At 40.7% G+C, this 113,884-nt stretch carries 126 protein-coding genes and 1 tRNA gene (2 of these 127 running past the window's edge); 118 read left to right on the plus strand and 9 right to left on the minus strand.

Going from position 1 to position 113,884, the window contains the following annotated elements; genetic code table 11:
- From HMPREF9186_RS00305 to HMPREF9186_RS00615, 63 genes are all read left to right on the plus strand, one after another.
- Positions 1-93: the end of a diol dehydratase small subunit gene (locus HMPREF9186_RS00305; protein ID WP_009730846.1), read on the plus strand. 417 nt of this gene lie to the left of the window's left edge; the window shows 93 of its 510 coding nt (coding positions 418-510); its start codon lies off the left edge, out of view; its stop codon occupies positions 91-93.
- A gap of 26 nt (positions 94-119) precedes the next feature.
- Positions 120-1,979 (plus strand): diol dehydratase reactivase subunit alpha, encoded by a 1,860-nt coding sequence (locus tag HMPREF9186_RS00310; protein WP_009730847.1) that lies wholly within the window; start codon positions 120-122, stop codon positions 1,977-1,979.
- Entirely contained in the window at positions 1,960-2,340 is a 381-nt protein-coding gene (locus HMPREF9186_RS00315; RefSeq protein WP_009730848.1) for a glycerol dehydratase reactivase beta/small subunit family protein, read from the plus strand. Before HMPREF9186_RS00310 ends, HMPREF9186_RS00315 begins: the two co-directional genes overlap by 20 nt.
- 32 nt (positions 2,341-2,372) lie before the next feature.
- On the plus strand, positions 2,373-2,858 hold the full coding sequence (locus HMPREF9186_RS00320) for a GlcG/HbpS family heme-binding protein (protein ID WP_009730849.1): 486 nt from the start codon (positions 2,373-2,375) through the stop codon (positions 2,856-2,858).
- A 17-nt stretch (positions 2,859-2,875) separates the two neighbouring features.
- On the plus strand, positions 2,876-3,589 hold the full coding sequence (locus tag HMPREF9186_RS00325; protein WP_006596178.1) for an MIP/aquaporin family protein: 714 nt from the start codon (positions 2,876-2,878) through the stop codon (positions 3,587-3,589).
- A 142-nt stretch (positions 3,590-3,731) separates the two neighbouring features.
- Entirely contained in the window at positions 3,732-4,925 is a 1,194-nt protein-coding gene (locus tag HMPREF9186_RS00330; RefSeq protein WP_009730850.1) for an acetate/propionate family kinase, read from the plus strand.
- Between the two features lie 128 nt (positions 4,926-5,053).
- Positions 5,054-5,398: a BMC domain-containing protein gene (locus HMPREF9186_RS00335; RefSeq protein ID WP_006596180.1), complete on the plus strand. Its 345-nt coding sequence runs from the start codon at positions 5,054-5,056 to the stop codon at positions 5,396-5,398.
- A gap of 22 nt (positions 5,399-5,420) precedes the next feature.
- Positions 5,421-5,999 (plus strand): ANTAR domain-containing response regulator, encoded by a 579-nt coding sequence (locus tag HMPREF9186_RS00340; protein WP_009730851.1) that lies wholly within the window; start codon positions 5,421-5,423, stop codon positions 5,997-5,999.
- Entirely contained in the window at positions 5,986-7,422 is a 1,437-nt protein-coding gene (locus HMPREF9186_RS00345) for a sensor histidine kinase (protein WP_009730852.1), read from the plus strand. Before HMPREF9186_RS00340 ends, HMPREF9186_RS00345 begins: the two co-directional genes overlap by 14 nt.
- 105 nt (positions 7,423-7,527) lie before the next feature.
- Positions 7,528-8,958, plus strand: coding sequence for an ethanolamine ammonia-lyase reactivating factor EutA (eutA, locus tag HMPREF9186_RS00350; protein ID WP_009730853.1), 1,431 nt, complete (start codon positions 7,528-7,530; stop codon positions 8,956-8,958).
- Between the two features lie 26 nt (positions 8,959-8,984).
- Positions 8,985-10,355: an ethanolamine ammonia-lyase subunit EutB gene (locus HMPREF9186_RS00355; protein WP_009730854.1), complete on the plus strand. Its 1,371-nt coding sequence runs from the start codon at positions 8,985-8,987 to the stop codon at positions 10,353-10,355.
- Positions 10,356-10,371: 16 nt separating this feature from the next.
- Positions 10,372-11,295, plus strand: coding sequence for an ethanolamine ammonia-lyase subunit EutC (gene eutC, locus HMPREF9186_RS00360; RefSeq protein ID WP_009730855.1), 924 nt, complete (start codon positions 10,372-10,374; stop codon positions 11,293-11,295).
- A 16-nt stretch (positions 11,296-11,311) separates the two neighbouring features.
- On the plus strand, positions 11,312-11,965 hold the full coding sequence (eutL, locus tag HMPREF9186_RS00365; protein WP_009730856.1) for an ethanolamine utilization microcompartment protein EutL: 654 nt from the start codon (positions 11,312-11,314) through the stop codon (positions 11,963-11,965).
- A 14-nt stretch (positions 11,966-11,979) separates the two neighbouring features.
- Positions 11,980-12,612 carry a BMC domain-containing protein gene (locus HMPREF9186_RS00370; protein WP_009730857.1) on the plus strand — a complete coding sequence of 211 codons (633 nt, stop codon included), beginning with the start codon at positions 11,980-11,982 and terminating at the stop codon, positions 12,610-12,612.
- Positions 12,613-12,623: 11 nt separating this feature from the next.
- Entirely contained in the window at positions 12,624-14,099 is a 1,476-nt protein-coding gene (locus HMPREF9186_RS00375) for an acetaldehyde dehydrogenase (acetylating) (RefSeq protein WP_009730858.1), read from the plus strand.
- A gap of 31 nt (positions 14,100-14,130) precedes the next feature.
- Positions 14,131-14,418: a BMC domain-containing protein gene (locus tag HMPREF9186_RS00380; RefSeq protein WP_009730859.1), complete on the plus strand. Its 288-nt coding sequence runs from the start codon at positions 14,131-14,133 to the stop codon at positions 14,416-14,418.
- Positions 14,419-14,451: 33 nt separating this feature from the next.
- Positions 14,452-14,733: a BMC domain-containing protein gene (locus HMPREF9186_RS00385; protein WP_006596190.1), complete on the plus strand. Its 282-nt coding sequence runs from the start codon at positions 14,452-14,454 to the stop codon at positions 14,731-14,733.
- 167 nt (positions 14,734-14,900) lie between these two features.
- On the plus strand, positions 14,901-15,542 hold the full coding sequence (locus tag HMPREF9186_RS00390; protein ID WP_009730860.1) for a hypothetical protein: 642 nt from the start codon (positions 14,901-14,903) through the stop codon (positions 15,540-15,542).
- 16 nt (positions 15,543-15,558) lie between these two features.
- Positions 15,559-16,185 (plus strand): ethanolamine utilization phosphate acetyltransferase EutD, encoded by a 627-nt coding sequence (gene eutD / locus HMPREF9186_RS00395; RefSeq protein WP_006597204.1) that lies wholly within the window; start codon positions 15,559-15,561, stop codon positions 16,183-16,185.
- 26 nt (positions 16,186-16,211) lie between these two features.
- The gene (locus HMPREF9186_RS00400) at positions 16,212-16,853 is read left to right on the plus strand and encodes an ethanolamine utilization protein (protein ID WP_009730861.1); all 642 of its coding nucleotides are present in this window, start codon (positions 16,212-16,214) and stop codon (positions 16,851-16,853) included.
- Between the two features lie 11 nt (positions 16,854-16,864).
- Positions 16,865-17,143, plus strand: coding sequence for a EutN/CcmL family microcompartment protein (locus HMPREF9186_RS00405; protein WP_009730862.1), 279 nt, complete (start codon positions 16,865-16,867; stop codon positions 17,141-17,143).
- Between the two features lie 16 nt (positions 17,144-17,159).
- The gene (locus HMPREF9186_RS00410; RefSeq protein WP_009730863.1) at positions 17,160-18,254 is read left to right on the plus strand and encodes an ethanolamine utilization protein EutH; all 1,095 of its coding nucleotides are present in this window, start codon (positions 17,160-17,162) and stop codon (positions 18,252-18,254) included.
- Between the two features lie 16 nt (positions 18,255-18,270).
- Positions 18,271-18,717: a cupin domain-containing protein gene (locus HMPREF9186_RS00415; protein WP_003006908.1), complete on the plus strand. Its 447-nt coding sequence runs from the start codon at positions 18,271-18,273 to the stop codon at positions 18,715-18,717.
- A 234-nt stretch (positions 18,718-18,951) separates the two neighbouring features.
- The gene (locus tag HMPREF9186_RS00420; RefSeq protein ID WP_037613821.1) at positions 18,952-20,313 is read left to right on the plus strand and encodes a cobyrinate a,c-diamide synthase; all 1,362 of its coding nucleotides are present in this window, start codon (positions 18,952-18,954) and stop codon (positions 20,311-20,313) included.
- Entirely contained in the window at positions 20,310-21,257 is a 948-nt protein-coding gene (gene cbiB, locus HMPREF9186_RS00425; protein WP_009730865.1) for an adenosylcobinamide-phosphate synthase CbiB, read from the plus strand. The genes HMPREF9186_RS00420 and cbiB overlap by 4 nt, the downstream gene beginning before the upstream one ends.
- Positions 21,258-21,270: 13 nt before the next feature.
- Positions 21,271-21,963, plus strand: a complete 693-nt coding sequence (locus HMPREF9186_RS00430) for a cobalt-precorrin-8 methylmutase (protein ID WP_009730866.1) — start codon at positions 21,271-21,273, stop codon at positions 21,961-21,963.
- Positions 21,964-21,970: 7 nt separating this feature from the next.
- Positions 21,971-22,648, plus strand: a complete 678-nt coding sequence (locus HMPREF9186_RS00435) for a cobalt-precorrin-8 methylmutase (RefSeq protein ID WP_009730867.1) — start codon at positions 21,971-21,973, stop codon at positions 22,646-22,648.
- 22 nt (positions 22,649-22,670) lie between these two features.
- The gene (gene cbiD, locus HMPREF9186_RS00440) at positions 22,671-23,795 is read left to right on the plus strand and encodes a cobalt-precorrin-5B (C(1))-methyltransferase CbiD (RefSeq protein ID WP_009730868.1); all 1,125 of its coding nucleotides are present in this window, start codon (positions 22,671-22,673) and stop codon (positions 23,793-23,795) included.
- Positions 23,786-24,412, plus strand: coding sequence for a cobalt-precorrin-7 (C(5))-methyltransferase (locus tag HMPREF9186_RS00445; protein WP_037613823.1), 627 nt, complete (start codon positions 23,786-23,788; stop codon positions 24,410-24,412). The genes cbiD and HMPREF9186_RS00445 overlap by 10 nt, the downstream gene beginning before the upstream one ends.
- The gene (locus tag HMPREF9186_RS00450) at positions 24,390-24,953 is read left to right on the plus strand and encodes a decarboxylating cobalt-precorrin-6B (C(15))-methyltransferase (RefSeq protein WP_009730870.1); all 564 of its coding nucleotides are present in this window, start codon (positions 24,390-24,392) and stop codon (positions 24,951-24,953) included. Before HMPREF9186_RS00445 ends, HMPREF9186_RS00450 begins: the two co-directional genes overlap by 23 nt.
- A 4-nt stretch (positions 24,954-24,957) precedes the next feature.
- On the plus strand, positions 24,958-25,731 hold the full coding sequence (locus HMPREF9186_RS00455) for a cobalt-precorrin-4 methyltransferase (protein WP_009730871.1): 774 nt from the start codon (positions 24,958-24,960) through the stop codon (positions 25,729-25,731).
- Complete coding sequence (locus tag HMPREF9186_RS00460) at positions 25,721-26,779, plus strand: cobalt-precorrin 5A hydrolase (protein WP_009730872.1); 1,059 nt, start codon at positions 25,721-25,723, stop codon at positions 26,777-26,779. The genes HMPREF9186_RS00455 and HMPREF9186_RS00460 overlap by 11 nt, the downstream gene beginning before the upstream one ends.
- A gap of 25 nt (positions 26,780-26,804) precedes the next feature.
- Positions 26,805-27,530 (plus strand): precorrin-3B C(17)-methyltransferase, encoded by a 726-nt coding sequence (gene cobJ, locus HMPREF9186_RS00465; RefSeq protein WP_009730873.1) that lies wholly within the window; start codon positions 26,805-26,807, stop codon positions 27,528-27,530.
- Positions 27,527-28,288, plus strand: a complete 762-nt coding sequence (cobK, locus tag HMPREF9186_RS00470) for a precorrin-6A reductase (RefSeq protein ID WP_003006931.1) — start codon at positions 27,527-27,529, stop codon at positions 28,286-28,288. Before cobJ ends, cobK begins: the two co-directional genes overlap by 4 nt.
- Positions 28,285-29,745, plus strand: a complete 1,461-nt coding sequence (gene cobA, locus HMPREF9186_RS00475; RefSeq protein ID WP_009730874.1) for a uroporphyrinogen-III C-methyltransferase — start codon at positions 28,285-28,287, stop codon at positions 29,743-29,745. The genes cobK and cobA overlap by 4 nt, the downstream gene beginning before the upstream one ends.
- Complete coding sequence (locus HMPREF9186_RS00480) at positions 29,738-30,505, plus strand: sirohydrochlorin cobaltochelatase (protein WP_009730875.1); 768 nt, start codon at positions 29,738-29,740, stop codon at positions 30,503-30,505. Before cobA ends, HMPREF9186_RS00480 begins: the two co-directional genes overlap by 8 nt.
- Positions 30,506-30,515: 10 nt before the next feature.
- The gene (locus tag HMPREF9186_RS00485) at positions 30,516-31,220 is read left to right on the plus strand and encodes a cobalt-factor II C(20)-methyltransferase (protein ID WP_009730876.1); all 705 of its coding nucleotides are present in this window, start codon (positions 30,516-30,518) and stop codon (positions 31,218-31,220) included.
- 18 nt (positions 31,221-31,238) lie between these two features.
- The gene (locus HMPREF9186_RS00490; RefSeq protein WP_009730877.1) at positions 31,239-31,967 is read left to right on the plus strand and encodes an energy-coupling factor ABC transporter permease; all 729 of its coding nucleotides are present in this window, start codon (positions 31,239-31,241) and stop codon (positions 31,965-31,967) included.
- Positions 31,964-32,248, plus strand: coding sequence for an energy-coupling factor ABC transporter substrate-binding protein (locus HMPREF9186_RS00495; protein ID WP_009730878.1), 285 nt, complete (start codon positions 31,964-31,966; stop codon positions 32,246-32,248). The genes HMPREF9186_RS00490 and HMPREF9186_RS00495 overlap by 4 nt, the downstream gene beginning before the upstream one ends.
- Before the next feature lie 33 nt (positions 32,249-32,281).
- Positions 32,282-32,971 carry a CbiQ family ECF transporter T component gene (locus tag HMPREF9186_RS00500; RefSeq protein WP_009730879.1) on the plus strand — a complete coding sequence of 230 codons (690 nt, stop codon included), beginning with the start codon at positions 32,282-32,284 and terminating at the stop codon, positions 32,969-32,971.
- 4 nt (positions 32,972-32,975) lie between these two features.
- Positions 32,976-33,791, plus strand: coding sequence for an energy-coupling factor ABC transporter ATP-binding protein (locus tag HMPREF9186_RS00505; RefSeq protein ID WP_009730880.1), 816 nt, complete (start codon positions 32,976-32,978; stop codon positions 33,789-33,791).
- Complete coding sequence (locus HMPREF9186_RS00510) at positions 33,776-35,275, plus strand: cobyric acid synthase (RefSeq protein ID WP_009730881.1); 1,500 nt, start codon at positions 33,776-33,778, stop codon at positions 35,273-35,275. Before HMPREF9186_RS00505 ends, HMPREF9186_RS00510 begins: the two co-directional genes overlap by 16 nt.
- Entirely contained in the window at positions 35,275-35,859 is a 585-nt protein-coding gene (locus HMPREF9186_RS00515; protein WP_006596220.1) for a cob(I)yrinic acid a,c-diamide adenosyltransferase, read from the plus strand. The genes HMPREF9186_RS00510 and HMPREF9186_RS00515 overlap by 1 nt, the downstream gene beginning before the upstream one ends.
- A 2-nt stretch (positions 35,860-35,861) precedes the next feature.
- Entirely contained in the window at positions 35,862-36,293 is a 432-nt protein-coding gene (locus HMPREF9186_RS00520) for a precorrin-2 dehydrogenase/sirohydrochlorin ferrochelatase family protein (protein ID WP_009730882.1), read from the plus strand.
- A gap of 16 nt (positions 36,294-36,309) precedes the next feature.
- Positions 36,310-37,566, plus strand: coding sequence for a glutamyl-tRNA reductase (hemA, locus tag HMPREF9186_RS00525; RefSeq protein ID WP_009730883.1), 1,257 nt, complete (start codon positions 36,310-36,312; stop codon positions 37,564-37,566).
- Positions 37,553-38,476 (plus strand): hydroxymethylbilane synthase, encoded by a 924-nt coding sequence (gene hemC, locus HMPREF9186_RS00530; RefSeq protein WP_009730884.1) that lies wholly within the window; start codon positions 37,553-37,555, stop codon positions 38,474-38,476. The genes hemA and hemC overlap by 14 nt, the downstream gene beginning before the upstream one ends.
- A complete protein-coding gene (locus HMPREF9186_RS00535; protein WP_009730885.1) occupies positions 38,461-39,186 on the plus strand; it encodes a uroporphyrinogen-III synthase in 726 nt (241 codons plus the stop codon). The genes hemC and HMPREF9186_RS00535 overlap by 16 nt, the downstream gene beginning before the upstream one ends.
- Entirely contained in the window at positions 39,176-40,144 is a 969-nt protein-coding gene (gene hemB / locus HMPREF9186_RS00540; protein WP_009730886.1) for a porphobilinogen synthase, read from the plus strand. The genes HMPREF9186_RS00535 and hemB overlap by 11 nt, the downstream gene beginning before the upstream one ends.
- A gap of 8 nt (positions 40,145-40,152) precedes the next feature.
- A complete protein-coding gene (hemL, locus tag HMPREF9186_RS00545) occupies positions 40,153-41,436 on the plus strand; it encodes a glutamate-1-semialdehyde 2,1-aminomutase (protein WP_009730887.1) in 1,284 nt (427 codons plus the stop codon).
- A gap of 10 nt (positions 41,437-41,446) precedes the next feature.
- On the plus strand, positions 41,447-42,031 hold the full coding sequence (gene cobU, locus HMPREF9186_RS00550; RefSeq protein WP_009730888.1) for a bifunctional adenosylcobinamide kinase/adenosylcobinamide-phosphate guanylyltransferase: 585 nt from the start codon (positions 41,447-41,449) through the stop codon (positions 42,029-42,031).
- A complete protein-coding gene (gene cobS, locus HMPREF9186_RS00555; protein ID WP_009730889.1) occupies positions 42,028-42,750 on the plus strand; it encodes an adenosylcobinamide-GDP ribazoletransferase in 723 nt (240 codons plus the stop codon). The genes cobU and cobS overlap by 4 nt, the downstream gene beginning before the upstream one ends.
- The gene (locus HMPREF9186_RS00560; protein ID WP_009730890.1) at positions 42,747-43,358 is read left to right on the plus strand and encodes a histidine phosphatase family protein; all 612 of its coding nucleotides are present in this window, start codon (positions 42,747-42,749) and stop codon (positions 43,356-43,358) included. Before cobS ends, HMPREF9186_RS00560 begins: the two co-directional genes overlap by 4 nt.
- 107 nt (positions 43,359-43,465) lie before the next feature.
- Positions 43,466-45,001: an ABC transporter substrate-binding protein gene (locus tag HMPREF9186_RS00565; protein ID WP_009730891.1), complete on the plus strand. Its 1,536-nt coding sequence runs from the start codon at positions 43,466-43,468 to the stop codon at positions 44,999-45,001.
- 4 nt (positions 45,002-45,005) lie between these two features.
- A complete protein-coding gene (locus tag HMPREF9186_RS00570; RefSeq protein ID WP_009730892.1) occupies positions 45,006-45,767 on the plus strand; it encodes an oligopeptide/dipeptide ABC transporter ATP-binding protein in 762 nt (253 codons plus the stop codon).
- A gap of 13 nt (positions 45,768-45,780) precedes the next feature.
- Positions 45,781-46,551, plus strand: a complete 771-nt coding sequence (locus HMPREF9186_RS00575) for an ABC transporter ATP-binding protein (protein ID WP_009730893.1) — start codon at positions 45,781-45,783, stop codon at positions 46,549-46,551.
- On the plus strand, positions 46,548-47,540 hold the full coding sequence (locus tag HMPREF9186_RS00580; protein WP_009730894.1) for an ABC transporter permease: 993 nt from the start codon (positions 46,548-46,550) through the stop codon (positions 47,538-47,540). Before HMPREF9186_RS00575 ends, HMPREF9186_RS00580 begins: the two co-directional genes overlap by 4 nt.
- On the plus strand, positions 47,540-48,355 hold the full coding sequence (locus tag HMPREF9186_RS00585; protein ID WP_009730895.1) for an ABC transporter permease: 816 nt from the start codon (positions 47,540-47,542) through the stop codon (positions 48,353-48,355). The genes HMPREF9186_RS00580 and HMPREF9186_RS00585 overlap by 1 nt, the downstream gene beginning before the upstream one ends.
- 10 nt (positions 48,356-48,365) lie before the next feature.
- On the plus strand, positions 48,366-49,979 hold the full coding sequence (nikA, locus tag HMPREF9186_RS00590; protein WP_009730896.1) for a nickel ABC transporter substrate-binding protein: 1,614 nt from the start codon (positions 48,366-48,368) through the stop codon (positions 49,977-49,979).
- Positions 49,980-50,123: 144 nt separating this feature from the next.
- Complete coding sequence (locus tag HMPREF9186_RS00595; protein WP_009730897.1) at positions 50,124-51,062, plus strand: ABC transporter permease; 939 nt, start codon at positions 50,124-50,126, stop codon at positions 51,060-51,062.
- Entirely contained in the window at positions 51,059-51,868 is an 810-nt protein-coding gene (locus HMPREF9186_RS00600) for an ABC transporter permease (RefSeq protein WP_009730898.1), read from the plus strand. The genes HMPREF9186_RS00595 and HMPREF9186_RS00600 overlap by 4 nt, the downstream gene beginning before the upstream one ends.
- Complete coding sequence (locus tag HMPREF9186_RS00605; RefSeq protein WP_009730899.1) at positions 51,849-52,640, plus strand: ATP-binding cassette domain-containing protein; 792 nt, start codon at positions 51,849-51,851, stop codon at positions 52,638-52,640. Before HMPREF9186_RS00600 ends, HMPREF9186_RS00605 begins: the two co-directional genes overlap by 20 nt.
- Positions 52,627-53,283 (plus strand): ABC transporter ATP-binding protein, encoded by a 657-nt coding sequence (locus HMPREF9186_RS00610; RefSeq protein WP_009730900.1) that lies wholly within the window; start codon positions 52,627-52,629, stop codon positions 53,281-53,283. The genes HMPREF9186_RS00605 and HMPREF9186_RS00610 overlap by 14 nt, the downstream gene beginning before the upstream one ends.
- A gap of 39 nt (positions 53,284-53,322) precedes the next feature.
- Positions 53,323-53,895, plus strand: coding sequence for a flavin reductase family protein (locus HMPREF9186_RS00615; protein WP_009730901.1), 573 nt, complete (start codon positions 53,323-53,325; stop codon positions 53,893-53,895).
- A 31-nt stretch (positions 53,896-53,926) separates the two neighbouring features.
- Here the strand turns inward: HMPREF9186_RS00615 and HMPREF9186_RS00620 are convergent, their stop codons facing one another.
- The 4 genes from HMPREF9186_RS00620 to HMPREF9186_RS00635 all read right to left on the minus strand — a co-directional run bounded on the left by HMPREF9186_RS00620 (position 53,927) and on the right by HMPREF9186_RS00635 (position 56,956).
- Positions 53,927-54,853 carry a hypothetical protein gene (locus HMPREF9186_RS00620; protein WP_009730902.1) on the minus strand — a complete coding sequence of 309 codons (927 nt, stop codon included), beginning with the start codon at positions 54,851-54,853 and terminating at the stop codon, positions 53,927-53,929.
- Positions 54,854-54,927: 74 nt separating this feature from the next.
- Positions 54,928-55,170 carry a type B 50S ribosomal protein L31 gene (locus HMPREF9186_RS00625; RefSeq protein ID WP_003016441.1) on the minus strand — a complete coding sequence of 81 codons (243 nt, stop codon included), beginning with the start codon at positions 55,168-55,170 and terminating at the stop codon, positions 54,928-54,930.
- 160 nt (positions 55,171-55,330) lie between these two features.
- On the minus strand, positions 55,331-55,915 hold the full coding sequence (locus HMPREF9186_RS00630) for a hypothetical protein (RefSeq protein WP_009730903.1): 585 nt from the start codon (positions 55,913-55,915) through the stop codon (positions 55,331-55,333).
- A gap of 96 nt (positions 55,916-56,011) precedes the next feature.
- Positions 56,012-56,956 (minus strand): DHH family phosphoesterase, encoded by a 945-nt coding sequence (locus tag HMPREF9186_RS00635; protein WP_009730904.1) that lies wholly within the window; start codon positions 56,954-56,956, stop codon positions 56,012-56,014.
- A 148-nt stretch (positions 56,957-57,104) separates the two neighbouring features.
- On the opposite strand from HMPREF9186_RS00635, the gene HMPREF9186_RS00640 reads away from it, so the two are divergent.
- From HMPREF9186_RS00640 to HMPREF9186_RS11590, 13 genes are all read left to right on the plus strand, one after another.
- Complete coding sequence (locus HMPREF9186_RS00640) at positions 57,105-57,374, plus strand: TIGR04197 family type VII secretion effector (protein ID WP_009730905.1); 270 nt, start codon at positions 57,105-57,107, stop codon at positions 57,372-57,374.
- Positions 57,375-57,391: 17 nt separating this feature from the next.
- A complete protein-coding gene (locus HMPREF9186_RS00645) occupies positions 57,392-57,766 on the plus strand; it encodes a DUF3958 family protein (protein ID WP_009730906.1) in 375 nt (124 codons plus the stop codon).
- On the plus strand, positions 57,741-59,663 hold the full coding sequence (locus HMPREF9186_RS00650) for a DUF3114 domain-containing protein (protein ID WP_009730907.1): 1,923 nt from the start codon (positions 57,741-57,743) through the stop codon (positions 59,661-59,663). Before HMPREF9186_RS00645 ends, HMPREF9186_RS00650 begins: the two co-directional genes overlap by 26 nt.
- Positions 59,584-60,231, plus strand: a complete 648-nt coding sequence (locus HMPREF9186_RS00655; protein ID WP_229042363.1) for a hypothetical protein — start codon at positions 59,584-59,586, stop codon at positions 60,229-60,231. The genes HMPREF9186_RS00650 and HMPREF9186_RS00655 overlap by 80 nt, the downstream gene beginning before the upstream one ends.
- Positions 60,232-60,331: 100 nt before the next feature.
- On the plus strand, positions 60,332-61,027 hold the full coding sequence (locus tag HMPREF9186_RS11000) for a hypothetical protein (protein ID WP_009730909.1): 696 nt from the start codon (positions 60,332-60,334) through the stop codon (positions 61,025-61,027).
- A 114-nt stretch (positions 61,028-61,141) separates the two neighbouring features.
- Positions 61,142-61,702, plus strand: coding sequence for a hypothetical protein (locus HMPREF9186_RS10975; protein WP_156801295.1), 561 nt, complete (start codon positions 61,142-61,144; stop codon positions 61,700-61,702).
- 13 nt (positions 61,703-61,715) lie between these two features.
- Complete coding sequence (locus HMPREF9186_RS00670; protein ID WP_009730911.1) at positions 61,716-62,435, plus strand: hypothetical protein; 720 nt, start codon at positions 61,716-61,718, stop codon at positions 62,433-62,435.
- A gap of 153 nt (positions 62,436-62,588) precedes the next feature.
- Positions 62,589-63,032, plus strand: coding sequence for a flavodoxin (locus HMPREF9186_RS00675; RefSeq protein ID WP_009730912.1), 444 nt, complete (start codon positions 62,589-62,591; stop codon positions 63,030-63,032).
- A 63-nt stretch (positions 63,033-63,095) separates the two neighbouring features.
- Positions 63,096-63,368, plus strand: a complete 273-nt coding sequence (locus HMPREF9186_RS00680; RefSeq protein WP_009730913.1) for a chorismate mutase — start codon at positions 63,096-63,098, stop codon at positions 63,366-63,368.
- The gene (locus HMPREF9186_RS00685) at positions 63,361-64,578 is read left to right on the plus strand and encodes a chloride channel protein (RefSeq protein ID WP_009730914.1); all 1,218 of its coding nucleotides are present in this window, start codon (positions 63,361-63,363) and stop codon (positions 64,576-64,578) included. Before HMPREF9186_RS00680 ends, HMPREF9186_RS00685 begins: the two co-directional genes overlap by 8 nt.
- A 123-nt stretch (positions 64,579-64,701) precedes the next feature.
- On the plus strand, positions 64,702-65,049 hold the full coding sequence (gene rplS / locus HMPREF9186_RS00690; protein WP_003003254.1) for a 50S ribosomal protein L19: 348 nt from the start codon (positions 64,702-64,704) through the stop codon (positions 65,047-65,049).
- A gap of 43 nt (positions 65,050-65,092) precedes the next feature.
- A tRNA-Arg gene (locus HMPREF9186_RS00695) sits at positions 65,093-65,164 on the plus strand.
- 657 nt (positions 65,165-65,821) lie between these two features.
- Positions 65,822-66,130, plus strand: coding sequence for a hypothetical protein (locus tag HMPREF9186_RS11590; RefSeq protein WP_009730915.1), 309 nt, complete (start codon positions 65,822-65,824; stop codon positions 66,128-66,130).
- Positions 66,131-66,315: 185 nt separating this feature from the next.
- On the opposite strand, the gene HMPREF9186_RS00705 is transcribed toward HMPREF9186_RS11590, so the two are convergent.
- Complete coding sequence (locus tag HMPREF9186_RS00705) at positions 66,316-67,572, minus strand: MFS transporter (RefSeq protein WP_232198419.1); 1,257 nt, start codon at positions 67,570-67,572, stop codon at positions 66,316-66,318.
- Positions 67,573-68,265: 693 nt separating this feature from the next.
- Between HMPREF9186_RS00705 and HMPREF9186_RS00715 the strand changes: the two genes are divergently transcribed.
- From HMPREF9186_RS00715 to HMPREF9186_RS00740, 4 genes are all read left to right on the plus strand, one after another.
- On the plus strand, positions 68,266-68,886 hold the full coding sequence (locus HMPREF9186_RS00715) for a tetratricopeptide repeat protein (protein WP_009730918.1): 621 nt from the start codon (positions 68,266-68,268) through the stop codon (positions 68,884-68,886).
- A gap of 1,463 nt (positions 68,887-70,349) precedes the next feature.
- Positions 70,350-70,637: a hypothetical protein gene (locus HMPREF9186_RS00730; RefSeq protein WP_009730921.1), complete on the plus strand. Its 288-nt coding sequence runs from the start codon at positions 70,350-70,352 to the stop codon at positions 70,635-70,637.
- A 287-nt stretch (positions 70,638-70,924) separates the two neighbouring features.
- Positions 70,925-71,893 (plus strand): DUF6287 domain-containing protein, encoded by a 969-nt coding sequence (locus tag HMPREF9186_RS00735; protein ID WP_009730922.1) that lies wholly within the window; start codon positions 70,925-70,927, stop codon positions 71,891-71,893.
- A 107-nt stretch (positions 71,894-72,000) separates the two neighbouring features.
- Complete coding sequence (locus HMPREF9186_RS00740; protein WP_009730923.1) at positions 72,001-72,813, plus strand: PrsW family glutamic-type intramembrane protease; 813 nt, start codon at positions 72,001-72,003, stop codon at positions 72,811-72,813.
- 38 nt (positions 72,814-72,851) lie between these two features.
- Here HMPREF9186_RS00740 and mnmE read toward each other — a convergent pair whose 3' ends face one another.
- Together mnmE and HMPREF9186_RS00755 are read right to left on the minus strand one after the other, a co-directional pair.
- Positions 72,852-74,225 (minus strand): tRNA uridine-5-carboxymethylaminomethyl(34) synthesis GTPase MnmE, encoded by a 1,374-nt coding sequence (gene mnmE / locus HMPREF9186_RS00745; protein WP_009730924.1) that lies wholly within the window; start codon positions 74,223-74,225, stop codon positions 72,852-72,854.
- 534 nt (positions 74,226-74,759) lie between these two features.
- On the minus strand, positions 74,760-75,071 hold the full coding sequence (locus tag HMPREF9186_RS00755) for a hypothetical protein (protein ID WP_009730926.1): 312 nt from the start codon (positions 75,069-75,071) through the stop codon (positions 74,760-74,762).
- A gap of 206 nt (positions 75,072-75,277) precedes the next feature.
- Here HMPREF9186_RS00755 and rpiA point away from each other — a divergent pair, with 206 nt between their 5' ends.
- The 8 genes from rpiA (at position 75,278) to HMPREF9186_RS00795 (ending at position 82,610) form a co-directional block, all read left to right on the plus strand.
- On the plus strand, positions 75,278-75,949 hold the full coding sequence (gene rpiA, locus HMPREF9186_RS00760; protein WP_009730927.1) for a ribose-5-phosphate isomerase RpiA: 672 nt from the start codon (positions 75,278-75,280) through the stop codon (positions 75,947-75,949).
- 248 nt (positions 75,950-76,197) lie between these two features.
- Positions 76,198-77,409 carry a phosphopentomutase gene (locus tag HMPREF9186_RS00765; protein ID WP_009730928.1) on the plus strand — a complete coding sequence of 404 codons (1,212 nt, stop codon included), beginning with the start codon at positions 76,198-76,200 and terminating at the stop codon, positions 77,407-77,409.
- Position 77,410: 1 nt separating this feature from the next.
- On the plus strand, positions 77,411-77,953 hold the full coding sequence (locus tag HMPREF9186_RS00770) for a DUF1697 domain-containing protein (protein WP_009730929.1): 543 nt from the start codon (positions 77,411-77,413) through the stop codon (positions 77,951-77,953).
- 13 nt (positions 77,954-77,966) lie between these two features.
- A complete protein-coding gene (locus tag HMPREF9186_RS00775; protein WP_009730930.1) occupies positions 77,967-78,776 on the plus strand; it encodes a purine-nucleoside phosphorylase in 810 nt (269 codons plus the stop codon).
- 5 nt (positions 78,777-78,781) lie between these two features.
- Positions 78,782-80,047, plus strand: a complete 1,266-nt coding sequence (locus HMPREF9186_RS00780) for a chloride channel protein (protein WP_009730931.1) — start codon at positions 78,782-78,784, stop codon at positions 80,045-80,047.
- Positions 80,048-80,400: 353 nt separating this feature from the next.
- Positions 80,401-81,111, plus strand: coding sequence for a purine-nucleoside phosphorylase (gene deoD, locus HMPREF9186_RS00785; protein ID WP_037613998.1), 711 nt, complete (start codon positions 80,401-80,403; stop codon positions 81,109-81,111).
- Positions 81,111-81,878: a hypothetical protein gene (locus HMPREF9186_RS00790; protein ID WP_009730933.1), complete on the plus strand. Its 768-nt coding sequence runs from the start codon at positions 81,111-81,113 to the stop codon at positions 81,876-81,878. The genes deoD and HMPREF9186_RS00790 overlap by 1 nt, the downstream gene beginning before the upstream one ends.
- Complete coding sequence (locus HMPREF9186_RS00795; protein WP_009730934.1) at positions 81,879-82,610, plus strand: NAD-dependent protein deacylase; 732 nt, start codon at positions 81,879-81,881, stop codon at positions 82,608-82,610.
- A 37-nt stretch (positions 82,611-82,647) separates the two neighbouring features.
- On the opposite strand, the gene HMPREF9186_RS00800 is transcribed toward HMPREF9186_RS00795, so the two are convergent.
- Positions 82,648-83,556: a LysR family transcriptional regulator gene (locus tag HMPREF9186_RS00800; RefSeq protein WP_003003594.1), complete on the minus strand. Its 909-nt coding sequence runs from the start codon at positions 83,554-83,556 to the stop codon at positions 82,648-82,650.
- Between the two features lie 243 nt (positions 83,557-83,799).
- Here HMPREF9186_RS00800 and HMPREF9186_RS00805 point away from each other — a divergent pair, with 243 nt between their 5' ends.
- The 26 genes from HMPREF9186_RS00805 (at position 83,800) to HMPREF9186_RS00935 (ending at position 107,990) form a co-directional block, all read left to right on the plus strand.
- Entirely contained in the window at positions 83,800-85,236 is a 1,437-nt protein-coding gene (locus HMPREF9186_RS00805; protein ID WP_009730935.1) for a DUF6688 domain-containing protein, read from the plus strand.
- A 184-nt stretch (positions 85,237-85,420) separates the two neighbouring features.
- Positions 85,421-86,227, plus strand: coding sequence for a dihydroorotate dehydrogenase electron transfer subunit (locus HMPREF9186_RS00810; RefSeq protein WP_009730936.1), 807 nt, complete (start codon positions 85,421-85,423; stop codon positions 86,225-86,227).
- A 9-nt stretch (positions 86,228-86,236) separates the two neighbouring features.
- Entirely contained in the window at positions 86,237-87,175 is a 939-nt protein-coding gene (locus tag HMPREF9186_RS00815) for a dihydroorotate dehydrogenase (protein WP_003014776.1), read from the plus strand.
- Between the two features lie 179 nt (positions 87,176-87,354).
- Entirely contained in the window at positions 87,355-88,047 is a 693-nt protein-coding gene (gene pyrF, locus HMPREF9186_RS00820; protein WP_003003278.1) for an orotidine-5'-phosphate decarboxylase, read from the plus strand.
- A 387-nt stretch (positions 88,048-88,434) separates the two neighbouring features.
- Positions 88,435-89,067 (plus strand): orotate phosphoribosyltransferase, encoded by a 633-nt coding sequence (gene pyrE, locus HMPREF9186_RS00825; protein ID WP_003007111.1) that lies wholly within the window; start codon positions 88,435-88,437, stop codon positions 89,065-89,067.
- Positions 89,068-89,209: 142 nt separating this feature from the next.
- A complete protein-coding gene (locus HMPREF9186_RS00830; protein ID WP_009730937.1) occupies positions 89,210-89,809 on the plus strand; it encodes a hypothetical protein in 600 nt (199 codons plus the stop codon).
- A 46-nt stretch (positions 89,810-89,855) separates the two neighbouring features.
- Entirely contained in the window at positions 89,856-90,395 is a 540-nt protein-coding gene (locus HMPREF9186_RS11280; RefSeq protein ID WP_009730938.1) for a hypothetical protein, read from the plus strand.
- A 24-nt stretch (positions 90,396-90,419) separates the two neighbouring features.
- The gene (locus HMPREF9186_RS00840) at positions 90,420-90,917 is read left to right on the plus strand and encodes a hypothetical protein (protein WP_009730939.1); all 498 of its coding nucleotides are present in this window, start codon (positions 90,420-90,422) and stop codon (positions 90,915-90,917) included.
- A gap of 274 nt (positions 90,918-91,191) precedes the next feature.
- Positions 91,192-92,715: a glycosyltransferase family 39 protein gene (locus HMPREF9186_RS00850; RefSeq protein WP_009730941.1), complete on the plus strand. Its 1,524-nt coding sequence runs from the start codon at positions 91,192-91,194 to the stop codon at positions 92,713-92,715.
- Positions 92,716-92,827: 112 nt separating this feature from the next.
- Positions 92,828-93,481, plus strand: a complete 654-nt coding sequence (locus tag HMPREF9186_RS00855; protein ID WP_009730942.1) for a uracil-DNA glycosylase — start codon at positions 92,828-92,830, stop codon at positions 93,479-93,481.
- A 9-nt stretch (positions 93,482-93,490) separates the two neighbouring features.
- On the plus strand, positions 93,491-93,955 hold the full coding sequence (locus HMPREF9186_RS00860; protein ID WP_009730943.1) for an NUDIX hydrolase: 465 nt from the start codon (positions 93,491-93,493) through the stop codon (positions 93,953-93,955).
- A gap of 11 nt (positions 93,956-93,966) precedes the next feature.
- Positions 93,967-95,235 (plus strand): dihydroorotase, encoded by a 1,269-nt coding sequence (locus HMPREF9186_RS00865; RefSeq protein WP_009730944.1) that lies wholly within the window; start codon positions 93,967-93,969, stop codon positions 95,233-95,235.
- Between the two features lie 14 nt (positions 95,236-95,249).
- Positions 95,250-96,092, plus strand: coding sequence for an SGNH/GDSL hydrolase family protein (locus HMPREF9186_RS00870; protein ID WP_009730945.1), 843 nt, complete (start codon positions 95,250-95,252; stop codon positions 96,090-96,092).
- On the plus strand, positions 96,061-96,693 hold the full coding sequence (locus HMPREF9186_RS00875; RefSeq protein ID WP_009730946.1) for a YpmS family protein: 633 nt from the start codon (positions 96,061-96,063) through the stop codon (positions 96,691-96,693). The genes HMPREF9186_RS00870 and HMPREF9186_RS00875 overlap by 32 nt, the downstream gene beginning before the upstream one ends.
- A 284-nt stretch (positions 96,694-96,977) precedes the next feature.
- A complete protein-coding gene (locus HMPREF9186_RS00880; protein ID WP_009730947.1) occupies positions 96,978-98,540 on the plus strand; it encodes a 2-isopropylmalate synthase in 1,563 nt (520 codons plus the stop codon).
- 12 nt (positions 98,541-98,552) lie between these two features.
- Positions 98,553-99,590 (plus strand): 3-isopropylmalate dehydrogenase, encoded by a 1,038-nt coding sequence (leuB, locus tag HMPREF9186_RS00885; protein ID WP_009730948.1) that lies wholly within the window; start codon positions 98,553-98,555, stop codon positions 99,588-99,590.
- Between the two features lies 1 nt (position 99,591).
- Positions 99,592-99,870: a DUF1294 domain-containing protein gene (locus tag HMPREF9186_RS00890; protein WP_009730949.1), complete on the plus strand. Its 279-nt coding sequence runs from the start codon at positions 99,592-99,594 to the stop codon at positions 99,868-99,870.
- 24 nt (positions 99,871-99,894) lie between these two features.
- Entirely contained in the window at positions 99,895-101,277 is a 1,383-nt protein-coding gene (leuC, locus tag HMPREF9186_RS00895; RefSeq protein ID WP_009730950.1) for a 3-isopropylmalate dehydratase large subunit, read from the plus strand.
- Between the two features lie 11 nt (positions 101,278-101,288).
- Positions 101,289-101,882, plus strand: a complete 594-nt coding sequence (leuD, locus tag HMPREF9186_RS00900; RefSeq protein ID WP_009730951.1) for a 3-isopropylmalate dehydratase small subunit — start codon at positions 101,289-101,291, stop codon at positions 101,880-101,882.
- A gap of 95 nt (positions 101,883-101,977) precedes the next feature.
- On the plus strand, positions 101,978-102,763 hold the full coding sequence (locus HMPREF9186_RS00905; protein WP_009730952.1) for an L-threonylcarbamoyladenylate synthase: 786 nt from the start codon (positions 101,978-101,980) through the stop codon (positions 102,761-102,763).
- Between the two features lie 100 nt (positions 102,764-102,863).
- On the plus strand, positions 102,864-103,229 hold the full coding sequence (locus HMPREF9186_RS00910) for a hypothetical protein (RefSeq protein ID WP_009730953.1): 366 nt from the start codon (positions 102,864-102,866) through the stop codon (positions 103,227-103,229).
- A 56-nt stretch (positions 103,230-103,285) separates the two neighbouring features.
- A complete protein-coding gene (locus HMPREF9186_RS00915; protein WP_009730954.1) occupies positions 103,286-103,696 on the plus strand; it encodes a hypothetical protein in 411 nt (136 codons plus the stop codon).
- Positions 103,697-104,182: 486 nt separating this feature from the next.
- Entirely contained in the window at positions 104,183-104,959 is a 777-nt protein-coding gene (locus HMPREF9186_RS00920) for an SDR family NAD(P)-dependent oxidoreductase (RefSeq protein WP_037613842.1), read from the plus strand.
- Complete coding sequence (locus HMPREF9186_RS00925) at positions 104,956-106,098, plus strand: glycosyltransferase (protein WP_009730956.1); 1,143 nt, start codon at positions 104,956-104,958, stop codon at positions 106,096-106,098. Before HMPREF9186_RS00920 ends, HMPREF9186_RS00925 begins: the two co-directional genes overlap by 4 nt.
- Entirely contained in the window at positions 106,091-106,747 is a 657-nt protein-coding gene (locus HMPREF9186_RS00930; RefSeq protein WP_009730957.1) for a hypothetical protein, read from the plus strand. The genes HMPREF9186_RS00925 and HMPREF9186_RS00930 overlap by 8 nt, the downstream gene beginning before the upstream one ends.
- Positions 106,707-107,990 carry a glycosyltransferase gene (locus HMPREF9186_RS00935; protein ID WP_009730958.1) on the plus strand — a complete coding sequence of 428 codons (1,284 nt, stop codon included), beginning with the start codon at positions 106,707-106,709 and terminating at the stop codon, positions 107,988-107,990. The genes HMPREF9186_RS00930 and HMPREF9186_RS00935 overlap by 41 nt, the downstream gene beginning before the upstream one ends.
- Positions 107,991-108,070: 80 nt before the next feature.
- Here HMPREF9186_RS00935 and plsY read toward each other — a convergent pair whose 3' ends face one another.
- Positions 108,071-108,712 (minus strand): glycerol-3-phosphate 1-O-acyltransferase PlsY, encoded by a 642-nt coding sequence (gene plsY, locus HMPREF9186_RS00940; protein ID WP_156801309.1) that lies wholly within the window; start codon positions 108,710-108,712, stop codon positions 108,071-108,073.
- A 188-nt stretch (positions 108,713-108,900) separates the two neighbouring features.
- On the opposite strand from plsY, the gene parE reads away from it, so the two are divergent.
- From parE to parC, 4 genes are all read left to right on the plus strand, one after another.
- Entirely contained in the window at positions 108,901-110,856 is a 1,956-nt protein-coding gene (gene parE, locus HMPREF9186_RS00945) for a DNA topoisomerase IV subunit B (protein WP_009730960.1), read from the plus strand.
- A 53-nt stretch (positions 110,857-110,909) separates the two neighbouring features.
- Positions 110,910-112,157, plus strand: coding sequence for an SEC-C domain-containing protein (locus HMPREF9186_RS00950; RefSeq protein ID WP_009730961.1), 1,248 nt, complete (start codon positions 110,910-110,912; stop codon positions 112,155-112,157).
- Positions 112,158-112,196: 39 nt separating this feature from the next.
- Positions 112,197-113,045 carry an aminoglycoside 6-adenylyltransferase gene (locus HMPREF9186_RS00955; RefSeq protein WP_009730962.1) on the plus strand — a complete coding sequence of 283 codons (849 nt, stop codon included), beginning with the start codon at positions 112,197-112,199 and terminating at the stop codon, positions 113,043-113,045.
- A 216-nt stretch (positions 113,046-113,261) separates the two neighbouring features.
- Positions 113,262-113,884: the start of a DNA topoisomerase IV subunit A gene (parC, locus tag HMPREF9186_RS00960; RefSeq protein ID WP_037613846.1), read on the plus strand. 1,831 nt of this gene lie beyond the right edge of the window; only the first 623 of its 2,454 coding nucleotides appear in the window; the start codon lies at positions 113,262-113,264; its stop codon lies off the right edge, out of view.

The raw sequence follows: 113,884 nt of genomic DNA on the forward strand, positions 1-113,884 counted from the left end.
GAAACACAATATCAAGCAAAGATTTGTGCAGGATTTATTAGAGAAGCCGCTGAACATTATGAACGTCGTAAGAAATTGAAAGGCGATAACTAGCAGCGAGATAGAATTGGAGGAAAATAGTGAAATATATCATTGGTGTTGATATTGGGAATTCCTCAACAGAAACTGCGTTAGCAGCATTCGATACTGCACAAAATAAACTTCACTTCCTTTCATCTGCTATTTCTGATACGACTGGTATTAAGGGAACGAAAGAAAATGTTCATGGAATCTATGATTCTCTTCGCAAATTAATGGCTAAGACGTCACTTGATTTAAAAGATATTAGTTTGATTCGCATTAACGAAGCAACGCCAGTTATCGGGGACGTAGCTATGGAAACCATTACGGAAACTGTGATTACAGAATCCACAATGATTGGTCATAATCCTCGGACCCCAGGCGGACTTGGTTTAGGTGTCGGGAAAACGGTTTATATTCTTGACTTAATTAATCAAGTGAAAACGGAGCCTTATATTGTAGTTGTTCCAAAGAATATTGATTTTGATTTAGTAGCGAAGTTGATCAATGCTTATTTTGAAAACGGTTACAATATTCAAGGAGCTGTGCTCCAAGCAGATGATGGTGTCTTGGTCAATAATCGTTTAAGATCTAAAATCCCGATCGTAGATGAGATTCTATACATTGATAAGGTGCCCTTGGGCATGTTAGCGGCGGTAGAAGTTGTAGAGCAGGGTAAAGTCATTACACAGTTATCTAATCCTTATGGGATTGCGACTGTTTTTGAACTGAATCCGGATGAAACAAAGAGCATTGTGCCAATCGCGCGTGCCCTGATTGGAAATCGTTCAGCGGTTGTGATTAAAACGCCAAAAGGTGATGTCAAAGCCCGTAAAATTCCAGCTGGGACAATTCAAATTATTGGTGAAAATCAAATCTTACGTGTGGATGTTTCTAAGGGATCTGAAGCGATCATGGAGCAGGTGGTCCTTGCTAATAATATCCAAAATGTAATTGGAGAAGCTGGAACAAACGTCGGTGGCATGCTTGAAAAAGTACGGCAAACCATGGCCAAACTGACAGATAAAAGTCAAGATCAGATAGCTATTCAAGATTTATTGGCAGTGAATACCTTTGTTCCGATCTCTGTTCAAGGGGGCTTGGCTGGTGAATTTTCTATGGAACAAGCAGTTGGAATTGCTTCTATGGTTAATTCTGATAAACTTCAAATGTCTATCATAGCGAAAGAAATTGAGCATGAGTTGGGCATCCCAGTTGAAATAGGAGGCTCTGAAGCAGAATCCGCTATTTTAGGGGCTTTGACGACTCCAGGATCAGACACCCCACTTGCTATTTTGGATTTGGGTGCTGGATCCACAGATGCTTCCATCATTAATAAGCAAGGTGAGATTCATGCCATTCACTTGGCAGGAGCAGGGGATATGGTGACCATGCTGATTAACTCAGAGCTTGGCCTTGAGAACCGTCATTTGGCGGAAGATATCAAAAAATATCCCTTAGCTAAAGTTGAGAGTCTTTTCCATATCCGTCATGAAGACGGAACTGTTCAATTCTTTGATCAACCCTTATCAAGTGATTTATTTGCACGTGTGGTTATAGTAAAAGGTGAACAAGAGTTTGTTCCGTTGAACAACCAGGACTTTTCCATTGAGAAGATTCGCTTGGTTCGGCAATCTGCTAAAGAGCGTGTATTTGTTACCAATGCGATTCGTGCTCTGAAACGGGTGAGTCCTACGGAAAATATTCGTGATATTCCTTTCGTCGTCATCGTTGGTGGTTCTGCATTAGACTTTGAAATTCCGCAGCTAGTGACAGAAGCTTTGTCACAACATGCCATCGTAGCTGGTCGCGGAAATGTACGAGGAAATGAAGGGCCAAGGAATGCTGTAGCCACTGGGTTAATCTTGACGTATGCTAGAGAGGCAGAGGGTGGCCGTTATGACTATTCAATTATCTAATAAACCAAAGATCATTTTCTATATCCCAAAGGATAGTGAAACAACTGTTTTTGATCAAGTTGGTTTTGGTATTGAAGAAGAAGGGATACCGTTTGAATATATTCAGGCAGAATCAGTTGAAGATGTTGTTTTAACAGCCCATCGTGCTTCTCATGAATCGTCCTTACTAGTTGGCATAGCGGCCAATAAACATGATATCGTCCTTCATTATAGGAATTTACCCAAAGAAAAATATGTTTATAGAATTAAACAATATGACGGTGTTGGAAATCGGGAGTTACGTTTATTGGGCACAAATGCCGCTCGGTTAGTTAAAGGGGTACCCTTTAACACAAGTTCGATTTTTGATGTTACATTTTAGTTCAAGATTAGCAGGAGGTGGTTAAAGTGACGATGAATGAGGATAAAATTGAAAAAATGACTTTAAAGATCCTTAAAGAAATTTTGAATCGTTATCCTGTTGAATCAAATCATTCGAATTATTCCAATCCACTCTATCAAAAGGCGTGGGATATTGTACAAAGAGCAGTGAAAAAAGCAAAAGACTTACAAGTTGATGTGGTCATTACAGTTCTTGATTCAAGTGCTCGCGTCATCATGACTTATAGAATGGAACATGCGTTATTAGTTAGCGATGAGATGGCTTATAAAAAAGCATATACTGCTGTAGGAATGAAAATGGAATCAAAAGATTTAAAACCATTAACTCAACCGGGACAATGGTTATATCAATTGGAAATGATGTTGGACAATAAAATTGTCAGTCTTTCTGGTGGGGTTCCAATTTTTGAGGGAGAACATCTACTGGGGTCCATTGGAGTCAGTGGTGGAAATTCTATACAAGACCAAGAAATTGCGTTATATGCCATCGATAGATAATAAGTAGAGGTATCATAATGGAAAAATATTTAGGTGAATTCTTAGGGACAATGGTCCTGATAGTCTTTGGTAATGGTCTTGGAGCATCTCTCAATTTGAACAAGGCAATCGCTAAAAATTTTGCTCCTAGCTGGTTCACAGCAGTCTTTGCTTGGGGCTTAGCAGTTACTCTAGGCGTTTATACGGCAGGATTTTATAATTCAGGTGGTCATTTAAATCCATCAGTTACCATTGCATTTGCGATTGGCGGATCATTCCCTTGGGATCAAGTGTTTGGTTACATCATTGCGCAAGTAGCAGGAGCTTTCGTTGGTGCTGCGATTATAACAGTGATGTACCATACACACTTTAAGGAAACAAGTCAAGAAGAAGGAAATTCAGTGGGCATTTTTGCAACGGGTCCAGCGATTCCAAATCCTTTCTATAATTTACTCAGTGAAATTATTGCGACTTTCTTCTTTATCTTTGCTTTGCTGATGATTACTCACGGTGAAATAACACCTGGATTAACACCTGTTCTAGTTGGTTTATTAATCATGGCAGTGGGTCTATCTTTGGGTTCAACTACAGGATTTGCCCTCAATCCAGCCCGTGATTTCGGTCCTCGCTTAGCGTATGCTATTTTACCGATTCCAAATAAAGGGGATGCAAATTGGTCTTATGCCTGGATTCCAATCGTAGGTCCTACTATTGGAGCGATTTTAGCAGTCCTACTTGTCAATATCATGTAATCGTGGAATACGCAAAAAAGCAGAAAAATATACAACTTGATGAGAACAAGCATGATTGTTTAAAAAGTTGTACATAATAGATTGTAGGACAGAAGCTATTGAAATGAGGTCTGTCCTACTTCTTTATTTAGAAGGTGAAAAAATGTCGGATAAAATATTAGCAATCAATGCAGGAAGCTCATCTTTGAAATTTCAGTTACTAGAAATGCCAAGTGAAGCAGTTATAGCTAAAGGGATCTTTGATCGTATCGGTTTTAAAGATGGTAAAGTAAAGTATCAAACCAAAAGAAACCAAGTTCAAAAAAGTGTTTGTATACCTAGCCATGAATTTGCAGTTCAAGTTTTGCTAGGGACTCTTGTAGAGAGTGGAGAAATTCATTCAATAGAAGAGATTGTTGGAGTTGGTCATCGGGTTGCCCATGGTGGAGAGAGTTTTAAAGGATCTGTATTGATAGATGAAAAAAATGAGGAGATCATTTCAGATTTAGGAGATTTGGCACCGAGTCATAATCCGGTCAGTCTTTCTGTTATCAAGTCATTTAAAACTCATTTTCCTAGCATCAAAAATGTCGCTGTTTTTGACACTTCTTTCCATCAGACCATGGACCCGGTTCACTACCTTTATCCCTTGCCTTATAGTTTGTACGAAAAGTTTCATGTTCGAAAATATGGTTTTCATGGTATCAGCCACGCCTATATTGCAGAAACGGTAGAAAAGATCTTTCAGCAAGAAGAGCATGCTAAGGAAAATGTTAAAATCATTAGTTGTCATTTAGGAAATGGTGCCAGTATTTGTGCGATCAAAGAGCAGCAGTCAGTAAATACGAGTATGGGCTTCACCCCTATTGATGGATTAATGATGGGGTCGCGATGTGGAAGTATTGACCCAATGATCATCCCTTACTTGGTTGAAAGACAGCAGATGCCAATCCATGAAGTCAAGAAACTACTGAATGAAGCTTCAGGTCTCCTTGGAATTTCTGAAATGAGCAATGATATGCGTGATTTGATTCAAGCTGCGACGGAAGGGAATCAAAAAGCAGCATTAGCTATTGAGATGTTTGTGAATCGTGTGGCCCATACGATCGCATCCTATATAGTAGATCTTGATGGACTTGATGCCTTAGTATTTACTGGAGGAATTGGAGAGAATGCAGCCCTAATCCGTTCCTTGATCGTTGATAAATTACAGGTGTTCGGAATGTCTGTGAACAAAGAGCTAAATGAAAATGGCAGTTTGTATATCCAAGATTCCAATTCCAATTGTAAGATCCTTGTCGTTCAAACGAATGAAGAATTGATGATTGCTAGAGAAACTTATCGTTTAAGCGTATAGCTAAAAGACAGATAGACGTTTGAAACAAAGATTGTGAAAATTTAGAGTTGAAAGCGGATACCAATTATAGTATAATCATATTATTTGGAACTATATTTATTGTAAAACCAATCCAGAGGTGGTAATATATGTCAGAAAAACAAAGAATGATTCAGGAATATGTTCCTGGGAAACAAGTCACATTAGCTCATTTGATTGCGAGTCCTGATCCAGTAATTTTTGAAAAATTGGGGTTACAGACTGATTTTCAAGATGCTATTGGAATATTAACCATCACTCCAAGTGAGGCAGCTATTATTGCTGTGGATATTGCTACGAAAGCAGCGGGAGTACAGATTGGTTTTGTCGATCGCTTTAGTGGATCGGTTGTCATGACTGGAGATGTTGCATCAGTAGATGCTTCACTCCATGCAGTTCTAAATGGCTTAGAGGAAATACTAGGCTTTTCAAGTACCATTGTAACAAGAACATAATTTCAAACGAGGGAAGGATTTCATGAAGGGCAGAATACTAATTTGTGATGATGATCCAATTATTCGCTTAGATATCAAACAAATTTTAGAACAGTCAGATTATGAAGTGGCTGCAGAAGCAAGTGATGGTTTTGAAGCTATCGAACTTTGCCAAAAACACTTTTTCGATCTAGTCATTATGGATATTAAATTACCATTACTGGACGGATTATCCGCGGGGAAAAAAATACTAGATGATGGATTGGCGTACGGGGTGATTATTCTCTCTGCATTTAGCGATGACCATTATGTTCAAAAAGCGAGTTTAACGGGTGCTAGTGCCTATTTAGTAAAACCGTTGGATGCAAAATCGTTAATTCCTACAATAGCAGTTTGTATAGAGAAAGGGCGGCAACAGCAATTACTTTCAAAGGAATTAATCAAAATTAGTAAAAAGCTCGACGATCGAATTCTCTTAGAAAAGGCAAAAGGGCTCTTGATGACAAGAGATAATCTTTCAGAACCTGAAGCTTTTAAACAGATTCGGACCATTAGTATGCAAAAACGCGTTCCAATGATTGAAATTGCAAAATTGCTGTTATTAAATAATGAAGCACAATAATCAAATAAAGAAATTTTGTGAAGATAAAACGGATTTAAATGAGGCGGATATTGATTACTTGATTCGGCAATCAGAGGCGGTTTTATCTAGCAAAGAGTTTATGGATAAGGACGTCTTCATTGATGTCAAAAATATTTATTCTGACCATGCAATTGTCGTTTTCCATAGAAAGCCTCATACAAAGGAAAGCTTATATGAAAAGACAGTGGTAGGGCAATCAGCATTTTTGGAAAACGAACCAGGGGTGCTACGAACTCTCCAGACAGGGGTTCCTTCTGTTGGACTCCGTGGACAATCGCAAGAAGGAGTTGCAATTGAACAGACTGTTTTTCCGATTACTAGAGGAGAAAAAGTCATTGCTACTTTAATTGTTGAAAGTGATTTTTCAAATAGCTTTTCGTCTAGCTTCTCTCTCAAGCCTTCTAAAGGTGACAATTCTTACATTTTTCAAGCTCCTTCAGAATCAAGTCGAGAAGACGAAGTTTCCTTACTGGATTATGTAGAAGATGCAGTATTAGTGTTTGATCAGGGAGGATTTCTACTCCATTGCAATCAGTCTGCTGTTCTTTTATATCGAACGAAGTTGGGCTACTTGGATAGTGTTCAAGGAATGCATTATGATAATCTTTCCTTGGATGGAACCATCTTTTCTGAATTAGTAGAAGATCATTTTTCAGATAGTAATAAAACCGTTAAGTATGGGAAGCACTATTTTCAAGTCAAGTGTTACCCCAATGCTCGCAATCAACAAACTGTTCTTACCATAAGGGATATCAGTGACCTTAAAGAAAAAGACAAAGAGATTCAAGAGAGTGTGATAGCGTCTCGAGAAATTAATCACCGTGTTAAAAATCATCTGCAAACCATTATTTCTTTATTGCGATTGCAAGGAGCACAGGTTAAAGAATCGGGTACAAAGGTTGCTTTCGAAGATTGTATTAACCGGATTTTCTCGATTGCTGCTACCTATGAGCTTCTTTCTAGTCAAGAACATGAGCAAATCGATCTGAAGTCCCTAATTGAAATTGTTTCATCGAATCTTCAACGCTGTTTTGCAGAAAGACCTGATATTCAATTAAAATTGGAATTATGTGATCAAATCTATCTAGATCATAATAGAGCATCATCATTAGCGCTGGTTATTAATGAATTATTACAAAATGCTTATGAGCATGCTTTTTCCAATAAAAAATATCAAAAAAATAAAAAAAATCAATGTATTCGTTTGCAAATGACGAAAAATGATGATATAATACGTATACAAGTAATTGATAATGGTAGCGGTTACAATGTCGAAACCGTGGGCCAAGAGCATCTTGGTTTAATCCTTGTTCAACGATTTGTAGATAGCAAATTATCCGGAAGACTTGTGACAACTTCAAATCATGAGGGAACACAAGTTAAGATAATTTTTAAAGTGTAAATAATAAAAGACTAACAATGAAGTCAGTCGAAAAGCAATGACGCTTAAAGAATGCAGAAACGATGTTTCAGTGCATTCTTTAGGCGTCTTTTTTGGAGGTTTCCTATGTCGGATAAAATTTTGAGTGTTGGGTTAGACCTAGGAACTGCAACGACTCAACTAGTCCTATCTGAACTTACCATTGAAAATATTGCTTCAGTATTTACAATACCGCGAGTTTATATAACGGATAAAAAAGTCCTTTATAAGAGTGAAATTATTTTTACACCCATCTCACATCAATCTTTGATAGAAGTTGATAAGATAAAAGACTTTGTTATTCAAGAATATAAAAAAGCAGGAATTGAAAAGCAAAATATTCAAATGGGCGCTGTGATCATTACCGGTGAAACGGCTAGAAAGGAAAATGCTAGTCAGGTTTTACAAGCCTTGAGTGGTTACGCAGGTGATTTCGTAGTTGCTACTGCTGGACCAGATCTTGAGAGTATTATCGCGGGCAAGGGTGCCTGTGCTCATCAATATTCTCAGGAACACCATACGTCAGTAGTAAATATTGATATTGGAGGTGGAACTTCAAACTTCGCAGCATTTCGCGAAGGGGACGTCATAGATACTGGGTGTCTAGATATTGGTGGACGCTTGATCAAAATTGATCCAACGACCTATAAAATCCAATACATTGCACCAAAATTACAAGAAATTATTAAACAAGAAAATTTAAGATTGTTCTTAAATGATATTGTCAATAAAGATGAGTTAAATAAACTCATTCAAATCATGGTCCGTGTATTAGAAAAGGCTGTTGGCCTAGATGTTGATGCTCCATATTATGAATTCTTACAAACCAATCATGGTTTGAGGCTAGATTATGAAATTAATTGTGTTTCATTTTCTGGTGGAGTAGCAGATGCTATTACTGAAGAAGCTGTAGCGAATGATTTCGCATATGGGGACATTGGTATCATACTTGGACGCGCCATTCGTCAATCAAAAATTTTCGAACAAAAGAAAGTCATTGAATCGGCTGAAACGATTCGGGCAACAGTTGTGGGGGCTGGTAGCCATACAACAGAAGTTAGTGGAAGTACCATTACTTATATTTCCAAAACATTACCGATTCGAAACATTCCTGTTTTGAAATTAGCCAAGGACGATGAACTAGAAAGTTGCGAAAAATTAACCAAAATCATTCGTGATAAATTAGAGTGGTTCACTTTGGAAAATGAGGTCCAACAGGTTGCTTTAGCACTTAATGGAGAAAAAAGTCCAAGTTTTGTAAGAGTACAAGAATATGCTACAGCCATCGTCCAAGGAATGGGTGAAACGATTCGAAAAAATATTCCCTTACTGGTGGTCGTGAGAGAAGATATGGCTAAAGTTTTGGGACAATGTTTATTTGCTATCTTGCCGAAGGATTATCCTTTCGTATGTATAGATTCCGTTGATGTTCAAAATGGAGACTATATAGACATTGGTAATCCAGTGATAGAGGGATCGGTTTTACCGGTCGTCGTTAAAACGTTAGTTTTTAATTAGGAAATTATTAAAGGAGGAGACTTTAAATGATTTTAAAGACAAAATTATTTGGAAGAGTCTATGAATTCAAATCAGTAAAAGAAGTTCTAGCTAAAGCCAATGAATACAAGTCGGGTGACCAACTTGCGGGCGTAGCTGCTGAATCTTCTGAAGAACGTGTGGCAGCTAAGGTGGTTTTATCACAATTAAAACTTTCCGATTTGTTTAACAACCCAGTTGTACCATACGAAGAAGACGAAGTAACACGCATTATTATCGATGATGTAAACCTTCGAACTTATGAAAAAATTAAGAACTGGACAGTTTCTGAACTCCGTGAGTGGATTTTGGATAACAAACACCAAAATGTAGACATTCAATGGCTATCTCGTGGCTTGACTTCAGAAATGGTCGCAGCGGTTGCTAAGTTGATGACCAACCTTGACTTGATTGTCGCAGCGAATAAGATCATCATCACTAAACGCGCTAATACAACTATTGGTATGCCTGGAACCTTCTCATCTCGTTTGCAACCAAACCACACTACAGATGATCCGGATGGCATCATGGCTTCTACAATGGAAGGTTTTGCTTATGGATGTGGGGATGCTCTTCTAGGGTTGAACCCAGTTGATGACTCTGTAGAAAGTACAAAACGCATTCTTCATAAATTTAACGACTTTATCGAAGAGTACAAGATCCCTACACAACACTGTGTACTAGCTCACGTTACAACTCAAATTGAAGCAATGAACCAAGGCGCTCCAACAGGATTGGTCTTCCAATCTATCGCAGGTTCTGAAAAAGGAAATGAAGCCTTTGGTTTTGATGCGAAAGTGATTCAAGAAGCTAAAGATACGGCTCAAAAAGTTGGTACTTCAGCTGGTCCAAACGTGATGTACTTTGAAACTGGTCAAGGTTCTGAATTGTCTTCAGATGCTCACCATGGTGCTGACCAGGTAACAATGGAAGCACGTTGTTATGGTTTTGCAAAACGCTTTGATCCATTCTTGGTAAATACTGTAGTTGGATTCATCGGACCTGAATATTTGTACGATTCAAAACAAGTTATTCGTGCAGGTTTGGAAGACCACTTCATGGGTAAACTGACTGGTATTTCTATGGGTTGTGATATCTGTTACACGAACCACATGAAAGCCGATCAAAATGATGCTGAAAATCTATTGGTTCTACTTGGTGCAGCAAACGTTAACTACATCATGGCAATTCCTCATGGAGATGATATCATGTTGAACTACCAAACTACTGGTTACCACGAAACTGCAACAATGCGTGATCTCTTGAACAAACGTCCAATCAAAGAATTTGAAGAATGGATGGAAAACATGGGATTGATGAAAGATGGACATCTTACTGAAATTGGTGGAGATGGATCTATCTTTATGAGACAAAATTAGTGAGGAGGTACTGACAGTGAATGAACAAGATTTAAAAGAAATGATTCGTTCTTTGTTAAGTGAATTAGATACGAAGGCTATAACAGAACCTGAAAAAGAGGTGCAAACAGTTAACTCTGATTTGAAGGCTCCTGTGAGTAATCGTGTTCAACCTGATAAAGAAGAAAGCCACATTGAGGATGGAATTATTCCAGATATCACAGAAGTGGATATTCAGGAACAATTTTTAATTCCGAATGCCATTAACGAAGAAGCTTATCGTAAGATTAAAAAATTCACACCAGCTCGTTTGGGATTGTGGAGAGCTGGTAACCGTTACAAGACTGAAACAGTTCTTCGTTTCCGTGCTGACCATGCGGCAGCACAAGATGCAGTATTCTCTTATGTATCAGATGATTTTGTTAAAGAAATGGGATTCATTCCTGTTCAAACCAAAGCGGCAACTAAAGATGAATACTTAACTCGTCCAGACTATGGTCGTGTATTCCCGGAAGATCAACAAAAAATTATTAAAGAATCTTGCAAATCAAATCCAAAAGTACAGATCGTTGTTGGGGATGGATTGAGTTCATCGGCCATTGAAGCAAACGTAAAAGATTTCTTGCCAGCTTTGAAACAAGGTTTGAAAATGTTTGGTCTTGAGTTTAATGAAGTTCTTTTCATCAAACATGCTCGTGTTGCAGCAATGGACCAAATTGCTGAACTTACAGGTGCTGAAGTTATCTGTATGCTTGTAGGTGAACGTCCTGGTTTGGTAACAGCTGAATCTATGAGTGCTTACATGGCTTATAAACCTACAGTTGGTATGCCAGAATCTCGTCGTACAGTAGTATCAAATATCCATAAAGGTGGAACTCCAGCGGTTGAAGCTGGTGCCTACGTGGCTGAAATTATTAAGAAGATTCTTGATAATAAGAAGTCAGGTGTAGAATTAAAATAGAAATGGGGTTTAGATTTTGAGAAATGATAGACTTGGCGCTAACGTATTAAGTGCATTATTGATTTCTAATGTAGATGCAGGGTTAGCAGCATCATTGGAATTGAAACCACATCACAGAAGTTTGGGTATTGTTACCTCTGACTGCGATGATGTAACCTATGTTGCTTTGGATGAAGCAACAAAGGCAGCCGATGTTGAAGTTGTTTACGCTCGCAGTATGTATGCTGGAGCTGGAAATGCCTCAACTAAACTAGCTGGTGAAGTTATCGGTATCCTTGCAGGACCAAACCCAGAAGAAGTTCGTAGTGGCTTGGATGTTGTGGTTTATGAAATTGAAAACGGAGCTAGCTTCTATAGCGCAAATGATGATGATAGTATCCCATATTTTGCTCATTGTATTTCAAGAGCGGGTACTTATTTGTCAGAAGGTGCTAACGCACAAGAAGGAACAGCGATTGCTTACTTGATTGCCCCTCCTGCTGAAGCTATGGTCGGTTTGGATGCTGCTTTGAAAGCTGCTGATGTGACGGTTGGAGCATTCTATGGTCCACCAAGTGAAACAAACTTTGCCGGTGGTTTATTGACTGGATCTCAATCTGCTTGTCGTGCTGCGTGTGATGCATTTGCACGAACTGTTATTAGTATTGCAGACAATCCACAGAATTATTAAGATGAGGTATGCTCATGGTAGAAAAGGCACTTGGATTAATTGAAGTGCGAGGTTTTCTTGGAGCAATTGTTGTAGCAGATGCTGCTTTGAAAGCTGCAAATGTCTCACTATTAAATGTAGAAACTGTTAAGTCAGGTTTGAACACAGTTCAGTTAGTAGGCGACGTTAGTGCAGTAAGATCAGCTGTAGAAGCTGCAGTTGAGATTGCACAGGATCAACCTTACTATCTTCATAGTCATGTGATTGCACGACTAGACTCACAAACAGATTCAATCCTCATTCCAATTCGTAAGGAAGAGAGTAAAGAAGTGTCAAAAGTTGAAACTACCTCATCTGTTGAAGAGAGTGAATCAAATGATCTTGATTCATTAGAAATAACTGAGGTAATTCCAGAACCTTTAGTGTCAGAAGTTGAAGAAACTAGCGTTGAAGAAATTGTTTCCGATATTGTTTCTGATATTGTGGTTGAAGAGGAAATTCCAACAGAAGGACAGCCGAAATATTCTGAGGAAGAATTAAAAAAATTCAAAGTTGTTGAATTAAGAAGTATTGCTTATCGGGAAGATAAAGTCGATCTGTCTAAGAAAGATATTAAATTTGCGAACAAACAACTACTTATTCAAGCTTTACTGAAATTGAAATCATAGGAGAAAGTTGAATGTATATTGAAGATAAAGATCTTTTATCTATTCAGGAAGTTCGCCATTTGATTCAACGAGCTAAAGTTGCTCAACAAAAACTAGCATTGATGAGTCAAGAACAAATCGATACCATTGTAAAAGTTGTAGCTAAAGCTTGTTATGATCAAAGAGAACGTTTAGCCAAAATGGCCGCAGAAGAAACTGGATTTGGTAAGTGGCAAGATAAAGTTCTTAAGAATGCCCTTGCTTCAAAAGGCATCCTTGAAGAAATCAAGGATATGCGCACAGTTGGTATTTTGCGTGAAGATAAAGAAAATAAAGTTATTGAAGTAGGTGTTCCAGTTGGTGTCGTTGCTGGGTTAATTCCTTCAACCAATCCAACTTCAACAGTTATGTACAAAGCGCTTATCGCATTAAAAGGTGGAAACAGTATTGTCTTCTCTCCACACCCACATGCTGCAAAATCTATTAATGAAACGGTTGAAATTATTAAAAAGGCAGCAGTTTCAGCTGGGTGCCCAGAAGGTGCTGTCAGTGTGATTCAACGTGTTTCTATTGAAGCAACTAATGAGTTGATGAAACACAAGGATACAAATCTGATTTTAGCAACTGGTGGGAATGCGATGGTAAAAGCTGCCTATTCTTCAGGAACTCCTGCAATTGGTGTTGGACCTGGTAATGGACCAGCATTTATTGAAAAAACTGCAGATGTTCCTAAAGCTGTTCGTCAAATTCTTGATTCAAAAACATTCGATAATGGTGTGATCTGTGCTTCAGAACAATCAATCATTGTCGAAGAAGAAATGAAAGAAAAGGTTGTCGAAGAGTTCAAACGTCAAGGTGCTTACTTCGTACCAAAAGAAGATGCTAAGAAATTAGGAAACTTCATCATTTTACCAAGTGGAGCAATGAATCCAAAAATGGTAGGTAAGACTCCTCAAGTCATTGCAAAACTAGCTGGAATCTCTGTTCCTGATGATGCGCGTGTCTTGATTGCTGATGGAGAAGGTGTTGGTAAACAATATCCTTACTCAATGGAAAAACTCGCTCCAGTTCTAGGTTTCTACACTGTTAAAACATGGGAAGAAGCCTGTGAATTGAGTATTCGTATTCTTCACCATGAAGGAGCAGGTCATACTTTAGCAATCCATACACAAAATGAAAACATCGTTCGTGAATTTGCTTTAAGAAAACCTGTTTCAAGACTTTTGGTCAACACTCCTGCAGCACTTGGAGGAGTTGGTGCTACAACAGGCTTGTTCCCAGCCTTTACCTTAGGTTGTGGAGCTGTCGGTGGAAGTGCTACTTCTGATAATGTCAGCCCATTGAATCTGATTAATATTCGCCGTGTTGCATATGGTACAGCAGAATTAGAAGATTTGAGAAAGACTGAAAATCAAGAGTGTCTTGACTGTGAAGTTGAAAAACAAGTTGATGAGGAACAATTGGTCGATCTACTTGTTCAACGTGTGTTATCAAAATTAACTAAATAATTTACTTATTTCATAATTGGAGGAAATTAAAATGGCAAACGCAAATGCATTAGGTATGGTTGAAACAAAAGGTTTAGTAGGTGCTATCGAAGCAGCAGATGCTATGGTAAAAGCAGCGAACGTTACATTGATTGGTAAACAACAAGTCGGAGCTGGTTTGGTAACTGTAATGGTTCGTGGTGACGTAGGTGCTGTTAAAGCTGCAACAGATGCAGGTGCAGCAGCAGCTGAAAACGTAGGTGAATTGGTTTCAGTTCATGTCATCCCACGTCCACATTCAGAAGTAGAAGTAATTTTACCACATCCATCAGCTGAATAATTAAGTTTAAGTCAATAATAGGAGGAAAAGAATATGTCAAACGCAAATGCATTAGGAATGGTTGAAACAAAAGGTTTAGTAGGTGCTATCGAAGCAGCAGATGCTATGGTAAAAGCAGCAAACGTTACATTGATTGGTAAACAACAAGTCGGAGCTGGTTTGGTAACTGTAATGGTTCGTGGTGACGTAGGTGCTGTTAAAGCTGCAACAGATGCAGGTGCAGCAGCAGCTGAAAATGTAGGTGAATTGATTTCTGTACATGTCATCCCACGTCCACATTCAGAAGTAGAAGTAATCCTACCTCATAAAGAGTAGATTTTCAAAATTTCTCATGCAGGTAATCAGCAATTAATGTTTTGATAGGAATAAGCATTTTGATGTAAAGAATATTCATTCATGTTAATAGCTGAGCGAGGTTGGGAAGTTACATCTCAACCTCGTTGTATCCCTGTGTTTAATTTGTGGTAGAAGGATGTGAATGCATGACAGTTTATACTGAATCACGAATTAGGAAGCTCATCAAAAATGGTCAGGTCAGTGAGCAAAATGTTCTAAAACTTTCTAGTGAGGACAAATTGACTCCAGCTGCAAGAGGTTTCTTGCATGATCGCCATATTCAAGTAGCTTATTCTGATTCGCCGAATAAAACTCAAACAGAGATTAGTAAACCATTTCATATGACTGTTTCGTCTCTAGAAGAGTCTGCTGTGTATCCACTACTTTTCAAGCTAACGAAACTATATACATATTTTCTAAGATGCCAAAAAGAACTCCATCTTGCTTATTTAGATGAAAAAGTTGATCAATTGGGAAATCTACTACAAATAGTAGAAAAGATGGTCGGCTGTTATATTGAAGAGGATATCTCATTTTATAACCCAAATTTTGGGACAAATGAAGATTTACAGTCAATTCGAGTCATTAAACAGTTGGATCAAGGAAGTGTAAGAGTTGATTACAAATGTGAGGATTGGAAACTTTCTTGCTATGAGTTATATCTTGAAATTGTCAATATCCGAAAGGAATTGACCTTAGTATCGTCTAACAATCAAGATGTTTATGCGGATAAACTAATCACATTATTGAAATCAATTGAAGTTTTAGTGTGGCTTATTTTAGAATAGAATGTGGAGAATAACAATGTCATTTGAAAATTTAATTGATAAAGTTATTGATAGGATTCAAAATGAACTAGACAGCTCCTTTGAAGTAGAAGCTAGTGGTCGACATGTGCATTTAAGTCGCAAAGAATTAGATGCTTTGTTCGGAACTGGTTATGAATTGACCAAGGCGAAAGATTTATCTCAACCTGGTCAGTATGCTTCAAAAGAACGTTTGACTGTAGTGGGTCCAAAAGGAGCTTTTCATAATGTCGTTATTTTGGGACCTGTTAGAAAAGAGTCTCAAGTAGAGGTATCACTTACAGACTGCTTACAATTAGGGGTAAAAGCTCCTATTCGTGAGAGCGGTGATATTGAAGGTACTCCAGGTATTGTATTGGTAAATGGAGATAAATCAGTTTCTTTGGATAAAGGGTTGATTGTAGCAAAACGCCATGTTCATATGACACCTGAAGATGCAGAAAAAATTGGTGTGAAAAATCATGATATTGTAAAAGTTAAAGTTGAAGGGGCAAGACCTTTAATTTTTGATGATGTTGTGATTCGTGTTAGCCCAAAATTTGCAACTTATATGCATATTGATTACGATGAAGCCAATGCTTGTGGTTTTAGCAAAGGAATCCGTGGTCGTATTATTAAAGACTAGTAGTGCTTGTTGGAGGTAGGTCAAAAATGGAAAATCTAGATAAAATCGTAGATTTGATCACAGACCGTTTAATGGATAAATTACAGGTTGAATCATACAAGTCTTCAGTATTTGTTATTGGAGGATTTGATACTCCGGATATCTTGGATAGAGAAGGCTATCAAGTTGTAAAAAATTCAAGTAGTGCTGACATCATTCTAGTAGAATCAATTGGTTTTGATGCAATGCTTCGGATCGCTTCATTGTGTCCACTTACAGCAGATGAGGCAGTAGTGATTAAGAGTCTCTTAAAAGGAAAGAAAGTTTTGGTTTTAAATGAATCATTTGATTTCCATCAATATAAACAGACCTCTAAAGCACTATTGTTCCAAGATCTTCAAGAACAGTACGAAAAACTGATCAGATATGGTGTTCAATTCTATAAAAAAGAAGAATTGGTATCTATCCTTGAAGAAAGTACTGGTGGAGAAAACAATAAGCCTGTCCAAGATGTGACAACAAACAGCTCAACACCTAAAACTGTTGAGAAGGTTGGCTTGCTAACTGAAAAAAAATTAATTGAAATGAATCTATCTGATAATGATAGCATTCGTCTTAAAAAAGGAATGATTGTGACAGCGCTTGCAAAAGATTATTTAAAACGTCACAATATTAATATTGAAGAATAAGGAGCATCGAGATGTTTGTTGGGAAAGTGAAGGGGAGTCTGTGGGCTACAAGAAAAGATGAAAAACTTAATGGATTAAAGTTTTTAGTGGTCGAGCGACAACTGAATGACCATCAAACAGATCCTGCTTTAGTGATTGCTGCGGACTGTATTGGTGCTGGTGAAGGTGATCAAGTAATGGTTACTACAGGAAGTTCAGCTCGGGTGAGTTTGAATAGACAGGATGTTCCAGTAGATATGGTCATTGTTGGGATCATAGATAAAGTTGAATATCAACTGGATGATTATTGAAAGTAGGGAAGAATTTATGAGTATAAATGAAATTATCATTTACATTATGGTTCTCTTTATGCTTGTTGGTGCAATTGATAAATGTATCGGCGGGAAATTGGGCCTTAGTGAGCAGTTTGAAGAAGGAATTATGGCTATGGGAGCGCTAGCGCTTTCTATGGCTGGGATTATGGTTGTAGCTCCATTGTTAGCTGATTTATTAAAACCTATCATTGTTCCTCTTTATGGTTTGGTTGGTGCGGATCCTTCGATTTTTGCAACAACATTTATCGCGAATGATATGGGAGGAGCACCTTTAGCCTTGAGCTTAGCACAAGATAAAGCTGTTGGTGATTTTGCTGCCTACGTTTTAGGTTCTATGATGGGACCAACGATCGTGTTCACGATCCCTGTTGCCTTAGGTATTATCGAAAAATCAGATCGTCCTTTCTTGGCTCGTGGTATTTTGTACGGTTTGGTAACTGTTCCTGTCGGATGTTTTGTTGGCGGATTGCTTGTTCCAGGTTTGTCATTTGGTACTTTGTTAATCAACTTGATCCCTATTGTCATTGTATCTGCCCTTATTTTCCTAGGATTGCTTCTTATTCCAAATGGCATGATCAAAGGTTTTGAAATCTTTGGTCAAATCATTGTTGTGATCGCAACTTTAGGTTTGGCATTCGGTGCAGCTCAACTCTTGACTGGTAATAAATGGTTGCTTGAACTTTATCCAAAAGGTGCAGAAACTCTTCAAGAAGCGTTTGTTGTTGTTGGTTCAATCGCGGTAACCTTGGCTGGTGCTTTTGGTTTAGTGGCTGTCTTTACCAAAGTAGCCAACAAACCGCTTTCAGCAATTGGTAAATCATTGGGAATGAACGAAGTAGGAGCTGCTGGTTTGGTTGCTTCTTTGGCAAACAACATTGCTATGTTCCAAATGTTAAAAGATATGGACAAACGTGGTAAGATCTTGAATATTGCCTTTGCTGTATCTGCTTCATTCGTTATCGGGGACCACTTAGGATTTACAGCTGGACAAGCTCCTAAGATGATTGTTCCAATGATGATTGGTAAGTTTGTTGGTGGGGTTACTGCCGTATTACTTGCCTACTTCTTGACTAAGAAAGAAGCCTAATCGGAGGTATTGGTAAATGGATTATAATCGTACAGATATTGAATCTTTAGTTCGCAAAATTCTTCTAGAAGAATTGGCAGGTAAAGGTTCTGCTAAACGTGTTAGTAAAGCTGGTGTAGCCTCTATTTCACTACCTAGCTTAGATGTTCGTCCTGAAGATCGTTTGGACACAGGAAATCCTGAACATCAAGTCTATACACGTGATCTTTTGACTCTTGAAGAAAGTCCTCGACTTGGCTTAGGTTTGATGACAATGGATAAGACAACATTCCCTTGGCATTTAGACTATGATGAAGTTGATTACGTGATCGAAGGTCGTTTGGATGTTATCTCTGGTGATGAAGTGATGAGTGCCGGTCCAGGTGAAATCATCTTTATTCCAAAGGGAAGCGATATTCAATTCTCTGTTAAGGATAAGGCACGCTTCATTTATGTAACTTATCCAGCAGATTGGCAAGGATAAAGAACTTTCATATCGAATAATTTATAAGGAGCACGATACGTGCTCTTTTTGATTGCGTTTTCATTTTTTTTTCATTGACAAAAACTATAATTTATATTAAAATAAAGACATCTTTAGTGTTTAAGAATGAAGTAGAGCACAACGAGGTGCTAAGTAATTTAATAAAGCAACGGAGCTACAAAAAATAGTGTATTTTTTGTAGCTCTATTTTTTCAAGAAATAGGGGTTTTTAGGATGAAGCAGTTTATGTTAGCTGGTGTATCTAGTGGTGTTGGAAAAACTACCGTAACACTAGCTGTATTAAGAGCTTTAACAGATATGGGTTACAATGTTCAGCCGTATAAAATTGGTCCTGATTATATTGATACTTCTTACCATAGTCGTATTACGAAGAACTCATCTCGTAATCTAGATAATTTTTTAATTCCCGATACAGATTATTTGAAGTGGTCTTATTATCGTTGGCATCAAAATTCCGATGTCGCAGTGGTAGAAGGCGTGATGGGACTCTATGATGGATTAGGAACAGATAAAGATTGTGCCTCTTCTTCATCTGTTGCTAAACAGCTGAATCTACCTGTTGTTTTAATTATTGATGGGAAATCAACCTCGACTTCAGCGGCAGCAATTGTCCATGGCTTTTCTTCATTTGATCCAGCGGTAAATATTGTTGGTGTCATTGTCAATCGTGTGGCTTCGGAAACCCATTATCAGCTGATTAAGGGGGCGATTGAGCGCTACACTGATATAGAAGTCCTGGGTTATTTTCCAAAGAATGTTCAAGTTGAACTGCCTTCTAGGCATTTGGGATTGATTCCGGATGTGGAGATGGATGATCTAGAAGAAAAGTTTTCTATTCTTGGAGAGCAGGCTAAAAAAACCATTCAGTTTGAGCGTCTATTGGAGAAGGTTGATAGAGAGTCAATTGAACTTTCTTCTCCATTCAAACTTGAGAATTCTACCCCGTTAACCATTGCTTATGCACTGGATGACGCCTTTCATTTTTATTACGAAGACAATCTGGATTTGTTAAGAAGTGCTAATGTTGAGCTCATTCCATTTAGTCCCTTAAAAGATGAACGGTTACCGGAAGCTGATGCCTATTATTTTGGTGGGGGATATCCGGAGTTGTTTGCAAAAGAATTGTCTGACAATCGCTCCTTTAGAGAGTCCGTTCTAGACGCTCATCAAAAAGGAATTCCCATCTATGCTGAATGTGGAGGCTTGATGTATCTTGGGAAAACTCTTGAGATGGAAGATCAATCCTATGAAATGGTTGGAATATTTGATGGCACGAGTGTGATGACCAATGGCCTAAAACGGTTTGGTTACTGTTTTGCAACTACCAATGAAGAATCTTTATTTGGTCCGTCTGGTACGGAAGTTCGAGGTCATGAGTTCCATCATTCCATCTTCAATACTTCTGAAAAAACAGTTTTAGAACTCAGAAAAGAAAGAGATGGAGAAGTAGTTTCCAATTGGACAGGGGGCTACCAGAAAGGGAAAACTTTTGCAAGTTACCTCCATGTTCATTTTTATCAAAAGGAACAACTCCTTATGAGTTGGATTGATTATATCTTGGAGTCTAAGAAATGATAGTTATTGCAATTTTTATCGCTCTTCTTCTGGATTGGTTAATCGGAGATCCTTATTCTTGGCCCCACCCGGTCAAGCTGATTGGAAATTTTATTTATGCTTGTTTGAAACTAGAGAACCTAAAAACAAAATTTCCTTTTCTGTTTGGAATCTTTCTGTGGTTCTCCACTGTCGCCTTAACTGTTTCCCTTACTTATGGCATTTTGTGGGGCGCAAGTCAGTTGCACCCTATTCTCTATTGGGGGATTTGGATTTATCTAGCTTACACTTGTTTGGCGACTCGTTCTCTTGCTTTTGAAGCTCTTAAGGTCTACAAAGCTATTCAGTTTGGCTCCATTGAAAAGGCTAGATATCAGGTTGGCATGATTGTTGGGAGAGAAACAGATCAACTTTCCATTCCTGAAATTTGTAATGCGACCATTGAAACGGTAGCAGAAAATGCTAGTGATGGCGTAATCGGTCCCTTATTCTGCCTATTTCTTGGTGGTCCAGTTCTAGCAATGGGCTACAAGGCTATTAATACGCTAGATTCAATGGTAGGCTATAAAACAGCTAAATATCGTAAGATTGGATTTGTTTCAGCTAAAATGGATGATTTAGTCAATCTCATCCCTGCTCGTTTCACCTGGTTCTTTATGTTGGCAAGTGCTCGGATTTTGCAATTGGATTTCAGAAATGCCATTAAGATCGGCTGGAGAGATCGCTACCAACATGCGAGTCCGAATAGTGCTTTCCCTGAATCGGTTGTTGCAGGAGCCTTAGGAATTCAATTAGGGGGGGCTCATGTTTATCATGGCGAGTTGATTTCAAAACCAACCATTGGAGACTCAATGAGAAATGTAGAAGCAGAGGATATTTTAACCTCTATTTCTATGCTTTATATGACAACGACGGTTTCAACTTTCGTTTTGTCAATAATTTATTTTGTTTTTGTAATTTATTAAAAGAGGAGTATGTATGTCCTATATTAAAAACCCGTCCTCCATTGAGGAAAAAAGTTTTCAGATCATTCAATCGGTGATCGACCAGGATCATCCTGGCTATGAATTCCATGAAGACATGGAAGAGGCGATTATTAAACGCGCCATTCATACCACGGGTGATTTTGACTATCTCTATACCATGAAATTTATCAATCATGTTAATGAACGAATCGTTGATGTGATTCAAAATAAAGGGACCATCATTGTGGATTCTAGCATTTCCTTAAATGGGATCAATAAACGGGTGTTGGACCAAATGGGTGTTTCCTACCGTTGCTTGATTAATGATGAAGATGTCATCCAACTTGCTAAGGAAAAAAACATTACTCGAGCAATGGCTGCTATTGAAAAAGCAACAGAGATCGAAGGACCTAAAGTATTTGCTTTTGGTGGTGCTCCGACTGCTTTGTTCCATCTCCTTGATTTGATCAAAGAGAAAAAAGTTGAGGTAGACGCGATTATCGGTGTGCCCGTTGGATTTATCAATGTCTTAGAGTCTAAGGAAGCTTTATTAGCGACTGACTTGCCTGTCATGGTCAATGAAGGACGTAAAGGGGGAAGCACCCTTGTCGTGGCTATTATTAATGCGATTATCTATCAAATGCAAACGATCGTAACAGAAGACTATGTTCGTTATTCAACAGCTTTAAATGATAAAAAAGGATAAGGTATTCATGAGTTATATAAAAGTATCAAATCAGATTGAAGAAGCTAGCTTTAAAAAGATTCAAGAAATCATTGATCAGGAACATCCAGATATTGTTTTTGATAATCCATTTCATGAAGCAGTTTGGAAACGAGTTGTTTTTGCGAGTGCAGATTTCGATTACCTCTACAATATCAAATTTTCAAATGATGCTATCGACCATATTCTAGATGTTATCAAAAATAAGGGAACCATTTTTACAGATACGACCATGGTTCTAGGTGGATTTAATAAAAGAATCTTGGATGAACTAGGGGTGGCCTACAGATGTTTGGTCAATGAACCAGCAATCTTTGAAGAAGCTAAGGCAAAAGGGATCACTCGTTCTATGGCAGCGGTAGAACATGCGGCCAATGAATTGGGTCCTAAATTGTTTGTCTTCGGAAACGCTCCAACTTCTATCTTTAAAGTCTTGGATATGGTAGAAGAAGGAACACTAGTCCCTGATGCTGTTATTGGTGTTCCGGTTGGCTTTGTCGGTGCAGCTGAATCAAAACAGAAGCTTCATGATAGTCCAATTCCTTCTATTGTTGCATTGGGAAGTAAGGGTGGAAGTACGATTGCAGCAGCAGTGGTCAATGCCATTCTGTACCAGTACAAACAAGAAATGGATGATTACCAACGCTTCGTAGTCCCAAATAATTAAGTCGTGAAGGAAATGGAACTATATGGATGATTACGCATATGTCAATGGAAAAAAACTAAGAAAAGGGTTCACTACTGGAACTTGTGCGACAGCTGCTACAGCCGCAGCGATTAGCATGATTCTCAATCAAGATATCGAAGAAAAAGTTACAGTTTCTACGGCGAATGGAGTCGAAGTAACAATGGATATCAAAAATCCTTCTTTTGGTGAACTGACTGCTAGTGCCGCTGTCGAAAAAGATGGTGGTGATGATGCAGATGCGACGCACGGACTCCTGATTTATTCGACAGTGACTCTCTTACCAGATTCAAATGACATTGAGATCGATGGAGGAGAAGGTGTTGGTCGCGTCACACAAAAAGGGCTGAAATGCGATGTTGGAATGGCCGCAATCAACCCAACTCCTCGGGCTATGATTGAAAAAACAGCCCGACAATTACTGGGTCCAAACTGCGGAGCGAAAATTATTATTTCGGTACCGGGTGGGGAAGAAACAGCCAAGTTGACCTATAATTCACGCTTAGGAATTGTAGGAGGGATCTCCATTTTGGGGACGACAGGAATTGTCAATCCTATGTCGGAAGAGAGTTGGAAAGCCTCTATTACGATTGAATTAACCATGTTATACAATCAAGGCTATCGGTCTGTTGTGTTAGCTCCCGGAAATTATGGTGAGGACTTTGCGACCAATGTGCTGGGGATTCCACCTCATCGAATTGTGAACATGAGTAACTTTGTTGGGCATGTCCTTAAAGAAGTCCAGCGGATTGGCTTTACTCGCGTCCTGATGGTTGGTCACATGGGTAAATTTGTCAAGGTCGCTGGTGGGATTTTCTCAACTCACAGTAAAGACTCAGATGCGCGAATGGAAATCATTATGGCTAATCTAGCCTTGCTAGGGGCTCCAGTTGAACTTCTTGAGAAAGTCGATCAGTGTATTACAACAGATGCGGCTGGAACTTTAATTGAGGAGTATCACTACGAAGAAGTTTATCAAGTGCTGGTGGACAAGATGAAATTCCGTTCGGAGCGGTTGCTGCGGAATCGGAAGCCGGAAGTCAGCATTGATGTAGTAACCTTTGGGACAGAAGCTGGGTACCTAGCCTCAACCCAAACATTAGAAGAAATAGCGGAGGAATGGACGTGATCTATGTAATTGGAATAGGGCCAGGAGCCCCTTCCTATGGACTTTTGGGAAGTGAAGAGATCTATCAGAAGGCAGACTATATTCTTGGAAGTGAGCGACATTTAGAAATCCTTCCAGCTGCCTATCAAGAAAAAGGGGTTGTACCTCCAAAGAAACTTGCGGAGTTGGCTCAATTAATCGAGTCTTATCCAGAAGATGCAACCATTCTTTATCTAGCATCGGGCGATCCCCTGATCTATGGTTTGGGAAAATGGTTGTCTGAGAAATTTAAAGGGCGCGTGGTGGTTCAGCCTGGGATTTCTTCCTTCCAGTATCTCGCGAGCAAAGTCTTTCTCCCTATGAATGATGCCTACTTAACAAGTAGCCATGCAAAAATTCCTGATTTTGATTTCTTGCTTTCTCTACCCAAGGTATTTATGGTGACGGATAAGAAAATTGGTCCCTATGAAATAGCGCAAGAAGTGATGAAACGGGGATTGAAAAAAGTCTTAATCATTGGTGAAAATCTTAGCTATGAAGATGAAAAAATTGAAATTTTAGCAGAGGACCAAGTGATTGATCGTCAATATGAAATGAATGTGGTGGTGATACTAAATGAAGGATTCGGCATTTATTAGAGCAAAGGTCCCAATGACAAAAGAAGAAGTCAGGGCTATCAGTATTGATAAATTGGACTTACACAAGGCAAAGAGAATGTTGGATGTTGGCTCTGGTACGGGCAGTGTAACGATTCAAGCAGCTGTTTCCTTTCCAAATTTGGAAGTCGTTGCAATTGAACAAAATGAAGATGCTGTTGCCTTGACACAGGAGAATATTGACTACTTTGGCTGTCAGAATATTACTCTGATAAAAGGCAAAGCTCCTGTTGAGCTAGAAGGTCAATTCGATGCGATATTTGTCGGTGGAACCGGTGGCAACATGGCAGAAATCTTTGAGTGGTGTGAACATCTGTTAGTTCCGGGAGGGCGCTTTGTGTTAAACTTTATCCTCTTGGAAAATGCTATGGAAGCGATTCAACTTGCTGAAGAGATGGAATGGCAAGACTTAGATGTTGTATCCATTCAAGCGAGCAGATGGTCTGCCCTAGGAAAAGGGCATTATTTCAAACAGCAAAACCCTACCATTATTGTTTCAGCTGTGAAACCAGAAAGGAAATAAAGGTATGTCAATTGTACATTTTGTAGGCGCAGGACCTGGTGATGTGGAGCTCATTACCCTAAAAGGTTATCGAAAATTATCCAAAGCGGATGTGGTCATTTATGCGGGCTCTCTCGTGAATCCTGATCTTCTTCAATATTGTAAAAAAGGTGCGGAGATTCATGATAGCGCGTCTATGCATTTGATGGAAATTATCGATGTCATGGAAGAAGCAGTGAAAGCTGGAAAAGACGTCGTTCGCTTACAAACAGGTGATTTCTCTATCTATGGTTCTATTCGTGAGCAAACAGAAGAGATGAAGAAGAGAGGAATTGAGTTTGACTGTATTCCTGGGGTGAGCTCTTTCCTAGGAGCTGCCTCAAGTATTGGAACAGAATATACGGTCCCTGAAGTCTCTCAAAGTGTGATTATCACTCGCATGGCCGGACGGACCCCTGTTCCTGAACGAGAATCCCTTCGAAGCTATGCTCAGCACAGAACTTCTATGGCCATTTTCTTATCTGTACAGGGGATTGAAAAAGTGGTGGCTGAATTGGTTGAGGGTGGCTATCCAATAGAAACACCTGTCGCAGTAATCTATAAGGCAACTTGGCCAGATGAACGCAAGGTCTTTGGGACATTGGAGACCATTACTGAGAAGGTCAAAGAAGCTAAAATTAGAAAAACTGCCTTGATTTTAGTTGGAGATTTCTTGGGTGAAGAATTTTACTACTCTAAGCTCTATCACAAAGATTTCCACCATGAATTCCGTAAAGGATTGAGTTCGCATGCTAAATGATTCCCCTCGTTACGCCATTGTGGCGGTTACTAACAACGCAAAAAATCTCGGATTAGAGCTCAAGGAAAAACTTGGGATTGATTGTCCGGTCTATACCACTGTGAAAATCGCTGACTCTCGAACGGTACCGATTGAAGGACGTGTCATTGAAGGACTTCGGACGGTATTCCAAGAAGTGGATGTCTTGATTTGTATCATGGCGATTGGTGCGGTTGTCAGAGGCATTGCTCCCGTTATTAAAGACAAAACAACAGATCCTGCTGTAATCGTGATGGATGAAAAAGCCAATCATGTGATTAGTTTATTGAGTGGTCACTTGGGTGGGGCCAATCAGGTTACACTTAAAATTGCTGAATTATTAGATTCAAATCCAGTGATCACGACTGCAACAGATACACAAAATGTTGTAGCCTTGGATAATATTGCGAAAGAAGTAAATGGGTGGCGGGAAGAATTGCGCCACTTAGTGAAAGTATTTAATTCTTATCTAGCAAATAAGGACTGTGTCTATTTTTATCAAGAAAAGCCTTGGGTGTCTGACCTGAGAGGTCTAACAGTGATTGAAGAAAATCAGATTCAGGAAGTCCTTGCTTCTAAGAGCCCATTTATTTGGTTGACCTCTCAAGCAGTTGAGGTTGACGAAGAAGTGGTAGCCCTGATTCATCCAAAACCCTATGTTTTAGGAGTTGGAGCAAAGAAGGATCTTCCACCTTCCACATTTATGGAATCTTTTCGTGCCTTTTGTGAACTAGAGGGAATCTCCGGTTCGGAAATCGCAAAAATTGCTAGTATTGATGTCAAAAAAAATGAACAGGCGATACTAGAATTAGCCCAACACCTTGACTGTCCTTTCCAAACCTACTCTAAGGAGGAACTGCTAGTGGTGGCGGATAAATATCCGCAATCGGAATTTGTTAAGAAGACTGTTGGGGTTGGAAGTGTGGCGCTTGCTAGCGCGGACCTTGCAAGTAAAGGAAATGTGCTGACCAAACGGTTTGCACAAAATGGTGCGACATTTGCACTTGGTAAATTAGGTAACAATTATTAAATATTAAATTTAAGGAGCAATAAATATGTTATACGTTATTGGACTTGGCCCAGGTAAAGAAGAATTGATGTCTCAAGAGGCATTGGAAGCAATCAAGGATTGTGAAATTATTGTAGGGTATTCTACCTACATGCGTCTGATCAAAGATCTTGTAAAAGATAAAGAAATGGTTGCAACTGGTATGCGTCATGAAATTGAACGCTGTCAAAAAGCCATTGATCTAGCTCACGAAACTGGAAAAAATGTTGGGGTCGTTTCGAGTGGGGATGCCGGTGTCTATGGAATGGCTGGATTGATCCTTGAATTGTTGGAAGAGAACGATACTCTTGAAGTAAAAGTTGTACCTGGAATTACAGCAAGCCTTGGAGCAGCTGCAGTGATGGGAGCACCTCTCATGAACGACTTCTGTCATATTTCACTTAGTGACTTGATGACTCCATGGGAAATGATTGAAAAACGTCTTCATGCAGCAGCACAAGGTGACTTTGTTGTTTGTTTATACAATCCAAGAAGTAAAGGTCGTCCAGAGCACTTAGCAAGAGCGCTTGAAATTATGTCTGAATACAAAGCCAAAGATACAATTGTCGGTATCGGTAAGGATATCGGACGTAAGGAAGAACAAATTGTGCTTACTACGATTGAAGACTTAGATGAAACTCTTGTAGACATGACTACAATTGTCATTGTTGGAAACAAAGAGACTTATGTGAAAAATGGTCGCATGATCACACCTCGAGGATATACACTATGATAAAACTACTTTTCGGTGGAACAGCTGAAAGTACAGAGATTCTTGAATTCCTCTCGCAAAAGAATATCCCAGTGACTACCTCTGTTGTGTCGGATTATGGCCGCCATTTAGCTTCTAAATTTGGGCAGGACGTGGTCCAAGGAAGAATGACAGCTGACCAAATGGTTGCTTTCATCAAAGAGAATGACGTTGATGAAATTATTGATGCTTCGCATCCCTTTGCGGATATTGTCTCTCAAGAAGCGATGAAAGCAGCGAATCAGGCTGGAATTCCATATGTGCGCTTTGAACGACAAGCTACCATCGACTTATCGGGTGCTACCGTTGTCCATTCGACAGAAGAAGCTATTGAATACATCAAAGAGAAAGAGTATAAAACAGTCTATTTAGGAACTGGAAGCAAAACCTTGCCACTTTTTGTTCATGGTTTACCAGAGTCGCGTATTGTGGTTCGTGTTCTTCCAACTTCGGAAGTTCTAAAAGGTTGTGAAGAGTTGGGACTTGTTCCGGATCAAATTGATGCTATCAAGGCTCCTTTCTCTAAAGAGTGCAACAAGCAATTGCTGGCTCGCTCCAAAGCGGAAGTGTTTGTTTCCAAAGAAAGTGGAAGTATTGGTGGGATTCGAGAAAAAATCGAAGGCTGTCAAGAACTTGGAATGGATTGTGTGATTATTTCACGACCTATTGTCAACTATCCTAAAGTAGTGTCAACTATTGAGGAATTGGAAACTCATTTAAAGAAAGAGGTGAATGGATGAGCGGCTTTGTTAGTTTAGTAGGTGCGGGTCCAGGAGATGAAGAATTAATCTCTCTTAAAGGAGCACGGAGACTTGAAGAAGCGGATGTTCTCATCTATGACCGCTTAGTAAATCCTATGCTTCTGTCCTACACAAAAGCGAACTGTGAAAAGATCTATGTTGGTAAGATTCCTAATCAACCTTGTGTTTCTCAAGAAAAAATTGAAGAAGTCTTGGTTGCAAAAGCCAAAGAAGGGAAAAAAGTTGTTCGCCTAAAAAGTGGCGATCCCTATATCTTTGGCCGAGGAGGAGAGGAAGCTCAAACTCTTATTCAAGAAGGGATTCCCTTTGAAGTTGTACCAGGAATTACCTCAGCTATAGCAGGCCTTGCCTATGCAGGTATTCCCATGACCTTTAGAAATATCGCGACTAGCTTCCATGTCTTTACTGGCCATCTACAAGATGCCAGTGAAGCATTGAACTGGGATGCGATTTCCCACTTAAAAGGAACTTTAGTCTTCCTTATGGGAATGAAAAACTTGCAGACCATTTGTGAAGAATTGATGGTTCGTGGTTACGATAAGGAAACTCCGGTTGCGATTATCGAATGGGCTACTCATCCTCAACAACGTTCCATCGATGGAAAATTAGAGACCATTGTTGAACTGGCTGAAAAACACCAGATGAAAGCGCCAAGTTTAATTGTGATTGGTGACGTCGTTGCTTTCCGTAAGGAATTAAACTACCATGAAAAACTTCCTTTATTTGGTCGAACTATTTTGGTTCAAGAAACGCCAAATGCTAAACTTCCAAAACTGTTGAAGGATGCTGGGGCGACAGTTTACGCTTTTCAGTCTCCAAGTAAATTGCTTGCAAAAGAATTGTCACTACCTGAACTCTCTAGCATTGATGGGCTATTGATCACTGATCCTAGCTCTTGGAAATTCTTTGTTGCCTATTTGCAACAAGAAGATCTGGATATTCGGAGTCTCAGCCATCTGAAGATTGTAGCAAGTGGACATCATACCATCAAGACCATTAAAGAAGCAGGTATTCGCCTCTATGATCAAATCAATGATGTTGCAGAAGAGAATTTTGTAAAACGGATGAGTGAGCAAGAAGGAAACTGGATCATTCTCACTTCTGATATTAAGGAAAAAGCAGTAGCAGAAGTTTTGAACTTCCCGATCTACACCACTCATACTGTGGCCTTTGAAAATGAATCATTCTCTTATCATGCAGAGGATATTCAGCTTGTTTGTTTACCAAATTCTGCTGCGGCCTACCACTTTGTTTTGATGGCAGAGAAAACCCAAGAGAATTGGAAAGAGAAGCCCATTATCATTATGGGAGACAATACCAGATCTGTCTTGGAAAAAGCAGGCTATCATCACTTGATTGAATCGGAAGAAAAGACCTTAAAATCTGTTTGTAAAGCTTGCCAAACTTTTTTTAGAAGGGAAAGTGAAAATGAGTAAAGCGATTATAGTTGTTAGTTTCGGGACGACCTATCCTGAAACACGTAAGAAAACCATTCAAGCCTGTGAAGAAGCCATCCAAAAACGATTCCCTGATTTTCAAGTGTATCGTGCCTTCACTTCGAATGTTGTCATTAAGAGAATTAAGGAAAACGAAGGAATCACAGTTCCAACAGTTAATCAACTATTGGAACAATTGAAAAAGGATGGTGTCAGGAAAGTATACATTCAACCGCTTCATGTTATTCTAGGAAGTGAGTATGAAAAAGTCCTTCATCAAGCCAACCAATTGAAACATGAATTTGACATTCTAAAAATTGGAAAACCGTTACTCTTTAGTGAAGAGGATTATGAACGGGTGGGAGATATTCTTGTTGAAGAATACGGTCAATATGATGCGCAAGAAGCGACTATCTTGATGGGACATGGTAGTCAGCACTATGCCTTTACAGCTTATGCTGCATTAGACCACATGCTGATGGACACACCGGTTTATATCGGGTGTGTGGAATCTTATCCACCAGTAGAGGACCTTGAAAAACGGCTGGAAGCTAAGGGCATTAAAAAAGTACATCTTGCTCCATTTATGTTGGTTGCAGGAGATCATGCAACAAATGATTTGTGTTCGGATGAAGAAGGCTCATGGAAACACTTTTTCACAGAAAAAGGCTATCAAGTGGAAACACACTTGATTGGACTTGGGGAATACCCAAGTGTTCAAGAACTTTATGTTCAACACTTAGAACAAATCATTCAATAGGAGGACCATCATGGCAACATTTTACGGAATTGGGATTGGTCCAGGTGATAGTGAGCTCGTTACCGTTAAAGCAAAGAATATCCTGAATAAATTAGATATCTTGTATACGCCAGAAGCTAAACGTGGTGCTAAAAGTGTGGCTTTGACGATTGCGAGTCCCTATGTCAGTGATCACTTAGAAATTAAACAACGTCATTTTCCAATGGTTCGTTCGCTAGAAAAGAAAGAACCTCAGTGGGAACAAATTGCTGCTGAAGTGGTGGAAGATGTGAAGGCTGGGAAAAATGTTGGTTTTATCACGCTTGGAGATCCAATGGTCTACAGTACCTATAGTTACCTGTTGAGATTAATTGGAGATAGCATCGATACCCAAACAATTCCTGGAATTACCTCATTTGGTAGTATGGCTTCTGTCTTAGGCCAACCTTTAACCATGGATGAGGAGTCCTTTGCAGTGGTACCTGCTACAGCAGAGGCTGATAAGATTGACCAAGCTTTGGCAATTCATGATACTGTCGTCATTATGAAGGTGGCCAGACATTTGGATGTCGTTCTTCCTTTGTTGGAAAAACACGACCTGATTGAAAAAACATTTTTAGTCAGTCACGCTTCCACAGAAAAGCAAAAGATTCTGTACGGAGTATCAGAATTAACTGTTGATGACAAATTAGATTATTTTACAACCCTATTGGTTAAAAAACATCCATTGGGGTAATGAAAAAGGAGTGATATTATGAAACGAAATAAAAAAATGCTAGCAATTGCTTTATTAGTATTGCTATTCATCTTTAGACCTCAACCTGTTTCAGCTATGCACATTATGGAAGGCTATCTCCCATTGGTATGGTGTATCGTTTGGTTCTTACTATTTTTACCATTCTTCATCTTCGGTTTGATCAAGATTAAGAAGATTGTTTCAAAAGATCCAAATTCAAAAACTATGTTGGCCTTGTCAGGTGCCTTCATCTTTATCTTATCTTCATTGAAAATCCCTTCCGTAACTGGATCTAGCTCTCACCCAACTGGTGTAGGTTTGGGAACTGCTATGTTTGGGCCATCAGTTATTAGTGTGTTAGGAACCATTTGTTTGTTGTTCCAAGCTCTTCTTTTAGCCCACGGTGGTTTGACAACACTTGGTGCTAATGCCTTTTCAATGGCTGTAGTTGGTCCATTTGTTGGATTTGCAGTTTACAAATTCAGCCGTTCTTTGAAACTATCTAAACCAATTTCACTCTTCTTGTGTGCGATGATTGCTGACTTGGCAACTTATGCAACAACTTCCCTTCAACTTGGATTGGTTTTCCCAGATCCAACTACAGGAGTATTTGGATCTACCATTAAGTTCTTGGGAGTCTTTCTCATTACACAAATTCCAATTGCGATTGTAGAAGGACTACTTACAGTAATCTTCTATAACTTGATTTCAGAAAATGCTAGTGAAAGAGAGGGTCTATTCCTATGAAAAAACATAAGAATCTTTTGTTATTAGCAGCTGTTGTTGTAATTATTGTCGGTGCTTTCTTATTTGCCCCTAAAGGAGTAGAATATAGTGGTACAGATGATGCGGCTGAAAATGCAATTTCAACCATTCAGAAAGACTACAAACCATGGTTTTCACCATTGTTTGAACCACCAGGATCAGAAGTAGAAAGCTTACTCTTTACCCTACAAGGTAGCATCGGTGCAGGAATCATCTTCTATGTCATCGGCTACCAAAGAGGGAAGAAGCATCAAGATAAATAAATATTTCATTTAGCATTTGTATGGGAGGAAACTATGTTTGTAATTGATCGCTACGCTTATAATAATCGATGGACTGATGTTCCAGAATTAAATAAATTCATTCTATTTATTATATTAATGGTAATTTCATTTTCTGGGTTTCTTCCCTTACAAATACTGTTAATTGTTATAATGATTCCCTTAACTTGTTATATTGCTAAACTTCCAGTTTTAAAATACTTGAGTTGGTTTCGTTATCCTTCTATTTTCATTTTATTAAGTATGGCTACTTTTGTTATTAGTTACGGTGAAAATAGTCATCAATTTTTAATGGCGATACCAGTTGGAAGTCATGGCTATTTAGGAGTTTTTCATTCTTCTGCCAAACAAGTTGGACCAATTGTTATGAGAATTTATTGTTCTTTAATTTCAACCTATTTTATGGCTTTAACCATTCCTTTTAACCAAATGATGAAACTCTGTAAAAGACTTCATTTGCCGGATATCCTAATGGAATTAATCGTACTGATGTATCGTTTTATCTTTTTAGTATTAATCGAATTTTTAACAATTCGAGATACCTTAGATTTGAAATTTTCATTTGTTAATAAGAAAAAATCTTATCTTGGCTGGGGAAGATTAGCCAATACCTTATTTGTCAAATTATTGGCGGATAATCAGCGCTTAAATGATGTCCTAACCCTAAAATTTGCTCAAGCTAAAGAAATTGATGAAGAGGAATAAAAATATGTTAAAATTAGAGAATATTACAGTTTTATTTGATGATTTGAAAGCTGTGGACCATGTGAATATGGAATTCATGGAAGGAAAGATTACTGGAATTATTGGAACCAACGGTTCCGGGAAATCTACCCTGATGAAGGTCATGACCAAATTGCTCAAGCCCCAAGAAGGCAGTGTGAGTTTGGATAATCAGGTCATTCAAGATAAGAAGAAAGCTTTGTTTGCTTACCGGCAAGAAGTCAATATGGTCTTTCAAAATCCGGAGCAGCAATTGTTTTATACCATTGCCAAAGATGATATTGGCATGGCGTTAGAGAATTTAGGGTACTCCAAAGAGGAGTGTGAGAAACGGGTTCAAGAAGCCATTGAACTGATGGACATCGAAGAGTTGCAGGATCGACCGGTGCAATATTTGAGTTACGGCCAAAAGAAAAAAGTAGCCATTGCGGGGATGTTAGCTCTCAAACCACGTTTTCTATTGTTAGACGAGCCGACTGCTGGATTGGATCCTAAAGGGCGGGACCAAATGGCCATGATTATGAAAAAACTAGTTTCCAATGGAACCAGTATTATTGTTACCAGCCACGACATGGATCTCATGTATGACTGTTGTGACTATGCCTACCTCATCAAAAAAGGCCAGATTATGACCCAAGGAACAAAATATGAAGTATTCCAGGAAGAAAAATTGTTGTTAGATGCTGGACTTTCTGTGCCATGGATTGTCAAACTTCATCAGGCAATCCAGACACCCCTTGTTGAAAATGAAGAGATTCTATTTGAGCAGTTGAAAGAAGGATATCTATGGCAAAATCGTTAATGATTCAGGGAACAGCCTCCGATGCGGGTAAAAGCTTAATTGCTGCGGGCTTGTGCCGTATTTTAAAGCAAGATGGCTACACGGTCGTTCCCTTTAAATCTCAAAATATGGCCTTGAACTCCTTTATCACCAAAAAAGGATTTGAGATGGGGCGAGCACAGGTGGTACAAGCAGAAGCAGCGGGCATCGATCCAGATGTCCGTATGAATCCGGTCTTACTCAAGCCCACTTCAGACCGCAAATCTCAAGTGGTTTTTATGGGGAAAGTCCTAAAAGATATGGATGCAGTAGATTACCATGAATTTAAGCAAGAGTTACTGCCTAAAATCAAAGAAGTCTACCAAGAATTGGACCAGGAGTATGATGCTATTATCTTGGAAGGTGCGGGTAGTCCAGCTGAAATCAACTTAAATGAACGCGATATCGTCAATATGGGGATGGCTCGTCTGGTTGATGCTCCGGTCATCTTAGTTGCGGATATTGACAAGGGAGGCGTATTTGCCTCCATTTATGGTACAATCGAATTAATGCCAGAAGAAGACCGCAAACGCATCAAAGGGGTTCTGATCAATAAATTTAGGGGAGATGTTGCCCTCCTTCAATCTGGAATCGATATGATCGAAGAGCTTACCCACGTGCCTGTCCTAGGTGTGGTTCCTTATGCAGATATTGATATTGATAGTGAGGATAGTGTGGCCTTAGGCAGTAAAGGACGCAGCTTTAATCATGAAAAAGACCTGGATGTGGCCATTATCACCCTAAAACGCATCTCCAACTTCACAGATTTTCATAGTTTGGAAATTCAACCGGACGTTTCAGTTCGTTATGTCATGCCAGGGGATGCCATTGGAAATCCGGATCTCTTGATTCTACCTGGAAGTAAAAATACTATCGAAGATATGCAAGTTCTCCAAGATTCAGGGATTGTTGATGAAATCCGGAAATGCGCTGATCAGGGTGTCCGCATTTTTGGAATTTGTGGAGGCTTCCAACTCTTAGGCAAGAAAATTTCAGATCCAAACCATGTCGAATCAGAATTGGATGAAATTGAAGGATTGGGACTTCTTGATGTTGAAACCCAAATGCAAGGAACCAAACGCACCACACAGGTTCAAGCAGAACATGAGGGGCAACTCTTGGAAGGTTACGAAATCCATATGGGAGAAACTGAAATTTCTGATCAGGTGTCGCCTTTCTCTCGCATTGTTCTTCAGAATGGGGAAGAGACGAGCAGATATGATGGTGCCGTTTCCCCGGATAAACGAATCCAAGGAACCTATCTTCACGGAGTATTTGATAATTCTCAATGGACACGTGATTACTTGAACCAAATTCGCATAGAGAAGGGCTTGGAACCTATCACAGATCAGGCGATTGATCTCAAAGAATTCAAGGATTTGCAATATGATAAACTGGCAGCAGTTATTCGTGAAGCAGTCGATATGAAAAAGATTTACCAGATTATGAACGGAGAAGAGCTTTAATGAGAATTTACACTAAGTATGGGGATAAAGGGTTTACCCGACTATATGGTGGGGATCGTGTGTCCAAAACACATATTCGTGTGGAAGCATACGGGACCATGGACGAATTGTGCTCTCAAGTTGGCTACCTGGTATCTGAAATGAAGGAATACAAAGAATTAGATGATATCAGAGAAGAATGTGAAGAAATTCAGCAACATTTATTTGATTGTGGAAGCGATCTTGCTACTCCTAGAGAATTAAGACCTTATAAACAAAAGGAGTCAGATATTACCTTCCTAGAAGAAAAAATGGATGCTTATATGCACATTCCAGAAAAGATTGATCGCTTCATTATTCCTGGCGGCCATCGGATCGCCAGTCTCTGTCATGTTGCTCGTACTATGACCCGTCGATTGGAGCGAAAAATGGTCGCTGTCATTGAAGCAGATGAAATGGTCAATGAAGTCGGCTTGATCTATATCAATCGCTTGTCAGATTACTTCTTTGTCATAGCGCGCTTGGTCAACCATCGCCTAGAAGTCAAAGATACAGTCTATAAACGAAGTGCTAAGATTTTTAGAGAAAGAAAAGAGGGAGAATAGTCATGTATCCTGTCATGATGAATATCCAAAATAAACCAGTCGTTATTATTGGTGGGGGAAAAGTAGCAGCCCGCAAGATTAAGACTTTGTTGTCAGAAGGGGCCAAGGTTACAGTCATTAGTCCTGAAATCAATGAAGTGATTCCTAAATCGCAGGTTGAATGGATTCAAAGAAGCTACCAAACTGGGGATTTGGAAGGGGCAAAATTGGTATTTGCCTGCACAGATAACCAGGAAGTCAATAAAAAAGTGATGGAAGAGGCGCACCCTAGTCAGTTCGTCAATAATACTGGGGATAAGAAAAATTCCGATTTTTATAATGTGGCTATTGCTTCAAATAAGGAACTTTCCGTCATGATCTCTACAAACGGCTTATCGCCATCGCGCTCAAAAGAAGTCAGAAAAAAGATCGAACAACTTTTAGATCAATTGTAAGAACGGGGCGGACAGAATGTATTTATTATATGTTGGTGTCACTCATCGTGTAGCACCATTATCCATTTTAGAGCGGGTTCATTTTTCTGATGAAGAAAAAAAAGAAGCTCTACTCAAATTAAAAGAGGAAAAGAGTATTCTGGAAGATGTCATCCTTTCAACCTGTAACCGGACAGAGTTGTATCTGGTTGTTGACCAACTGCATACCGGTCGCTATTATTCCAAGCATTTTTTGGCAGATTGGTTTCAGATTGACATCGAGGAACTTGAGCCTTATCTTACCTTTAAAGAAGGCAATGAGGCTTTAGAACATTTATTTAGAGTATCCATTGGCTTAGATTCCAAGATTGTAGGTGAAACACAAGTTCTCGGTCAATTAAAGCAGGCCTTTTTGAGCGCCCAAGAAACTGGTACGACAGGAATCGTCCTCAATCAAGCTTTTAGGCAAGCCGTGACCTTTGCTAAAAGAATGCACGATGTCTACCGGATCAATGCCCGGCCTATGTCCATCGGTTTGACCTCTTTACAAATGTTGGATAAGGAAGACCTTGATTATGAGAATACCAAAATCGTGGTCATCGGATTAGGGGAAATCGGGCAATTGGTAACCAAGTACGTTCTACAACGTCCCTTTCAGTCTATCCGCTTGGTGAATCGTACCCTTTCCAAGGCCAATCCTTATTTAACAGAAGATCGTATTCAGGCTTATTCTTGGGATGATTTAGAAGAAGCCGTGAAAGATGCGGATATCATTTTCACTGCTATCAAGTCTGAAGGCTATATTCTCTATCCGCATATGGTGAAAGCAGGTGCGATTGTTTTCGACTTATGCTTGCCACGGACCTGTCATCCAAATTCGTCCATTACCATTCACAATATCGAAAATATCACCAGCGAATTGCAAGCATTTTTTGAGGAAAGAAATGAGATTGCTAAGAGTATCGAAGCAGAGATTTCCAGTGAACTGGTGAGTTTTGAAGAGTGGAAGCAGCAGTTAGGCATTATTCCCCTGATTCAAGAGATTCGAGAAAAAGCCATCCAGGCTCAGCAGTCAGCTATGGAAAGCTTATTACGCAAACTTCCAGATCTTACTGATCGAGAAAAGAAACAAATTTCGAAGCATATGAAGAGCATCATCAATCAGATCTTAAAGGAGCCTTTGTTGCAATTGAAAGAAATGTCTGTGGGTGAAAATTCGGAATATGATATTGCCCTAATTGCTAAAATTTTCGATCTTCATAGTGGAAAGGGAGTGAACCATGAGAAGCATTAAAGTCGGAACCAGGAAAAGTCAGTTGGCCATGACCCAGACCAAAATGGTGGTAGAGCGCTTAAAAGAATGCCATCCTGATGTGGAGTTTGAATTGGTCCCCTATAAAACCCAAGGAGATCGGTTGGTTCATGTTTCTCTGCAAACCATTGGTGGAAAAGGGGTCTTTGTCAAGGAAATTGAGCAGGCGCTCTTAAATCAAGACATCGATATCGCCATCCATAGCTTAAAAGATGTTCCTTCTATCCTTGTGGACGGATGTACCATTGGGGCCATTCCGGAGCGAGAAGATGTCAGAGACTGTCTGATCTATAGAGAAGAAGGCATGACTCTTGAAACTCTTCCGCAAGGGGCAGTTGTAGGGACCAGTAGTATTCGACGCCAGGTCCAACTTCAGAGTCTAAGAAGTGATCTCCAATTCAAACCTTTACGTGGAAATATTGATTCGCGCATCCGCAAGTTACAAGAAGGCGAATGCGATGCTATCGTGCTAGCTGCTGCTGGCCTAAAACGGATTGGGTATATAGATCAGTCGCCCTCTCTCAACTTAGAATTTTTAGACCCTCATACATTTATTCCTGCTGTTTCACAAGGGGCCTTAGCCGTCGAATGCCGGGAAGACGATGAGGAAGTCCTGCATCTATTGGCAGCGATTCATGATCAGGAAGTAGAAAACTGCATCCAATTGGAAAGAAGCTTCCTAAGCTTGATGAATGCGGATTGTACCTTCCCGGTCGGAGCCCATGCTCAATATATCGAGGGGCAATACCAGTTGAAGACCATGTTGGCAGATGGTAAGGATCGTTGCTTGTATGTGTCTCTCACTTCTGAGAATGGGAGCGATCTTCCCAAACTGGCTTTGGAGCAACTAATGGAAAAAGGAGCCTTAACGGACAAATGGTGGGAAGCTTAATTATTTTTACAAGAGAACAAGAGCCCTCTGTCGAATTACAGACTTTACTAGACCGGAACCAAGTCAAATGGTTGCATGCGCCCCTCATTTGCACCCAAGGCAATCCCCTTCCACTCATTTTTGAAGAAAAACTGCCCAAAGCTGATTGGGTCTTCTTTACGAGTGCCAATACAGTTCAGTTATTTCTTCCCTATTTGAGACCTGATTTAAAGATTGCCTCGATCGGAAGTCAGACCAGTAAGTTATTGAGAGAGCATCAACTAGATGTCACCTTTGAGTCCAGTAGTCAGTATGGAGTGGATTTTATCAAGGAGTGGGCTAGTCAATATGGGGATCCGCAAAATATTCTCTTCCCTCATAGTGATTTGGCCAATCCGACCTATCCAAAGATGTTACAGGAATTGGGACATGACGTTTACGCTTGGCCTCTTTATCAAACGGTCGCCAATCAAGAGGGAATCGCTAAAATAAGAGACATCTTGTCCTTAGAGGAAACATGCGTTTGGACTTTTGCCAGTCCGTCAGCCTGGGATGTTTTTTATCAAGAGGGGCTTTCTTTACCAGAGCATCACCAAATTGGGGTGATTGGAGAGACCACAGCAAAAGCTGTTTTAGATTGTGGTGTTTCGGTAAACTATATGCCTTCTAGTCCATCCATGCTACAATTGGTAGAGGTGATTATAAAGGAGATACAAGATTATGAATTTTAAAAGACATCGTAGACTTAGGAAAAATTCTCTCATGAGAGATTTGGTCAGAGAAACGACTGTAAGCGTCAATGACTTTATTCAACCGCTTTTTATAAAAGAAAATCTAGAGCAAAAAGAAGAAGTGACGTCCATGCCAGGTGTCTTTCAATTTGCTTTGACGGATCTTTTAGAAGAGGTGGAATCTTGTGTGCAACTTGGGATTAAATCCTTTATTCTGTTTGGAATCCCTGCAGAAAAAGACGAAGTTGGTTCACAGGCTTCTAGCCCAGACGGGATCGTTCAAAAAGCCCTTCGCTTGATCAAACAACACTTTCCAGATCTCATACTAATTGCTGATACCTGTCTCTGTGAATTTACGAATCATGGACATTGTGGCATCCTAGATGGTGAAACGGTTGTCAATGATCTTTCTTTGGACCGCTTAGTCCAAGTAGCCATAAGCCAAGCAGAAGCCGGAGCAGACATTATTGCTCCTTCGAATGCCATGGATGGATACGTCGCAGCGATTCGTGAAGGCTTAGACAAGTCTGGCTTTGACATGGTACCCATTATGTCTTATTCGGTTAAGTTTGCCTCTAGTTTTTATGGACCATTTCGGGATGCCGGTGAAAGTGCCCCTGCCTTTGGAGACAGAAAGACTTACCAGATGGATCCAGCAAACCGTTTAGAAGCCCTTCGAGAAGCTCAAAGTGATGAAGAAGAAGGAGCAGATTTCCTCATGGTGAAACCAGCTCTTGCCTTCTTGGATGTCTTGAGAGATCTAAGAAATCAAAGTGATCTTCCTCTAGTCGCTTATAATGTCAGTGGGGAATACAGTATGGTCAAGGCTGCTGCTGCCCAAGGTTGGATTGATGAGCGTGCCGTTGTTATGGAAAGTCTTATCGGAATGAAGCGAGCAGGAGCGGATTTAATCATATCTTATTTTGCCAAGGATGTAGCAGGATATTTGAAAGGCTAGGATGAAAGATGAAACGAACACAATCAAATGATTACTTCAAGGAAGCAGAATCTATTTTCCCAGGAGGTGTCAATAGCCCTGTACGAGCTTTTAAGGCAGTAGGTGGCAATCCTCTTTTCATTGACCATTCTCAAGGAGCTTACCTCTATGATGTGGATGGTAATCAATTTGTGGATTATGTGCTCTCTTGGGGACCTATGATTTTAGGACATGCTCGAAAAGAAGTGCTTGAGGAAGTGCAAGAGGCTCTATGGGAAGGAACCAGTTACGGTGCTCCAAGTCCACGTGAGATCAAATTAGGCAAACTGATTAAAGAACGCTTGCCTTTCGTTGAGAGAATCCGTATGGTCAATTCAGGAACAGAGGCAACTATGAGTGCCATTCGTTTAGCGCGTGGGATTACCAAACGACCAAAAGTAGTGAAATTTATTGGTTGCTACCATGGACATAGTGATTCTTTCTTGGTACAAGCTGGCTCTGGTGTAGCAAGCTTTGGGATTGCAGATTCAGCAGGTGTAATTCCTGAGGTAGCGCGTGAGACCATTGCTCTTCCTTATAACGATCTAGAAGCTTTACGGACCTGCTTTGAAGAACACGGGGCAGAAATTGCCTGTGTCATCGTAGAAGCTGTTGCCGGCAACATGGGCTTGATTCCAGGCCACAAAGAATTTATTGAGGAGATTCGCCGCCTCACGACAGAAGCAGGTTCACTCTTCATCATGGATGAAGTCATGACTGGTTTTCGGGCTCATTACCAAGGGGCAGTGGGCTTGTATCAAGTCGATCCAGATTTGATCTGTCTAGGAAAAGTCATCGGTGGTGGTTTCCCAGTTGCTGCTTTTGGTGGGAAAGCTCAATACATGAATCAAATTGCTCCTTTAGGAGATATTTATCAAGCAGGAACTCTATCAGGGAATCCAATTGCCATGGCAGCGGGCTATGAAAACTTGCGCCTATTAACCAAGGAAGTCTTTGATCAAACAGTTGAAAAGACAGACTATCTCTGTCAGGGGCTTCGCCAGTTGGCAGAAAAGCATGGCGTAGCCCTTCAAGTAGTCTCTGTTGGAACCATGTTTGGATTTTTCTTCTCAGAAAAACCAGTTTTGAATTTTGAAGATTCCAAAGAAGCAGATCATCAGCTTTTTGCCAAGGTCCATGGCTTGCTTTTAGAAGAAGGTGTTTATATTGCACCATCTCAGTATGAAAGCAACTTCTTATCAAGTGCTCATTCCTTTGAAGATCTGGACCGTACTTTAGCTGCTTTTGACAAAGTCTTTAGCCACTTGTCATGAAAGGAAGATTATGGGGAAGATTGTTTTAGTCACGGGTGGTGCTCGTAGTGGCAAATCCTCCTTCGCTGAATCCAAACTTTTGCAGAAGGAAGGGGTTTGTTACATAGCAACTGGTCTCGTGATGAAAGAGGATCCAGAATGGCAGGAGCGGGTCAAGCTGCATCAAGAAAGACGACCACAAAGCTGGGATACGCTCGAGCAATACCGGGACTTAGCGACTTGGATTGAACAAGATGATCATGGTGATTACTTAGTAGATTGTGCGACCATGTTAACCACCAATCGACTTTTTGATTTGGTCAATGAGTGGTATCCCGAGAAAGGCTACTTATCAGACGAGCAGTTTTTAAGTAAAGCCGAACAAGCCCGAATTTTGGAAGCCATGGAAGCCGAGTGGTCTCAGATACTTTCTGCCATGAAAGAGCGCCAAGCTACTTTTTGGATTGTCACCAATGAAGTGGGTCTGGGTATTGTTCCAGACACGCGTCTAGGACGTTACTTTAGAGATCTTCAAGGTCGGGTCAATCAAATGATTGCAAAGGAGGCAAGTGAAGTCTACTTAGTTATTTGTGGACTGGCACAGCAGTTAAAATGATTTCAGCACTGATTATCTATACACAATTTTTTAGTCGGATTGTGATTCCAAAAGCGGTTGATCTCTCCTATGTTCGAAAAGGAGTTCCCATTTTAACGCTCTTTGGTCTCTTATTAGGGCTCATTTCCTCCTTATTTTTTGTTTTGACATCTTTGGTACTTCCTGACACCATTGCCTGGATTTTGACCTTGTTCTTTGATGTTCTTTTAACGGGAGGCTTCCATTTAGACGGCCTTGCTGATACAGCTGATGGCTTATTCTCTTCTCGTTCCAAGGAACGGATGTTGGAAATCATGAAAGACAGCCGTATCGGTAGTAACGGTGTCTTGGCCTTAATTTTCTATTACGGCCTCATGATCGCCATGGGACCTTATCTTCCCCAGCCCAAGTGGCTGATTGTCGCTTCTTTATCAATGATTGGAAAGGTTGGTTTGACCATTCAGCTCTACAAGATGCGCTATGCTAGAGAATCTGGTGGCTCTGGAAACTTCTTTTCCGGAACCAAGACCAGTTCCATCCTCTTAGCTCAGATTGTCCCACTGGCTGTTCTTATGGCTGGCTTTTGGCTCAAAGGGCTCCTTGCTTATAGTTTGGTCATTCTTGGAACTCTAGCCTTTCGCTGGTTCGTTTATCAAAAGATTGACGGGGAGACAGGGGATACCTTAGGAGCATCAGTAGAAGTAGCCCAGATATTATTTTTGATAGGAATGATCATATGACAGTAAAAAAGTGGTACCTGATTCGCCATGGAGAAACAGACTTTAATAAAAAACGGTTTTTCTATGGAAAAGCGGATGTCTCAATTAATGAGACGGGAAAAGAACAAGCTGCCCTCCTTCATCAATTGATGAAAGGAAGAAGCATTTCTCGAGTTTATACTAGTCAGCTCAAAAGAACGCAAGAAACAGCTACCATCATTTTCCCAGATCAGAATCCCACAGCTTATAAAGCCTTGAACGAAAGAGATTTCGGCTTATGGGAGGGAAGGACAGCCAACGAAATTCAAGCGGCCTTTCCCTTGGTTTGGGAAGAATGGCTGGAAAGCCCCTTTGAGGTGACGCCGTCTAAGGCTGAACCCTTTGAAAAATTTAAAGAACGGGTCTGGTCGATTGTCAAGGAGATTCGCGAAACAGAAGATCCCGAAATCGTGATTGTAGGACATTTAGGAGTCTTACGCCTGATTTACCAGTTTTTAGTTAATATGGAAGCTGATTTCTGGTCGATCGATATCCCACAAGGAACGGTCTTGCTATTAGAGGACAATGATCCTTGGGAAGAAAGGCTCATCAACCAAGAAGATGACTTGAAGCATTCACAGGACAAGTGATCAAAACACAAAATGATATAGAAAGTAAGACGGTGGTTATTGGGATAGGTCATCTCTTCGTTTTATTTTCTTGCCAATTAAACTATATTAACAGGATGAAGATACAAATGAAAAAATGGAAATTATTTTTAGGAACAGCTTTAGTGAGCGTCGCTCTTCTTGGTTGTGCAAAAACGAATCAACCTTCCTCACCTGAGGAAGCAAAAAAAGCTCAAACAGTCACCATTGGGTACACCCAGTTTCCTACCAATATTGATCCGGCAGATGAGTACAATGGCTGGTTTACTGTTCGTTACGGAGTTGGTGAAACTTTATTTAAAATGGATGATCAGTTAGAACCACAACCTTGGCTAGCTGAAAAAATCGAACAACCCTCTCAATTGGAGTGGAAAATTACCCTTCGCAATGATGTCACTTTCCAAAATGGGGAAAAAATGACAGGTGCGAAGGTAGAGGCCTCTCTAAAACGACTCATTGAAAAGAGTAAACGTGCAGCGGATGACCTTGGAATTGAGAGCATTCATTCAGATGGTCAAACCGTCACCATTAAAACAAAAATAGAACAGCCGATCATGAAGAATCTATTAGCAGAGCCTTATTCTGTTATTGTAGACGTAGATGGGAAGGCTGCCTCTGACAAATCTCCAGTAGGGACAGGTCCGTTTCTTATCAAGACCTATACTCCAGAAACAGGAGCTACTTTAGAGGCCTATGAAAACTATTGGGGTGGTAAAGCGAAGGTGGCACAGGTTCAGATTAAATATTTCTCTGATCCGACAGCTATTTCTGCTGCCCTTCAATCCAAAGAAGTCGATGCTGTTTATGGGCTCCCATATGCTAATTTAGCAAGCTATAAGAAGGACAGCCAGTATAAAATTTCTGAAAAAGAAGGTGGCCGTTACTTAAGCTATGTCTACAACTTTGAAAATCCCTATGTAGCTGATGATCAGTTCCGTCAAGCTTTGGATACCTTGGTCGACAAGAAAACTTTCACAGAATCCCTCTTTAAAGGTGCGGCTGTTCCAGCTACTGGACCGCTCCCTTCTAGCTCCGATTTTGCCTTAGATAAAAGTGTTCATGAGTTTAATGTAGAAAAAGCTAAGAAATTGTTGGATGAGGCCGGCTATAAGGATACCGATGGAGATGGCTACCGTGAAAAAGATGGAAAGAAAGTCACGATTGAATTGCTCTCCTTTACTCGTTTACCAGAAATGCCGTTAGCCATTGAAGCTTCTCAACAACAATTAAAAGAGGTTGGAATTGAAGCGAAGATTCGTAAGGTGGAAGTGAGTGCTGTCGCAAAGGAGAAAGATTACGCCTTCACGCCTTATGCCGTCGTAGCTGCTCCGATTGGCGATCCATATGCTTACTTTAACTCAGCTGTCAAAACTGGGGGAGTAGGAAATGTCGGTCATTATAGCAATGCGGAAGCAGATAAGAAAATTGAAGCCCTTGCGACCGAAACAGATCAGAAAAAACGGATCCAATTGAGTAAGGACATTCAATCCATTGTGGATAAGGATCATGGATATACGATCATTGGATTTTATAAAGTTGCTATCGTCATGGACAAATCCATCTCTCATTTGGAATCCCATCCAACAGATTATTATCATGTAACCAACAAACTCTCGAAGGAGTAAAGCTATGTTGCAACTGACGAATGTCACGGTTTCTTCCCCGTCAAAGGTTATTTTAGATCAACTTTCTCTAACCGTTTCGGCAGGTGAAGCAGTCGGAATCGTCGGAGAAAGCGGAAGTGGCAAAACAACAATTTTAAAACTGCTTTTGGGTCTTCCCTTGAATGACTTAGTCTTTACCCAAGGCAGGATTTCTTATAGGGATCAGGCCATCAGCCCACAAAAGAAGCGGGTTTCTTATCCATTTGTGGGGACAGAACTGGCCTGGATTACCCAACAGTCCAGTCTCGGTTTTAACAACAACCGTAAAATCAAGCACCATTACGAGGATCTCGTCAAGAGTCATGGCTCTCAAGTAGAAAAGATGAGATCGTTAGAGGAATGCCTCCAGATAGTTGGCTTAGATCCAGCACAGGTTCCATCAAAGTACCCTTTTGAACTCAGTGGAGGTATGATGCAACGAGTGGCCATTGCTTTGGCCTTAGCCAGTCATCCTAAATTGCTCTTGGCAGATGAGCCGACCAGTGCCCTTGATGTTCTCTCCAAGGAATCGTTTATTCAAACCTTGATTGAATTGCTAAGGACCGAAGAATCTAGCCTCTTATTTGTTACTCATGATATGAGTGTCGCCAAAAGGTTGGCAGATAGGATCTTGGTTATGAAGGAGGGGAAGATTGTGGAAGAAGGAAGTCGCGACCAAATTTTCCAAAATCCGCAACATCCCTACACCCAGAAGTTACTAAGGGCTATTCCAAAATTAAAATTGTAGCAGGAGTTACCAAATGACCTATTTACTCGAATGTAAAGATCTCACTCATCATTATAATGATCCGCTTCATCATCAGGCTGGTGTTTTTGATGTCTCCTTTACGCTAGAAAAAGGGCATCGGCTTGGTTTGGTTGGAGAATCCGGTTCGGGTAAAAGCACCATTGCCAAAATTCTGAGTCGACTCCTGAATATGCAAAAGGGTAGTATTCAGTTCTTGGGGCAATCGCTGACGACTTATACAGACTTTGAGTTTTACAAAAAGGTGCAATATATTTCTCAACAGCCCCAAGAAGCCTTTCATCCCAAAAGGACCTTACAAGCAAGTTTAGAAGAAGTTTGTCAGAATTTTAAGATTTGTAAGACTAAGAAGGAGATGGAAGAGCAGATTCACCAACTCTTGGAAAGGGTTGGCTTGCATCCGGATCTGGCGCAGCAGTTTCCCCACCAATTAAGTGGCGGAGAATGTCAACGGATGGCTATAGCCAGAGCTCTCTTGGTCCAGCCTGACTTATTGATTTGTGATGAGATCACCAGTGCCTTAGACGTGACTGTCCAAGAGGGAGTGATGGACCTTCTACAAGAGATTCAGAATAGCTCCCAAACATCTTTTCTCTTTATTTCACACGATATTGCTCTAGTCAGCCAATTTTGTGATGAAATCATGGTACTAAAAGATGGAAAAATTCAAGAGAAAGGGGTGATGTCAGACGTTTTGCGAAATCCTCAATCGGACTACACCAAAATGTTGATGAAACCATATCAGGAAGAAGGAAGGGAGCCATGATAAGATATTTCATCAAATTACTGTTTCAAATGGTTTTGATTCTGCTCTGTGTCAGCTTTCTTTCATTTTTACTCGTTTATTTGGCAAAAGGGGATCCTGCAGAAAGTATCCTAAATGCGCAAGGAATTCCTTATACCAAAGAACTACTAGAGATAAAAAGGGCTGAGATGGGCTTAAATGATAGTTTTATTTTGCAATATCTGAGATGGTTAGGAAACATCCTCCAAGGGAATTTCGGGATCAGCTATCGTACAGGAGCCCCAGTTTGGGATCAATTGGTCTTTTACTTTCCAAATACGATCTATCTAGGGATCTATATCTTGTTAGCAACGCTTGCCATTTCCCTTCCTCTCGCGATATATGCAGCCTATCATATCGGTAGTCGACTGGATCGATGTATAATGACGGTTTGCGCATTTTTAAATGCCATTCCTAGTTTTGTCATTGGAATTCTCTTAATGCTTGTCTTTTCGGTCAAGCTTGGCTGGTTTCCTATTCAGTCAACCGCAAATGAATGGGGCTTAATTTTACCGATTTCTACCATGGCCCTGACCATGTCTACGCGCTATATTCCTCAATTAAGAACGGCTATCATAGATGAGCTGCAGTCACCAGCAGTAGAAGGTGCCAGAGGACGTGGCATACCGGAAGGTCGCATTCTATATAAGGATGTCTTGTATAATACCCTTCCCTTTTTGTTGACATTGGTGAGTTTGTCACTGGGTTCTCTGTTAGGAGGTGTTGCTATCATAGAGTATTTATTCTCTTGGCCAGGAATTGGAAAAATGCTGATTGCAGTTGTGGTCAATCGGGATTATCCTCTGGTCCAAGGTGCTGTTCTGGTGATTACACTTGGGGTATTGCTTGTCAATTTTACCACCCAAGCCTTGATCACATGGCTAAATCCGAAGGCCCGTCTATCGCAACCAACCCCCTTCTTTCTTTTTAAAAAAGAGGTCATTCCTAAAGGAAATGGAGGGGCTAAGTGATGAAAAAAGTTAGTCACCGCAACCTCTATCTCTTGGCTGGCTGCCTTCTCTTGGTTCTAGTGGTTTCTTGTCTGTCTCCCTTCTTTTTAGGAGACAGCATCACTAAGGTCCATTTAGAAAATGCCCTCCAAGCACCCAATAGTCAAGAATGGTTTGGTACAGATGCCGTGGGCCGCTCTGTATTTGCTCGAACTCTGAGTGGTGGAGTACAAACCATTGTACCTGCAGTCGGGATCCTCCTCTTGGTTACCCTTGTTGGTTCCTTGATTGGGGTGACCAGTGCCTTGATAGGCGGGAAGTTGGATCGTGCTATTTTCTTGTTCATTACGGCTTTTCAGTCCTTGCCATCCATCGTCTTAGTGATTGCTATTGTGAGCCTGTTAGGAGTGGGCTTGCAACAAACGGTCATAGCCATTGGCTTAACGGCTTGGACCAAGTATGCCTATATCACGCGGTCGCTGACCTTGCGTTTAAAAAATGAATTCTATATTCAGTCAGCAAAAATGTATGGAAATAGTTTTTGGAAGACCATCAAACATTACTATGTTCCTAGTCTATTTCCACAAATTGTCACCACCATGATCTTTAATGTTTCAACGATCATCATGGAGATTGCCGGCCTCAGTTTTGTTGGACTAGGCGCGCAAGCACCGTCTCCAGAATGGGGAGCCATGATGAATGATGGTCGCACCTATATCCAGGAGGCTCCCTGGATCGTCGCTTTTCCTTGCATCTTCTTAATCGGGGTCATTTTATTGATTACAAAATTTGGAGATGCCTTACATACTAGTGTTAATAAAAATAATCAATCATGAGGTTTTTATAATGAAGAAATTTTGGAAATTAGCTGTTACTAGTTTAGCAGTTTTGTGTTTAGCTGCCTGCCAGCAGAATGGCAAGTCTGCAGACAGTAGTGGTGAAAAAGATAAAATCACGCTTGCTTGGGGAGAAGACTTCGGAGATGTCAATCCTCACGTATATAATCCAGATCAATTTGTTATTCAAGATTTGGTTTATGAAGGTCTTGTTCGTTACGGAGACAATGGAAAAATTGAGCCAGCCTTAGCTGAGAGCTGGAAAGTAAGTGAAGATGGGAAAACCTATACCTTCAATTTGAGAAAAGCGAAATTCTCAGATGGCTCTGATTTCAACGCAGCCAATGTGAAGCGGAATTTCGATACGATCTTCTCAAAAGAAAACAGAGGAAATCATGAATGGTTTAACTTTACCAATGTTTTGGATAGTTACAAAGTTGTTGATGATCATACCTTTGAAATTACCCTTAAAGAACCATACAGTGCCACACTTTATGATCTATCTATGATTCGTCCAATTCGTTTCTTAGCAGATGCCAGCTTCCCAGATGGTGACGATACAACTAAAAATAAAATTAAATCTTCTATCGGTACCGGTCAATGGGTGGTCAAAGAAAAGAAATCCAACGAATACATCACTTTTGCACGGAACGAAAACTACTGGGGTGAAAAACCAAAACTAAAAGAAGTTACCATCAAGATTATTCCTGATGCTCAAACGCGTGCCCTAGAATTCGAATCTGGTAAAGTAGATTTGCTTTATGGAAATGGTGTGATTGGCTTAGATACCTTTGCTCAATACAAAAAGGATAAGAAATATACAACGGATGTTTCTCAGCCGATGTCCTCTCGCTTGTTGCTCTTAAATGCCAAACAAGAAGTCTTCCAAGATAAGAATGTTCGCAAGGCGATCAACCACGCGGTTAATAAAAAAGAAATCGCAGAGAAATTGTTCATGGGGGCAGAAACTCCTGCCGACACCATCTTCTCTAAATCAACTCCTCACTCAGATGCTGGCATAACACCATATAAATTTGATAACAAAGAAGCAGAACAAATGTTGGATGCTGCTGGTTGGAAGAAAGGTTCTGATGGAATTCGTGCCAAAGATGGCAAGAAGATGGAATTGAATTTCCCTTACATTTCTACAAAAGCAACGGATAAAGACCTAGCTGAATATTTCCAAGGCGAATTGAAAAAAATTGGTGTCGAAGTCAAATTGACTGCTATGGAAGAAGACGATTATTGGGAAAATGCAAAAACAGGAAACTTTGATATGATGCTCACCTTCTCTTGGGGAGCACCATGGGATCCTCACGCATGGATGACAGCTTTGACAGCTGAGTCTGCTCATGGTCACCCAGAAAATGTTTCCCTTGAAGCTCTTCCAATCAAGAAGGAATTGGATGAAACCATTAAACAAACCTTGACAGAAGCTGACGAAGAAAAAGTAGATGCAGGCTATAAGAAGGCCTTGACCTTGCTCCATGATGAAGCGGTTTATATCCCATTGACTTATCAATCAGTTATCTCTGTTTATCGTACAGGTGAGTTGAAAAATGTTCGTTTCGCTCCAGAAGAAAATGCCCTTCCAGTTCGCTACATTGAAAAAGTGAACAAATAAGGACAAGATCTTGATGAAGGAAACAATGTGGCCTCGCTCAAAGTGAACATCCTTTCATTTTGTTAGAGGATTCCCGGTTTAAAGGATCTCTGAGGATCTTTTAAACCGGCTCACATTGTTTTTAGGATCTAACTATTATATGATATGAAAGCTATTTTTAAAAAAATTCTGAGTTTTATAAGTGGTTTACTTGTTATCTCCATTATCACCTTTATCCTGACCAAATTTACGTCGCAGGATCCAGCAGAGAACTATCTTCGAATCCGGCATTTGCCGATAACTCCAGCGGCTCTTGAAAATGCTAGAACCTATTTGGGCTTGGATAAATCCTGGATTGAACAGTATCTTTCTTGGTTGATAAAGGTTCTTCACTTGGACTTTGGAACGTCTTATTTACTGAAGGAATCAGTTGTCAGTTTAATTGCTAGCCGTTTCCTGTCTACTTTTTATTTAGGAGTCACTTCTTTTATCCTCATTATTGTTGTCTCTATTCCAATTGGGGTTATCAGTGGCTTGAAGACCAATTCCTTCTTTGACAAATGCGTGCGCTTCCTTGGCTTTAGCTCGGTATCCATGCCTGCCTTCTGGTTGGGTTACATGTTGATTTTTATTTTTTCTGTGAAATTAGGCTTATTGCCTGTATCTGGTAAAAATGAAACTCTCAGTATCGTCTTACCAAGCATCACCTTAAGCTTTTCGCTGATTGGCCAATATATTGCCTTGGTGAGAAAGGCTGTATCGACCCAGTTGGAGAGTCCACATGTTGAAAATGCGCGCATGAGAGGGGTTAAACTACGCTATCTTTTACCCAATCATGTTCTTCGGAATGCTTTGCCATCTATTGCGACTGGTTTAAGCCTAACCTTTGTCTATTTGATGACGGGTTCCTTGATTGTTGAAGAAGTCTTCTCCTGGAATGGATTAGGCAGTTTGTTTGTAGAGGCGATTCGATCGATCGATACTCCCTTAATTCAGGGATGTATGATGTTATTTGGCTTGCTATTTTTATTGAACAATGGCATGACACAAGCTGTCAACCACTGGATTGATCCACGAGTAAGGAAGAGAGGAAATGAATCATGAAAAAAAGTGTGATGTTTTCCATTTTCATATTAGGTCTCTTGGTTTTCCTTGCTTTGTTTGCATCCTTTATAGCGCCTTATGATCCCCAGTATGTGGATGTTTCCAATAAACTCCTAAGTCCGAGTTCCCAACATCTTTTAGGAACAGATCAATTGGGAAGGGATGTTTTCTCGAGACTCTTATACGGGGCACGCTATTCCTTATTCTTAGCCGTCGCGATTAGTATTTTGGAAGTCGTGACCGGGTTTATCGTAGGCTTGGTTGTAGGTTGGTATCAGGGGAAAATGGAAGGAGCCTTTCTTTGGTTTACCAATGTCTTGATGGCTTTTCCAAGTTTTCTTCTCTCCCTAGCTACTGTTGGCATCTTGGGACAAGGGATGAGCAATATGATCATTGCCATAGTCATTATCGAATGGATCTACTATGCAAGAATTGTGACAAATCTGGTCATTTCTACCAAACAAGAGCCCTATGTGATCAGTTCCCAGATCATGGGAATGGGGTCCTTTCATATCCTCAAAAACCATATTTTGCCTTTTATCTACAAACCAGTACTGGTGATTCTTCTCATGAACATCGGGAATATCATTCTGATGATTTCTGGTTTTTCTTTCTTAGGAATTGGAGTCCAACCCAATGTTTCGGAGTGGGGCTTAATGTTGCATGATGCGCGGGCTTACTTCCGAGTGGCGCCTTGGATGATGATTGCACCAGGCTTAGCTATCTTTTTAACCGTTATTTCCTTTAACCTATTTGGTGAATATATTGAAGAGAAAGGAGAGAAGAATGGAATCATTCATCATTAAAGATCTTTCTCTTGTCGATCAGGAGGAGTCTCGTCTGGATCGGGTTTCCTTCACCCATCCCTTAGGCCAATCCCTGCTAGTGGTGGGAGAAAGTGGATCTGGAAAAACGCTCTTAACGAAGGCTTTAATAGGGATTATTCCTCGGAACATGAAACAGACCGGATCGATTCATTATGGGGATCTCCATCTAGATTCTTTTTCAGACAAAGACTGGAACGCCTTTAGAGGGCAGAAGATCGCCTACTTGGTTCAAAATCCCATGTCCATGTTTAATCCCTTTCAAACGATTTGGACGCATTTCTATGAGACTATAAAAAGTCATTCAACTCTCTCCAAAAGTGAATGCCGCAAGAAAGCTCTTGACGTTCTAGAAAAGGTTCGAATCGCAAATCCAGAATCGGTTCTCCAGCAATACTCCTTTGAACTAAGTGGAGGCATGCTCCAACGGATTATGTTAGGCATTATCTTATGTCTAGATCCAGAAACGATTATACTGGACGAACCAACCTCAGCGGTCGATCGGGTGAACCGTGAGATGATCCTAAGCTTGATCAAAGACCTACTGGTTCAGCATAAGACGGTTATTACCGTTACCCATGACTATTATTTGGCGAGGGAACTCGGGGGCAATATGTTGGTCTTGGAGAAGGGAAAAGTCGTTGAATTTGGAAAAACCGAGGATCTTTTGACAGCTCCAAAAGAAAGCTATACCAAGGAATTATTCTTAGAACAAGATTTGAAGCAGGTGATCAGAAATAATGCTGGAATGTAAAGATATTACGGTCAACTATCAAGGTAAAACTGTATTAGACCATTGCAATCTATCCATCAAAAAAGGTGAAATTGTCGGAATTATGGGAGAAAGTGGGAGTGGCAAGTCCACGCTGGCAAGAGTCATCTTAGGAATTGAAAAGCCAACTCAAGGACAGGTTCTCTTAGATGGCAAAACCTATTCCATCAAAGAGGATGGCGTTCGCATCTTAGTCGTTTTCCAAGATTCCTTTCACGCAGTCAATCCACGATTTACTGTGAAAGAAATCTTGCTAGAAGCTCTTTCCAAAGATTTTCCGATGGACCAGGTCGACACTGTTTTAAAAGAGGTAGGTTTACCATCAGAAGTACTAGAAAAAAGAGCAAGAGAATTAAGTGGTGGCCAGTTGCAAAGAGTTTGCATTGCCAGAACCTTGCTCCTAAACCCAGATGTCATTATTTTTGATGAATCTCTCAGTGGTTTGGATCCCAAAACCCAGGTACAGATTTTACAATTGCTTTATAAGATTCATGGTAAGTATCAGAATACCTTTATCTTCATCGCTCACGATGAGCAATTGTGCCGGGCCATTTGTGATCGCATCCTGATCTTAGAAAATGGCCAATTTACCCGTGAAATTCAGGATCTAGCGGAAGCGACCTGAACTTCCAAGGGAACAAGAAGCAATAAAAAGGAGAAAAGTGTGAAACAAACATTTGAAACACGTAAATTATATTTTGGATTTCCTGTATTTTTCTTAGGATACAAGGATGATGCGCATGGATATAATATTTCGACCTCTAGTTCAGCCTATACTCTCGGTAGTATGATGGTGGTCGCTATGAGAACCAAAGGAAATGCCGTCACAGAAATTAAAAAACACGGATCGTTCACCGTGAATATCCCTACAGAGGAGCTCTTAACAGAGGTTGAAATAGCTGGTTTCAATAGCCGCAAGGACAAGTTTGCTCTTACAGGTCTAGACTATACAATTGGGGAAACAGTAGACGCTCCAATGGTAACGGCTTGTCCAGTTTCCATTGAATGCCAAGTTGTTGAATTTGTAGAATGTGGAGCATTGACCAATATTATCGCTCGTGTAACCCGTCGTGAAGTAGAAGAAGACTTGATTGACGAAGATGGTACCTTCAAGAGCGATACTTTCTCACCGATCAGCTATATTGGAGATGGAGCTGGCCGTTATTATAGAAACTATAAAGATGGTGGCGTTCAAATGGGAAGCATCATCAAGAAAATCAGAGAAAATGAAGAATAGCAGAAAAAGGCTAGGGGACCCCTTAGCCTTTTTACTTTCCAAGCGCCACCTTTCGAAGAAGGGCTTTGCGTTTTCGTTCCTCTACCATGCTTAGAAACTCTTGGTAGGCTTTTTCTAGGTCAGCTTGGTATCCTTGCGGGACCTTAAATTCCAACTGATCCAGAAAGACAGGAGCACTGGTCCCTTTATAAATTTCACCTTGAAAGAAGTAGTGCTTGCTGACAATGTCGATAGAGAGTTGCGAAGAACGCCAGCGTCTCTTGCGCGTGTGTTTGGGTTTCCATCGAAGTTTTAGCTGCTGATCTCGCAAGTACCAGCCCATGATCTCAAGGTTGGCCCTTTGTCCAATTTTAGGATCCAGATAGTCAGCTGGGATGCTGAAGACCTTGCCCCCACGTTTACTGTATAAGAAGGGATGAAAATCGGGAATGAAGTCATAGTCTTTTCTGGAGACAACCGATAGATCATCAGGAGCTCCCACCTCAGAACGGCTCGTATAACGAAAAGGATCAAAGTCTGCCAGGTTTTTAGCTGTTCTTTTCCACTCGAGTTCATAAGCCGTGACCTGGTCCCCTATAGTACGTGTCGACTTTAGAAAAGAAAGGACGTCCTCGTGCGCCTGATAGAGAGCAACGATGTTCTTTAACCGCGCTTCCTCAGAAAATTCGTACAGTTCTCGAGGAAAAGCCAAAACGTAGAGAGTATGCAGAACTTCAAGAGGGACAGCAGCGATGCCCTCTAAGAGCTCCTGACGGTCAATGAGACTGGCATGGGCAAATAAAAGACTCTGCCCAGAATCTTGTTCTAGATCAATCACAAACAGTTGCATCTCTCTTTTAAAACAGAGAATGAAAGTATCCGCTGTTTTCTTCTCAAAACGAACCAACGGAATAGAAGAATAATGGTGGTAGGGTTTTAAGGAAAGATAAGTCCCCAATGTTTCTGTGATATAGTGCATTTTTCTATTGTAGCATAAGAAAGGAAGAACTCAAAAAAACCACTCCCGAAAGGGAAGTGGTTCTGTGTTGGTTCTTATTTGAGACCGTATTTTTTGTTGAAACGATCCACACGTCCATCTGCTTGAGTGAACTTTTGACGTCCAGTGTAGAATGGGTGTGAGTCTGATGAAATTTCAACACGGATCAATGGGTAAGTTTCACCTTCGAATTCAACAGTCTCGCTAGAGTACTTAGTTGAACCACTAAGGAACTTGTAACCAGTAGTAGTGTCCATGAAGACAACAGGGCGATATTCTGGATGGATATCTTTTTTCATTTTGCAATATTTCCTTTCTGCCATGGTCTCTTTCCGAGCCATAGATTGTTACCTAGCTAGTGTACCAAATTTCTAGGATCTTGACAAGTATTTTCACTAATTTTATTTAAATTAATCATTAAAAAATCACCCTGGCTAAGCCAAGGTGATGCCGATCTTCTTATTGTTCAGATTGATTAGGATCTTTTGGTGCTTGAGCTGCTTGCTCAGCTTGTCCCTCAGTGTGTTCGTGAGTTTCTTTTTTGATTTCATTTACAGCAGTTTTTACAGTAGAAGATGTAACGCGTCCTACTGATTGAGCAAATCCTTTACCTGATTCAGCAAGCTCTTCAAATGTTCCTTTAGTGATTTTACCACCAGACATTGCCAAGAGACCAGTCACAACCATAGCGATGCTTGCAACTAAAGTGAGGATCAAACCAAATCCGATTGAAAAGCCATAATCACCAATCCTTATAGTAACGTCACCAAAATTAATAGTGCGATATACTGTAAAGATAGTTGAGAAAGCTCCCGCTACAATAACACCCATTGCGAAATCTTTAGACATTGGTGTGTTTACGTTGTTCAAGCATGCAAGAACGATGGAGCCAATTGCAAGAAGGATAACAATCCAAGAATGTACTTCAAGACCACTAATACTGCCTGATCCAATTATACCCATCGAATAGGTACCCCAAGGTAAGAATGATCCAAGAATCGCCGCTGCAGAAGAGATAACGATAAACAAACGATTTTTTTCCATAAAAACTCTCCTTAAAAATTTTAATAGATTTATTTTACCATAAGGTTCTTGAATTGAAAACCCCACAAAAGCGATAAAAAGGCTGAGAAATCGTTCTCAGCCTTCGTTCGTACGAGCCACTTCTTGTAGTTCTTGGTAGATTTGGTCATTCTCTTCAAGAGAGTAAGAGTTCGCCCCACTCGCTAGTGGATGGCCACCACCATTATGGCGTTTAGCAATTTCGTTAATCACTTTACGTTTGCTCCGCATCCGGACACGGAAGTGACCGTCTGCCTGCTCGACAAAAATAGCCCAAACAGACACGGTATCGATGCGTCCAGGAGCCCCAACAATGGCAGCAGTCTCGGAATCACGTAGATCGAATTTTTTCAAGAGCTCTTGTGTCAGGGTCACACGCGCAGCGCCATGCTCATCGATCTCAAGGTGGTCATAGACATAGCCTTGCAGTTTAGCGGTTTTAAGATTGATCGTATCCATTTGACGAGCAAGGGCTGTAAAATCAAAAGGAATGCTCCGAAGATAGGCAGCGATCTCAAAGGTCCGAGTCGAAGTAGCAGGATAAAGGAAGCGACCCGTATCGCCGACAATCCCAGCATAGAGGAGACGCGCAGCACTAACAGGAAGATCGAGATCCGATTCCTTAGCAAAAAGTGCAATCAGCTCACTGGTTGAGCTTGAGTCTGTATCAACCCAGAGCAGATCGCCATATGCATCGTCATTTGGATGGTGGTCGATCTTGATCAGGAAATCACCATTCAAATAGCGCTTGTCATCGATGCGGGGAGTATTGGCCGTGTCACAGATAATCACCAAAGCTCCCTCAAAATCTTCATCCTTAACATCATCCATTTCAGCAAGCCAAGTCAAGGTCGGCTCATCATAGCCAGTTGCCAATACACGCTTTTGAGGGAAGTGCGCACGCAGGAGATCCCGCAAGCCCACCTGGCTACCAATCGCATCCGGATCCGGATTCTGGTGACGGTGGATAATAATTGTGTCATAAGCTTGAATCTTTTCAAGAATGTCATTCATTACGTTCATACATTACCTCGTTTTCTTAGTCAATTTTAACATAAGAAAGGCCCATCCAGCAAGCGTTTATCACTATGTAGGGGCAGTGGAAGCGGTTTTACAGAACTTCATTATTTTGGTAGAATGGATGAATAGATTTAGTATGGGAGGGACTAGGATGATTGAAATTAAAAGTAATGCTGAGACAGCACAAGAGTTAGCGGCTACATTAACAGCAAGTGGGGATACACTTTCGGGAGTTGCAGCAGCTACAAAAGATGAGAAAACGATTCTTGCTGGAAATGATGCAGCCCATCAAGCCATTGATATTGCTAGCACCAAAGCAGGAGAAATTGCAGCAGCGATTGAGGCGATTGGGACCAATCTTCAAAGTGTTGCAACTGGATTTACAATTGTTGATGAAGCAAATTCTGCTCGTATTTACTAAGTTGAGAGAGCAGGATAATGAATCACGATCAACAACTATCAGAATTAATAAGAAAAGAAGACTTTCTTTATCAAAAAGAAAGGGCTATTCTAAAAGAAAAAAGAAGCTTGGAAGATGAGATGAATCGCTTTGAGGGCTATAGTTTTGAAGCGCACCGATTATTATGGAATTCATTTGAATCCTATCCTTCCTCTAGAAATCTCTTTGATCAACTACAAGAGGAAGTTCTTCATGAATCCCGCAAAATGTCAAATAGTTATTTGGAAGAATTAGAAGAATTAGACCGTCAAAAAAGAAAAATTGAAGATGATTTAAATGATATTTATCATGAACGAAAAAAAATATATTTAGAACAGGAGAGTGACAATGGGAATCGAAGTTTATCGAGGTAGTTTGGATAGTCAAGCTACTAGCACAGGGACGATGGTTGAGCAGCAATTGAAAGCCTATGAGGCTCTTGGAAAATCACTATCACAGATAGAAAACTCTGCCTCTCTTTTATCTGGGACAGCATACGATTCTTTCCGTACTTTTATTACGAGTGTTGTCCAGCCATTGAAAGAGGCAGGAATAGCTTTAGCAGAAGCTACACAAGAGAGTGTCAAGAAACTTCCAACATCCTATCGCACAGAGGTGGCTGATGAGGACTTAAAGGAAGATAAGTTGGTTGCTGATATTGAACGTTATGATCAAATGATGTCTGCAATTCAAAGAGAGCTTAATGAAATAGGGGATAGTCAATCTACGAGTGCTGGTGATTTCCAACGAATACAGAGATTACAGAGGATTCAAAGATTAAATATATTAGATAGTATTTTTCAATCTGCTAGAAATGAACTACAAGAAAAATTAAATAAACTAAGAGCATTTAATACAAGTTCTCCTGAAATATTTGGTGATATAGATGTTTTAAGCAATGCTATTCAAACAGGCATCAGTCAAATTAATCTAGCCTGGGATCCAAATACTAGTACTTATACTGTTCCAACAGATCTATCTTGGATTACTGATGTAAAAGAGAACGTTGAGAATAGAGCTTTTGCTAAGAAATATGAGATTGAAAGACCTCAGAATGTAACCTGGAAAGAATATAATGAGTACATCACTGGCCTACGCGACCAAAACAATCAACTAAAAGAAGTAGATGGATGGGATCAAGCTGCGGTGGATAGCTATGTCCATCAAGTTAAAGAAGGGTCTTCTGATATCCATACAGGTAGTGGGTTAATTGCTAAAAGAGATGAATTGTTTGCACAGACGAAAGAAATTGGCTCTGATGTTTATACAATTATGTATGCGGATAGCAAACTAGATTCAAAAGCGAAAGTAGAACTAGTTCTTAAGCAATTGGGTGCAGAAACAGATGGTAATCAGTTTATGCATTTGACAAGCAAAACGCATAAGATTTCAGAGAACCTACCACCACATGGTGATTTCAACATGTATTTCAGACGGGATGTTGTAAAAGCATTCGGTGATAAACATCTTAATTACAAAAAAGATTTACTTAGGCAGCAAGTTCATTTCTTCCGCTATTATTTGGATCGCCAAGCAATTTACTATATTCGGAGTCACTACGAAGGCGCAAATGATTATGAAAAACTGTTAGCATATGGTAAAGAAAATAATATTGAATTTGATTATACAACTGGCTCTAACTACCATAACCGCTTCACTCCAAAAGATGGCTTCAAACATCCCTATAATATGAAGGTTCAAGTACCCAAAGGCAATTCATCTAAAGGAAAAGATTTAAACAATGCTCGGATGGTGGAGTTTATTGTGAATATGGATACCGGCGAGTTTGATAGCCAATGGGATGCCTATGACAAGCACAAACTTCCAAATGGTCGCTATGATTCCAACCCAGATCATTATTCTGAAGATGAATTAAGAGAAATTGCAAATACGGAGTCCTTTAACTATGGCCCTTCAAAAGGTGATAATTCTGATGTTACTAAGTTTTACGAAGGTAAACATGGAATGCTCGATGTGGATGGCACTCCTGAGCCAGCTACTCGAACTGAAGCAAAAAAACTATTTCGCTATGAAGATGATTTGGGTAAAAAAGATGAAAAAACTGGTCATGTTGGTCAATTCGCGGATATTGTAAAAGGAGGAGGACATGAAGATTATGAAGCATGGCAACGTAATACAAAAGGAATGTCAGAAAAAGAAAAAATGGAAGAGTATAATAAATATAAAAGTTATGCTAGTGGCATTAAGCCTAGCGATCGCGGGTATAATAAGTATACTCGTAGCCCTGAGTACATCAAAGAGCATAAGTGATACTCATTCAATATTAATAAATAAACGTTATATTGAGACTCAAAGTATTTCAGATAATGATAAAAAATTATCAATCAGTGCGGGTTTTGATTTAAAAGATAAAGAATTTTTTTATTACCATGGAGCTGCAATAAAAAATAGTAAATTGTATGGTGGTAGTCAGGAATATAGTGCTGCGGAGTATTATAAAAGAGCTTTGGATATTGAGCTCACTTCAGCACTTTTAAATCACCACATTAATATTGAAGATATAAAAGATTCCAACTATCAAATCACTCGTTCAACTGATTCATTCATCAATAAAAAATTATTAGATGAAAAACATCCGCCAGAATTTGAAGGTAGATATTCTATCAAGGATAGTCAATTTTCCAAAGTTCGTATCACCTACAACAAAGAGTTTCTACCTACTAAAATTGAGTGGTACTATAAGGGTGAAGAAGGGCTAAAATGGTACACTTGGCGCACGTATTCATACCCATTTAAGAATAAGGCTGAATTTAATAAGAAGCTTGATGAAGAAATCGAAACTATTAAAGAAATTCAAGAAGAAAATGAGGGTGATTGACCTGTTATTGAAATAAAGCTGAGCTTATTTAGGGCCCAGCTTTATTGTTAGGAAGACATTTACTTTGGATTAGATATGTTGTTAGAATGATGTGGAAATTATGAAAGAAGTTAAAAAGAGACGATTCAGTTTAAAAGTCCTTCTAGTTACTTTGATTCTAGTTTGTGTTGCTGGTCTTTTCATTGCAGTCCGCAGAGGTAAAATTGGTAAAGATTCAAAATCGATATTAGAATATCAAAAGTTTATTGTAGTTGATGATTCAATAAACAAAGATCAATATAATCATAACTTTGAAATTGGAATTGATCTGAAAAATAAGAATTATTATAATTCTACTCAAGCAGCAGTTAAAAATGGGAAAAAATTTGGAGAATATGCGTCCGTTTCTTCGTCTGATAGTTATAACGGTATTCTTTATGAGGAAGTTACCTCCGCAATTCTGAATTTAAAGGTTTCAAAAGATGAGATCGAGAAATCAAACTATATCATTGAGCGAGATCCGAAATCTCTAATTACTAAATCACGAGTGAAAGAGGAAAAGACACCTGAATTTGAGGCTAGAGTTTTAGATAAAACTGACCAATTTTCCAAAGTGCGGATTACTTATAATCAGGATTACTTGCCAGTCAAGCTTGAATGGTATTTTAAAGGTGATGAGGGGCTTAAGTGGTATACCTGGAGTCGTTTTTCTTATCCCTATAATACTGAATCTGAATTTAATAAAAAACTTGATGAAGAAATCCAGAGGATCAAAGACATTGAAAAGGAACACGAGGTGGAAGAAGAGGATGGTTAAGGATCAAAAAAGGTTAAATAGTAAATGTGGGAAAAAATAAGAGTTGTAAGTATTTTATCGATTAGCATACTTTTCATGTGTATCGTAGGGTTTTTCGTGATTTCAAACGTGGATATGGATAGAAAACAAACGAGCTATGAAAGAATGCAAGCCCGTCAATTTGTTACAGTTCAGGATAGTAGATATCCCGAAGATGAGGTTAGTTTTAACTTGAAAACTCATGAGTTTTATTGTTCTACTAATGCTATAAAAAATGGAAAGATTTATGTGAATAGCGTATACACGCCAACTGTTCTGTATAAAAGTAAATTGGAGGACATGGTAACATATGGTATTATGAATATTCCAATTGCAAAAAGGGATATTTTGAATCATCAGTATACGTTGGAATTTAAAGCAAGTAAATTTATCAATCAAAATTATCTTTCTGATTTAAAGAAAGGGTATATAGAAAATTATTATGTGCACGATAAGATGAGTAAAGTTCGTGTTACCTATAACAAAGAGTTTCTCCCCATAAAACTGGAAGGATATTATGAAAAAAATGGTGAAATGAGTTGGAATACGATTCGCACTTACTCTTACCCATTTAAAAACAAATCTGACTTCGATAAGAAATTAGACGAGCAAATCCAGTTGATTAAAGAAATTGAAAGTGAGAAAGAAGGAGATTAGGATATAGAGTGATATGAAAGTATTAAAAAATTTATTAAAGTTAAAATCTCTATCGAAGAACCATCTTCTCTTAATCGTGGTAGGTATAATAATAGCTGCTGTTTTTAGTATCCAAATAGTCAACCATGTTCAAAAACTATCAAAGGATGCTTATGCTATTTTGCAGGAACAACGATTTATATTTGTGCAAAACCCGGAATGGACGAAAATAAGGGGAGATGATTTTGGTACAGGTATCGATCTAGAAGCAAAGAATCTATATATTCCTTTTAATACAGCTGTTAGGGGAAGTGAAAAATATGGAAGCTATAGCGATGATAGTGCCTCGAGAATCTATGAAGATGTGGTTAAAAATCAACTTTCATCGGCACTCTTAAAGGGGAAATTCTCAAGAAAGGAAATTCGGGATTCCAACTACAAAATCACGCGCTCACCAGAATCTTTGATCGATAAAAAATTGCTCAAAGAAGAATATCCACCAGAATTTGAGCTTTTATACAAATATCAAAAGGAAAGTCAATTCTCCAAAATCCGAATCACATACAACAAAGAATTCTTGCCCACTAAAATTGAGTGGTATTATAAGGATAAAGAAGGCCTCAAATGGTACACATGGCGTACTTATTCATATCCATTCAAAAACAAAACCGAATTTGACAAGAAATTAGACGAGCAAATCCAGCTGATCAAAGATATTGAAGAGGAACACGAAGCGGAAGGAAGGGATGGATAGAAGAAACCTATCAATAGAAGAAAACGAGGGTGATTAGGTTCCATCGGACCTTTTTCTATGAACAAGCCATGACTTTCATCTTCTCGGGAAAGGTTTCGTGCAAAATGCTTAAAAAAATGGTATAATACGGAAAATAGATTTTGGGAGGAAATTATGACTGTAGCGAAAATTGTTTTTGCTAGTATGACTGGAAATACTGAAGAAATTGCCGATATCGTAGCGGATAAATTCCGTGATCTTGGTGTCGAAGTAGATGTGGATGAGTGTACAACTGTGGATGCGGAGGACTTCCTTGAAGCCGATATCGCAGTGGTTGCGACCTATACATACGGCGATGGAGAGCTTCCAGATGAGATTCAAGATTTCTACGAAGATTTGGCTGGCCTTGATCTCAAAGGCAAACTTTACGGTGTTGTAGGATCAGGTGATACCTTCTACGATGAATTCTGTAAAGCAGTTGATGATTTCGACCGTTGCTTCGCTGCGACGGGTGCTGAAAAAGGTTCTGAGTGTGTCAAAGTTGATTTGTCTGCAGAAGACGAAGACATCGAAAAATTAGAGGCCTTTGCAGAAGAGCTCGTAGCCAAAGCAAATTAATGACAAAGAGGCTGGATCGATGGATTACAGCCTCGATTTATATCCAAAATAAAGAGGGGACACATGGATTTAGATCAGATTCGTAAGGACATTGACCAGATCGATCAAGAGCTTGTAGCCTTGTTGGAAAAACGGATGGTTTGTGTCGGTCAGATTATAGAATATAAGGAGCAGCAGGGCCTACCTGTGCTCGATCAGGGAAGGGAAAGAGAGGTGCTTGAGAAAGTCGGCTCTCTTGTGACAGATGAGCGGTATCGTGCGACAATTCAAGGCCAGTTTCATGATTTAATGGCGCGTTCTAGAGACTACCAAGAGGAGGTGAGGGCGCGTGACTAGTCTATCTATCAAGCAAAAAGCACAACAATATTTAGTGCTGACTATTGTGGCCCTTTTCATCGGTCTCTTGGTAGGTGCTATTGATACGATTTTTGGCCGGGGGCTTCTTCTGATCGGAGATTTTCGAAGCCAGCACTGGCCCTTGATTCTTTTTCTTGCTTTAGCGGGGCTTGTCATCGTTTATCTTTATAAACGTTTTGGTGGGAAGGCTTCAAAAGGGATGGGCCTGGTCTTTGATGTCGGGCATGCGCGTGAGGAGAATATCCCCTTGGTCTTGGTGCCTTTGATCATGCTGACGACCTGGATGAGCCACCTCTTTGGCGGTTCGGTTGGTCGAGAAGGCGTAGCGGTCCAGATCGGAGCAACCCTTTCGCATCGTTTTGCCCGTTATTTCCAGTTTCCGGATGCTTCGCGCATCTTTCTGATGACCGGGATGGCAGCCGGTTTTGCGGGGCTCTTTCAGACGCCACTGGCAGCAACCTTCTTTGCCCTTGAGGTCTTGACAGTTGGGGAGTTGCAGTTGATTGCTCTCTATCCAGCGCTCATCGCCTCGATCGTGGCGAGCTTTACCTCTCATGCTCTTGGCTTGGAGAAATTTGCTGTGCCACTCAAGGAAACGCTGAGCTGGACACCAGAGACCTTGATCAAAGTCACCCTTCTTGGCTTGGCGTTTGGCCTCGCTGGGAAGCTCTTTGCAGTTAGCCTTTCCTGGTTGAAGAAAACAGTCGCGAAAGTACTGCCTAATCCGTATATTCGAATCGCGGTCATTGGGGCTGGACTCAGCTTGGTACTCTTGACCCTCCAGCTGACCAAGGTCGGCTCATATAGCGGACTCGGAACCAATCTGATTGATGTGGCTTTTCATCAGGGGAGTGCGCAGAGTTATGACTGGATCCTCAAGCTCCTCTTTACCGTGGTGACCATCTCTGCTGGATACCAAGGAGGAGAAGTGACACCGCTCTTTGCGATCGGAGCTACACTTGGCGTCTTTCTCGCTCCTCTGCTGGGCTTACCGGTCTTAGTCGTGGCCGCTATCGGTTATGCCAGTGTCTTTGGCAGTGCGACCACGACCTTGCTCGCACCGATCTTGATCGGAGGAGAAGTCTTTGGCTATGGCAATCTTCCTTTCTTTGTGATCGCCTGCGCCATCGCCTATTGCCTACCAAAAGAGTGGAGCATTTATTCCGGTCAAAAAGTTGCAAAAAAGTAGAGAAAAGAGCTTTACAAACCTGAAAATATCTGATATGATAGTTTTTGTGCGTAATGGAAGCACAAAAATACAGTTTATCCGCTGAGGGAAGTCCCTCAAGATTGACGAAGATAGGAGAATAAAATGAATCCATTAATCCAAAGCTTGACTGAAGGTCAACTTCGTACTGATATCCCTGCATTCCGTCCTGGTGACACTGTTCGTGTACACGCGAAAGTTGTCGAAGGATCTCGTGAACGTATCCAGATCTTTGAAGGCGTTGTTATCGCTCGTAAAGGTCAAGGACACACTGAAATGTACACTGTTCGTAAAATCTCTAACGGTGTCGGTGTTGAACGTACATTCCCAGTACACACTCCACGTGTAGAAAAGATTGAAGTAGTACGTTACGGTAAAGTACGTCGTGCGAAATTGTACTACCTTCGTGCATTGCAAGGTAAAGCAGCTCGTATTAAAGAAATCCGTCGTTAAGACGAACAAGGAGGCGGGAGTGATCTCGCTTCTTTTTTTATCGGTCCCCTTAGTTCAATGGATATAACAACTCCCTCCTAAGGAGTAGTTGCTGGTTCGATTCCGGCAGGGGACATGAACTTTTTATCATGTGGATTTTCTGATTGAATAGAAATTCCTCTTTTGAGACTTTCCATAGGTGAGGACGGACGTCAGCGAATTAAAACTAAAAATTTATGTACAATTGACTAAACTAGAGCTAAACCATTGATACAACTGAATTAGAAGCATAAAGTACATTCTTTAAAAAAGTGTACTTTATTTTTGTTTTGTACATTATTCTAGAGTGGTATTTTGTATATTTTATAGTTCATCATATTATCAAATCTAAGAAATTGATTTGTACATTTTTTTCAATGATAATCAATGTATAATAAAAAAATTAAAGTTCGAAATCTGAAACTACTTTCACATATATAAAATTGAATCTAAATTGCTCTAGGCCTATAATAAAGATAGGGATAAAAAGAAATCTTCCTAGAAAGGAGTATACTGTATCATATGTGACAGTATTATTAATGAATCATGAAAAAAATAATTACTATAATACAGTGCATTTTGTTTCCTGTGTCTCCTTATATAGCTAGAGAACTATGCTTGATGAGTAAAAATCTAGTCGATAATATGTTCCTTACATTCTTTATTATTCTAACAATTTCTTTTTGGCTTGGTATTTGGAAGTTGGGAGATCTTGTGGGAAATCCAAAATAGAAAGTAAAAAGTTGTGCTAGAGATGAGATTTTTATTTATTTTAATTATTAATACACCTTATTTCTTTTATTTGAAATGGAAGGATAAGCCTAAACAAAAAAATAAGTCCTTTTGTTATCTTTATAAGTTTTACATGATTTACTTGTGGTTTATCCTCATAATTTCCATAATGGCTAGCGGTATTTTATCCCTTGGAGTAGTAGCTGGTATGGGAAGAAAACTTCCGTTTGGTTTCTTTGTTTTATCTGTTTTAGGTGTAGTTCTATTTAGTTTCTATATTTTTAGTATTCTAAAAGAGATAAAGGAATTAAAGCAAATAAAAGGTAAGTAAATAGATAGACGTAATCTAATTTGAATTGTCTTTATCTGGACTATACATCCGTATCTTGAACAGGTTACTAAAAAGGTGCTAAATTATGAAAAAAGTCCCATTGTTAGTCTAAGTTGATAGTATTAAAAAAAAGACAAGGTTTTTTATCCTTGTCTTTTTGTTTTAGTATTATTTAGGTTTCAATGTCAATAAATGTGTTCTTTTTGGAGTATTCTATATATTCTAGGTAACATTATCATGGTATAGATCAGGAGAGAAACACCTCCAAATATGAATATCAGACCTCCGTTTATGTCCTTTTGAAATAGATAAGTAAATACAATGGTACCTATCGGCATGATAGACGTATTTAGTGTGAACAAAGTACTCATTACTCTTCCTAAATAATTTGTTTCAATACTACTTTGAAGATAGGTCATGACGACAATATTTAGAATAACAAGAGTGAATGCGATAATTCCCATAAATAAACCGCCAACGGAAGAAATAATCACTTGGGTGTTACTAGTTGCAAATGTAATACCCAAACCAATGATAGCGATAGTTAGAAGAAAAAGCGGAATGCGAATTCTATTAGTGAGAAGTGTGTTGTTTTCTTTTTTGTCTGGCAGTAGCGACATAGACACACTGGCTAATAACATTCCAACTGCATACATTGTTTCTAAGATACCTACTGTTGCATTATCTAATAGGAGTTGCTCTTTGACTACAAATGGCACTCCAATGCTAATGGAAGTATAGAAAAAATTCAGTACAACACTAACAAGAATAATATATTTGACAATCTGATTTTCTTTTAAAAATCGGATAATTTCTTTAACCCCGTGTTGATGGTTTTCATTTTGTTTGATTTCAGCTTCCTGCCCTTTGTGTTCATAGAAGAATTTCATGGTAAGTAGGACCCCTAAAGCATCGAGATTTGCAATGATTTCTAGGAGAATAAAGCCTGAGAAGCCTAACCAATTATAAAAAATGACTCCAATAGCTGGGGAAAGCATGGTTGCGATAGCGATGGCGGTTTGTGTAACAGAGCTTAGACGTTGAATTTTTGTATCATTTACTAACTCGTGGATAGAAGCTGAGTAACAAGTATCATTTATGTTAACTGTAATAGAGTGGAGTATGACAAACGGGATTACTAGATATAAGATAGTAGATGAATTCGTTAAAAAATAAAAAGCATAAAACAGAATAAAGATTATAAGCCTAAAGATGAAATTATAAATTAAGATCTTTTTATGACGGTATCGGTCTACTAAATTACCGATTGGAAGCAAGAAAATCAAACTAACTAAAGGATAGATGATCATATTGATTCCAAAACTCATTGCCGATTTTGTTTGGTCCAGTAACATTAATCCTAAAGCAAAATTAAAAGCTTTTCCACTTAAGGAACTAATAAAACTACTGATAAAGTCTTTGACGATTTGTCTATTAGACATTTGATCACTTATTAAATTTTTAATACTAACCTCCTCCATTCGTTTCAACATTGATTTGGTTATCTAATCCCATTAAATGAACCTGAAAGGCAATCAGATTATTAGATAAACCATAATTTTGGTTAATTAAGATTTTATCAATTATTCTAACAAAAGTATAATAAAAAATGTAAAAAATATTATATTTATGTTTACTAATTATATTTCTCTCTTGCTTTGACATTATCTAAATTGATAACTTCATACGTACCTCTTCTAATATAGGATATATTTTATAATCGTTAAAGTATTTCAAAATGAAACAGATTGATTTATTTTGCTTTTTATAGGCTTTACATTTATTCCAGTTGTTGATACTATTTATCATAACATTTGACACCGTTTTCAAACGAGAGTACAATAATATTGAGGACAAGTTGGTTAATCTCTTTTATTTAGGAGGTGTCAGATATGCAAATCTATTTTATTTATTCTATTTTCTTTCTATTATCACTTGTAGTTCTAGCTTATCTTATTAAGTTACTCATTGCTCATTTAAAAAGAAACTAAGTAACATTTTGCCCAAATAGTAGTTATTTGAGCTTTTGCTATACTTTAGCCTAGTAGATTAAATTTATAAAGGTAGTGTTGAGCATCTTCTTGTTGAGTGATTTTATTTTATGAAGGTTGTTTATAGTTGAAAGGGGAAAATAGATGGTATCTAAACTTGATACAGCATGGGACTTGTTTCTGGAGGGAAAAACATCAGAAGCTAAAAAGTTGGTTGAACAAGATTTTTCCATTGATACCTGTACAGATTTTAGTCTTTTAAATCTGATGGGATATTTATTGTTAGCAGAAAAAGACTATGCCTCGTGTACCCATATCTTTGAGAAATACATTTTATTAGCTCAACAAAATGAAGATAAAGAACATGAACATATTGGCTTACATCAATTAGCGATGATCTACAGAGATCAGGGTGATTTTCATAAGGCTTTAAAACTCATTGAAGATGAAGAGAAGATAGTTGAAGAGTATTTTCCAAACGATAATCTAAAGAAAGCTGTGAATAACTACGAACAAGGCTATGTGAGATTGAAATTAAACAATCTTGATGAAGCACTTACATTCATGAATCTGTCATTGGAACAATCTTTAGAGACTGATGATGTGATTTCTCAAGCTTGTAGCTATAGAGGGTTAGGTGAAATCTATTTAGCCTTGGAAGATACGGAATTATCCAATAGAAATTTCAAACGAGCTATAGAATTTTTCGAAAGTGTTGGAGAGTTTGAAGGGGTAAAGGAAATTGAGGAATTGATTAATGAATGATTTGACATTTAGATTTTGCTATTAATTTGCCTAAATAAAAAGTTTTAATATGCTATAAATCATGTATTTGATTAAGGGTGATAAGATGAGAGGTTGTGCTAGAGATGAAATTTTTATTTATTTTAATTATTTCTATACCTTATTTCTTTTATTTAAATTGGAAGGATAAGCCTAAACAAAAAAATAAGTCCTTTTGCTATCTTTATAAGTTTTACATGATTTACTTGTGGTTTATTCTCATAATTTCCATAATGGCTATCGGTATTTTTTCCCTTGGAGTACTAGCTGTTAGAGGCGAAATACTTACGTTAGGTTTCTTTGTTTTATCTTTTTTTGGTGTAGTTCTATTTAGTGTCTATATTTTTAGTATTCTAAAAGAGATAAATGACTTAAAGCAAATAAAAGATAAGTAAATATTAACTAAGAGAACTAGCTTAAGTAAAATATAACACGGCTATGATTCATAGCCGTGTTTTTATATGAATGTACAATTGAAAAATTTATCTTTTCCCGAAAAGATGTTGAATGAACTAAAAAACAGCATAAACCGTTGGGGCTGTATGGAATTTTAGCGATAGATTGTCCGCCCTCTAAACTGAAATCAGCTCAGAATGGGTATCTCAGCATGATTTTTTAACATTTTATGCAAAAAATAACTATTCGGTATCAAAATTTCTAGAATTTTACCGAATAGTTAAAAAAAACCAGAATAGAATTTTTTTATCGTATCTAATTTAGAGAGTTTGTTGGGATAGTTACTGAGTTTTTTATTTAACATTCAAACTTTATTATTATATCATAAAAATAATTAGAAAAACAGACTTGTATTATTTTGAAATTTGTATATGATTAAGGTGTAAGAACTATAAAATAGCCTATTAGAAAGGGGAATGAAAGAATTAATCAGGCTATATAAAATTGGTGATTGGTATTTAATGTTGTAAAACAAGAAAGGGTAAGGTAAAAAATGCAATTACATAAAAAAATTTTTATAGTGGCGTTGGTTTTATCTATTTGTATCTCACTTTATTTTCTTATCAATCCGTCTAATATCTTCACCTTTCCGATCCGTGTGCATTCATTTGATGGCACATTTAAATATTACATGTTTGTGAAGATTGGAATTGTATTATTATTTATCAAATTCTTACTGGATATATGCTTAGAGTATATCAAGAATTGGTTTAAAAAGTTTTGATATATCTTCACACAAAAAACTTAGCATGTTTAGGAACTGAACCCCAATAATGGAACAAGAGAAAACCCTCTTATGCGACCAGTTTTCTGTACTCTACAGGAGGTTGGTCATTTATTTTTTATAACATGTTGTATATAAAAATTGAAACAACAGAAAAGATTAAGAGGATTAACAAGATAAAAATAATTATTTTTTTTCATTGTAGTCCTCCTTTATTTTTTGTATGATTATATCAGAATGTTTTTAAAAAATGAAAGGGTTTTCTATGGAAAATGATGTGTTTTTTGATTATTTTTTAAAATCACTTAAGTTTCATTTACGTGATAGGTGTAAGGATATTGGATTTATAGAGTTTTTCAAAGATGAAAATAATTGTTTTATTACTATAGAGGATTATGTTTTGGAATCATTTGTAATATTGTCAAATATTTTGAGTCAGAAGAGGATTGTGTTTTCTTGTGGAATTATTTATAGTAAGGGGGTAGTTATTGGAGTAGAAGTATCTATGAGTGTATTAGAGTTAGAAAGATTAAATAATTTGTACAAGATATAGTTTTGAAGCATATTAAAAAAATAAGGGAAACTGTCTATGTAGGATGTGTGGAGTTGATAGTATCAATGTTACCTTGTTTTAGAGCCGTGTTGTTTCGAATGGTCCCAAAACAAGAAAAACAAAAAATGATGGCCTAGGAGCTCGATACATAGAGCTTCTTTTTCTTTAGAAATTCAAATAATAATTTTACAGACTTTTATGTCATTAATTTATTTTCCCACTCCGCTTTTTCTTTGACTCTCCTTTCTTATTTTTCTAAAATAGTAGGTGTGTGAAGGGAGATTGATATGAAAAAAGGTTTTGTGATTGTGCTTTCTGCTTTGGTCTTGGCTTCGTGTGGTCGTCCTCAGAGGACGGTGACGCCTAAGAGTTCGGAGACTAAGCAGACAAGCACTTCAGAAAAGAAACAGTCTGGTATGGACTTAAAAGCTATTAAGGATAAGGACTACTCGAGTATCAAAGGAACTTGGATCGATGGTCGTGGCAATGAGCTGGTCTTTGATGACAAGGGCTTGGTCAGCGAGGATGTTGAGCTTGATGCATCGAGCTTTAAGCAGAAGGACCAGATCGCAGAGATGACGGTCAGTGCCAAGTCAGGTGTTGGAGGCTATGGTCTCTTGCTCCTTCCAAAAGGTCAGAAAGCTGGCAAAGATGATGCTTCGGATAAGTCCAAGGATCGGATCTGGGCTGGCCAGTCACCGGCTTATGGCGATGATGACAATTTCTACTATCGCAAGAAAGAGCAACCGAAAGATCGGGAACAAGCAGATACAGACGATAGCAGTAGTAGCTCTAAGACTAGTAAGGCCAAGAAGTGGAATACTCGCTCGGATGGTGAGGTTAAGTCTTCGAAGAAGGCTGATGAGAATGATTATGCTGGCTATAGCGATGCTCAGGTCGAGGCTGCGCATGTCTGGGCTTATGTGATTCAATCTGTTCCTAAGGAATTGAATATCAACGAAAGTGCTGCTGGTACCTATATTTACCAAGAAGGGATGGGAGTGACCTATCCGAAGACGGTCCATCATCTCTTTGGTTCATACTCAGCAGAAGGAAATATCACCTACGCATCTAACGGAGATGGGACGGTGACCATCTATCCTGTGCCGAGTCACTGGCATCAGTCTCCAGACGAGCTCAAGAGTGAGGAGTTTATGACGCAATTTACCCAAGGCATATTGGATCATGCGGAGACGGTGACCTTGCCAGACGGGGATCCTGATTTGATTCGTCAAATTCTTGCGGTACTGAAGTAAATTGCTGGATGAGTTTATTGTTTTTTTAAGCTGATCCTGTTACAATGATACTACACGGAAAAGACTGGTCTTCCAGCCTTTTTCATTTCACCATAGAAAGGTCTTTTATGAAACGCAAATCGATTTTGTTTCTCTATTTACTCTTGCTAGCGATTGGGCTGGCCTATGAGACCCAGTCACTGACGGAAGGCTGGATGTCTGGTAGCCAGTACGGGATTGTGGGACTTTCTACCCTGATCCTCCTGGTCTATGCGATTCCTGCTGTCTGGGCCCTCTTTCATTTCGCCAAGAAGTGGAAGTTATCTTGGGTACCGGTGCTCTTTTCTCTACTAGGTGGGGGCTTTGTTGCTGGTTGGTTATCTAGCTTTGCCAATACCTATTTCCATGACATGATTCAAGCTATCGCTCCAAATAGCGAATTTTGGAACCAGTACGAGAGTGCCATCGCTGCGCCACTCTTTGAGGAACCCTTTAAGTTGATTCCCATCTTCTTTGTTCTCTATTTGTTCAGTGTTCGTCGGATTAAGTCGATCTTTCTCTTAGCCATTGCGTCTGGGCTTGGCTTCCAGATCGTGGAGGACTTTGCCTATATCCGTCAGGATCTGCCAGATGGCTTTTCTTACACGGTGTCAGGGATTCTCGGTCGTGTAGCCAATGCGCCCATGTCTCACTGGGTCTACACAGGCCTTGTCATGCTTGGTTTCTACTTGATTGTCCAAGCTAGCAGAGGACGCAAGGATCTAGCTCTAGCAGGCTGGGGCTATTTAGTAGCTGGGTTTGGACTCCATTTTGTTGGAAATTCACCCTTCTCACAAATCGTGACCGAGTTGCCAATTGCGATTCCAGTCTTGAATGCTACTGGTCTCTTCCTGATCTACCAAGCTTATCAAACTGTCGAGCGATTAGAACAAGGAAAATAAACCAAAAATGCGTATGTTTGCACACATACGCATTTTTGTTATTTACCAAGACAGAACTGACTGAAGAGTTGGGTGATGAGCTCATCTGGAGCAGCATCCCCAGTAATTTCTCCGAGAATTTCCCAGGTGCGGGTGAGGTCGACTTGAAGCAAGTCTACCGGCATACCGAGGGCCAAGCCTTCGTTGACCGCTTGCAGGCTTTCAACAGCTTTCTCGATGAGGGAGATGTGACGAGCATTAGAAAGATAAGTCGCATCTTGCTCAACCAGCCCAGCATTTTCGAAGAAGAGGGTATTGATCCGGTCTTCAATTTGATCGATGTTTTGGTTTTTCAGAACGGAAATCTTGATATGATCTTCCGGCAGTTGGTCGATTTCGATCTTTTCTGGGAGATCGACCTTATTGAGGAGAATGATGCGGTTGCTGTCTTGAGAGATTTCAAGGAGTTGGCGATCTTGATCAGTCAGGGGCTCGCTAGCATTGAGGACCAGAAGAACCAGATCAGCTTCCTTGAGGGCTTTTTTCGAACGTTCGACACCAATTTGCTCAACGATGTCTTCGGTTTCCCGGATCCCAGCCGTATCGACCAGTTTGAGGGGAACCCCGTTGATGTTGACGTATTCTTCTATGACGTCACGGGTGGTTCCTTCGATATCGGTCACGATGGCTTTTTCTTCGCGCAGAAGGTTGTTCAGAAGACTAGACTTGCCGACGTTTGGTCGACCGATGATAGCAGTAGAGATCCCTTCACGCAAGATCTTTCCACGGCGAGCTGTCTTGAGGAGATTGGTTAAGAGGGCTTCAAACTCGGTGGTCTTTTCACGAATGATCTCGGTGGTAGCTTCCTCGACATCATCGTACTCAGGGTAGTCGATATTGACTTCGACTTGAGCCAGAGTATTGAGGAGCTCTTGGCGGGTGTTGTTAATCAGATCAGATAGGGAGCCGTCCAACTGTTTGACGGCGATATTCATAGCCTTATCGGTCTTGGCGCGGATAATATCCATGACCGCCTCAGCCTGGGTCAAATCGACCCGACCGTTGAGAAAGGCCCGCTTGGTAAATTCACCAGGTTCGGCCAAACGAGCTCCCTCACGGATGACCAATTGCAGGATTTCATTGGTCACTGCAATCCCACCGTGCGTGTTGATTTCTATGATGTCTTCTCGCGTGAAAGTCTTAGGAGAGCGCATGGCTCCGACCATAACTTCATCGAGAATCTCATTCTTATCCGGATCCACGATGTGACCGTAATTGAGGGTATGGCTAGCCACTTTGCTTAAATCTTTTCCTTTGAAGATCTTTTGCGCAATGGCAAAGCTGTCTGTCCCGCTTAAGCGGACGATCCCGATCGCCCCCTCACCGAGAGGAGTCGAGATGGCAGCGATGGTATCAAATTCTTTAGTAATCATGTCAATTCTCTTTTCCTGTAGATTCATCTCTATTCTATCGTAAAGTCAGCAGACGGGCAAGGTTTTAAAACTTTTTGAAAAGTAAACTTTTATATATAAGAAAATATTAAAATAAGATGATTGAAGAAAAGTCATTTAAAAAACTTTCCTTATGTGAGTGCGGACGTCAGCGAACTTCTTTGAAGTTCCATGACTAATTATTGAGCCTAAAGTCTCAATAATTCCGTGTGCCTAGAATTTAATTGATCTAGGCACTTAACTCACGGCGGAAAGTTTTATAAATCACTTGAAAAATTTTATTAGAAGAATTTGTTGCTATTTGGAAAGAAATTCCTGCTAAACATTATGAATTGCTTATTTTATTTACTAATCATAGCAAGATTAAATAATAAATTTTCAGTTGTTGAATCATCAGAATAATCATTTGATTCCTGGTATTGCCCGAATTTTGATATTGTTTGCCATCCATCAGCTTTTAAATATGTACTGGTAGAATTGAAAACTTCATCTGCTAATGAATTAAATTTATCCTTTTTAAAATAAACCAATGAGGCAGTTATAACCATCCCAAGCTCTAAAAACAACATCTTTATCCGGTTTTGAATCAGCATGGATAACATCGTAAATTGAATCATTAAAATTTTGAATTGCATTTTCATCACTGATAGCGCTATTTAAATCAATGCTAACAATATAAATGTCATTTTCTGAATCATATTTAAAGTCAGTGAAATCTGTAGTTGAGATATAATCCTCAAATGATTTTGGCTCGGATGTATTATTTGTACAAGCAAATAAAAATAATAGTGCAGAAAATATTGTAAGAATGTAAATCATTTTCTTCATAGTTCTCACCTGTTTATTAATAGTTATTAATTTAATTAAGTATAACAGATTTTAAAAAATATAACAACATAATATTTTCTATCGTAAAGTCCGCAGACGGGCAAGGTTTTGCTTTTAGAACTAAAAGTTGGAAAGGTTTTCAATTAATTAGTGAAATCTCTTACAGAATATGCTATACTGTAAGAGAATATAAAAGGAGGTCTATGATGGTAAACCTAAAAGAACAGGTAGGAATTAAAGCGGCTGAGTTTGTCACAGACGGCATGATTGTCGGTCTCGGTACAGGGTCAACTGCTTATTATTTTGTGGCTGAATTGGGTCGTCGCATCAAAGAAGAAGGCTTGAAGATCACAGCAGTTACGACCTCGAGTGTGACCTATGATCAGGCTGAAAGTTTAGGCATCCCGCTCAAGGCCATCGACGATGTCGAAGTGGTCGATGTGACAGTAGATGGCGCAGATGAAGTGGATCCTCAATTAAACGGGATCAAAGGTGGCGGCGGAGCTCTCCTCATGGAAAAGATCGTCGCAACCAATTCTAAAGACTGCATTTGGATTGTGGATGAATCCAAACAAGTCGCAACCCTTGGGGCTTTCAAACTTCCAGTGGAAGTAGTGCAATACGGGGCTGAAAATCTTTTCCGTCACTTTGAGCAAAAAGGCTACCATCCTGTTTTTCGTCTCGCGGATGATCAACGGTTTGTCACCGACCAAGGCAACTTCATCCTTGACTTGGATCTCAAGGTGATCGAGGATGCAGAAGCTCTAGCCAATGAACTGGATCACACCGTCGGCGTCGTAGAGCATGGTTTATTCTTGAACATGATTTCAAAAGTGATTGTAGGGACACCAGATGGCCCTGTCATCATAGAAAAATAGAGAGTGGGACAGAAATCGGTAATTCGTTAGAATTCGATTTCGTCGTCCCACCTCCGCACAGTTGAGTAGGGCTGTAAAAGCTGATGAAATCAGCGTAGTAGAGCCCACTCAACCACTGCGTCTTGCTCGACAATCCAAAAATAATTGAGAGGCTAGGACTTTTGTCCCAGCCTCGGATCAAACAACGGCTCTCTTCTTATAGGGATATGGTATAATATAGCTAGTTTAATAAAGGAAAGAGGCAGTATATGTCAAAATTTAAACGCATGCACTTAGTTGTGCTGGATTCAGTTGGGATCGGTGCTGCACCAGATGCCAATAACTTTGTCAATGCAGGAGTTCCAGATGGCGCATCTGATACATTGGGCCACATCTCTAAAACCGTCGGTTTGAATGTACCAAACATGGCAAAAATTGGTCTTGGAAATATTCCTCGTGAAGTACCATTGAAGACGGTGCCAGCTGAAAGCAACCCAACTGGTTATGCGACAAAATTGCAAGAAGTCTCTCTTGGGAAAGACACCATGACTGGTCACTGGGAAATCATGGGGCTCAACATTACAGAACCGTTTGATACTTTCTGGAATGGTTTCCCTGAAGAAATTATTACAAAGATTGAAGAATTCTCAGGACGTAAGGTCATTCGTGAAGCCAACAAGCCTTATTCTGGTACAGCGGTGATCGATGACTTTGGACCACGTCAAATGGAAACTGGTGAGTTGATCATTTATACATCAGCAGACCCTGTGCTTCAAATTGCGGCTCACGAAGACATCATTCCTTTGGATGAACTCTACCGTATCTGTGAATACGCTCGTTCCATCACTTTGGAACGTCCAGCTCTTCTAGGCCGTATCATTGCCCGTCCTTATGTTGGGGAACCAGGCAACTTTACACGGACAGCCAACCGTCGTGACTTGGCTGTTTCACCATTTGCGCCAACTGTTTTGGACAAGTTGAACGAAGCAGGTATTGATACCTATGCAGTTGGTAAGATCAACGATATCTTCAACGGAGCTGGTATCAACCACGATATGGGTCACAACAAATCAAATAGCCATGGTATGGATACCTTGATTAAGACCATGGGACTTCCTGAGTTCCAAGAAGGGTTCTCATTTACCAACTTGGTAGACTTTGATGCTCTTTACGGTCACCGTCGCAATGCTCACGGCTACCGCGATTGCTTGCACGAATTTGATGAACGCTTGCCAGAAATCATTGCAGCTATGCGTGAAGATGACCTCTTGATGATCACTGCAGACCACGGGAATGACCCAACCTATGCTGGTACAGACCATACTCGTGAATACATCCCATTCTTGGCTTATAGCCCATCCTTCAAGGGCAATGGTGTGATTCCAGTCGGACATTTCTCTGATATCTCTTCAACGATTGCAGAGAACTTTGGTGTTGAAAAAGCCATGATCGGTGAAAGCTTCTTAGATAAATTGGTTTAAGATGATGCGCTTTGCTCTCCTCGTAAGAGGAATCAATGTTGGCGGCAAAAACAAAGTGGTCATGGCTCAACTTCGTCAAGAATTGACGGAGCTGGGATTGGAACAAGTGGAAACCTACATCAACAGTGGCAATATCTTCTTTACGACAGGTCTTTCTCGATCTCAATTAGTAGAGTGCCTGTCGACCTTCTTTAAGAATCACTATCCCTTCATTCAGTGCTTTTCTCTCCTGAGTCGAGAAGACTATGAAGCAGAATGTGCAAACCTACCGCAATGGTGGACAGAAGAGATGGCTCGCAAGGATGTGCTCTTTTACACCGAGGGCGTGGATAGGGAATCCGTAGAAGAGAAGTTGCTTGCTTTGAAGCTAGGAGATGAAGTGCTTCACTTTGGCAAAACAGCGGTTTTCTGGGGGAAATTCTTAGAAGCAAGCTACGCTAAAACCGCCTACCACAAACATCTGATGAAGATGCCTTTCTATCGTCAGATCACTATTCGCAACGCTAACACCTTTGACAAAATTGGTAGATTACTTAAGAAATAAAAGGAGAAACACAATGACATTATTAGCAAAAATCAATGAAACAGCAGCATTTTTGAAGGGGAAAGGAATCGAAGCTCCTGAGTTCGGTTTGATCCTTGGTTCAGGTCTTGGAGAATTGGCTGAAGAAATCGAAAATGCAGTCGTAGTAGACTACTCTGACATTCCAAACTGGGGTCGTTCGACAGTTGTCGGCCATGCTGGTAAATTGGTTTATGGTGATCTTGCTGGACGTAAAGTCTTAGCTCTTCAAGGTCGTTTCCACTTCTACGAAGGAAACCCATTGGAAGTGGTGACTTTCCCAGTTCGTGTCATGAAAGTTTTGGGATGTGAGGGAGTGCTTGTAACCAACGCTGCTGGAGGTATCGGATATGGACCAGGTACCTTGATGGCTATTACTGACCACATCAATATGACTGGTCAAAACCCATTGATCGGTGAAAACTTGGATGACTTTGGTCCACGTTTCCCTGATATGTCGAAAGCTTACACTCCAGAATACCGTGAGACTGCTCATGAAGTAGCAGACAAATTGGGCATTAAACTGGATGATGGGGTTTATATCGGTGTGACAGGTCCAACTTATGAAACACCAGCTGAAATCCGTGCGTATAAGACTCTTGGTGCAGATGCTGTCGGTATGTCAACTGTTCCTGAAGTCATCATTGCGGCTCACTCTGGTTTGAAAGTTCTTGGTATTTCATGTATTACCAACTTTGCGGCTGGTTTCCAAGAAGAGCTCAACCACGAAGAAGTAGTGGAAGTGACTGAGCGCATCAAAGGAGACTTCAAAGGATTGCTGAAAGCGATTATTGCTGAATTGTAAAAAAGATGGAAAGAATTGTGAGAACCATCCAAGCAATTCCCTATAAACTGAGAATGGTCCTAGCAGCTTGTCTGCTAGGGCTTGTTTCGGGTTTTGCAGGTATTATTCTTCATGATCTTCTGGAATTTGTTGAAGGGCTGGTATTTGGTCACTCCGAGCATGAGTCTAGTTTTTTGACGGATGGAGTTTCCCCTTATCGGATAGGAATCAGTATACTAATTGTAGGTCTTACTTCAGCCTTAGTCTGGTATTTTTTGCAACGAAAGGGGAAGCTTCTCTCCATAAAGGGGCAGATGAAGGAGGAAGATTCCCGTCTCGCCCTTCATTTTTGGAGACAATTGCTCCATTCTAGCTGGCAAATTGTGGCTGTTGGAGGAGGAGCACCGATCGGCAAGGAAGGAGCGCCCCGAGAGATCGGGGCCTTGTTGGCAGGTCGTCTTGCGAAAGTTTTTGGCCTGCCGCTGGCAGATCGTATTTTTTTGATCGCTTGTGGGGCGGGAGCAGGATTGGCTGCGGTTTACCAAGTCCCATTAACGAGTGTGTTTTTTATTTTTGAAACCTTAGGCATTGCATTTTCACTTAAACGCTTTTTCTTGGCAGGGATTTCCACTTATGTGGCTGCTTATATGGCAGGTTGGGTGATTTCAGATCATGCACTCTACAAGCTGCCGGTTACGACTTGGTCACTACAGGTGTTGTGGTTGATGCCAATCTTAGTCTTGGTCTTAACGCCCCTAGCCTATGGATTTGCGCGATTGACTAAGCAAGCTACTGCTCATCGGATTAAAGACAAGCGTATTCTCCTGACTCTTCCACTTGCATTTCTTTTCTTAGCTGGCCTAGCTCAGAAACTCCCCCACCTTCTTGGAAATGGACGAATGGTAGCTCAGGAGGTCATTAATGGAATTTCATGGAAGACGGCATTCCTCTTGTTTGTACTAAAGGCACTTGTCGTTTTGCTTACTCTCTGGGCGGGAGCTTATGGCGGGACTTTGACGCCTTCCTTTGCCTTGGGAATGGCAGGAGCGGCACTTTTCACTCTAGCTTTTGGACTTGAAAGTCCATCTACCATCTTACTTATTGGCGCTGTCTGCTTTTTGACCGTGACCTTAAAGGCTCCCTTTTCTGCAACAGGTCTGGTGATTGGATTTACAGGTCAAGGATTAGATGCTTTGCCTTACCTTTTACTAACAGCCTTTTTAACTGTTGGTTTGACCCAAAGAATGGATTGTCTATTTGGTCGAAAATTAAAGGAGTCTCCAGGTAGATAAGATTCAGGAGCTTTTATGGAGGGGATTTACCCTACAAGCTAGATGAATCCTATCTTCTTATGGTATAATTTAAGTAAACAATAAAGGAAACAGGATCATTTTTTTGGGGGGAATACCTTCCACTTTTGATGGCTGGCCTATATTATGAATAAAGAAAACTGGAGTTTGTGTTTTTTCTGATACGAGCGAACAGGTATTCTAAACAAATAAAAAAAGAAAGGATGGGTTAACCGTATTCGCTGAACTGAATACGGGCGGAGAACTGTGTAAAAAAGATAAACTGTCTAGCATCTGCGATGCGTCGTCAGTTTCCTATTTTTACTTTGTTCTCTGTCGCCCTTTATATCTTAATTATGTCTATCCATATTGCTGCTAAGCAAGGTGAAATTGCTGATAAAATTCTCCTTCCTGGAGATCCTCTTCGTGCGAAATTTATCGCTGAGAATTTCCTTGAGGATGCTGTATGTTTTAACGAAGTCCGTAACATGTTTGGTTACACAGGTACTTACAAGGGTCATCGTGTATCTGTCATGGGCACTGGGATGGGGATGCCATCCATCTCCATCTATGCGCGTGAGTTGATCGTGGACTACGGTGTGAAGAAATTGATCCGTGTGGGTACAGCTGGTTCTTTGAATGGCGATGTCCACGTCCGTGAATTGGTCTTGGCGCAAGCTGCCGCAACCAACTCAAACATCATCCGTAACGACTGGCCTCAATACGATTTCCCACAAATCGCTAGCTTTGATTTGCTAGATAAAGCCTACCACATTGCCAAAGACCTCGGCATGACCACTCACGTTGGTAATGTCTTGTCTTCTGATGTCTTCTATTCAAACTACTTTGAAAAGAACATCGAGCTTGGTAAATGGGGTGTGAAAGCTGTAGAAATGGAAGCGGCGGCTCTTTACTATCTTGCTGCCCAACACCATGTCGATGCGCTGGCTATCATGACGATTTCAGACAGTTTGGTTAATCCAGATGAGGATACAACCGCTGAAGAACGCCAAAATACTTTTACAGACATGATGAAAGTTGGTCTTGAGACCTTGATTGCAGACTAATGACAGAATACCTTCATGATGAGTGGCTTTACGATCTCCAAAATTATCACTATAGCCGGGCTCTGCGCTCTATCAAGCAGGAGGAAGAAGTACCGGATTTGTTGGTGAACTTACTGCAGTTGATGGCGGAGCGTCGAGAGCTCAATATCCAACCCGTCATGAATCAAAAGTTGAGAACCGAGTTGCTAGAAGCGACTGGTTTTCAGCTTTTTTGGCATGAAGAACCAGAAGATGAGCAGTTGGCCAATTACCTCTATGATCTCGAAGCGAAGTTGCGAAATGAGCAGATTATTGACTTTGTTCGTGCCGTTAGTCCAGCCATCTATAGGATCTTTATGCGATTGATTCAGTTGAAAATTCCTGATATTACCAACTATATTCATAACTCCAAAGAATCCAGTTATGACCGTTGGAAGTTTGAGAGCCTGCATGCGTCCGACAATCCTATCCTGCAGCAATTCCACAGCGAAAGTGTGGTCAATTCCTCCAGTTTGACGGAGTTGATTGTGCAGTTGGACTTGCCAGATAGCGTCAAAGTTGCGGCCCAACAATTGCGGGAGTTAGAAAAATCAGTTCGCAATCCCCTGGCCCACTTGATCAAGCCCTTTGATGAGGAAGAGCTTCATCGGACGACTGGTTTCTCTTCTCAAGATTTTATGAAGAATTTGATTGACCTTGCAAGCTACACTGGCATTCATTATGATCAAGTTAACTTTTATTTTGATCAGGCCAATGCTGTGATGGAAGAGCTACTAAAGGAGAAGTAGATGGATAAGTTTGCTCAACTACAGGAGATGATTGATCAGAGTCAACGGATCGTTTTTTTCGGTGGGGCAGGAGTTTCCACGGAGTCAAATATTCCTGATTTTCGAAGCTCAGACGGTGTCTATAGCGTTCAGGTAGGACGGCATTTGACAGCCGAGCAATTGGTCTCCCATACCATGTTTGCGCGTTATCCAGAGGAATTTTTCGACTTCTATAAGAAATACTTGCTCTATCCAGATGCCAAGCCCAATGCAGCCCATCGCTATCTGGCTTGGCTGGAAGAGACCGGTAAGCTCATGGCAGTGGTGACACAAAATATCGATAGTCTCCATGAGATGGCAGGCTCTAAAAAAGTCTTGAAGCTCCATGGCAGTGCCGACCGCAATTACTGTACGGGTTGCCAGCGATTTTATGATTTGGAAGCCTTTCTAGTTTTGGAAGGACCGGTTCCACACTGTCTGGACTGTGGCAAGGTGGTCAAGCCGGATGTGACCCTCTACGAAGAACCCCTTGATATGGACGTCTTTAGTCAAGCTGCCCAAGCCATCCAAGAGGCTGATTTGCTGATTATCGGCGGTACCTCTCTCGTGGTCTACCCAGCAGCCAGCTTGATCCAGTATTTCCAAGGGAAGAAGCTGGTTGTCATCAATAAAACCAGTATCCCGCAAGACAAGCAAGCAGACCTGGTTATTGAAGGGAAAATTGGCCAAGTATTTTCACAATTAAGACAATAAAAAATATCTGAGTGAACATGGATCACTCAGATATTTTTTATTTATCAAACTTCACTTCCTCAAGCAAGTATTCGATGAATTTCTCTCCCATTTTTGAGAGGGCTGTTTTTTCATGTTTAATGTAGACCAGCTCGATCGGGTCTTCGATATCAAGGGGGATGGAGACGATGTTATTTCCGTTGAGATTGCTGTTGAGGATCCCGGTCGCAATGGTGTAGCCATCCAGACCAATCAAGAGATTAAAGAGGGTCGCCCGGTCACTGACGACGATGGATTTCTTATGATGCTCTTGAGAGAGGATCTCTTCTGAGAAGTAGAAGGAATTGTGGGTCCCTTGGTCATAGCTAAGGTATGGGAAATCTTCCAGATCAGACAAGTGGACGATCTCTTTCTTGGCAAGAGGATTGGTCTTGCTGACAAAGATATGAGGTTGCGCTGTAAAGAGGTGGGTGGCAATCAGGTGATTATCATCCAGCATCTTAGAGAGGACATCCCGGTTGTAGCTATTCAAAAAGAGAACTCCAACTTCGCTTCGGAAATTCTTGACGTCATCGATGATCTCCCAAGTCCGCGTCTCCCGTAGGAAGAGCTCGTATTTTTCCATGTCGCTTTTCTTCAATAGTGAAACGAAGGCCTCAACCACGAAGGCGTAGTGCTGTGAAGAGACGCTGAAAAGCTCACGAGAACCCACAGGATTTTTATAACGCTCGGACAAGAGGTCAATCTGCTCCACCACCTGGCGGGCATAAGAGAGGAACTCCATCCCATCGCGGGTCAAAGTGATCCCTTTAGGATTCCGAATAAAGATTTCAATCCCCATCTCATTTTCCAAGTCCTTGACGGCATTGGAAAGGCTAGGTTGCGTGATGAAGAGTTGTTTAGCGGCCTCATTCATAGAGCCGGTTTCGACGATTTTGATAATGTATTGTAATTGTTGTATTCTCATGCTTTTATTTTAACATAAAAAAGCGCGTTTTTCCCGTAAAATGTGGTCTTTCAAGCACTGTATCAGAGTATAATGCAGGCTGAGGGAGGTAATAGGAAGTAGGCTAGATCAAATAGTTAAAAAATAGAAAATTGGGAACAAAATCTCCATCTGGGGACTGATTTTGATGGGAAAATACAGTTTTGCCTTGCTTAAGATAATATCTGATTGATAGAATGGTAAAAAATTGATTGAGGAGATCTTATGAAAAAACTAGTTTCCTGGTATAAGAAAAAGGATAAGGAATTGGAAACCCATTTCACAGCAGGTCTGTTGCAGATCAATTTTGTGACCAATGCACTGATTCTATTGGTCTTTTACATCTATTTGGTCATTAGTCAGTCGATCTATGCTCTATCGGATCCATTCATCCAATTTAGTGTTTGGGAGATCATTTCATTTACGATGAAGCTCTTGCCCTACGGTCTAACCGTAGCCCTCTTTGTTCCCAATATTTTTGTCATTATCTATGGGATTGGGCGGTGGTCCAGCATCCAGTTCAAAGAAGCAGAGGAAGAAGCTCCCAAAGATCCGGATTTGTTTGAAGAGAGAGGGCCAAAGGAAGGAGAAGAGACAAGTGAAGATGACGCATTCCTTATGAAAGAAAGGAAAGAATCACCTAGTCCTAAGCCTACCAAAAAGAAAAAGCAACAGCCTACCATTGTTCTTTGGTTTGGTCTCTTTGGTTGCTTTCTTGAAGCGATTTTCATTTACATCGTAAAGGAGATGACTTTTTACGAATGGAATGAGCCCTTGATCAATTCTCAGAAACATGCCCTGATCTGGTCTGGCGCCTATCCGACCTTCTTCACACTGGCAGCTCTTACTTTACTAGCCTTGATAATTTATTCCTACAGAGATGCGAATTCACTCTCGCCGTTAGCAAATATCTTCTGCATCAGTGGCATTCTAGGAGGAGTGGTTCTTCTCTTAGTTTTTGATAATCAACTGCAGGTAGCAAGTTTTCACACCTTTTTCTTATTGATCTATTCCTTCCATCTCTTGTGGGTTCGTATCAAGGAGTGGCAGCAAGATCGAACAGAGATAAGCTATGAGAATCGTCTGCTTCAATTCTTCCATAAGCTCTTAAATAAATCACGTAACTGGCCATGGCTAGCAGTCCTTGTCGCTTTACCAACCCTTGCTCTCGTCGTCCTCATTCTCATGCTCTTTGGGCAACAACCAGATTCCATGATCAAGGCCTGGACCAATACAGCAGACTGGGCCTTCTCGCAAAAGATCCCTCCTCAGAATCTCATCATTGATGAGCATTATCTCTGTACGGTTGCAGCTGGTGGCCATGAAAAGGTGGTCAAGCCCCAGCGGATGGGCGTCCGCCACGGACATCCAGTTGTTGTCAATCGCCAGCTTTGTATTGCCAATGCCTTTGAGCAGGTGCTAGAAGAAAAGACGCCACGATTCCATCGCTTCTTGCGTCGTAATTATGACCGCTATGGCTATCCCTTTGCCAAACATATCAAGGAGAAATGGGCCATGGACCTGATCTACTACCTGATGAAACCGTTGGAATGGCTCTTTTTACTGGTTCTTTATCTAGTCGATCGCAAGCCTGAAAATCGAATCGCCATGCAATACATTAAACCGATCCCAGAAGATTTTGACCCCCGTAAAGCTTCCTGAGTTACTGATTTTACTTGACAAGCGAGAAGGAGCGCGATATAATGAGACAAATTTAACCTTTAAGAGGTCCAGAGAGGCCTGCAAGGAAAGACAGAAAAAAGATCAGCAGACTGTGTCTAGCTGATCATTTGTAGGGCCTTGCTTTTGCGAGGTCTTTTTTGCTGGAAGAAAGAAGAGGAAATCAATGGTCAGTGACAGTTGTAAAAAACGCTTTGGCAAAATCATGATGGAAGAGATGGAGCTGGTTGCTCAAGAGGAAATCGCTCCCCGCATCTATTCTATGATCTTAAAGGGGGAAATGGTCGCGCAGATGCTACCGGGGCAGTTTCTCCATATTCGTGTACCGGATGACTCCAAGCTCCTCCGTCGTCCTATTTCCATCTCAGAGATTGATCCAGACAGCCAGACCTGTCGCCTCATCTATCGGGTAGAAGGGGGAGGGACAGCCATCTTTTCTCACTTGCCTGTCGGTAGCTTCCTCAGTGTCATGGGCCCTCAAGGAAATGGCTTTGATCTCACCAATCTCGGCCAAGGTCAGAAAGCCTTAATCATCGGTGGCGGTATCGGTGTTCCTCCTTTGGTCCAAGTGGCCAAACAACTCCATGAGCAAGGGGTGGAAGTTGAAGTGGTTGTCGGCTTTGCGACCAAAGAAGCTGTCATTTTGGAAGAAGAGCTTTCTCAGGTGGCTCATGTCACTGTAACGACAGACGATGGGACTTATGGCACTAAGGGCTATGTCTCTACGGTCATTGATCAGATGGACCAGGAGTTTGACGCTATCTATTCTTGTGGGGCACCTGGCATGCTCAAATATGTCAATACCAAATTCCATGATCATCCCCGCGCCTACATTTCTATGGAATCGCGTATGGCTTGTGGGATGGGTGCTTGCTACGCCTGTGTAGTGCATCTGGAAAATGAAAGCCAAGCAGCTAATAAGCGCGTGTGTGAAGACGGACCGGTCTTTGAAACCGGTACGATTATGATGTAGGAGGACCTTATGACAGCAAATCGACTAGCCGTATCCTTACCCGGTTTAGACTTGAAAAACCCCATCATCCCGGCATCTGGTTGTTTTGGTTTCGGTCAGGAATATGCCAAATACTATGACTTAGACCTGCTTGGATCCATCATGATCAAGGCAACAACTGCTGAGGCTCGTTTTGGTAATCCAACGCCACGTGTCGCTGAGACGCCTGCCGGCATGCTCAATGCCATTGGGCTCCAAAATCCAGGGGTAGACGTGGTCCTGGCGGAAAAACTTCCTTGGTTGGCCCAACATTATCCAGACCTACCGATTATTGCCAATGTGGCTGGCTTCTCCAATGAAGAGTATGCAACGGTATCTAGGAAGATCTCGCAAGCACCAAATGTCAAGGCCATTGAGCTCAATATCTCTTGTCCAAACGTAGACCATGGGAACAACGGCCTCTTAATCGGGCAGGTTCCTGAGTTGGCCTATGCGGCTGTGAAAGCAGCGGTAGAAGCGTCCTCCGTCCCTGTTTATGTCAAGTTAACGCCTAGTGTAGCAGACATCACGCAGGTCGCAAAAGCAGCAGAGGATGCAGGGGCGACTGGTTTGACCATGATCAATACCTTGGTCGGCATGCGCTTTGACCTCAGGACTGGTAAGCCCATCATTGCCAATGGAACCGGAGGCATGTCGGGGCCAGCCGTTTTCCCAGTCGCTTTGAAACTCATCCGCCAGGTGGCCCAATCTACGAAACTTCCGATTATCGGAATGGGAGGTGTCGATTCAGCTGAAGCAGCCATTGAAATGATGATTGCAGGGGCTTCTGCGATTGGAGTTGGAACCGCTAATTTCACCGATCCTTATGCATGTCCAACCATCATCGAAGATCTGCCACAGGTCATGGATCGCTATGGTATTGACACACTTGAGAACTTCCGAAAACATGTACGGGAAAATCTACTGTAAATCCTTGACTTTTCCCAAATATCGTACTACAATAAATAAAAACCTTTAAAGTAGTCCAGAGAGGCTCCTAAGGTCTAGACGGTGAATCATGGTAGTTGTTCCTACCTAATTTTCGTGTAACCTTGCCTCGGGCAAGGTTTTTTTGTAGACAAAAAGATCAATAAAAAAAGGAGTAATCCATGCGTGAAGAACGTCCTATTATCGCCCTTGACTTCCCAGCTTTCGAGGATGTCAAACACTTTTTAGAGCATTTTCCAGAAGACGAAAAATTATTTGTAAAAATCGGAATGGAATTTTTCTATGCAGTTGGTCCTGAAATTGTACATTACCTCAAAGGGCTTGGACACAGCATTTTCCTTGATTTAAAATTGCATGATATCCCAAATACAGTCAAATCAGCCATGTCCGTACTGGGGACCTTCGGAGTAGATATGGTGACAGTTCACGCAGCCGGTGGTGTAGAGATGATGCGCGAAGCCAAGGCAGCTCTTGGTGAAGGAGCTAAATTGGTAGCCGTGACCCAGTTGACTTCTACCAGTGAAGAAGACATGCGTGATTGCCAAAACATCCAAACAACAGTCCAAGAATCTGTAGTTAATTATGCTCGCAAGGCCCAAGAAGCAGGCTTGGACGGGGTTGTCTGCTCAGCCCATGAAGTAGCTTTGATCAAGGATGCCACTTCATCAGACTTTGTCTGTGTCACACCAGGGATTCGTCCTGCTGGAGCTGAAATCGGCGACCAAAAACGGGTCATGACCCCACAAGAGGCTCATAAAATTGGATCTGACTATATTGTCGTTGGACGCCCAATTATCCAAGCAGAAAACCCATGGGATGCTTACCATGAAATTAAGAGACAGTGGAATGCGTAAGAGCTACTAAAAGTGGAACTTTTGTAGCTCTACGGGAAGTCCTATAGGACCTTCCCTAACGCATTCACTAGATTTAGAGGATAAAAATAATCGTTTTATCCTCTAAATCGTCGGAATACCAATCGCTACTAAAAGTGGAATTTTTGTCGCTCTACGAGAAGTCCTATGGGACCTTTCCTAAACTATTCACTAGATTATCTTAGAGAAAAAATCGTTTCTCTTAGATAATCGTAGGAATCCCTAATCGCTACTAAAAGTGGAACTTTTGTCGCTCTACGAGAAGTCCTATGGGACCTTCCCTAAAGCGTTCACTAACCTGTAATGTTGTTGTTTAAATCAAAAAATGATTTAATTCGTATATGATTAAAATCGTAAAAAGGAGTCGTCATGTCATTAGCTAAAGATATTGCCAGTCATCTTCTAAAAATTGAAGCCGTTTATTTGAAACCAGAAGAACCTTTTACTTGGGCTTCTGGGATCAAGTCCCCTATTTATACGGATAACCGCGTGACCCTTGCTTATCCAGAAACTCGTACCTTGATTGAGAATGGATTCGTGGATAAAATCAAGGAAGCTTTCCCTGAAGTAGAAGTGATTGCAGGGACAGCAACTGCGGGGATTCCTCATGGAGCGATTATTGCGGACAAGATGAACCTTCCTTTTGCCTACATCCGTAGCAAACCAAAAGATCATGGTGCTGGAAACCAAATCGAAGGCCGTGTACCGCAAGGTCAAAAGATGGTGGTGGTTGAAGATTTGATTTCTACTGGTGGATCTGTCTTGGATGCTGTCGCAGCTGCGAAACGTGAAGGAGCAGACGTCCTTGGTGTAGTAGCGATCTTTACTTACCAATTAGAAAAAGCTGATAAGAAATTTGCGGAAGCTGGTGTTCAACTCGAAACCTTGTCAAACTACACAGAATTGATTCATTTGGCTGAAGAACAAGGTTATATCACCTCTGAAGGCTTGGATCTGTTACGTCGTTTTAAGGAAAACCAAGAAACTTGGCAAGACAAATAATATAACTGAAGCGTTTCTAACGCTTCTTTTTTATACTCTTTTCACTAGTTGGTGGTTAACTTGAAACCCAAAGTAAAATCCGGTATGATAGTAGTAATTGTTTTTATTAAAGGAAGATAAAAACTAATTTAAGGGAGAAAAAATGACAAAAGAACATTATTTGCAATTGAAGAAGCAGGTTCGCATCTGGTTTACTGTCAATATCATCATTGGATTGATTGCGATTGCAGGAGGGATTTTAGTAATCATTAGTAAATCACGTCATATTCCATTTTTACTTATGACATTGGGGGCAGTGGGAATCATGAACCGAGTCTTGATTGTACCTGCTTTTAATGCAAAAAAAGAAGTTGAGGAGCAGCATCCAGAGTGGAAGGTATTATCCACTAAAGATTCTAAAATACCTGTGGAAGATCTGCAGAAAGGGTTTTTGGTATCCTTTACAGCTCTTCTGATTGTCATTATTGGTTTTTTCATGTTCTATCGTCCTCTTCCGAAAGTAGATGCAGGAACTGATATGATCAAAACCTATCGAGAGATTCAGTCTGTTCCGGAAAGTCCAACAGATAAAGAGTCTAGCACGGTCTCTAATTTAACACCACAGGATGTTCAAACCTTACAAGAATTGAAGGAAGAGATCGAATCCAATGCCCCATCAGATTCAAACTCATTAGATATCAACAAAGCAAAAGACCTTGCTGAAAAGGCACAGCAACAGAATTGGTTGAAAAGAGGAGAGTAAGGATTCCTCTTCTTTACTTACTTGACAGATTTATAGGAGATTTTAATTGATAAAGTTAAATTCATTAGTATATTTAGTTTCTTTGGATGCAAGGGATTACTATCTAGATACGAGGTCGAACGATATATATGTTCAAACTGCTATTCCTTCAAAAGCAGTTGACTTTACTAGTTTTGTTCCCATGGCGAGCCTCTTTTTATTAAATTTAAACTCGTATCTACATCCAAATAGTAGTAGCTTAAGTCGAATCATTTATATTCTTTTAGCCTTAATTTTGATGATTCTTCTTTTTGAAATGTTGTTAAATCAAAAAAAGACGGAAGACTTTAAAGAATTTGATATCAATACATTAGTTTTCAAAGAGTTATTTATTGGTCATCTAAAAACAAATATTGGTGTGAAACTTCTTTTAGGATTGTCAATGGTTCCTGTTACTGTTACTGTGCTGACAAACTATTTGAATACAGGAAATTATTCTTCCTATGGGATTGGATTGATTACTTTTGGTGGATTCTATTTGGCTATTATTCACTGTCGATTATTGAAACAATTTTTATTATTGAGAAAGATCACGCGCAAAAAATAAATCGGAAAATAAGTAGGTTTTTCAATGCTCAAAAAAGGAACATGTTTTACTATCAGTTTGAATGGGAAAAGGCCTCTATGGGGATTCTTTTTGTTGGTAACAGATCAAGGGGAAGAATTCATCATCAAACGAAATAGTAAGATCCCTTTTGACAGATACCGAAAAGTGTATCAGACTACCTATTCATTTAAAGATAAAGTCTTTACAAAGAAAGCTCCAAACAATCTTTCGACCGTCATTGGTGTCCCGCTAGGTTTGTTATTAGCAAGAACATTAAGAAAGATCCTTCCCATGGACCTTTTATTCGGAAAACCGAATCTTGATTTGAATGTTAGAGAAGGAGTGGTGAACGTTCTTCTATTTCTTCTTGCTGTCATCGTCACTTTATGGTTGGTCTCTGTTGCCAGAGATATACAGTTGAAACGGTTTGTTGAAAAAAATGGAGCAGAACTCGCATTAGTTGGTCAGATAAAACCAGTAGAGTATCTTCAAAAAACGTCAAATGGAACCGAGGTGTGGTGAATGCGAAAAATGCGAAAACGTCAATTGTTTGCCCTTATTTGTTTAAGTACTCTCGTCCTATTTTTAGCGTATTTTGTTCAAATGCGCTTGTTTTTGGCCTTGATTTTATGTTTAATTGTGATCTTATTTTTTAGAGGACTCGAATTCACAGAGTCTCGGGAAATAGAGTTTGATTTCAAGGAAGATCGTAAATAACAAAGATAATTCCTCAACCTAAAAGATTTCGTATCAGTCCAAAACAGCAGAAATGCTGTTTTTTTGATATAATGGACCTATGTTATCGAAAAGTAAACGTATTCTATTTGGGATGCTTCATGTTGTCATGTTGCTAGTGATGGTCCACTGGTTCTTGATCAGTGTGACCTATCTGAGAGAGATTTCATGGTTAGCCATTTTAGGTGCTGGATTGCTATTTCTGCTAGCCTGGTTGAAACGCGGTGGGGTAAAAAGAGCCATTGCTTGGTTGACCCGTCATAAAACAGGCTTCTTGCTTGGCGCGATCATCTGTCAGTTAATCTTTATGATTTGTGCGGAGCTTTTGATCCGTCGGGATGCTGCAGTTGTTTTCAAAGGGGCATTTGATCTTCTTAAACAATCTTCCATCACCAACTACCTCAGTCGCAATCCTAATAACATTCCGCTCTTTCTCTATGAAAAGTTTTTCTATGTTTTCTTCGGTTCTAGCGGCTTGTGGGTTATGCAGGCTCTCAATATACTCTATGTCAATCTGGGTGCCGTCCTCTTGTACAAACTGTCCCAGAAGCATTTCAATCAGAAAACGGCTGATCTAGTTTATCTCTTTTATGTCAGCTTGATCTGTTACTCACCTTATTTCTATTCCATGTATACGGATATTCCTCCGCTTCCTTTGATCGCTCTTCAATTGTGGTGGGCCTTGGATCTCTTGAAGGAAGACCAAGCAGGGATCTCCTGGAAGAAGATGTTTGCTTTAGGAATTTTATCTGGCGTGACCATGTTGATCCGTCCAACGACGATTATTATCATGATTGCCTTTTGGGCTGTCCTCTTCTTTAGAGGAAACTGGAAGGCCTTTGGCAAGATTGCTACGGTGACCGTGATGATGACGGGCTTTGTCTTTGCAGGATTGAATACAGCGGTCAATCATCAAACAGTTGTACCAATCTTGAAACAAGAAGGTTTGGCTAAAGGACCACTCTTGTTTATCAATCTGGGCTTGACAGATATGGGGCATAACCAAGAAGATATGAAAGAAGGCTTGCTAGCTTATATTGATAAGGACAAGCGCTCAGACTATAACAATGGTCTCTTTAAGAAAGAAAATGTTATCAAAGAAATCAAGCGCCGTCTCAAGGAGTATGGTACTTGGGGTTTGCTGGGGCATATCTACTACAAGCAGTCTTTGACGGTAGCAGAAGGGACCCTTGGTTGGCTGTACCGAGATGTAGAGTATGAGAAGACACCTTATATTAATCCTCTCTTTGCGCCACTGACTAAAAACAATGGTCTGGCCAAATGGGTGCGAACCTATTTCCTTAGCACGGATCGCCCACAGTACAAGTATTATGAATTTGTGAAACAGTTGATCTGGATCGTCCTATCAGCTGGCTTGGTTGGGGCTTATCTCAAACGTCGAGATACAGATGCCTTTAACTTCCTTTCCTTAGCGGTCTTTGGCGGCTTGCTCTTCTTAACCATCTTTGAAGGTGGGAAGACCCGTTACCTCATCCAATTCTTGCCGCAAATTTTGCTAGTGGCTTCGATCGGTCTAGCAGGATTTACCAAGAAAGAAAATACACAAAAACTCTCGCTTGTTTAACAGGCAGAACCAGAGGTTGGATAAAATAGTCCAGCCTCTTTTTTATCCAGTGGATCTGTGTCAAATGTGGTATAATGAAAGGTAAGAATTTATTGGATAGCGGAGAGTTTCCATGCAACATTCCCCTTGGCATGAAGCCATCAAATCCCATCTTCCAGAAGGGTATTTTCACCAGATCAATGACTTTATGAATGAGGTCTATAGCAAAGGAGTGGTCTATCCACCGCGTGACAAGGTCTTTAAGGCCTTGCAGACGACTGAGATGGATCAGGTCAAGGTCTTGATTTTAGGCCAAGATCCCTACCACGGACCGGACCAAGCGCAAGGCTTAAGTTTTTCTGTGCCGGATCATGTCCCAGCCCCCCCTTCTTTGCAAAATATTCTCAAAGAATTGCGCTCAGATATTGGAGAGAAGCGGTCGCATGATCTGACCTCTTGGGCAGAGCAAGGGGTACTATTGCTCAATGCCTGCTTGACGGTTCCTGCTGGTCAGGCCAATGGCCATGCGGGACAAATTTGGGAGCCGTTCACAGATGCTGTGATCAAGGTGGTCAATGAGTTGGAGGAGCCAGTTGTCTTTATCCTCTGGGGATCTTATGCCCGTAAGAAAAAGCCTCTGATTACCCACGATCGACATTTGGTCCTTGAATCAGCTCACCCAAGTCCCTTATCGGCCTACCGAGGATTCTTTGGTACCCAACCCTTTTCAAAAACCAATCAATTTTTGACAGAGGCGGGACGCGAGCCAATTGATTGGTTAAGATAGGAGAAAGAAATGCCACAATTAGCAACGATTTGTTATATCGACAATGGGAAAGAATTTCTCATGTTGCATCGCAATAAAAAGCCCAATGATGTCCATGAAGGTAAATGGATCGGGGTTGGTGGAAAATTAGAACGCGGGGAAACCCCACAGGAGTGTGCGGCGCGTGAGATTTTTGAGGAGACAGGACTTAGAGCCAAGCCAGTCTTGAAAGGGATCATTACCTTTCCAGAGTTTACTCCGGACTTGGACTGGTACACTTATGTCTTTAAGGTAACGGACTTTGAGGGAGAACTGATCGAGTGTAACGAAGGAACCTTGGAGTGGGTACCTTATGATCAAGTCCTCTTAAAACCTACCTGGGAGGGGGACCACACCTTTGTCGAGTGGTTGTTAGAGGATAAACCCTTCTTTTCAGCAATGTTTCGCTATGATGGGGATCGCTTGCTAGAGTCCCATGTCGATTTTTATGAATAAAGGAGAATGCAATGGTTGTCATTAAAAATGGTCGTGTCATGGATCCAAAGACCGGTTTGGATCAAGTCTGTGACCTTCGCATCGAAGGAAAGAAAATTGTAGAGATCGCTGAAAATCTTCCAACGGATGGACAAGAGGTCCTTGATGCCTCAGGTCTAGTGGTAGCTCCTGGTTTGATCGATGTGCACGTGCATTTTCGTGAACCCGGTCAAACCCATAAAGAAGACATCCATACAGGTGCTTTAGCAGCAGCTGCGGGTGGGTTTACCCGAGTGGTTATGATGGCCAATACCAATCCGACCATTTCAGATATTCCTACCTTAGAGGAAGTCTTAGCTTCTGCAGCCAAGGAAAATCTCCACATTCATACGGTTGCGACGGTGACCAAGAATTTTGACGGTCAACACCTGACAGATTTTGAAAGCTTGCTTAAGGCTGGTGCGGTAGGATTTTCAGATGATGGGATTCCCCTTCAAAGCACCAAGGTTGTCCGCCAAGCTTTGGAAGAAGCTAAGCGTCTAGGAACCTTTATTAGTCTGCATGAAGAAGACCCTGAGTTGAATGGCATTCTTGGGTTGAATGAGAACATTGCCAAGGAACATTTTCATGTCTGTGGAGCGACGGGTGTAGCTGAATACTCAATGGCAGCGCGGGATGCCATGATTGCCCATGCGACAGGTGCCCACCTCCATATCCAACACCTTTCTAAGGAAGAAAGTGTCAAGGTGGTGGAATTTGCCCAAGGATTAGGAGCTCATGTGACGGCAGAAGTGGCACCTCAACACTTTTCGAAAACCGAGAGTCTGCTCTTGACTAAAGGAAGCAATGCTAAGATGAATCCACCTCTTCGCTTGGAATCAGACCGTCTAGCAGTGATTGAAGGCTTGAAGTCAGGCGTCATCTCCGTGATTGCGACGGATCACGCGCCTCACCATGCGGATGAGAAGAATGTTCCTGATATTACCAAGGCCCCGTCTGGAATGACCGGTCTTGAAACCTCACTTTCTCTTGGTTTGACCTACTTGGTCCATGCAGGACATTTGAGCCTCATGCAATTGCTAGAAAAGATGTCCTATAATCCAGCACGTCTCTATGATTTTGATGCCGGCTATATTGCTGTGGATAGACCAGCAGATTTGACCCTCTTTGATCCGGAAGCAGATCGTCTGGTATCGGATCATTTCGCTTCAAAAGCGGGCAATTCACCATTTGTGGGTGAAACATTAAAAGGGAAAGTTGCTTATACAATCTGTGATGGACAAGTGATTTTCCAAGGATAAGTGATCGTATTCATATGAATCTTAAAAAAATGATGCAAGGCTTGGTTTTCTTTTTAACCAGCCTTCTTGTCTTTGTCTTTCTATTTCGTGCCCTGCTACCAACTGCGTCCCCTCGCATGACCAAGCCCAAAATGGCTACGAAAGAAGTCACCTATACTTATGTAGCTCTAGGAGATTCACTGACCGAAGGAGTAGGGGATAGCACCAAGCAAGGGGGCTTTGTCCCCATCCTTGCCCAAAGCCTGTCCAATGAAAATGACGGCCAGTACCAGACTGTTAACTATGGAGTCGCTGGAAATACAAGTGCTCAGATTTTAGAGCGGCTCACGAAGCAAACTGACCTTCAGAAGGATCTCAAGAAGGCGCGTGTCATGACCTTAACGGTTGGGGGAAATGATCTTCGAAAAATCATTGTCGATCATCTGAATGATTTTTCTCTTTCAGATATCCAAAAACCGCTCAAGAATTATACAGCTAACCTTAAAGAAATTATCACCAAGGCCAGAAAGGACAATCCTCATCTTCCTATTTATGTAGTGGGGATCTACAATCCTCTTTACCTGAATTTTCCTGAATTAACCAGTATTCAGGCGGCTGTAGATCGTTGGAATGAGACGACGGAAGAAACTATCGCGCAATTTGATCAGGTCTATTTCGTTCCGATCAATGATCTGCTCTATAAAGGAATTGATGGAAAAATGGGCGTATCAGAAATCAGTGACGGGAAGACAACCGTTATCAATGATGCCCTGTATGAAGAGGATAGTTTCCACCCCAACAATACGGGCTATGAAAAGATGAAACAAGCAATATTGGAGAAAATCAATGCCACGAAGAAAACTTGGAGTCAAAAATAATCCCATAAAAGAGAAGATCACCTTCCTTCAAAAAATTAATATTTGGAAATGGTTGTTTTTAGGCTTGGTCAGCCTTCTCTTAGCCGTCGTTATAGTCGTGCAAGGACGCTTAGCAAGTCCAAGAGAAGATGTTAGCCAGCTTCATCAGACAGTTAGGAGCAAAGATGTCAAAGTTGGGACTATGACGACTACCCGTGATCAACTCAATGACACCATCCAATCGCTTCTAAAAAAATATAAGCTGTCCGACTACAAGGTCTATGCAGATAATCAGCAAGTCCTTTTAGAGGGTCAGTTGAGTCTCTTAGGGAAAGACTACCCCTTATACATGTACTTTCAACCTTCCAAATTGGAAAACGGGAATATTCTCTTAACTGTGAAGGATTTTTCGGTAGGAAGCTTTCAAATTCCTCAAAAAATGGTTTTGCGACTTTTAAGCAAAAATAAAAATATCCCAGATTTTATCCAGATTTCGCCAAAGGAGTCTACCATTACCATTGTACTACCAGAAATTGACAATGACTTTGGACTCTATGCCAAGGCCAATACCATTGATCTCTATAATGACAAGATCGTTTTTGATTTGTATCAGAAGAAGTAGAGCGAAAGCTCTATTTTGTTTCTATTCAAAAAATTCAGAATATTGTAGAAAATTCTTGACATTGCTTTTTCCCTATGCTAAAATACTAAACAAGACATTGAACAAAGGAGAAAGTCAAACATGAAAACAGCTAAGTTTATTCAATTTGCTTTGTTGTTGAGGTATAAGGGCTAGTGCAGAAGCATTAGTCCTGTTTGGCTTACCAAGCGGGCAAAAACATCTCGCTTGGTTGACCGAGTGAGATGTTTTTCTTTATATCCACTACATAGAAATGAGGAGACCCTATGCGTAAAGTTGAATTTTTAGATACCAGTCTTCGGGATGGTGAACAGACTCCGGGAGTTAATTTTTCTATCAAAGAAAAGATTGCCATTGCCAAACAATTGGAAAAATGGGGCATTTCTGCTATTGAAGCAGGTTTTCCAGCAGCCAGTCCTGATTCCTTCACTGCTGTTCAAGAGATTGCGAAGGTCTTGACCAAGACAGCCGTGACAGGTTTGGCCCGTTCAGTCAAATCTGATATCGATGCTTGCTATGAAGCTTTGAAAGATGCCAAGTATCCGCAAGTTCACGTCTTTATCGCAACGAGCCCGATTCACCGGGAGTTTAAACTCAACAAGACCAAGGAAGAAATTCTTGAAGCGATCAAGGAACACGTTTCTTACGCTCGCTCAAAATTTGAGGTTGTGGAGTTCTCACCAGAAGATGCGACCCGGACGGAGTTGGATTTCCTCTTGCAAGTTGTCCAGACTGCGGTCGATGCTGGTGCTAGCTACATCAATATTCCTGATACAGTCGGTTTCACGACACCAGCAGAGTACGGAGCTATTTTCAAATACTTGATCGACCATGTCAAGACAGATCGTGAGATTATCTATTCCCCTCATTGCCATGATGATCTGGGAATGGCAGTCGCTAATAGCCTTGCCGCTGTCAAAAATGGAGCTGGTCGTGTCGAAGGAACCATCAATGGCATCGGGGAGCGGGCTGGAAATGCGGCACTTGAAGAAGTAGCGGTCGCTCTTAATATTCGCGAAGACTATTACCAGGTTGAAAGTCCGATTGTGCTCAATGAAACCATCAATACTTCTGAGTTAGTTTCTCGTTACTCTGGGATTCCAATTCCTAGAAACAAAGCGGTTGTTGGTGGTAATGCCTTCTCACACGAGTCAGGGATTCACCAAGATGGGGTTCTTAAAAATCCTCTTACCTACGAAATCATCACCCCTGAGTTGGTGGGTGTTAAGAGCAATAGTCTCCCTCTTGGAAAATTATCTGGTCGCCATGCCTTTGTCGAAAAATTGCATGAGTTGGGACTGGAATTCACAGAAGAAGACATCCAGCCATTGTTTGCGAAGTTCAAATCTTTGGCAGACAAGAAACACGAAATCACAGATGCCGATATCCGTGCCCTTGTTGCCGGTACTGCAGTGGAAAATCCAGAAGGATTCCAATTTAACGATCTCCGCTTGAGCACCAATGCAGACGAAACCATTACAGCAGCAGTTAGCCTCAGCAATGAAGAAGGGGAAGTTCTTGAATTCCTTGCCAATGGTCAAGGGTCGGTTGAAGCCATCTTTAATGCGATTGATAAATTCTTCAACCAAACCGTTCGCTTGACCTCTTACAATATCGATGCGGTGACTGATGGAATCGACGCTCAAGCCCGTGTCTTGGTATCGGTGGAAAATGTCGATACAGATACGATCTTCAATGCCTCTGGTTTGGATTTTGACGTATTGAAGGCATCTGCTATTGCTTATATCAATGCCAATACGCTGGTTCAAAAAGAGAATGCGGGTGAAATGGGACGAGCTGTCTCTTACCGGGATCTTCCACAAGCCTAAGAGGAAATGAACATGACAAAGAAAATTGTAACACTTGCAGGAGATGGGATTGGCCCTGAGATCATGGCAGCTGGACTAGAGGTTCTCGCAGCCGTTGCTCCCAAAATTGGCTTTGATTATATCCTAGAAGACAAACCTTTTGGGGGTGCTGGGATTGATGCCACTGGCCACCCACTTCCCCAAGATACTCTAGAAGCAGCTAAAGGAGCGGATGCTATTCTTCTCGCAGCCATCGGGAGTCCTGAGTATGACCATGCTCCTGTTCGTCCAGAACAAGGGTTGCTCGCTATTCGCAAGGAATTAAATCTTTTTGCAAATATTCGACCTGTACGGATTTTTGACGCCTTGAAACACCTGTCTCCTTTGAAACCAGAGCGTATCGAGGGTGTCGACTTCGTGGTTGTGCGTGAATTGACAGGTGGGATTTACTTTGGAGAGCATATTTTGAAAGAAGATACAGCGCGCGATATCAATGATTACAGTACAGAAGAAATCCGTCGGATTATGCGCCAAGCCTTCAAGATTGCGCAAGGACGTGGCAAGAAAGTGACCAGTATCGATAAGCAAAATGTCCTTGCAACGTCTAAATTGTGGCGCCAAGTAGCAGAAGAAGTTGCCAAAGAATTTCCAGATGTGACTTTAGAGCACCAGCTTGTAGACAGTGCAGCCATGATCATGATTACCAATCCAGCTCGCTTTGATGTTGTCGTAACAGAGAATCTATTTGGAGATATCTTATCTGACGAATCGAGTGTCCTTCCTGGAACACTAGGTGTGATGCCGTCTGCCAGTCATTCTGACCAAGGACCAAGTATGTACGAACCGATTCATGGTTCAGCACCAGATATTGCTGGTCAAGGTATTGCCAATCCGATTTCCATGATCCTCTCCGTTTCCATGATGCTCCGAGACAGTTTTGGAGAAACAGCAGGTGCAGAAATGATCGAAGAAGCGGTCAATCAAACCTTGAATCAGGGGATTTTAACCCGAGATCTAGGTGGTCAGGCTTCGACTGCAGAGATGACAGCAGCTATCATAAGGAATCTCTAAGATGACTTGGAGAGATCGCTGTTTAATGGTCATTGCTCTTTGGAATGGTATGGTCTTTCTGACCTATGGCTTAGATAAGCGAAAAGCCATTCAAAACAGATGGCGGATTCCTGAAAAGGTCCTCTTACTCGAGAGCTGGCTACTTGGTGGATTTGGATCTCTTATAGGTGGGCATCTCTTTCACCACAAGGTACGAAAATGGTATTTCCAAGTCACCTGGTGGATGAGTAGCCTTCTCTTAGCAGGTATCCTCTTTCTAATCCTTCAATGGATTCCCTAGCAACAAGATAAATGGAGAAAGACGATGAGTGGAAAATCTATCTTTGATAAACTTTGGGACCGCCACGTGATTACAGGAGTGGAAGGGCAACCCCAACTCATGTACGTGGACCAACACTATATCCACGAAGTGACGAGTCCGCAAGCCTTTCAAGGATTACGGGATGCAGGACGCAAGGTTCGACGACCCGATTTAACCTTTGGAACCTTTGATCATAATGTTCCAACGGTCAATATTTTTGATATCCGAGATGTCATTTCAAAGGCCCAGATTGATAAATTAGCTGAGAATGTAGTAGAATTTGGGATTGATCATGCAGGTCACGGTTCTGCTAAGCAAGGAATCGTGCATATGGTGGGTCCTGAAACTGGTCGGACCCAGCCAGGAAAATTTATTGTCTGTGGAGACAGCCACACCGCAACCCACGGAGCCTTCGGAGCCATTGCTTTTGGAATTGGAACTAGTGAAGTGGAGCATGTCTTTGCCACCCAAACCCTCTGGCAAGTCAAACCAAAGAAGATGTTGGTCGAATTCACCGGTACCCCACAAAAAGGGATCTATTCAAAAGATTACATTTTAGCTTTGATAGCGCATTATGGTGTTGCGTGTGGAGTTGGCTATGTCGTAGAGTATCGAGGAGAAGCGATTGATCGCTTGACCATGGAAGAACGCATGACCATCTGCAATATGTCGATCGAGTTTGGATCCAAAATGGGGATCATGAATCCAGATGAGACGACCTTTGACTATCTTCGGGGACGCGAATGTGTGCCAAGTGATTTTGAGGCCGCAGTAGCTGACTGGAAGACTCTGGTCAGTGATGACGATGCCGTTTATGACAAGGTCATCCGTATGGATGTATCCGAATTAGCTCCGATGGTGACTTGGGGGACAAATCCTTCTATGGGAGTAGACTTTGAGACACCCTTCCCAGAGATTCGTGACATGAATGATGAACGGGCTTATCATTATATGGATTTAGAGCCTGGTCAAAAACCAGCAGACATTGAATTGGGCTATATCTTTATCGGTTCCTGTACCAATGCGCGTCTCAGTGATTTAGAGCTAGCGTCCAAGTTTGTGAAAGGCAAAAAAATCGCGCCTAACTTAACAGCTATTGTCGTACCTGGCTCTCGTCCAGTAAAGCAAGCCGCTGAAAAGTTGGGTTTGGATCAAATCTTTATGGATGCAGGCTTTGAATGGCGTGATCCAGGTTGCTCCATGTGTCTCGGGATGAACCCAGACAAGGTGCCGGATGGCGTCCACTGTGCCTCTACTAGCAACCGGAACTTTGAAGACCGCCAAGGATTTGGGGCTAAAACCCATCTCTGTAGCCCCGCTATGGCCGCTGCAGCAGCAATTGCCGGTCGCTTTGTCGATGTGCGCCAAATGCCTGAAGTCCAGTAAAAGGAGGAAGCATGGAGAAATTTACCATTTATACGGGAACTGCGGTTCCCTTGATGAACGATAATATTGATACCGACCAAATCCTCCCCAAACAATTCTTAAAGCTGATTGATAAAAAAGGCTTTGGTAAATACCTCATGTACGCTTGGCGCTACTTGGATAATCAATATACAGAAGATCCAGATTTTATCTTTAACAAGCCGGAATACCGGCAGGCAACTATTTTGATCACTGGCGACAATTTTGGGGCTGGCTCCTCTCGGGAGCACGCTGCCTGGGCTTTAGCTGATTATGGCTTTAAAGTCGTTATCGCCGGCTCTTTTGGAGATATCCATTACAATAATGAACTCAATAATGGCATGCTTCCTATTGTGCAACCGCTAGAAGTTCGTCAAAAATTGGCAAGCTTGAAGCCGACAGATCCAGTGACGGTGGATTTGGAAGAGCAGAAAATCATCTCACCTGTTGGAGAGTTTTGCTTTGAGATCGATCAAGATTGGAAGCATAAATTGCTCAACGGGTTGGATGATATCGGGATTACGCTTCAGTACGAAGACTTGATCGCAGCATATGAGAAGAATCGACCAGCTTACTGGCAATCATAAAATTGTATACTTAATTACGAATTTTCTGAAAATATATTGAAATTGAGACTAGTTTTTGATACAATACTAAAAAGAATAGAAAAGGAAAGAGACTTATGACAAAACACATTCAATGGGACGGACAACTTTCACAAGAAGGATTTGATATTTTGAAAGGAGAGGGTGGCTGTATCGTCTGCCCTACAAAAGTTGGCTACATCATCATGACCAGCGACAAGGCTGGATTGGAACGGAAGTTCGAAGCCAAAGAACGCAACCGTAACAAACCTGGTGTAGTTCTCTGTGGAAGTATGGATGAACTTCGTGCCCTTGCGCAATTGAATCCTGAAATCGAAGCCTTCTACCAAAAACATTGGGATGAAGATATCTTGCTTGGTTGTATCCTTCCTTGGCGGGAAGATGCTTATGCAAAATTGCAAGCTTTCGGAGATGGACGTGAAGAACTTATGACAGACGTTCGTGGAACCAGCTGTTTTGTCATCAAATTTGGTAAAGCTGGTGAGCAAATCGCTAAAGAAATGTGGGAAAAAGAAGGCAAGATGGTTTATGCTTCATCCGCAAACCCTTCAGGTAAAGGAAACCGCGGGAAAGTCGAAGGAATCGGTGAGCGCATCGAAGGTGCTGTGGACTTGGTTATCGAAGCCGACGATTATGTTGCTTCTATCCAACCAGATAAAACAATTGAAACGCGCTATGAACAAGGTGTGATGGTCTCTATGGTGGATGCAGAAGGAAACCTCATCCCAGAACAAGGAGCAGGTAGCCGTTCTGTCAATACTTGTCCAGTCGTGATCCGTAAAGGATTGGATATCGATAAGATCATGATGCACTTATCCGATCATTTCAACTCTTGGAACTTCCGCCAAGGGGAATACTATTAAGAAACAGAAAAATGCATTCCACTTTGGGATGCTCTTTTTGTGAAAGGATAAAAGATGGTATAATAGAGACAAACGATGTTCCAATAGAAAGAGAATTGGTATGATCTCCAGAAAAGCATTTATCGATAAAGTAAATCAGGAAGGTTTTTCATTCAACATTCAAATCCCATGGTGGTGGTATAAAGACTTCAAGTTATTGGTTTGGAAAAAAAGGCTCTCTGAGGAGCAACTCTATCAGCTATTTCTTTCACTTTGTAGGGAGATAGAAGACCGGAGAATGCAAGCGGTAGCGGATAAGAGGAAGTATCAGACTGGATTTTATGTCGCTGCATGCAATGGTCGCGAGTTTCGCTTTGAGTTTGTATTCAAAAAGAATCAACAACTAAGAGTTTTTAATCTATTTGAGACAGTCAATGGTCGGAAGAAACTAACCTTGATGGATTTGCTTGATTACATAATGGATTGACGATTTATAGAAACAGTAAGGGTTCACTACAGATTGATAAAAGAAAGAGTGGTTCTATGATTTCAAGAGATGAATTTTTAGAAAGAATGAATCGGGAGGGATTTTCATTTAGCATTGAAATCCCGCGCAGAAATTTTTCGGATTTTAAATCATTGGTTCGGAGAAGAAGAATTTCAGAAGAAGACCTCTATCAGCTGTTTTACAACTATTGTCAGGAACTAGAAAACTGTCTGAAAGAAGCAGGAGAGAAACGACGCTTGCTCTTCAATAAATTTCCAGTTAGTCCTGTTCATGATAAATATAAAACAAAATTTGATACAGTGGCACCGAATGGACGCGAATTCCGCTTTGAGTTTGTCTTTAGTAATGACAATCGTTTAAAAGTTTATCACATAATCGAAACTGTTAATGGTCGTAGGAAAAAAACTCCTATGGAAATACTGATGGACTTAGTCGATGCTTTATAGTGGATATTGATTTAAGAATAAAAAAAAGTATTTTTACTGAGGCTAAAGCTTAGATAACCAGGCAGCATAAAAAAAGCTGCCTTTCTCTTTGTTCAAACCTTAACGTTAGTGACTCGTCATAAATCTTTCAAGGAGGGATTTGTTTTACTTGTTACCATTCTTAGAGGGATCTTCATATTTTTTACACCAATCCTTCCAATTTTCAGTGGATGATGGTCTTCTCCATCCTTCTTTGAGTCTCTATAACAAGGACTAGGATAGAGGGGCTAAACATTTCTTCTCCATCTTTTATTAGACGCAAACCGACCTCTCCTATTTGATTGCCTACCAGCTAGTAGTTATCGAAGTACGGTTTGGAAATAGACAAAAGGTAAAAGGACTCTATTTTTGCGATAGAGACTTTTTTTATAAGTAGGGGTTGAACCGTAAAGTTAGAATATGGTAGTAGGAGTTTTCTAACTGGTTGAAATTTGGTACACTAGAGCTATGAAGATGGAAGATACAATTAATAAAGCGATCATTTTAGGGGCTACAGGAGGGATTGGCCGGCAGCTAGCGAAAGAACTGGCAAGAAGTCTGGATTATCTGGTCTTAGTGGGTCGAGATGCTGATAAACTCTCCCAAGTCAAAAAAGAACTAACTGGGAGCAAGGCGAAACTGTCAATCCTAACATTAGATATGCTAGATCAAATGGCACTAGAAGCTTTTGTAGAGAACCTAGATGCAGATCTTCTTGTCAATTGTGCGGGATTAGCCTATTTTTCCCGTGGAAGTGACCTTGATTCAGCCAATGAGCAAGACCTCTGGCAAGTCAATTACCACGCTCCGGTCCAACTAATTAAGCAGTTAGTGCAAAAGAATCAGAAGATCCACTTGGTGCAGCTGTCATCTCTGGCTGCTCTTTTTCCTCATCCCTATCTAGCAGCCTACAGTGCCAGTAAGGCTGCCTTGCAGACCTACACTCTTGCTCTCCAGGAGGAACTGAGGCAATCAGATTCCCCGGTCCAGCTAGGTCTCTATATTCTTGGACCAGTCCAAACAGCTATTTTTCCTCCCAAACTTGTAGAAGCATTGGGTGGCAGTCGCTTACAGATGAAGCCCAAGAAAGTCGCTCAGCAGTTGATCCGATTTATAGAAAGGGATACTTCCTATGCGATTATCGGCCTTCGCTATCGCTTGCTCGTTTTGCTAGGTCGTCTGCTTCCCCAAAGATGGATTATTCGCCTCCTTGCAAGGTATTTACGAAAGGGATTAAATAGATGAAATTTGTATTTATATTTTTAGGCGTTTCTTATCTTCTCTTATTTCTCGTCCGTTGGTTGCTGTCCTTTACTTATTATAAAAAAGGTCAGGCTCATTCTGCTGATTTCCCAGAAGAGCTTTTTACAGTGGTCCAACCAATTCTCTCTGGTGATCCTCGTTTAGAGAGTGATTTGCGGGCTAATCTTCAGCAAACAGAAGCAGTGGAATTCTACTGGTTGATTGACCAGTCTGATATAGAAGCCCAACGAGTAGCAGATCAGATTTACCAAGAGGCTTCCTTTGCCCAACGCATTCGAATCTTTCTCATTGAAGACGTCCCTCAAGGTATTAATCCCAAGAGTTACAAGATTGAGCAGGTTGTAGAGGAGCTAACTCGGCCTTATCTGATTGTTTTGGACGATGATAGTGTGATTGATTTTTCTAAAATGGGTGAGCTAACTGCCTATTTGGGTCAAGAGGTCATTCTGACAGGTATTCCTTATAACCAGGAGAGAAGCAATTTCTGGTCCAAGCTGGTCGCAGCATTCGTTAATGGCAATTCTTTTATTACCTATTTTACTATGGCAGAAGTTGAGGCAAATCACTCCATCAACGGGATGTTTTATATCCTACCGGTAGAACTTGCAAAAGAACAGGGGCTTTTCACAGCGATTAAGGATTATCTATGTGATGATTTAGCCGTGGCCGATTTTTTAAGGAGTAAAGGAGTATCCATTATCCAAACACGGGTCACCTGTAATGTTCGAACCACTATCAAGGATGCCAAGCAATATCTGCTCCAGATGAAGCGTTGGCTTCTCTTTAGCTCTATCTATCTCAAAGAACACATGGACTGGAAGGTCTTTTTCCTCATAGGTTTACCGAGTTTTCTGCCTCTTCCAGGGTTAATCCTAAGTCTTTTTTTAGGTTGGCCTTATCTTCTTCTAGTCTTTGTCTTACTGGGATTCAAGGCAGTATGGATGCTCCTCTATCGACAAAGCATTCTATCCAATCGCCTACACTTGGATGAAGTCATCTACGAAGTGATGAATGATTTTCTGCTTCCTTGGCTGTTTATCTGTGTTCTAATGACTCCTCCTGTGATTCATTGGCGGGGGCGGAAGATTCGAGTGACGGATGGAAAGATTCGTTATGAGTAAGATGAAGTCCTATCTAGACCGTTTGTCTGCTTTGTCTCCTGATCAGACCATGCTAGACTCTGATCGCTTGGTTCTCTTTCTTAGTGGGAGCAGTGATATTACTTGTGCCGGGTTGACAGCTGGGCAGTTAGATCTCCTCCATGCTATTTGTCCTTCCGGTTACTCAGTAGTAGCCAGCAATTTTCCCTTCAATCAAGATTTTGAACATATAAATTCTCCGCAAGTATCCCTCTTGTTGGCTGCTACATCCAATGTTATCTACTATTGGCATACGATTTTGAACTTTCGTTTCCAAAAGTTGTTACAGGAGCACTTGTCTCCCTTGTTGGAAGCGCAGGAAGTAGTGCTTGTTTGTAAGAGTTCAGGGGTCAATATGCTGACCCAGTGGCTCAGAAGTTTAGGGAATCAGGTCACCCTTCCAAGATTGCGCGTGATAGCGCTTGGCCTGGTTTCCCAGCTTCTCTTACGTCAAAAGGAACTAGAGCTACTGGTCATCAAAGGAAAGAAAGATCCTTATTCACGTATTCTGGATCGCCACTCAGCGGATTTTCAGGTGGATACGGATTATTATAGCTATAAATACAGAGAAGATGTGAAAGGAATCATCTATGACTGGATTAGCAAAAGTGATAAAAATCGATGTAATTAGCGTCCCCTTTAGTGGCCATTTATTTCCCACCTTGACCCTAGTGAAGCCCTTGCTGGAGGATCCTCGTTTTCAGATCCGTGTCATTACAGGTTTTCAGAAAAAGGCATTGGTTGAGCAGATTGGTTTTGACTGCCTTGCCTTGTTTCCTGACCGACCGACAGTGATGGAAGATATAGCCAATACAGCCAAGCAAGCAAATCTATTGATCATGTACCAACAATTAATGGCCAATAGCAGACTGATCCCTGAGGTTTTCGACGAAATAAATCGAATTTGGGAGGCTGAAGGAAGACCAGACTTGGTTATTGCAGATTTTGTAGCAGCTCCTGCAGGTATGTTAGCTGATCGTTTGGAAATTCCCTGGATTACGACCATTCCAAGTCCAGTAGCGATTGAAAGTCGTACGACAACCCCTGCATATCTGGGAGGCTGGAAACCGCATCAGGGCATCTTCTATAAGTGGAGAGATGCACTAGGCAGGAAAGTCATTCGTTTGGCAAAGAAGGCTGGATTTGCTCTGGTTAAGAAGAATCTCGATACCCTAGAGGGTTTCAAATTGTATCGCGAAGATGGGACAGAAGCGATCTATTCTCCCTATTCAATCTTGGCTCTGGGCATGAAAGAGTTGGAGTTTCGAGACGATTTTCCATCCCAGCTTAAATGGGTTGGTTATCGCTGTCTATCTTTTGACAGACTTCCTCAAGAGCAGAAGCAGTATTTCACTAGCTCTAACAAGCGGGTCTTCGTCACTTGCGGGACTCATTTAAAATGGGAAAAAGAGCGGATGGTGGAGTATGCAAAGCTTTTGAGCCAAGAATATCCTGACTATGTCTTTTACGTTACCCTAGGCGACCCTAGTGGTTTGGAGCATCCACCTAGCATGTTGTCGGAAAATCTTCTGATCTTTGATTACCTCCCTTATTCAGATGTTTTAGATCAAATGGACTTTGCCATTCATCATGCAGGTGCAGGGATCATGATGGGTTGTATTGATCTTGGGATTCCAAGTTTGATTTTGCCCCAGGACTATGATCAGTTTGACAATGCAGTTCGGGCTGAGTTATTCCAAATAGGTTTGGTCTCTCGTAAAAAAACGGAATCCGAAGTCTTGCGCTTATTTAATGAATTGGTTTCTAGGGAAGATTGGACTCATCTAAAGGTCCTCGCTCAACAAAGCAAGGCTTATCAACCAACAGAGATTCTTTATCAAGAAATAGAGAGACTCTTGAAAGTGAGGTTATAGAAGTAGTGGAGGGGAGACTTCTGTTTGCTTTCTTTCGGAGACCTTCTATTGATGAACATAAAAAAACTAGAGCAAAAGCCCTAGTCTTTTTGTTTTTGATGGGTAATGTTTTTGCCCCAGGTGACGATATTTTCATCCTTGTTGAGGATTCGTTTGATATTGTCCTTATGACGGATGATAATCAAGGTCGCCAGTGCGAGGACGATAATGGTAAAGATGATATCGTAGCTCGGGAGGATCCAACCAGTCAATGGGAGAATGAGGACCCCAATACTAGCCAAGATTGCCACGGTCACACTGGAAAAGGAAATCATACTTGTCAGATAGAGGCTGCTAAAGAAATAAATGGCTAGGATAAAGAGGAAGAGAGGAGAGAATCCGATGAGGACACCAGCACTGGTCGCTACTGCCTTGCCACCTTTAAAGCCTGCAAAAATTGGGAAGGTATGACCGATGACCGCTAGAAGACCAAAGACCATTGGAGAAATCCCTGTAACCCCAAAAATAGTCGGCAATAAAACGGCCAAGGTTCCTTTAAGGAAGTCAACCGCAAAGACGACCAGACCAGCCTTCGTCCCTAGGATACGGAAGGTATTGGTGGTCCCTGTATTTCCAGAACCGTGTTCACGTAGATTGATGTTAAAGAAGGCTTTTCCTATCCACAAACCAGAAGGGATAGAACCTAATAAGTATGCTAATACGAGTAAAAGAATTGTTTTCATCATAGTTTCATTATATCAAAAATGCTTTGAATGAAAAAGAAAATTTCTAGCTGAAGTGTCACATCGGATAGTCGGTTTAAGCTAATCGTACTTAAATAGGCTAATTAAAGGGAGAGAAGAAAGAAAAATTTTGCAAAATTTCCTAAAAAGCTGTAATATAGAAAAGATGAACAAACAGGAGGTTCCTTGTGTCTAAAAAGGAAATCAACATTAATAATTACAATGACGATGCCATTCAGGTACTAGAAGGGTTGGATGCGGTCCGTAAACGTCCAGGGATGTATATTGGATCGACAGACGGAAATGGTCTCCACCATTTGGTCTGGGAAATTGTCGACAATGCTGTCGATGAAGCTCTATCTGGTTTTGGTTCTCAAATTGACGTTACCATCAACAAAGACGGGTCCTTATCTGTAGCGGACCAAGGTCGGGGGATGCCGACAGGGATGCATGCTATGGGGAAACCAACCGTTGAGGTCATCTTTACGATCCTCCACGCTGGAGGGAAGTTTGGTCAAGGGGGCTATAAGACCTCTGGTGGTCTCCACGGAGTGGGATCTTCCGTCGTGAACGCCCTCTCTAGCTGGCTTGAGGTTGAGATTACCCGTGATGGAGCAGTCTACAAGCAACGCTTTGAAGATGGTGGAAAACCTGTTACCACTCTTGAGAAGATAGGAACGGCTCCTAAGTCTAAGACTGGGACCAAGGTTACCTTCATGCCGGATCCTACGATCTTCTCAACGACGGATTTCAAGTTTAATACCATTGCGGAACGGATCAAAGAATCAGCCTTCTTGCTCAAGGATGTAACGCTGACACTGACTGATCTCCGTAAGGAAGAAGACAACCATGTGGCCTTCCATTACGAGAATGGGGTCCAGGATTTCGTTGAGTACTTAAATGAAGATAAGGAAACCTTGACGCCGGTTCTCTACTTTAATGGAGAATCAGAAGGCTTCCAAGTAGAAGTCGCTCTCCAGTACAATGATGGCTATTCTGACAATATCTTGTCCTTCGTCAATAATGTCCGCACTAAAGATGGGGGAACCCATGAGACAGGACTCAAGACAGCCATTACCAAGGCCATGAACGACTATGCAAGAAAGACAGGACTTCTCAAAGAAAAAGACAAGAACCTAGAAGGATCCGACTATCGTGAAGGTCTTTCAGCTGTTCTTTCGATCTTGGTTCCAGAAGCCCATTTGCAGTTTGAAGGGCAGACCAAGGACAAACTAGGAAGTCCACTTGCACGACCAGTCGTCGACGGGATTGTCGCTGACAAGTTGACCTTCTTCCTCATGGAAAATGGGGAATTAGCTTCCAATCTGATTCGCAAGGCTATTAAGGCCCGGGATGCGCGTGAAGCAGCTCGGAAGGCGCGTGATGAGAGTCGTAATGGGAAGAAGAATAAGAAGGACAAGGGGCTCTTATCTGGTAAATTGACCCCGGCCCAGTCCAAGAATGCTGCCAAGAATGAACTCTACCTAGTCGAAGGGGACTCAGCCGGTGGATCGGCTAAGCAAGGTCGGGACCGCAAGTTCCAGGCCATCCTTCCACTTCGAGGGAAGGTTCTCAATACTGAGAAGGCCAACATGAGCGATATCCTCAAAAACGAGGAAATCAACACCATGATCTATACCATCGGTGCTGGAGTTGGGGCTGACTTTACGATCGAAGATGCCAACTATGACAAGATTATCATTATGACCGATGCGGATACGGATGGAGCACACATTCAGACCTTGCTTCTAACATTCTTCTACCGGTATATGCGCCCCTTGGTTGAAGCAGGACGGGTCTATATCGCCATGCCTCCTCTTTACAAGATGTCTAAAGGCAAAGGGAAGAAAGAAGAAGTGGCTTATGCTTGGACAGATAGCGAATTGGAAGACCTACGTCGGACCTTTGGCCGTGGAGCAACCCTCCAACGTTACAAAGGGTTGGGGGAAATGAATGCCGATCAGCTTTGGGAAACCACCATGAATCCAGAAACTCGAACCTTGATCCGTGTTACCATTGATGATCTAGCGCGTGCAGAACGCCGTGTCTCAGTCCTCATGGGCGATAAGGCAGCTCCACGCCGCCAATGGATTGAAGATAACGTTAAGTTTACGCTTGAGGAGAGTGGGGAAGTTGTTTTTTAAGTAAGGAGCCAAAATAAAATATAAAAGATGCTTTAAAAAAAGGAAGTTGAAGTATGTGTATCAAAAGAAATGATAAATGTCCATGTAATTCAGGAAAAAAATACAAACATTGTCATTTGGTAATTGAGAAGCTAAAGAAGCAAATGGAACGAAATAATCTTCATGCTATTTCTATAACTGATAGAAAAAAACTTCAAGCTTTCGACCGAGATAATATGAAGCGTTTTTTTGAATCTAAAGGAAAAAAATGTCAATTTCCTAATTGCGATAGGAAACCTATTAAATCTCATACTTTTCCTAGGAATTTATTAGAAAAACAGATTGCAGGAAGAACTAATAACGGATATTCTGTTTTTTCTACCGATATTAAAAGTATTATTAGTAATTTACAAAATCCTGATTTGCATAATGAATTATTTTATGAAATCAATATAAATGACGCAGGTACTATGCCACTATTTTGTAAAGAACATGATAGTCATATTTTTTCACCAATAGAAATTTTAAAACCGATTCCTTCTGTCAAACAGTATTTGTTTTTGTATTCTTATCGTTTCTTTTTATATCATTATTTAAAAGAAAACTACGCTCTGAAAGCAGCATATGAAGATACACTTGATTCAGAAAAAGGAGTCGGGAAATCACTTTCTTCAGTTATAACCCAAAAAAGGAATATTATTTATGATAATGCAATAAAAATAGCAAACACCAAAACTAATATATCAAATTTAGAAGTATTAAAAACCAAATTTGATAAAGTAATTAAGAAAATTCCATTAACTGATACTGAAATTGATAGACATTTTAAAGTATATGCATTTAAATTAAAAAATAAACCAATAAAATGGTGTGGTGCAGGTTGTACAGAGATTTCTTATAACGATTCTTTGGTCACGAAACATTTGGGATGTAGTTTTGGTTTAATTCCAAATAATAAAGTTTTTTCAGCATATTTTTATTGTGTAGTACCAAATGAAGAAAATGACTATTTAAATGACAAATTGTTAAAATTGCTTAAAGATGAATATGTTAATTATAATAACGGAGAAAATGACAGTTTATTTGAAAATATAATTAAGTATTATATTTTTGATAGTTCTGAAAATATAATTGTTTCTCCTGATTTAATTGATAAATTAAAGAGAAAAAGTGTTTATGATTCTGAAAATAAAATCTTTAGATATAGTCAGTATGATAGTCTTATAGATGCCAACCATTTATTAACACAAGTTAAGGGGATAGATGACAGTGAAAAACGTAATAAAGCTTTTAAAATATTAAGTAAAGTTGAATTATTTTGATGCTAGTTATTAATATAATTGAAATTATAAAACAATAATATGATAAAAAAAGAACTAAATGGAGTGTATCGTAACTGCGATGATAAAATAATGGATCTGATCTTGCAGATAGCTGAGAACTTGCAAGCGGAAGCAGTGGCTTTATCCGGATCCCGAACGAATCCTCAGTCCCCAAAAGATGAGTTTCAAGATTATGATGTGGTTTATATTGTTGATAATCTAGAAGGCCTGATTTCTGATTTATCATGGCTGGACCAGTTTGGAAAACGCATCATTGAGCAAAATGTTATTCTAGGACATCGTCATCTTTACCTCATGCTCTTTGAAGATGGCAATCGCATCGATTTGACCCTCTGTCCCAAGGAACACATCCAAGAGTGGGTGGACAGCGAGGCAGGTTTCAGAGTGCTAAAAGACGAAAAAGGTTTGTTTGAAGCCTATCAGCCTAATGCCAAGCGCTACTGGACCGCTCCGCCCTCCGAAGAGGAATTTGCAGCATCCTGCAATGAATTTTGGTGGGTATCGGCTTATGTCGTCAAAGGGATACGAAGAAATCAGCTCATCTATGCGACTGATCACCTCTATGGCATTTGCCAGCAAGAACTCTTGAAGATCTTGGCTTGGCAGGTGACAAGTGATAGGGGAGCAGTTGATATCGAAAAGAACTACAAGTATCTTTTTAACTACTTGCCTGCTGAGAAGGAGAAGGAATTCTCTGCTCTCCTTGATTTTTCAAGTATAGAGAAAATCACTCAGTCTTTATTAGCTACTATGAGTCTCTTTCATAGAGAAGCGCAAGATTTAGCCAAGAAGATGGGCTTTGACTATGATAAGGAAGTGGCTAAGAAGATGATGGTTTATGCCGAGGAAAAACTGTCGAATCATTAATCCAATCAACTATTTTAAACATCTTAAACTACAGAAAGAAGTCTTTGGTTACTTGTAGTAACTGAATTCCTTTTTCTAAAAAATCTACTCAACATTCTTTGAAAGGAGTTGAACACGCCCTAAATACTGTGTGAAAAAGATAAATTCTCTTGTGAGCATGGCTCACTGCAAGAATTTCCTATTTTCACTTTGTATTTTACGGGCTTTGTATCCTATATGAGTAATATCCAAAATATGTCCTTAGAGGACATCATGGGAGAGCGCTTTGGTCGCTACTCCAAATACATTATTCAAGAACGGGCTCTTCCTGATATTCGGGATGGCTTAAAACCTGTTCAACGGCGGATCCTTTATTCTATGAATAAGGATGGCAATACCCATGACAAGGGCTACCGCAAGTCGGCCAAGTCTGTCGGAAATATCATGGGGAATTTTCACCCTCACGGGGACAGTTCTATCTATGATGCCATGGTCCGCATGTCTCAAGACTGGAAGAATCGTGAGATTCTTGTTGAGATGCACGGTAACAATGGTTCTATGGACGGTGATCCACCGGCAGCCATGCGTTATACGGAAGCCCGTCTATCTGAAATTGCTGGTTATCTCCTTCAAGATATCGAAAAGAACACAGTGCCATTTGCCTGGAACTTTGACGATACAGAAAAAGAGCCAACTGTTTTGCCTGCAGCCTTTCCAAACCTTTTAGTCAATGGGGCGACTGGTATTTCTGCTGGTTATGCGACGGATATTCCGCCCCATAACCTTGCTGAAGTCATCGATGCGGTGGTCTACATGATCGACCATCCTTCTGCTAAGGTAGATAAGCTCATGGAGTTTCT

It is taken from the genome of Streptococcus sp. F0442 (assembly GCF_000314795.2).
In the GTDB taxonomy this organism is placed as follows: domain Bacteria; phylum Bacillota; class Bacilli; order Lactobacillales; family Streptococcaceae; genus Streptococcus.

Excerpts from the sequence above, each read along its gene's own strand:
- HMPREF9186_RS00315 (WP_009730848.1), top strand. The coding sequence starts at position 1,960 with ATGACTATTCAATTATCTAATAAACCAAAGATCATTTTCTATATCCCA.
- HMPREF9186_RS00320 (WP_009730849.1), top strand. The coding sequence starts at position 2,373 with ATGAATGAGGATAAAATTGAAAAAATGACTTTAAAGATCCTTAAAGAA.
- HMPREF9186_RS00325 (WP_006596178.1), top strand. The coding sequence starts at position 2,876 with ATGGAAAAATATTTAGGTGAATTCTTAGGGACAATGGTCCTGATAGTC.
- HMPREF9186_RS00330 (WP_009730850.1), top strand. The coding sequence starts at position 3,732 with ATGTCGGATAAAATATTAGCAATCAATGCAGGAAGCTCATCTTTGAAA.
- HMPREF9186_RS00335 (WP_006596180.1), top strand. The coding sequence starts at position 5,054 with ATGTCAGAAAAACAAAGAATGATTCAGGAATATGTTCCTGGGAAACAA.
- HMPREF9186_RS00340 (WP_009730851.1), top strand. The coding sequence starts at position 5,421 with ATGAAGGGCAGAATACTAATTTGTGATGATGATCCAATTATTCGCTTA.
- HMPREF9186_RS00345 (WP_009730852.1), top strand. The coding sequence starts at position 5,986 with ATGAAGCACAATAATCAAATAAAGAAATTTTGTGAAGATAAAACGGAT.
- eutA (WP_009730853.1), top strand. The coding sequence starts at position 7,528 with ATGTCGGATAAAATTTTGAGTGTTGGGTTAGACCTAGGAACTGCAACG.
- HMPREF9186_RS00355 (WP_009730854.1), top strand. The coding sequence starts at position 8,985 with ATGATTTTAAAGACAAAATTATTTGGAAGAGTCTATGAATTCAAATCA.
- HMPREF9186_RS00370 (WP_009730857.1), top strand. The coding sequence starts at position 11,980 with ATGGTAGAAAAGGCACTTGGATTAATTGAAGTGCGAGGTTTTCTTGGA.
- HMPREF9186_RS00375 (WP_009730858.1), top strand. The coding sequence starts at position 12,624 with ATGTATATTGAAGATAAAGATCTTTTATCTATTCAGGAAGTTCGCCAT.
- HMPREF9186_RS00380 (WP_009730859.1), top strand. The coding sequence starts at position 14,131 with ATGGCAAACGCAAATGCATTAGGTATGGTTGAAACAAAAGGTTTAGTA.
- HMPREF9186_RS00385 (WP_006596190.1), top strand. The coding sequence starts at position 14,452 with ATGTCAAACGCAAATGCATTAGGAATGGTTGAAACAAAAGGTTTAGTA.
- HMPREF9186_RS00390 (WP_009730860.1), top strand. The coding sequence starts at position 14,901 with ATGACAGTTTATACTGAATCACGAATTAGGAAGCTCATCAAAAATGGT.
- eutD (WP_006597204.1), top strand. The coding sequence starts at position 15,559 with ATGTCATTTGAAAATTTAATTGATAAAGTTATTGATAGGATTCAAAAT.
- HMPREF9186_RS00400 (WP_009730861.1), top strand. The coding sequence starts at position 16,212 with ATGGAAAATCTAGATAAAATCGTAGATTTGATCACAGACCGTTTAATG.
- HMPREF9186_RS00405 (WP_009730862.1), top strand. The coding sequence starts at position 16,865 with ATGTTTGTTGGGAAAGTGAAGGGGAGTCTGTGGGCTACAAGAAAAGAT.
- HMPREF9186_RS00410 (WP_009730863.1), top strand. The coding sequence starts at position 17,160 with ATGAGTATAAATGAAATTATCATTTACATTATGGTTCTCTTTATGCTT.
- HMPREF9186_RS00415 (WP_003006908.1), top strand. The coding sequence starts at position 18,271 with ATGGATTATAATCGTACAGATATTGAATCTTTAGTTCGCAAAATTCTT.
- HMPREF9186_RS00420 (WP_037613821.1), top strand. The coding sequence starts at position 18,952 with ATGAAGCAGTTTATGTTAGCTGGTGTATCTAGTGGTGTTGGAAAAACT.
- cbiB (WP_009730865.1), top strand. The coding sequence starts at position 20,310 with ATGATAGTTATTGCAATTTTTATCGCTCTTCTTCTGGATTGGTTAATC.
- HMPREF9186_RS00430 (WP_009730866.1), top strand. The coding sequence starts at position 21,271 with ATGTCCTATATTAAAAACCCGTCCTCCATTGAGGAAAAAAGTTTTCAG.
- HMPREF9186_RS00435 (WP_009730867.1), top strand. The coding sequence starts at position 21,971 with ATGAGTTATATAAAAGTATCAAATCAGATTGAAGAAGCTAGCTTTAAA.
- cbiD (WP_009730868.1), top strand. The coding sequence starts at position 22,671 with ATGGATGATTACGCATATGTCAATGGAAAAAAACTAAGAAAAGGGTTC.
- HMPREF9186_RS00445 (WP_037613823.1), top strand. The coding sequence starts at position 23,786 with ATGGACGTGATCTATGTAATTGGAATAGGGCCAGGAGCCCCTTCCTAT.
- HMPREF9186_RS00450 (WP_009730870.1), top strand. The coding sequence starts at position 24,390 with ATGAAGGATTCGGCATTTATTAGAGCAAAGGTCCCAATGACAAAAGAA.
- HMPREF9186_RS00455 (WP_009730871.1), top strand. The coding sequence starts at position 24,958 with ATGTCAATTGTACATTTTGTAGGCGCAGGACCTGGTGATGTGGAGCTC.
- HMPREF9186_RS00460 (WP_009730872.1), top strand. The coding sequence starts at position 25,721 with ATGCTAAATGATTCCCCTCGTTACGCCATTGTGGCGGTTACTAACAAC.
- cobJ (WP_009730873.1), top strand. The coding sequence starts at position 26,805 with ATGTTATACGTTATTGGACTTGGCCCAGGTAAAGAAGAATTGATGTCT.
- cobK (WP_003006931.1), top strand. The coding sequence starts at position 27,527 with ATGATAAAACTACTTTTCGGTGGAACAGCTGAAAGTACAGAGATTCTT.
- cobA (WP_009730874.1), top strand. The coding sequence starts at position 28,285 with ATGAGCGGCTTTGTTAGTTTAGTAGGTGCGGGTCCAGGAGATGAAGAA.
- HMPREF9186_RS00480 (WP_009730875.1), top strand. The coding sequence starts at position 29,738 with ATGAGTAAAGCGATTATAGTTGTTAGTTTCGGGACGACCTATCCTGAA.
- HMPREF9186_RS00485 (WP_009730876.1), top strand. The coding sequence starts at position 30,516 with ATGGCAACATTTTACGGAATTGGGATTGGTCCAGGTGATAGTGAGCTC.
- HMPREF9186_RS00490 (WP_009730877.1), top strand. The coding sequence starts at position 31,239 with ATGAAACGAAATAAAAAAATGCTAGCAATTGCTTTATTAGTATTGCTA.
- HMPREF9186_RS00495 (WP_009730878.1), top strand. The coding sequence starts at position 31,964 with ATGAAAAAACATAAGAATCTTTTGTTATTAGCAGCTGTTGTTGTAATT.
- HMPREF9186_RS00500 (WP_009730879.1), top strand. The coding sequence starts at position 32,282 with ATGTTTGTAATTGATCGCTACGCTTATAATAATCGATGGACTGATGTT.
- HMPREF9186_RS00505 (WP_009730880.1), top strand. The coding sequence starts at position 32,976 with ATGTTAAAATTAGAGAATATTACAGTTTTATTTGATGATTTGAAAGCT.
- HMPREF9186_RS00510 (WP_009730881.1), top strand. The coding sequence starts at position 33,776 with ATGGCAAAATCGTTAATGATTCAGGGAACAGCCTCCGATGCGGGTAAA.
- HMPREF9186_RS00515 (WP_006596220.1), top strand. The coding sequence starts at position 35,275 with ATGAGAATTTACACTAAGTATGGGGATAAAGGGTTTACCCGACTATAT.
- HMPREF9186_RS00520 (WP_009730882.1), top strand. The coding sequence starts at position 35,862 with ATGTATCCTGTCATGATGAATATCCAAAATAAACCAGTCGTTATTATT.
- hemA (WP_009730883.1), top strand. The coding sequence starts at position 36,310 with ATGTATTTATTATATGTTGGTGTCACTCATCGTGTAGCACCATTATCC.
- hemC (WP_009730884.1), top strand. The coding sequence starts at position 37,553 with ATGAGAAGCATTAAAGTCGGAACCAGGAAAAGTCAGTTGGCCATGACC.
- HMPREF9186_RS00535 (WP_009730885.1), top strand. The coding sequence starts at position 38,461 with ATGGTGGGAAGCTTAATTATTTTTACAAGAGAACAAGAGCCCTCTGTC.
- hemB (WP_009730886.1), top strand. The coding sequence starts at position 39,176 with ATGAATTTTAAAAGACATCGTAGACTTAGGAAAAATTCTCTCATGAGA.
- hemL (WP_009730887.1), top strand. The coding sequence starts at position 40,153 with ATGAAACGAACACAATCAAATGATTACTTCAAGGAAGCAGAATCTATT.
- cobU (WP_009730888.1), top strand. The coding sequence starts at position 41,447 with ATGGGGAAGATTGTTTTAGTCACGGGTGGTGCTCGTAGTGGCAAATCC.
- cobS (WP_009730889.1), top strand. The coding sequence starts at position 42,028 with ATGATTTCAGCACTGATTATCTATACACAATTTTTTAGTCGGATTGTG.
- HMPREF9186_RS00560 (WP_009730890.1), top strand. The coding sequence starts at position 42,747 with ATGACAGTAAAAAAGTGGTACCTGATTCGCCATGGAGAAACAGACTTT.
- HMPREF9186_RS00565 (WP_009730891.1), top strand. The coding sequence starts at position 43,466 with ATGAAAAAATGGAAATTATTTTTAGGAACAGCTTTAGTGAGCGTCGCT.
- HMPREF9186_RS00570 (WP_009730892.1), top strand. The coding sequence starts at position 45,006 with ATGTTGCAACTGACGAATGTCACGGTTTCTTCCCCGTCAAAGGTTATT.
- HMPREF9186_RS00575 (WP_009730893.1), top strand. The coding sequence starts at position 45,781 with ATGACCTATTTACTCGAATGTAAAGATCTCACTCATCATTATAATGAT.
- HMPREF9186_RS00580 (WP_009730894.1), top strand. The coding sequence starts at position 46,548 with ATGATAAGATATTTCATCAAATTACTGTTTCAAATGGTTTTGATTCTG.
- HMPREF9186_RS00585 (WP_009730895.1), top strand. The coding sequence starts at position 47,540 with ATGAAAAAAGTTAGTCACCGCAACCTCTATCTCTTGGCTGGCTGCCTT.
- nikA (WP_009730896.1), top strand. The coding sequence starts at position 48,366 with ATGAAGAAATTTTGGAAATTAGCTGTTACTAGTTTAGCAGTTTTGTGT.
- HMPREF9186_RS00595 (WP_009730897.1), top strand. The coding sequence starts at position 50,124 with ATGAAAGCTATTTTTAAAAAAATTCTGAGTTTTATAAGTGGTTTACTT.
- HMPREF9186_RS00600 (WP_009730898.1), top strand. The coding sequence starts at position 51,059 with ATGAAAAAAAGTGTGATGTTTTCCATTTTCATATTAGGTCTCTTGGTT.
- HMPREF9186_RS00605 (WP_009730899.1), top strand. The coding sequence starts at position 51,849 with ATGGAATCATTCATCATTAAAGATCTTTCTCTTGTCGATCAGGAGGAG.
- HMPREF9186_RS00610 (WP_009730900.1), top strand. The coding sequence starts at position 52,627 with ATGCTGGAATGTAAAGATATTACGGTCAACTATCAAGGTAAAACTGTA.
- HMPREF9186_RS00620 (WP_009730902.1), bottom strand. The coding sequence starts at position 54,853 with ATGCACTATATCACAGAAACATTGGGGACTTATCTTTCCTTAAAACCC.
- HMPREF9186_RS00625 (WP_003016441.1), bottom strand. The coding sequence starts at position 55,170 with ATGAAAAAAGATATCCATCCAGAATATCGCCCTGTTGTCTTCATGGAC.
- HMPREF9186_RS00630 (WP_009730903.1), bottom strand. The coding sequence starts at position 55,915 with ATGGAAAAAAATCGTTTGTTTATCGTTATCTCTTCTGCAGCGGCGATT.
- HMPREF9186_RS00635 (WP_009730904.1), bottom strand. The coding sequence starts at position 56,956 with ATGAACGTAATGAATGACATTCTTGAAAAGATTCAAGCTTATGACACA.
- HMPREF9186_RS00640 (WP_009730905.1), top strand. The coding sequence starts at position 57,105 with ATGATTGAAATTAAAAGTAATGCTGAGACAGCACAAGAGTTAGCGGCT.
- HMPREF9186_RS00645 (WP_009730906.1), top strand. The coding sequence starts at position 57,392 with ATGAATCACGATCAACAACTATCAGAATTAATAAGAAAAGAAGACTTT.
- HMPREF9186_RS00650 (WP_009730907.1), top strand. The coding sequence starts at position 57,741 with ATGGGAATCGAAGTTTATCGAGGTAGTTTGGATAGTCAAGCTACTAGC.
- HMPREF9186_RS00655 (WP_229042363.1), top strand. The coding sequence starts at position 59,584 with ATGCTAGTGGCATTAAGCCTAGCGATCGCGGGTATAATAAGTATACTC.
- HMPREF9186_RS11000 (WP_009730909.1), top strand. The coding sequence starts at position 60,332 with ATGAAAGAAGTTAAAAAGAGACGATTCAGTTTAAAAGTCCTTCTAGTT.
- HMPREF9186_RS10975 (WP_156801295.1), top strand. The coding sequence starts at position 61,142 with ATGGATAGAAAACAAACGAGCTATGAAAGAATGCAAGCCCGTCAATTT.
- HMPREF9186_RS00670 (WP_009730911.1), top strand. The coding sequence starts at position 61,716 with ATGAAAGTATTAAAAAATTTATTAAAGTTAAAATCTCTATCGAAGAAC.
- HMPREF9186_RS00675 (WP_009730912.1), top strand. The coding sequence starts at position 62,589 with ATGACTGTAGCGAAAATTGTTTTTGCTAGTATGACTGGAAATACTGAA.
- HMPREF9186_RS00680 (WP_009730913.1), top strand. The coding sequence starts at position 63,096 with ATGGATTTAGATCAGATTCGTAAGGACATTGACCAGATCGATCAAGAG.
- rplS (WP_003003254.1), top strand. The coding sequence starts at position 64,702 with ATGAATCCATTAATCCAAAGCTTGACTGAAGGTCAACTTCGTACTGAT.
- HMPREF9186_RS11590 (WP_009730915.1), top strand. The coding sequence starts at position 65,822 with ATGAGATTTTTATTTATTTTAATTATTAATACACCTTATTTCTTTTAT.
- HMPREF9186_RS00705 (WP_232198419.1), bottom strand. The coding sequence starts at position 67,572 with ATGTCTAATAGACAAATCGTCAAAGACTTTATCAGTAGTTTTATTAGT.
- HMPREF9186_RS00715 (WP_009730918.1), top strand. The coding sequence starts at position 68,266 with ATGGTATCTAAACTTGATACAGCATGGGACTTGTTTCTGGAGGGAAAA.
- HMPREF9186_RS00730 (WP_009730921.1), top strand. The coding sequence starts at position 70,350 with ATGGAAAATGATGTGTTTTTTGATTATTTTTTAAAATCACTTAAGTTT.
- HMPREF9186_RS00735 (WP_009730922.1), top strand. The coding sequence starts at position 70,925 with ATGAAAAAAGGTTTTGTGATTGTGCTTTCTGCTTTGGTCTTGGCTTCG.
- HMPREF9186_RS00740 (WP_009730923.1), top strand. The coding sequence starts at position 72,001 with ATGAAACGCAAATCGATTTTGTTTCTCTATTTACTCTTGCTAGCGATT.
- mnmE (WP_009730924.1), bottom strand. The coding sequence starts at position 74,225 with ATGATTACTAAAGAATTTGATACCATCGCTGCCATCTCGACTCCTCTC.
- HMPREF9186_RS00755 (WP_009730926.1), bottom strand. The coding sequence starts at position 75,071 with ATGAAGAAAATGATTTACATTCTTACAATATTTTCTGCACTATTATTT.
- rpiA (WP_009730927.1), top strand. The coding sequence starts at position 75,278 with ATGGTAAACCTAAAAGAACAGGTAGGAATTAAAGCGGCTGAGTTTGTC.
- HMPREF9186_RS00765 (WP_009730928.1), top strand. The coding sequence starts at position 76,198 with ATGTCAAAATTTAAACGCATGCACTTAGTTGTGCTGGATTCAGTTGGG.
- HMPREF9186_RS00770 (WP_009730929.1), top strand. The coding sequence starts at position 77,411 with ATGATGCGCTTTGCTCTCCTCGTAAGAGGAATCAATGTTGGCGGCAAA.
- HMPREF9186_RS00775 (WP_009730930.1), top strand. The coding sequence starts at position 77,967 with ATGACATTATTAGCAAAAATCAATGAAACAGCAGCATTTTTGAAGGGG.
- HMPREF9186_RS00780 (WP_009730931.1), top strand. The coding sequence starts at position 78,782 with ATGGAAAGAATTGTGAGAACCATCCAAGCAATTCCCTATAAACTGAGA.
- deoD (WP_037613998.1), top strand. The coding sequence starts at position 80,401 with ATGTCTATCCATATTGCTGCTAAGCAAGGTGAAATTGCTGATAAAATT.
- HMPREF9186_RS00790 (WP_009730933.1), top strand. The coding sequence starts at position 81,111 with ATGACAGAATACCTTCATGATGAGTGGCTTTACGATCTCCAAAATTAT.
- HMPREF9186_RS00795 (WP_009730934.1), top strand. The coding sequence starts at position 81,879 with ATGGATAAGTTTGCTCAACTACAGGAGATGATTGATCAGAGTCAACGG.
- HMPREF9186_RS00800 (WP_003003594.1), bottom strand. The coding sequence starts at position 83,556 with ATGAGAATACAACAATTACAATACATTATCAAAATCGTCGAAACCGGC.
- HMPREF9186_RS00805 (WP_009730935.1), top strand. The coding sequence starts at position 83,800 with ATGAAAAAACTAGTTTCCTGGTATAAGAAAAAGGATAAGGAATTGGAA.
- HMPREF9186_RS00810 (WP_009730936.1), top strand. The coding sequence starts at position 85,421 with ATGGTCAGTGACAGTTGTAAAAAACGCTTTGGCAAAATCATGATGGAA.
- HMPREF9186_RS00815 (WP_003014776.1), top strand. The coding sequence starts at position 86,237 with ATGACAGCAAATCGACTAGCCGTATCCTTACCCGGTTTAGACTTGAAA.
- pyrF (WP_003003278.1), top strand. The coding sequence starts at position 87,355 with ATGCGTGAAGAACGTCCTATTATCGCCCTTGACTTCCCAGCTTTCGAG.
- pyrE (WP_003007111.1), top strand. The coding sequence starts at position 88,435 with ATGTCATTAGCTAAAGATATTGCCAGTCATCTTCTAAAAATTGAAGCC.
- HMPREF9186_RS00830 (WP_009730937.1), top strand. The coding sequence starts at position 89,210 with ATGACAAAAGAACATTATTTGCAATTGAAGAAGCAGGTTCGCATCTGG.
- HMPREF9186_RS00840 (WP_009730939.1), top strand. The coding sequence starts at position 90,420 with ATGCTCAAAAAAGGAACATGTTTTACTATCAGTTTGAATGGGAAAAGG.
- HMPREF9186_RS00850 (WP_009730941.1), top strand. The coding sequence starts at position 91,192 with ATGTTATCGAAAAGTAAACGTATTCTATTTGGGATGCTTCATGTTGTC.
- HMPREF9186_RS00855 (WP_009730942.1), top strand. The coding sequence starts at position 92,828 with ATGCAACATTCCCCTTGGCATGAAGCCATCAAATCCCATCTTCCAGAA.
- HMPREF9186_RS00860 (WP_009730943.1), top strand. The coding sequence starts at position 93,491 with ATGCCACAATTAGCAACGATTTGTTATATCGACAATGGGAAAGAATTT.
- HMPREF9186_RS00865 (WP_009730944.1), top strand. The coding sequence starts at position 93,967 with ATGGTTGTCATTAAAAATGGTCGTGTCATGGATCCAAAGACCGGTTTG.
- HMPREF9186_RS00870 (WP_009730945.1), top strand. The coding sequence starts at position 95,250 with ATGAATCTTAAAAAAATGATGCAAGGCTTGGTTTTCTTTTTAACCAGC.
- HMPREF9186_RS00875 (WP_009730946.1), top strand. The coding sequence starts at position 96,061 with ATGCCACGAAGAAAACTTGGAGTCAAAAATAATCCCATAAAAGAGAAG.
- HMPREF9186_RS00880 (WP_009730947.1), top strand. The coding sequence starts at position 96,978 with ATGCGTAAAGTTGAATTTTTAGATACCAGTCTTCGGGATGGTGAACAG.
- leuB (WP_009730948.1), top strand. The coding sequence starts at position 98,553 with ATGACAAAGAAAATTGTAACACTTGCAGGAGATGGGATTGGCCCTGAG.
- HMPREF9186_RS00890 (WP_009730949.1), top strand. The coding sequence starts at position 99,592 with ATGACTTGGAGAGATCGCTGTTTAATGGTCATTGCTCTTTGGAATGGT.
- leuC (WP_009730950.1), top strand. The coding sequence starts at position 99,895 with ATGAGTGGAAAATCTATCTTTGATAAACTTTGGGACCGCCACGTGATT.
- leuD (WP_009730951.1), top strand. The coding sequence starts at position 101,289 with ATGGAGAAATTTACCATTTATACGGGAACTGCGGTTCCCTTGATGAAC.
- HMPREF9186_RS00905 (WP_009730952.1), top strand. The coding sequence starts at position 101,978 with ATGACAAAACACATTCAATGGGACGGACAACTTTCACAAGAAGGATTT.
- HMPREF9186_RS00910 (WP_009730953.1), top strand. The coding sequence starts at position 102,864 with ATGATCTCCAGAAAAGCATTTATCGATAAAGTAAATCAGGAAGGTTTT.
- HMPREF9186_RS00915 (WP_009730954.1), top strand. The coding sequence starts at position 103,286 with ATGATTTCAAGAGATGAATTTTTAGAAAGAATGAATCGGGAGGGATTT.
- HMPREF9186_RS00920 (WP_037613842.1), top strand. The coding sequence starts at position 104,183 with ATGAAGATGGAAGATACAATTAATAAAGCGATCATTTTAGGGGCTACA.
- HMPREF9186_RS00925 (WP_009730956.1), top strand. The coding sequence starts at position 104,956 with ATGAAATTTGTATTTATATTTTTAGGCGTTTCTTATCTTCTCTTATTT.
- HMPREF9186_RS00930 (WP_009730957.1), top strand. The coding sequence starts at position 106,091 with ATGAGTAAGATGAAGTCCTATCTAGACCGTTTGTCTGCTTTGTCTCCT.
- HMPREF9186_RS00935 (WP_009730958.1), top strand. The coding sequence starts at position 106,707 with ATGACTGGATTAGCAAAAGTGATAAAAATCGATGTAATTAGCGTCCCC.
- plsY (WP_156801309.1), bottom strand. The coding sequence starts at position 108,712 with ATGAAAACAATTCTTTTACTCGTATTAGCATACTTATTAGGTTCTATC.
- HMPREF9186_RS00950 (WP_009730961.1), top strand. The coding sequence starts at position 110,910 with ATGTGTATCAAAAGAAATGATAAATGTCCATGTAATTCAGGAAAAAAA.
- HMPREF9186_RS00955 (WP_009730962.1), top strand. The coding sequence starts at position 112,197 with ATGATAAAAAAAGAACTAAATGGAGTGTATCGTAACTGCGATGATAAA.